This window comes from Flavobacterium reichenbachii, from assembly GCF_002217435.1.
In the GTDB taxonomy this organism is placed as follows: domain Bacteria; phylum Bacteroidota; class Bacteroidia; order Flavobacteriales; family Flavobacteriaceae; genus Flavobacterium; species Flavobacterium reichenbachii.
The window spans coordinates 1-115,343 of the sequence record NZ_MUHF01000005.1; the positions used below are offsets into that span (position 1 = coordinate 1).

Annotated in this window: 96 protein-coding genes (1 of these 96 running past the window's edge); 38 read left to right on the forward strand and 58 right to left on the reverse strand. The window is 35.3% G+C overall.

Annotation, left to right across the window (positions count from 1 at the left end):
- Positions 1-6,241: BspA family leucine-rich repeat surface protein (locus B0A68_RS05335; protein WP_123947480.1), on the reverse strand; the 6,241-nt coding region annotated here is incomplete at its 3' end.
- 206 nt (positions 6,242-6,447) lie between these two features.
- Positions 6,448-7,080 carry a Crp/Fnr family transcriptional regulator gene (locus B0A68_RS05340; protein ID WP_051892895.1) on the reverse strand — a complete coding sequence of 211 codons (633 nt, stop codon included), beginning with the start codon at positions 7,078-7,080 and terminating at the stop codon, positions 6,448-6,450.
- 1,261 nt (positions 7,081-8,341) lie between these two features.
- Here B0A68_RS05340 and B0A68_RS05345 point away from each other — a divergent pair.
- Complete coding sequence (locus B0A68_RS05345; protein ID WP_084679198.1) at positions 8,342-9,499, forward strand: IS3 family transposase; 1,158 nt, start codon at positions 8,342-8,344, stop codon at positions 9,497-9,499.
- Positions 9,500-9,525: 26 nt separating this feature from the next.
- Positions 9,526-10,131 (forward strand): transposase, encoded by a 606-nt coding sequence (locus tag B0A68_RS05350; protein WP_051892899.1) that lies wholly within the window; start codon positions 9,526-9,528, stop codon positions 10,129-10,131.
- Positions 10,132-10,546: 415 nt separating this feature from the next.
- On the opposite strand, the gene imm9 is transcribed toward B0A68_RS05350, so the two are convergent.
- The 3 genes from imm9 to B0A68_RS05365 form a co-directional block, all read right to left on the reverse strand.
- On the reverse strand, positions 10,547-10,999 hold the full coding sequence (imm9, locus tag B0A68_RS05355; protein ID WP_051892902.1) for an Imm9 family immunity protein: 453 nt from the start codon (positions 10,997-10,999) through the stop codon (positions 10,547-10,549).
- 6 nt (positions 11,000-11,005) lie between these two features.
- The gene (locus B0A68_RS05360) at positions 11,006-11,287 is read right to left on the reverse strand and encodes a hypothetical protein (RefSeq protein ID WP_035689542.1); all 282 of its coding nucleotides are present in this window, start codon (positions 11,285-11,287) and stop codon (positions 11,006-11,008) included.
- 787 nt (positions 11,288-12,074) lie between these two features.
- A complete protein-coding gene (locus B0A68_RS05365; protein WP_035689544.1) occupies positions 12,075-12,740 on the reverse strand; it encodes an IS6 family transposase in 666 nt (221 codons plus the stop codon).
- Positions 12,741-12,885: 145 nt separating this feature from the next.
- Between B0A68_RS05365 and B0A68_RS05370 the strand changes: the two genes are divergently transcribed.
- The gene (locus tag B0A68_RS05370; RefSeq protein WP_123947481.1) at positions 12,886-13,152 is read left to right on the forward strand and encodes a hypothetical protein; all 267 of its coding nucleotides are present in this window, start codon (positions 12,886-12,888) and stop codon (positions 13,150-13,152) included.
- 361 nt (positions 13,153-13,513) lie between these two features.
- On the opposite strand, the gene B0A68_RS05375 is transcribed toward B0A68_RS05370, so the two are convergent.
- From B0A68_RS05375 to B0A68_RS05395, 5 genes are all read right to left on the reverse strand, one after another.
- Positions 13,514-15,679 (reverse strand): xanthine dehydrogenase family protein molybdopterin-binding subunit, encoded by a 2,166-nt coding sequence (locus B0A68_RS05375; RefSeq protein WP_035689546.1) that lies wholly within the window; start codon positions 15,677-15,679, stop codon positions 13,514-13,516.
- Between the two features lie 26 nt (positions 15,680-15,705).
- Positions 15,706-16,320 (reverse strand): hypothetical protein, encoded by a 615-nt coding sequence (locus B0A68_RS05380; RefSeq protein ID WP_035689824.1) that lies wholly within the window; start codon positions 16,318-16,320, stop codon positions 15,706-15,708.
- 23 nt (positions 16,321-16,343) lie between these two features.
- The gene (locus B0A68_RS05385) at positions 16,344-16,811 is read right to left on the reverse strand and encodes a (2Fe-2S)-binding protein (RefSeq protein ID WP_035689548.1); all 468 of its coding nucleotides are present in this window, start codon (positions 16,809-16,811) and stop codon (positions 16,344-16,346) included.
- An 86-nt stretch (positions 16,812-16,897) separates the two neighbouring features.
- Positions 16,898-17,611, reverse strand: coding sequence for a carboxymuconolactone decarboxylase family protein (locus tag B0A68_RS05390; protein ID WP_035689549.1), 714 nt, complete (start codon positions 17,609-17,611; stop codon positions 16,898-16,900).
- A gap of 13 nt (positions 17,612-17,624) precedes the next feature.
- Complete coding sequence (locus B0A68_RS05395) at positions 17,625-18,254, reverse strand: flavodoxin family protein (protein WP_035689551.1); 630 nt, start codon at positions 18,252-18,254, stop codon at positions 17,625-17,627.
- Positions 18,255-18,694: 440 nt separating this feature from the next.
- On the opposite strand from B0A68_RS05395, the gene B0A68_RS05405 reads away from it, so the two are divergent.
- The 6 genes from B0A68_RS05405 to B0A68_RS05430 all read left to right on the forward strand — a co-directional run bounded on the left by B0A68_RS05405 (position 18,695) and on the right by B0A68_RS05430 (position 23,607).
- On the forward strand, positions 18,695-19,591 hold the full coding sequence (locus tag B0A68_RS05405; protein WP_035689826.1) for a helix-turn-helix domain-containing protein: 897 nt from the start codon (positions 18,695-18,697) through the stop codon (positions 19,589-19,591).
- A 433-nt stretch (positions 19,592-20,024) separates the two neighbouring features.
- Positions 20,025-20,417: a hypothetical protein gene (locus B0A68_RS05410; protein WP_035689552.1), complete on the forward strand. Its 393-nt coding sequence runs from the start codon at positions 20,025-20,027 to the stop codon at positions 20,415-20,417.
- 209 nt (positions 20,418-20,626) lie between these two features.
- The gene (locus tag B0A68_RS05415) at positions 20,627-20,851 is read left to right on the forward strand and encodes a hypothetical protein (RefSeq protein ID WP_035689554.1); all 225 of its coding nucleotides are present in this window, start codon (positions 20,627-20,629) and stop codon (positions 20,849-20,851) included.
- A 413-nt stretch (positions 20,852-21,264) separates the two neighbouring features.
- Positions 21,265-21,699 carry a MarR family winged helix-turn-helix transcriptional regulator gene (locus tag B0A68_RS05420; protein WP_035689556.1) on the forward strand — a complete coding sequence of 145 codons (435 nt, stop codon included), beginning with the start codon at positions 21,265-21,267 and terminating at the stop codon, positions 21,697-21,699.
- Positions 21,700-23,028, forward strand: coding sequence for a serine hydrolase domain-containing protein (locus B0A68_RS05425; RefSeq protein ID WP_035689558.1), 1,329 nt, complete (start codon positions 21,700-21,702; stop codon positions 23,026-23,028). It begins immediately after the preceding gene.
- Positions 23,029-23,304: 276 nt separating this feature from the next.
- Positions 23,305-23,607: a hypothetical protein gene (locus B0A68_RS05430; protein WP_035689561.1), complete on the forward strand. Its 303-nt coding sequence runs from the start codon at positions 23,305-23,307 to the stop codon at positions 23,605-23,607.
- Positions 23,608-23,771: 164 nt separating this feature from the next.
- Here the strand turns inward: B0A68_RS05430 and B0A68_RS05435 are convergent, their stop codons facing one another.
- Positions 23,772-26,045 (reverse strand): ATP-binding protein, encoded by a 2,274-nt coding sequence (locus B0A68_RS05435; protein WP_035689562.1) that lies wholly within the window; start codon positions 26,043-26,045, stop codon positions 23,772-23,774.
- A gap of 126 nt (positions 26,046-26,171) precedes the next feature.
- Positions 26,172-26,627 (reverse strand): response regulator, encoded by a 456-nt coding sequence (locus B0A68_RS05440; RefSeq protein WP_035689564.1) that lies wholly within the window; start codon positions 26,625-26,627, stop codon positions 26,172-26,174.
- A 466-nt stretch (positions 26,628-27,093) separates the two neighbouring features.
- Between B0A68_RS05440 and B0A68_RS05445 the strand changes: the two genes are divergently transcribed.
- Both B0A68_RS05445 and B0A68_RS05450 read left to right on the forward strand, forming a co-directional pair.
- On the forward strand, positions 27,094-27,498 hold the full coding sequence (locus B0A68_RS05445) for a helix-turn-helix domain-containing protein (protein WP_035689566.1): 405 nt from the start codon (positions 27,094-27,096) through the stop codon (positions 27,496-27,498).
- 100 nt (positions 27,499-27,598) lie between these two features.
- Positions 27,599-28,525: a hypothetical protein gene (locus B0A68_RS05450; protein WP_035689567.1), complete on the forward strand. Its 927-nt coding sequence runs from the start codon at positions 27,599-27,601 to the stop codon at positions 28,523-28,525.
- Positions 28,526-28,669: 144 nt separating this feature from the next.
- On the opposite strand, the gene B0A68_RS05455 is transcribed toward B0A68_RS05450, so the two are convergent.
- The 6 genes from B0A68_RS05455 to B0A68_RS05480 form a co-directional block, all read right to left on the reverse strand.
- Positions 28,670-29,245, reverse strand: a complete 576-nt coding sequence (locus tag B0A68_RS05455; protein WP_035689569.1) for a DUF4833 domain-containing protein — start codon at positions 29,243-29,245, stop codon at positions 28,670-28,672.
- A 200-nt stretch (positions 29,246-29,445) separates the two neighbouring features.
- Entirely contained in the window at positions 29,446-29,877 is a 432-nt protein-coding gene (locus B0A68_RS05460) for a GtrA family protein (protein WP_035689571.1), read from the reverse strand.
- 1 nt (position 29,878) lies between these two features.
- Complete coding sequence (locus B0A68_RS05465; RefSeq protein WP_051892909.1) at positions 29,879-30,565, reverse strand: CDP-alcohol phosphatidyltransferase family protein; 687 nt, start codon at positions 30,563-30,565, stop codon at positions 29,879-29,881.
- A 148-nt stretch (positions 30,566-30,713) separates the two neighbouring features.
- Positions 30,714-31,520 carry a phytanoyl-CoA dioxygenase family protein gene (locus B0A68_RS05470; protein ID WP_035689574.1) on the reverse strand — a complete coding sequence of 269 codons (807 nt, stop codon included), beginning with the start codon at positions 31,518-31,520 and terminating at the stop codon, positions 30,714-30,716.
- 228 nt (positions 31,521-31,748) lie between these two features.
- Entirely contained in the window at positions 31,749-32,537 is a 789-nt protein-coding gene (locus B0A68_RS05475) for an SDR family NAD(P)-dependent oxidoreductase (protein ID WP_035689829.1), read from the reverse strand.
- Positions 32,538-32,841: 304 nt separating this feature from the next.
- Positions 32,842-33,375 carry a GNAT family N-acetyltransferase gene (locus B0A68_RS05480; RefSeq protein WP_035689831.1) on the reverse strand — a complete coding sequence of 178 codons (534 nt, stop codon included), beginning with the start codon at positions 33,373-33,375 and terminating at the stop codon, positions 32,842-32,844.
- An 851-nt stretch (positions 33,376-34,226) separates the two neighbouring features.
- Here B0A68_RS05480 and B0A68_RS05485 point away from each other — a divergent pair.
- Positions 34,227-35,294, forward strand: a complete 1,068-nt coding sequence (locus tag B0A68_RS05485; RefSeq protein ID WP_035689576.1) for a DUF4291 family protein — start codon at positions 34,227-34,229, stop codon at positions 35,292-35,294.
- Between the two features lie 77 nt (positions 35,295-35,371).
- Here the strand turns inward: B0A68_RS05485 and B0A68_RS05490 are convergent, their stop codons facing one another.
- Positions 35,372-36,574 (reverse strand): tetratricopeptide repeat protein, encoded by a 1,203-nt coding sequence (locus B0A68_RS05490; RefSeq protein ID WP_084679200.1) that lies wholly within the window; start codon positions 36,572-36,574, stop codon positions 35,372-35,374.
- 234 nt (positions 36,575-36,808) lie between these two features.
- Here B0A68_RS05490 and B0A68_RS05495 point away from each other — a divergent pair, with 234 nt between their 5' ends.
- The 3 genes from B0A68_RS05495 (at position 36,809) to B0A68_RS05505 (ending at position 39,183) form a co-directional block, all read left to right on the forward strand.
- A complete protein-coding gene (locus tag B0A68_RS05495; RefSeq protein ID WP_051892911.1) occupies positions 36,809-37,669 on the forward strand; it encodes a helix-turn-helix domain-containing protein in 861 nt (286 codons plus the stop codon).
- A 79-nt stretch (positions 37,670-37,748) separates the two neighbouring features.
- A complete protein-coding gene (locus B0A68_RS05500; RefSeq protein ID WP_051892912.1) occupies positions 37,749-38,555 on the forward strand; it encodes an inositol monophosphatase family protein in 807 nt (268 codons plus the stop codon).
- A 1-nt stretch (position 38,556) separates the two neighbouring features.
- On the forward strand, positions 38,557-39,183 hold the full coding sequence (locus tag B0A68_RS05505) for an NAD(P)-dependent oxidoreductase (protein WP_035689581.1): 627 nt from the start codon (positions 38,557-38,559) through the stop codon (positions 39,181-39,183).
- 104 nt (positions 39,184-39,287) lie between these two features.
- On the opposite strand, the gene B0A68_RS05510 is transcribed toward B0A68_RS05505, so the two are convergent.
- The gene (locus tag B0A68_RS05510) at positions 39,288-39,881 is read right to left on the reverse strand and encodes a leucine-rich repeat domain-containing protein (protein ID WP_035689584.1); all 594 of its coding nucleotides are present in this window, start codon (positions 39,879-39,881) and stop codon (positions 39,288-39,290) included.
- A gap of 61 nt (positions 39,882-39,942) precedes the next feature.
- Positions 39,943-40,800, reverse strand: coding sequence for a LysR family transcriptional regulator (locus B0A68_RS05515; protein WP_035689586.1), 858 nt, complete (start codon positions 40,798-40,800; stop codon positions 39,943-39,945).
- A gap of 89 nt (positions 40,801-40,889) precedes the next feature.
- Here B0A68_RS05515 and B0A68_RS05520 point away from each other — a divergent pair, with 89 nt between their 5' ends.
- The 4 genes from B0A68_RS05520 to B0A68_RS05535 all read left to right on the forward strand — a co-directional run bounded on the left by B0A68_RS05520 (position 40,890) and on the right by B0A68_RS05535 (position 44,262).
- Complete coding sequence (locus tag B0A68_RS05520) at positions 40,890-41,864, forward strand: alpha/beta fold hydrolase (RefSeq protein WP_084679202.1); 975 nt, start codon at positions 40,890-40,892, stop codon at positions 41,862-41,864.
- 273 nt (positions 41,865-42,137) lie between these two features.
- On the forward strand, positions 42,138-42,584 hold the full coding sequence (locus B0A68_RS05525) for a hypothetical protein (RefSeq protein WP_035689589.1): 447 nt from the start codon (positions 42,138-42,140) through the stop codon (positions 42,582-42,584).
- A gap of 294 nt (positions 42,585-42,878) precedes the next feature.
- Complete coding sequence (locus tag B0A68_RS05530; RefSeq protein WP_035689591.1) at positions 42,879-43,661, forward strand: bestrophin-like domain; 783 nt, start codon at positions 42,879-42,881, stop codon at positions 43,659-43,661.
- A 31-nt stretch (positions 43,662-43,692) separates the two neighbouring features.
- Positions 43,693-44,262 (forward strand): hypothetical protein, encoded by a 570-nt coding sequence (locus B0A68_RS05535; protein WP_035689593.1) that lies wholly within the window; start codon positions 43,693-43,695, stop codon positions 44,260-44,262.
- 11 nt (positions 44,263-44,273) lie between these two features.
- Here B0A68_RS05535 and B0A68_RS05540 read toward each other — a convergent pair whose 3' ends face one another.
- Genes B0A68_RS05540 through B0A68_RS05550 form a run of 3 tightly spaced genes read right to left on the reverse strand, consistent with a single transcriptional unit; the run spans position 44,274 to position 60,892 of the window.
- On the reverse strand, positions 44,274-46,196 hold the full coding sequence (locus tag B0A68_RS05540; protein ID WP_035689594.1) for an OmpA family protein: 1,923 nt from the start codon (positions 46,194-46,196) through the stop codon (positions 44,274-44,276).
- Between the two features lie 10 nt (positions 46,197-46,206).
- Positions 46,207-47,124, reverse strand: coding sequence for a PorP/SprF family type IX secretion system membrane protein (locus B0A68_RS05545; protein ID WP_035689596.1), 918 nt, complete (start codon positions 47,122-47,124; stop codon positions 46,207-46,209).
- Positions 47,125-47,158: 34 nt separating this feature from the next.
- Positions 47,159-60,892 carry a gliding motility-associated C-terminal domain-containing protein gene (locus B0A68_RS05550; protein ID WP_035689598.1) on the reverse strand — a complete coding sequence of 4,578 codons (13,734 nt, stop codon included), beginning with the start codon at positions 60,890-60,892 and terminating at the stop codon, positions 47,159-47,161.
- A gap of 559 nt (positions 60,893-61,451) precedes the next feature.
- Between B0A68_RS05550 and B0A68_RS05555 the strand changes: the two genes are divergently transcribed.
- The 3 genes from B0A68_RS05555 (at position 61,452) to B0A68_RS05565 (ending at position 65,158) form a co-directional block, all read left to right on the forward strand.
- Positions 61,452-63,836 carry an arylsulfatase gene (locus tag B0A68_RS05555; protein WP_035689601.1) on the forward strand — a complete coding sequence of 795 codons (2,385 nt, stop codon included), beginning with the start codon at positions 61,452-61,454 and terminating at the stop codon, positions 63,834-63,836.
- Between the two features lie 257 nt (positions 63,837-64,093).
- Entirely contained in the window at positions 64,094-64,513 is a 420-nt protein-coding gene (locus B0A68_RS05560; RefSeq protein WP_084679204.1) for a lipocalin-like domain-containing protein, read from the forward strand.
- Positions 64,514-64,606: 93 nt separating this feature from the next.
- Entirely contained in the window at positions 64,607-65,158 is a 552-nt protein-coding gene (locus tag B0A68_RS05565) for a hypothetical protein (RefSeq protein WP_035689605.1), read from the forward strand.
- Between the two features lie 81 nt (positions 65,159-65,239).
- On the opposite strand, the gene B0A68_RS05570 is transcribed toward B0A68_RS05565, so the two are convergent.
- The 4 genes from B0A68_RS05570 to B0A68_RS05585 form a co-directional block, all read right to left on the reverse strand.
- On the reverse strand, positions 65,240-65,818 hold the full coding sequence (locus B0A68_RS05570) for a hypothetical protein (protein WP_035689606.1): 579 nt from the start codon (positions 65,816-65,818) through the stop codon (positions 65,240-65,242).
- 146 nt (positions 65,819-65,964) lie between these two features.
- Positions 65,965-67,977 carry a M13 family metallopeptidase gene (locus B0A68_RS05575; protein ID WP_035689607.1) on the reverse strand — a complete coding sequence of 671 codons (2,013 nt, stop codon included), beginning with the start codon at positions 67,975-67,977 and terminating at the stop codon, positions 65,965-65,967.
- A gap of 245 nt (positions 67,978-68,222) precedes the next feature.
- The gene (locus tag B0A68_RS05580) at positions 68,223-68,783 is read right to left on the reverse strand and encodes a hypothetical protein (RefSeq protein ID WP_035689608.1); all 561 of its coding nucleotides are present in this window, start codon (positions 68,781-68,783) and stop codon (positions 68,223-68,225) included.
- An 11-nt stretch (positions 68,784-68,794) separates the two neighbouring features.
- A complete protein-coding gene (locus B0A68_RS05585; RefSeq protein ID WP_035689609.1) occupies positions 68,795-69,034 on the reverse strand; it encodes a hypothetical protein in 240 nt (79 codons plus the stop codon).
- Between the two features lie 490 nt (positions 69,035-69,524).
- Here B0A68_RS05585 and B0A68_RS05590 point away from each other — a divergent pair, with 490 nt between their 5' ends.
- On the forward strand, positions 69,525-69,812 hold the full coding sequence (locus B0A68_RS05590; RefSeq protein ID WP_035689610.1) for a hypothetical protein: 288 nt from the start codon (positions 69,525-69,527) through the stop codon (positions 69,810-69,812).
- A 16-nt stretch (positions 69,813-69,828) separates the two neighbouring features.
- On the opposite strand, the gene B0A68_RS05595 is transcribed toward B0A68_RS05590, so the two are convergent.
- The 4 genes from B0A68_RS05595 to B0A68_RS24420 all read right to left on the reverse strand — a co-directional run bounded on the left by B0A68_RS05595 (position 69,829) and on the right by B0A68_RS24420 (position 72,239).
- The gene (locus B0A68_RS05595) at positions 69,829-70,527 is read right to left on the reverse strand and encodes a DUF1826 domain-containing protein (protein WP_035689611.1); all 699 of its coding nucleotides are present in this window, start codon (positions 70,525-70,527) and stop codon (positions 69,829-69,831) included.
- 79 nt (positions 70,528-70,606) lie between these two features.
- Positions 70,607-71,092, reverse strand: a complete 486-nt coding sequence (locus tag B0A68_RS05600; protein ID WP_035689612.1) for a hypothetical protein — start codon at positions 71,090-71,092, stop codon at positions 70,607-70,609.
- Between the two features lie 282 nt (positions 71,093-71,374).
- Complete coding sequence (locus B0A68_RS05605) at positions 71,375-71,887, reverse strand: PRC-barrel domain-containing protein (RefSeq protein WP_035689613.1); 513 nt, start codon at positions 71,885-71,887, stop codon at positions 71,375-71,377.
- 184 nt (positions 71,888-72,071) lie between these two features.
- Complete coding sequence (locus tag B0A68_RS24420) at positions 72,072-72,239, reverse strand: hypothetical protein (protein WP_165571365.1); 168 nt, start codon at positions 72,237-72,239, stop codon at positions 72,072-72,074.
- A 213-nt stretch (positions 72,240-72,452) separates the two neighbouring features.
- Between B0A68_RS24420 and B0A68_RS24425 the strand changes: the two genes are divergently transcribed.
- A complete protein-coding gene (locus tag B0A68_RS24425; protein ID WP_165571366.1) occupies positions 72,453-72,620 on the forward strand; it encodes a hypothetical protein in 168 nt (55 codons plus the stop codon).
- A 47-nt stretch (positions 72,621-72,667) separates the two neighbouring features.
- Here B0A68_RS24425 and B0A68_RS05610 read toward each other — a convergent pair whose 3' ends face one another.
- From B0A68_RS05610 to B0A68_RS05625, 4 genes are read right to left on the reverse strand one after another with little or no spacing between them, the layout of a single operon-like run.
- A complete protein-coding gene (locus B0A68_RS05610) occupies positions 72,668-73,192 on the reverse strand; it encodes a PPC domain-containing DNA-binding protein (RefSeq protein WP_035689614.1) in 525 nt (174 codons plus the stop codon).
- A gap of 45 nt (positions 73,193-73,237) precedes the next feature.
- Positions 73,238-75,475 carry a xanthine dehydrogenase family protein molybdopterin-binding subunit gene (locus tag B0A68_RS05615; RefSeq protein WP_035689615.1) on the reverse strand — a complete coding sequence of 746 codons (2,238 nt, stop codon included), beginning with the start codon at positions 75,473-75,475 and terminating at the stop codon, positions 73,238-73,240.
- Between the two features lie 26 nt (positions 75,476-75,501).
- The gene (locus tag B0A68_RS05620; RefSeq protein WP_035689616.1) at positions 75,502-76,521 is read right to left on the reverse strand and encodes an FAD binding domain-containing protein; all 1,020 of its coding nucleotides are present in this window, start codon (positions 76,519-76,521) and stop codon (positions 75,502-75,504) included.
- On the reverse strand, positions 76,514-76,996 hold the full coding sequence (locus B0A68_RS05625) for a (2Fe-2S)-binding protein (protein ID WP_035689617.1): 483 nt from the start codon (positions 76,994-76,996) through the stop codon (positions 76,514-76,516). Before B0A68_RS05625 ends, B0A68_RS05620 begins: the two co-directional genes overlap by 8 nt.
- 533 nt (positions 76,997-77,529) lie before the next feature.
- Between B0A68_RS05625 and B0A68_RS05635 the strand changes: the two genes are divergently transcribed.
- Together B0A68_RS05635 and B0A68_RS05640 are read left to right on the forward strand one after the other, a co-directional pair.
- On the forward strand, positions 77,530-78,909 hold the full coding sequence (locus B0A68_RS05635) for a DUF2252 domain-containing protein (RefSeq protein ID WP_035689619.1): 1,380 nt from the start codon (positions 77,530-77,532) through the stop codon (positions 78,907-78,909).
- Positions 78,910-79,117: 208 nt separating this feature from the next.
- On the forward strand, positions 79,118-79,399 hold the full coding sequence (locus B0A68_RS05640) for a hypothetical protein (protein WP_035689620.1): 282 nt from the start codon (positions 79,118-79,120) through the stop codon (positions 79,397-79,399).
- Between the two features lie 154 nt (positions 79,400-79,553).
- Here the strand turns inward: B0A68_RS05640 and B0A68_RS05645 are convergent, their stop codons facing one another.
- The 9 genes from B0A68_RS05645 to B0A68_RS05685 all read right to left on the reverse strand — a co-directional run bounded on the left by B0A68_RS05645 (position 79,554) and on the right by B0A68_RS05685 (position 87,744).
- The gene (locus B0A68_RS05645; protein WP_316931015.1) at positions 79,554-80,585 is read right to left on the reverse strand and encodes an LLM class flavin-dependent oxidoreductase; all 1,032 of its coding nucleotides are present in this window, start codon (positions 80,583-80,585) and stop codon (positions 79,554-79,556) included.
- A 77-nt stretch (positions 80,586-80,662) separates the two neighbouring features.
- Positions 80,663-81,691, reverse strand: a complete 1,029-nt coding sequence (locus B0A68_RS05650) for a rod shape-determining protein (RefSeq protein ID WP_035689623.1) — start codon at positions 81,689-81,691, stop codon at positions 80,663-80,665.
- 151 nt (positions 81,692-81,842) lie between these two features.
- Complete coding sequence (locus B0A68_RS05655) at positions 81,843-82,409, reverse strand: cysteine hydrolase family protein (protein ID WP_035689625.1); 567 nt, start codon at positions 82,407-82,409, stop codon at positions 81,843-81,845.
- Positions 82,410-82,484: 75 nt separating this feature from the next.
- A complete protein-coding gene (locus B0A68_RS05660) occupies positions 82,485-83,528 on the reverse strand; it encodes a GlxA family transcriptional regulator (RefSeq protein ID WP_051892914.1) in 1,044 nt (347 codons plus the stop codon).
- A gap of 78 nt (positions 83,529-83,606) precedes the next feature.
- Positions 83,607-85,001 (reverse strand): aldehyde dehydrogenase family protein, encoded by a 1,395-nt coding sequence (locus tag B0A68_RS05665; RefSeq protein WP_035689626.1) that lies wholly within the window; start codon positions 84,999-85,001, stop codon positions 83,607-83,609.
- Between the two features lie 128 nt (positions 85,002-85,129).
- A complete protein-coding gene (locus B0A68_RS05670; RefSeq protein WP_035689628.1) occupies positions 85,130-85,435 on the reverse strand; it encodes a putative quinol monooxygenase in 306 nt (101 codons plus the stop codon).
- 342 nt (positions 85,436-85,777) lie between these two features.
- Complete coding sequence (locus B0A68_RS05675) at positions 85,778-86,572, reverse strand: type 1 glutamine amidotransferase domain-containing protein (RefSeq protein WP_205623801.1); 795 nt, start codon at positions 86,570-86,572, stop codon at positions 85,778-85,780.
- A gap of 130 nt (positions 86,573-86,702) precedes the next feature.
- On the reverse strand, positions 86,703-87,272 hold the full coding sequence (locus B0A68_RS05680; protein ID WP_035689630.1) for a Crp/Fnr family transcriptional regulator: 570 nt from the start codon (positions 87,270-87,272) through the stop codon (positions 86,703-86,705).
- Positions 87,273-87,390: 118 nt separating this feature from the next.
- Positions 87,391-87,744 carry a winged helix-turn-helix transcriptional regulator gene (locus B0A68_RS05685; protein WP_035689631.1) on the reverse strand — a complete coding sequence of 118 codons (354 nt, stop codon included), beginning with the start codon at positions 87,742-87,744 and terminating at the stop codon, positions 87,391-87,393.
- A gap of 109 nt (positions 87,745-87,853) precedes the next feature.
- Between B0A68_RS05685 and B0A68_RS05690 the strand changes: the two genes are divergently transcribed.
- The 4 genes from B0A68_RS05690 to B0A68_RS05705 all read left to right on the forward strand — a co-directional run bounded on the left by B0A68_RS05690 (position 87,854) and on the right by B0A68_RS05705 (position 91,546).
- On the forward strand, positions 87,854-88,609 hold the full coding sequence (locus B0A68_RS05690; RefSeq protein ID WP_035689634.1) for an SDR family NAD(P)-dependent oxidoreductase: 756 nt from the start codon (positions 87,854-87,856) through the stop codon (positions 88,607-88,609).
- 31 nt (positions 88,610-88,640) lie between these two features.
- Complete coding sequence (locus B0A68_RS05695) at positions 88,641-89,411, forward strand: SDR family oxidoreductase (protein ID WP_035689635.1); 771 nt, start codon at positions 88,641-88,643, stop codon at positions 89,409-89,411.
- 139 nt (positions 89,412-89,550) lie between these two features.
- Positions 89,551-90,132: a TetR/AcrR family transcriptional regulator gene (locus B0A68_RS05700; protein WP_035689841.1), complete on the forward strand. Its 582-nt coding sequence runs from the start codon at positions 89,551-89,553 to the stop codon at positions 90,130-90,132.
- Positions 90,133-90,490: 358 nt separating this feature from the next.
- Entirely contained in the window at positions 90,491-91,546 is a 1,056-nt protein-coding gene (locus B0A68_RS05705; RefSeq protein WP_035689637.1) for a proline iminopeptidase-family hydrolase, read from the forward strand.
- Between the two features lie 69 nt (positions 91,547-91,615).
- On the opposite strand, the gene B0A68_RS05710 is transcribed toward B0A68_RS05705, so the two are convergent.
- The 6 genes from B0A68_RS05710 to B0A68_RS05735 form a co-directional block, all read right to left on the reverse strand.
- Entirely contained in the window at positions 91,616-91,867 is a 252-nt protein-coding gene (locus B0A68_RS05710) for a hypothetical protein (RefSeq protein WP_316931016.1), read from the reverse strand.
- 273 nt (positions 91,868-92,140) lie between these two features.
- Positions 92,141-92,827 (reverse strand): alpha/beta hydrolase, encoded by a 687-nt coding sequence (locus B0A68_RS05715; protein ID WP_051892917.1) that lies wholly within the window; start codon positions 92,825-92,827, stop codon positions 92,141-92,143.
- A 37-nt stretch (positions 92,828-92,864) separates the two neighbouring features.
- On the reverse strand, positions 92,865-93,626 hold the full coding sequence (locus B0A68_RS05720) for a sulfite exporter TauE/SafE family protein (RefSeq protein WP_035689638.1): 762 nt from the start codon (positions 93,624-93,626) through the stop codon (positions 92,865-92,867).
- Entirely contained in the window at positions 93,627-94,520 is an 894-nt protein-coding gene (locus tag B0A68_RS05725) for an alpha/beta fold hydrolase (RefSeq protein WP_051892920.1), read from the reverse strand.
- Between the two features lie 70 nt (positions 94,521-94,590).
- The gene (locus tag B0A68_RS05730; RefSeq protein ID WP_035689640.1) at positions 94,591-95,457 is read right to left on the reverse strand and encodes an alpha/beta fold hydrolase; all 867 of its coding nucleotides are present in this window, start codon (positions 95,455-95,457) and stop codon (positions 94,591-94,593) included.
- Positions 95,458-95,523: 66 nt separating this feature from the next.
- Positions 95,524-95,937 (reverse strand): nuclear transport factor 2 family protein, encoded by a 414-nt coding sequence (locus B0A68_RS05735; protein WP_035689641.1) that lies wholly within the window; start codon positions 95,935-95,937, stop codon positions 95,524-95,526.
- A gap of 358 nt (positions 95,938-96,295) precedes the next feature.
- Here B0A68_RS05735 and B0A68_RS05740 point away from each other — a divergent pair, with 358 nt between their 5' ends.
- From B0A68_RS05740 to B0A68_RS05755, 4 genes are all read left to right on the forward strand, one after another.
- Positions 96,296-98,545 carry a histidine kinase dimerization/phosphoacceptor domain -containing protein gene (locus tag B0A68_RS05740; RefSeq protein WP_051892922.1) on the forward strand — a complete coding sequence of 750 codons (2,250 nt, stop codon included), beginning with the start codon at positions 96,296-96,298 and terminating at the stop codon, positions 98,543-98,545.
- A gap of 270 nt (positions 98,546-98,815) precedes the next feature.
- Positions 98,816-99,781: an AraC family transcriptional regulator gene (locus B0A68_RS05745; RefSeq protein ID WP_035689643.1), complete on the forward strand. Its 966-nt coding sequence runs from the start codon at positions 98,816-98,818 to the stop codon at positions 99,779-99,781.
- Between the two features lie 305 nt (positions 99,782-100,086).
- Positions 100,087-101,457 (forward strand): sigma-54-dependent transcriptional regulator, encoded by a 1,371-nt coding sequence (locus B0A68_RS05750; RefSeq protein ID WP_240475332.1) that lies wholly within the window; start codon positions 100,087-100,089, stop codon positions 101,455-101,457.
- A 39-nt stretch (positions 101,458-101,496) separates the two neighbouring features.
- Positions 101,497-103,065 (forward strand): sigma-54 interaction domain-containing protein, encoded by a 1,569-nt coding sequence (locus B0A68_RS05755; protein WP_051892925.1) that lies wholly within the window; start codon positions 101,497-101,499, stop codon positions 103,063-103,065.
- Between the two features lie 29 nt (positions 103,066-103,094).
- Here B0A68_RS05755 and B0A68_RS05760 read toward each other — a convergent pair whose 3' ends face one another.
- The 7 genes from B0A68_RS05760 to B0A68_RS05790 form a co-directional block, all read right to left on the reverse strand.
- Complete coding sequence (locus B0A68_RS05760) at positions 103,095-104,729, reverse strand: NADP-dependent glyceraldehyde-3-phosphate dehydrogenase (protein WP_035689644.1); 1,635 nt, start codon at positions 104,727-104,729, stop codon at positions 103,095-103,097.
- A gap of 20 nt (positions 104,730-104,749) precedes the next feature.
- Positions 104,750-105,364: a pyridoxamine 5'-phosphate oxidase family protein gene (locus B0A68_RS05765; protein WP_035689646.1), complete on the reverse strand. Its 615-nt coding sequence runs from the start codon at positions 105,362-105,364 to the stop codon at positions 104,750-104,752.
- A 291-nt stretch (positions 105,365-105,655) separates the two neighbouring features.
- Positions 105,656-106,594, reverse strand: coding sequence for a ring-cleaving dioxygenase (locus B0A68_RS05770; RefSeq protein WP_035689647.1), 939 nt, complete (start codon positions 106,592-106,594; stop codon positions 105,656-105,658).
- 83 nt (positions 106,595-106,677) lie between these two features.
- On the reverse strand, positions 106,678-107,115 hold the full coding sequence (locus B0A68_RS05775; protein ID WP_035689648.1) for a DoxX family protein: 438 nt from the start codon (positions 107,113-107,115) through the stop codon (positions 106,678-106,680).
- 96 nt (positions 107,116-107,211) lie between these two features.
- Entirely contained in the window at positions 107,212-107,898 is a 687-nt protein-coding gene (locus B0A68_RS05780; RefSeq protein WP_035689649.1) for a hydrolase, read from the reverse strand.
- 85 nt (positions 107,899-107,983) lie between these two features.
- Complete coding sequence (locus tag B0A68_RS05785; protein WP_084679215.1) at positions 107,984-108,964, reverse strand: alpha/beta fold hydrolase; 981 nt, start codon at positions 108,962-108,964, stop codon at positions 107,984-107,986.
- Between the two features lie 46 nt (positions 108,965-109,010).
- A complete protein-coding gene (locus B0A68_RS05790) occupies positions 109,011-110,810 on the reverse strand; it encodes an amidohydrolase (RefSeq protein WP_035689651.1) in 1,800 nt (599 codons plus the stop codon).
- 257 nt (positions 110,811-111,067) lie between these two features.
- Here B0A68_RS05790 and B0A68_RS05795 point away from each other — a divergent pair, with 257 nt between their 5' ends.
- The 4 genes from B0A68_RS05795 to acnA form a co-directional block, all read left to right on the forward strand.
- Positions 111,068-111,988, forward strand: coding sequence for an AraC family transcriptional regulator (locus tag B0A68_RS05795; RefSeq protein ID WP_035689653.1), 921 nt, complete (start codon positions 111,068-111,070; stop codon positions 111,986-111,988).
- Between the two features lie 129 nt (positions 111,989-112,117).
- On the forward strand, positions 112,118-113,065 hold the full coding sequence (locus tag B0A68_RS05800) for a helix-turn-helix domain-containing protein (protein ID WP_084679206.1): 948 nt from the start codon (positions 112,118-112,120) through the stop codon (positions 113,063-113,065).
- A 78-nt stretch (positions 113,066-113,143) separates the two neighbouring features.
- On the forward strand, positions 113,144-114,079 hold the full coding sequence (locus B0A68_RS05805; protein ID WP_035689656.1) for a helix-turn-helix domain-containing protein: 936 nt from the start codon (positions 113,144-113,146) through the stop codon (positions 114,077-114,079).
- 314 nt (positions 114,080-114,393) lie between these two features.
- Positions 114,394-115,343, forward strand: partial view of an aconitate hydratase AcnA gene (acnA, locus tag B0A68_RS05810; protein WP_035689658.1) — the beginning only. It continues 1,825 nt past the right edge of the window; the window shows 950 of its 2,775 coding nt (coding positions 1-950); the start codon lies at positions 114,394-114,396; its stop codon lies off the right edge, out of view.

The window sequence follows — 115,343 nt, forward strand, 5'->3', positions numbered from 1 at the left end:
CTGGCAGTGAAGCTAAGTTTGCAACTGGAGCAATAGTATCAGCAATTGTTACGGTTTGATTTTGGATGGATGTGTTTATGCCGTCACTATACGTCCAAACCACTGTTGTCGATGCTGTAATAGGGAAAGTTGTGGTTGTAGTTCCCGTTACAGTTCCCAAACAATTATCCATCGCCGTTGGTGCTGTGATACTCGCTAAGCTGCATTGTGCCGTAACAGCTAGCAGTGAAGCTGAGTTTGCAACTGGTGCCGTTGTATCAGCTATTGTTACAGTTTGATTTTGGGTGGATGTATTTGCACCGTCACTATACGTCCAAACCACCGTTGTCGATGCTGTAATGGGGAAAGTTGTCGTTGTGGTTCCCGTTACAGTTCCCAAACAATTATCCGTCGCCTCTGGTGCTGTGATATTCGCTGCACTGCATTGTGCCGTAACAGCTGGCAGTGAAGCTAAGTTTGCAACTGGTGCCATAGTATCAGCAATTGTTACGGTTTGATTTTGGGTGGATGTGTTTATGCCGTCACTATACGTCCAAACCACTGTTGTCGATGCTGTAATGGGGAAAGTTGTGGTTGTAGTTCCTGTTACAGTTCCCAAACAATTATCCGTTGCCGCTGGTGCTGTGATATTCGCTGCACTGCATTGTGCCGTAACAGCTGGCAGTGAAGCTAAGTTTGCAACTGGTGCCATAGTATCAGCAATTGTTACGGTTTGATTTTGAGTGGATGTGTTTATGCCGTCACTATACGTCCAAACCACTGTTGTCGATGCTGTAATGGGGAAAGTTGTGGTTGTAGTTCCTGTTACAGTTCCCAAACAATTATCCGTTGCCGCTGGTGCTGTGATACTCGCTACGCTGCATTGTGCCGTAACGGCCGGCAGTGAAGCTAAGTTTGCAACTGGAGCCGTGGTATCGGAAACTATAAATGTTGTAGATGTAGAATTTTCACTCGCTGAAATACCATTTTTTATCTCAGCTCTAAATTGAGTCGTTTTGGTTAGTACGCCGGATGTGTAAGTATCCGTTGTATTGTTAATATCTATCCAGCTCGTAAAAGGACTTTCTGCTGATTGCCATTTTATAATTGAACCCGTATATCCTGATAATGTTAATAATCCACTTGTACTTCCTGAACAAATCGTTGCTCCTCCCGATATCGTACCTCCTACACTTGGTGGGTTTATTGTTATTGTTGCTGGTATTGAGTACTCTTCTGGACAAGTTCCTAATTGTATCACGGCTCTAAATTGAGTTGTTTGGGTTAGAGCTCCAGAAGTATACCTGTCTGTTGTGTTGTTAAGATCAGTCCAAATGGTAAATGGACTTTCTGCTGACTGCCATTTTGTAACACTTCCTGTGTGTCCTGAAACCATCAATACTCCACTTGTACTTCCTGAAGCAATTGTTGAGCTGCCTGTAACCGTTCCGCCAATAGTGGTGGGGTCTGTCAAAACTTTTGAAGTTGTAACAGCGCCAATACAGCCTTCATTGGCAACAGAAAAATTCTCATAAGTTCCTGCTGACAATCCGTTTAAAGAAAAAGCATTTGCTAAAACTGTTATAGTTTTTGGACTACTCGTTGTACCTATTCCTGTAGGTGTAAAACTCAAACTGTATGTTCCATTTGGTAAATTGGCTGACGTAAAAGCAATACTTCCATCTGCAGCACTACAAGTAGAAGGATTTGTGACTGAACCTGCACTAATACTAATATCGCATCCTGTTCCTTGTATAGCAAACGTATAAGGGTTTTCGTCTGGATCATTATTGGCGATACTGATAGTAGCTTTACGCATCCCATCAGCTGATGGATCAAATGTGATTTGAAAAGTAGTATTAGCCGAACCAGCAACTGTTGATGCCGGTAAAGTTGTTATGGTAAAATCAGCAGCGTTTGTGCCGCTTATGGTTACCAACGGTGTTCCTGTTAAGTTTAAAACTGACCTACCTGTATTTTCGATAGTGAATGTTCTGGTTACCGAACCTGATGTTACATTTATATCTCCAAAATCGGTATGATCGGTACTAGTTGGTGTCGTGTCATTATTGGCAATGCTTTGCCCATTTCCTTTGATGTCCATTTCCGGATGACAACTAGCACTAAGCGCATCTCCAGAAATTGACCAGCCTTTTCCGCCACTAGCTATTGGTTTCATCAAATTATCCCTGTCAATTACCGAGGCACAATATTTAAGTCCCGGTGAATAGAACTGCATTCCTGTTAAAGTTCCTGAATTGAAACCGGTAAGTGTAGCATCATAATTAGCTACATCAATACCAGTATTACCCAGCATATCAATAAGATTAGCGTTTTGATTGATTGTTCTAATCAAAGGTCCCATATTTTGATTGAAGGAGGCTGCATTAGAAAGCAGCGAAAACATATTAACCACTTTACTCACATCCCAATTACTAATGTCCTGATTAAAGGAAGTTGCATTTTGAAACATAAAGGCCATAACTTCAACATTACTCACATTCCAGTTACCAATGTTTTGATTGAAGGAGGCCGCATTTTGAAACATCGATCTCATGTCAGTAACATTTTTTACGTTCCAATTGCTAATATTTTGATTGAAGGTTCCATAACTAAACATGAAACTCATATCTATAACATTACTCACATTCCAATTACCGATGTTTTGATTGAAGGAGTTTGCAAAAGTGAACATGGAACTCATATTTGCAACATTACTCACATCCCAATTGCCAATGTTTTGATTGAAAGAGGTTGCATGAGAAAACATGTAACCCATATTTGTAACACTACTCACATCCCAATTACCAATGTTTTGATTGAAAGATGTTGCAGAAGAAAACATCAAAGTCATATCACTAACTGATGTTAAGTTAGGGACATCGGCAGCCATTCCGTTCAAATTAGAACATCCATAAAAAGCATTAGCCATACTTTGCCAATGGATACTGCCCCATTGGTCAATACTCAAAATTTTATCTCTGTCACCTCCATAACTAAAATAAATTCTTGGAAAAGCTCCTCTAATAGCTACCTGATACGTTCCTGCTGCACCATAATTATGAGTCACAGATCCGGTAACACCAAATTGGTCATAAATGCCGTCATTGTTCCAGTCTACATCGTAATTATAACCTGTACCTGTTGTCGGAATGGTTATCGAAGTACTATTGGACGAACCTGTATTGTTGGTTTTCCAAGTGGTAATAAAAGGTGTTCCTCCATATCCTTGAATCGCAAACGTATAAGGGTTTTCATCTGTATCATCATTTGCAATACTAATAACAGCCGCTCGTAATCCCGCTGCAGATGGATCTAATGTGATTTGAAAAGTAGTAGTCCCTGCAGCTGCCACTGACGATGCCGGTAAAGTTTTTACGGTAAAATCAGCAGCGTTTGTGCCGCTTATGGTTACCAATGGTGTTCCGGTTAAATTCAAAACTTCCTGACCTTTATTCTCTATAGTAAATGTTCTTGTTACTGAACCTGATGCTACATTTATATCTCCAAAATTGGTATGATCGGTACTAATTGGCGTTGTGTCATTATTGGCAATGCTTTGCCCATTTCCTTTTATATTAATTTCAGGAACACAAGTAGCACTAAGTACATCATTATTAACTTTCCAGCCTTTTCCGCCACTGGCAATTGGCTTAACCAAGTTAGCCCTATCGGCTGCAGCGGCACAATATTTAAGTCCTCCTGCGCCCAATTCCCTGCCTGTCACAGTACCTGCATTGAAACCGATAAGTGTCCCATCATATTGAGCTACATCCATACCACAGTTATACAGCATGCCGATTAAGGTAACATTTGCATTGAATTTTGTTCCCCAGACACCAATACTTTGATTGAAAGCTCTTGCTTCAAAAAACATACCAGTCATATCAGTAACCTTCTCTACATTCCATGTACTTATGTTTTGATTAAAGGACGTTGCTCCACGAAACATGGAATTCATATCAGTAACATTACTAACATTCCAATTGCCAATATTTTGATTGAAAGACGTTGCTCCACGAAAAATGCCATTCATATTAGTAACATTACTAACATTCCAAGTGCCAATATTTTGATTGAAAGACGTTGCATTGTAAAAGATATTATACATATCAGTGACTTTACTAACATCCCAATTACCAATATTTTGATTGAAAGATGTTGCTTGATAAAACATAGCAGTCATATTAGTAATATTACTAACATTCCAAGTGCCAATGTTTTGATTGAAAGAGGTTGCATAAGAAAACATGTACCCCATATTTGTAACACTACTCACATCCCAATTGCCAATGTTTTGATTGAAAGAGGTTGCCTCACGAAACATCCATGACATATCAGTAACTCCTGTTAAGTTAGGGATGTCCGATGCTGTTCCGTTCAAATTAGAACATCCATAAAAAGCATTACTCATATTTCCCCAAGTCATACTGCCCCATTGGTCAATACTTAATATTTTAAGTTTGTCAAATCCATTATTAAAATAAATCCTCGGAAAATTGCCTCTTACAGCTATCTTATAAATTCCTACTGTACCATAATCATGAGTCACATTCCCTGTAAGTGCAAATTGGTCATAAATCCCATCATTATTCCAGTCTACATCATAATTATAACCCGTGCCTGTAGTTGGAATTGTTATCGAAGTACTGTTCGATGAGCCCAAACTAACATTATCGGTTTTCCATGTGGTAATAAAAGGCGTTCCTCCATATCCCTGTATCGCAAATGTATAGGGGTTTTCGTCTGTATCGTTATTGGGAATACTAATAACGGCTGATCTCATTCCATTTGCCGATGGATCGAATGCTATTTGAAAAGTGGTTTTTCCAGTTGTTGCAACAACTGGCGATAAAGGTAAATTTGTTACTACAAAATCAGCTGCATTTGCTCCGCTTATGGTTACCAATGGTATTCCAGTTAAATTCAAAACTTCACCACCTGTATTTTCTATAGTAAATGTTCTGGTTACTGAACCTGATGTTGTATTTACATCTCCAAAATCAGTATGATTTACAGAACTTGGTATAGTATTTACATTTGTTATACTGATTCCATTTCCTGTAATATTAATTTCTGAAGGACAGCTCAGCACATCCTGTGTAATTGTCCAGCCTTTTCCTCCACTGGCTGTTGGCAAAACTAAATTATCTCTCTCTGCTTTCGATATGCAATATTTTAGTCTCATCGCCCCTAATAATCTTCCTGTCACCGTTCCTGAATTGAAACCAATAATTGTGGCATCATAATTTTCTACACTCAAGCCAGAAATAGATAACATATTGTCAAGCGAAACGTTTGCTTTAAATTTGGTTCCCCAAGCTCCTAAACTTTGATTAAAAGATGTCGCACCAAGAAACATCTGGGACATATCTGCAACATTCGATATGCTCCAAGAACTAAGATCCTGATTGAATGAAGCTGCTTGTCCAAACATACCGTACATTGCGGTTACTTTACTGACATTCCACGAACCGATATCCTGATTAAAAGAAGCTGCTCTGTTAAACATCCCTCCCATACCTGTAACATTCGAAACATCCCACATACTTATATCCTGATTGAAAGAAGCAGCACTCATAAACATAAAAACCATGTACTCCACTTTTCTTACATCCCAACTACCTATATTTTGATTAAATGAAGTGGCTCCATTAAACATATCAGTCATAACGGTCACCTTACTAACATTCCAATTACCAATGTTTTGATTAAAAGAACTCGCTCCATTAAAAAGCCTCATCATATTAGTCACATTAGATACATTCCAAGAACCAATGTTTTGATTAAAAGAACTTGCTCCATTAAACATAGAGAACATATTGGTTACAGCTGTTAAATTGGGTACATCAACAGCGCTGCCATTCAAATTGGTACATCCATAAAATGCACCTTCCATACTTTGCCAGTTAATACTCCCCCATTGATCAATAGTCAAAATTTTAAGCCTGTCTCCTCCATTATTAAAATAAATTCTCGGAAAAGCGCCCCTAATCGCTGCCTGATACGTTCCTGCTGTACTATAATCGTGGGTTACACTTCCTGTAACTCCAAACTGGTCATAGACCCCGTCATTGTTCCAGTCTACATCATAATTATAACCTGTACCTGTTGTCGGAATGGTTATTGAAGTACTGTTGGATGTACCGGCATTATTGGTTTTCCAAGTGGTAATAAATGCATTTGGATCTGCTGCCAAAATACTGGCATTAATCTGAAAAGTGAAAAACAAAAAAAGTAGTGAAGTGTAAATTTTTCTCATAGAAACTACGTTTTGAAGCACGGGAATTGAATTTTGTGCGACAAAAGTATAGTTAAAACTTTAACACTTTGGCAGTAGAAATACGGACTGAGAGAAGAAGTAAAATTAAAATGTTAAAATAAATTTTATAAAAATCTTGTTTTCAGTCACTTAAGAAAACAACGGAATAAATATTAAAAAGCAAAAATGCCATTATTTGACATTTGTCAAACTTTATTTTCAGATGTATTACGAATTTGGCTACGAACACGGCTTAAAGTTTCAAGATTAATACCCAAAAAGGAAGCAATATATTTTAACGGAATTCGAGTAGAAAGGTGTTTATAGGTTTTTAGAAAATATTCGTACTTGATTTCGGCTTTACTTAGTCGTCCCATTAAAGCCCTCACTTCGGCATCAGAATAGTATTTTTCGTAAAAACGACGTGCCGTTATATTAAATTCGGGCTCAATTTCATATAGATATTGCAGATCTGAATGTTTCATCCCCAAAAGATCCGAATCTTCAATAGCTTCCATATTTTCGTAACTTGGAATTTGTAATATAAAACTATGAATTGAAGCTACCAATTCATTTTCAACCGTAATCCAAGTGGTAATTTCTCTGTTAGAATCTTTCACATAACCTCGAATTGCTCCTTTGTTTACAAAATAAATCATATCGCAAATCTCTCCTGATTTGTGCAATTTTTTTCCTTTTCTTACCTTTAATGGGTAGGTATTTTCGATAAGAAATTTTTGAGACCCCACACTGATCGGGTAAACACTATTGAAAACGTATAAAAGTGTAGCAGCTTCCTCTGGAGTGCTATGGCGTAATTGAATATTCAATTCATTCATAATTTGTCTTAAAAAACACTTTCGATTATTCTTGGTATTTCTTGTCTAACAAATGTATAATTCTGATTAAGAAAAGCAACACTTATATCGTAAAATTTACAATTTTCATATGTACTAATAATTTAAGCCAAAAAAAAATTAAATGTCAAAAATAATTTTAGTAACGAATGCTTCACTCGACATTGCCAATCTATGGATTTCTGCTTCTTTTAAAATTAAAGTGTAATATTACATGATCAAATTAAAATATTCGGACGAATACTGATGAGACTATCTCTAATTTTAAATCATAAAAATTATTTTACTAATTTGAAAGTCATGGTATTAATAATCAAAAATGAAAGAGTATAACGGCTTAGCCAGTATTTAGTAGAACTTGCATTCCTTAAATCGGAAAAATACTTTATTTACCAGAAGAATTAAAAGCAAATTTTTTCGATGCAGCCTCATTTCTTTAACGGATGCCCTAATATTCAGCATTAATATGCGGTAAATTAATATGTAGAAAAAAATTAATCGAATAAAATATAAATTTCTGTAATTTTTAATTCGATCCATTTTTGATCTGTATGTTCTAGTTTTTAAAAAAGGTAAACTATTGAACCAAAATTTAAATTCTTTCCCTGAAATTAAGTTTGTACTATTAAGTAATATTTATGTTTTTAAAGTACATTTAAGATACAAATTTATAGATCATTTCTAAGGATAAAAAGAATACTTTGAATTTTGTGGCAGAATCGTGGCACACTCTATTTTTAAAAACTATCAGTTCAGTAAAATCAAGTGTTGACGAGTTTAGGTTCGAAACTTTTAAAGAAACCTCCGCCAGTAGAAGTTTCACAAGAAACTTTAAAAGTCAAAAGCCTTTAAAAACTAGTGTTTAAAAGCTTTTTAGTTTTTGCATACTTTTCAAAAATACATGTTTTATAAAATATTTGTCCCTCTAAGGTACAAAAGATAGAAATCATCTTTTGTACTTTTTTTTTATCTTTCAATTCATTGTTGATCAAACAGATAAACGCCACTATCTTTTTTACTCTAGCGTTTTGTACTTTATTTTCACAACAGCAAATAAAGAGTTAAAATGCGCCGCTGTAAAGAACAGATTTTGTTGTTCCTGACTGTACCTCAATGCTGAATAAGCAGTATATGATGTTAAACTCAACGACAAATAAAGCATTGAATTCCAACCAATACAGTAACTTATGCCGTTATTTTAATGTTTCAGCTTATAAACCTAATCCATAATAACAGCAATAAGATGCCAGCCACTCAAAGACGTTATACAATTGAATTTAAAAAGAATGCAGTTCTGCTGAGTTATGAACGAAAAAGTGTTCTTAACACAGCCGTAAAACTTGACATAACACCTAAACTCCTTTCTAAATGGAGGACAATTTATCGGGAATATAAGGAGGGCAGTTTTCCTGGAAGAGGCAAAAAAAGATTTTTTTATGAGGACTCCACAATTTTTGATTTAGAAAAGAAACTTGCGGCATCGCAGTTAAGATTAACCATACTGAAGGAAGGTGTAAAATTAAAACCTCAGGGCAAACAGGCACTGTACAATTTTATATACCAAAATAAAGAAAAATACCCCATTGGTATAATGTGCGACGTTTTAGGGGTTTCTGCTTCAATGTATAATTTAAGGATGCAGCAACCTCTCTCAAAGAGAGAAATACAGGTCAGCCTTTTCAAAAATGCAGTAACTTCTGTATTTTATGAATTTAAACAGCACTGCGGCTGTGTCCTGATTGCCAGAGAGCTTTGCAAAAGAGGGGTCCAAATATCGGAAGACCAGGTAACATTTTTCATGAAACAGATGGGTCTTAAACGGAAAGTCAAAAAAAAATACAAGGTAACCACAGATTCCAGGCACACGCTGTACATTTCGCCAAATATACTCGACAGACATTTTACAACAGACAAACCTTCAAAGGTTTGGGTTTCCGACATTACCTATCTTCAGATCGAAAGGCGTTTTTTATACCTTACCGTTATAATAGATTTATATGACCGGAAAATAGTGGGGTGGAATCTTAGTTCCGAACTTTCAACCGGCACCACTATCCTGCCTGCTTGGAATATGGCAGTTAGTAACCGCAAACTAGAAGATAACTTAGTATTTCATTCCGATCGCGGCACGCAGTATGCGAACAAACTCTTCACTAATATATTGAAAAAATATAACTGTGTGCAGAGCATGAGCCGAAAGGGAAACAGCATCGATAATGCTGTTTCAGAAAGCTTTTTTAATTCATTAAAAAGAGAATTAGTATACACTCAGAAAAAATTATTATCTCCAAAGGAAATGAGAGCGGAGATTTTTAACTATATCGAAAACTGGTACAACACAGAAAGAAGACATTCGGCACTTAACTATAAAAATATTAAGGAGTTTAATGCAGAAAATTAATTTTACCAAATAATCTTCCCACTTTTATGAAAGAAAATAAAAAAAGCTATCAGGCGGATTTCAAAAGAAATGCTGTAATGCTGAGTTTCGAAAAAGAAACTGTTGATAACGTAGCTGAAAAGCTGAACATCTCAAATAGAACACTTTTACACTGGCGCAAAAGCTACATCATATTTGGGGAAGCTTTCACCCGTTTGGGTAAATTAAAACTAACCCCGGAACAAGAGAAGATCTATGAGCTTGAAATGCAAATCAAAAAATTAAATACAGAATTTGAAATTATTAAAGGAGCATCTCATTACCTTCAAAAAGAACCGTTTTTTGTATTTCAATACATCGCTGAGAATGAACCAAATTATTCAAGTTATCTGATGTGTAATATTCTTGGTGTAAATTTAGGAAGCTATAATAAATGGAAAAATAAATATGCTTCTGAAAGACAAAAATGGAAAACAATGGTTAAAAAAGAAATTGCATCAATATTTCAATCATCGCAAAAGCGCTATGGGTCCAAGCGCATTGCAGCCGAACTTCAAAAATCCGGATATCAAATATCTTCCAGTACAGTGCTTATATATATGCGCGAATTAAAGCTGTATGTTTCAGTAAAAAAACATAAATCCAAGACTTAAAAATGCTAAATATGCCTTATTCTTTCAATCATTTACCAGTATTATTCCATTACCGACAGAAATTAACTTTCCTTATTTAAAATGCTTAGCGCTGTCGAGGTACAAATATTACAAATAAAACTTAAAAAGATCGTTTGTAATGTATCCTGTAATGCAGATTTTTTATTTAAAATTGAACATGAAAATAAAATTTTATTCCCGATTATTGACCCTTCATAATCCTGTATAAAGTCGTCAACAATGTTTTTACATTTTACTAATTCATTAAAGTCACCCGTTTGATTTTATCATAAAATCCAATTTACAGCAGTAACTTTCTTAAAAAGCAGAAAGCAACTCTTAAAAGAACTGCTTTTTTTACTAATTTTTTATGCCCTTCTATTAGAGGCTGTATTTCTTACTCCGGTATGTAAAATTACTGACTTATATTCTTAATTGCTAAAACTATACTGTCAGCAAAATAATCATATATATTAATATAATTTTCATACTTAGGATGATTTAATATTTCAAAGTCATCCAAAACAATTTTATTCATTACATTATTAGATATAAAATTTTCTTTTTCAACACCCCAAACTACATCGATGTTTTTCGGAACTGGAATATGAATGGTATATGATACATAATTCTCTTTTTTCACAACCTTCTTTTTCTTGTAAACTAAAATTTTATCTACATTATTATAAATTAAATTAAATTCCAAATCCCAAGCGCTATCACCGTACTCAATTTTGAAGATATCTCTAATTTTTTTAGGGTGATAGTATTTATCTAATTTATCAATTATCAGATTTTCTATCGAATCATAATCGAAATTTTCATCGATATTCATTACATAAAAATTATGATTAAATCTTATTTCCATATTTTATTAATTTACTTTATAAGCTTTACTAGGCTCCCTACTTAATGGCAATTTTTTACCTCCTTGCCTATATTTTACAACTCTTGACGCCTCTTTTTGTTTTGCTATTTGTTTAGTAGTCTCTCCTAAATCTTCTACAACTCTAAAAGTTGCATTTACGTATCCTCCCTTCCTAGCTATTCTTGCACTAGTGTGAGCTCTTCTAATAGTTCCATCTGCCATTACATCATTCGCATTTGCAACACCCACCTTAAGAAATCTCTTTTGTTTTTTTATCAAAAACTTCATGGAGTGGATACCTTTTTTGCGACTAAAAGCTATGGCGTTAATTTATTAAAATTTTCATTAAAAAGGATTGAAATATTTTTATAAACATTGGAGTTACCTCCAATTTTGTTACAAAATGCTAAGACGGCTATGTTCATAAGGATGACGACTTGTTCTTTTTGACACTATATGGAGTTGCCTTCAATTTTGCACATAAGCTTAAGGCAATTTTTTTTTAGATATTTTCTCCGGTCTAAGTTTTGTGGCAGAATCGTGGCACAATTATCTTCCAGTACAGTACTTATATACATGCGAGAGTTAGATCTGCATGTCTCAGTAAAAAGGTATAAATCCAAAAATTGATATGATAGTAACGGGTTTATCTTTTAAATATTTACTAGGAATTATTCAATTACCGAAAGAAATGTCGACTTACAAAAGAAGATATAAATGTTACAAAATAAAATCTAATAAAGGTATCGCTGATACTGTGCCATAATATCTGGCTAAAAAATCAGGTTTACAAGAAGACATTTAATCGGGGTAGTTGTAATAAAATAATGCGGCACTCTAGTTTTTCTTTTTTCAATAGTACAATTTAATATTTAAGAAAATTAATATTAATAACAAACTACGAATGAAAATTTCTTTTTACATATCATAGATTACCAGGAAATTAAACTTTTCTTACATATTTAATTTTTTTCCTCATATATTTGAAGAATAGAAAATTTAAACTTATGCACAATAAAAGAGGTTCTGTCGCATCTGCCATGTAAAAATCCGCAAGAAATTAGAAACCCGAAAATTATGCAGCCAATTTACAAAATGATTTGAACATAGTTGTTCCTGGGTTAAGCATCTGATTTTTTCTTAACATGTGCACAACTTCAATTCCTGCCAAGGTTCTTCTGGCAGACGCAAAACTTTTAAAACCCAAACCGTTTTCTATACGCCACTTTATGAAACGATGGTCCTGTTCCACAATATTGTTAAGATATTTACATTGCCTAATCTTTATATTTGAAAATGACCGTTTATTATAAACCCTTATTGCGCTGGTGTTAGAGCCGCTTTTGTCTATATTTACTACTGTTGGCCGGTAATTATTCTTTATCGCTTTTATCAGGAATGACTGTGCACTCATCCTCTGTCTACTTCTGGTCAAAAGAAAATCCACCGTATTACCACATTTATCAACAGCCCGATACAAATAACACCAAATACCTTTTACTTTTATATAAGTTTCATCCATTCGCCAGCTCGTCCCTACTCTGATCTTTCTTTTTTTCATCTGAGATTCAACCATTGGAGTAAATTTAAATACCCAACGTTGAATCGTCGCATGATCAACTGCTATTCCACGCATTTTCATTATTTCCTCAATATCCCTGTAACTCAATGTAAATCTCAATTTGAAATAAACAGCCTGCAAAATAATGGCTTTGGGATAACAATGACCTTTTGTATTCATAAAATATATTTTGAACGTCTAAAGATAATAGTTATTAAACAGATGCGACAGAACCAATCCGTTTGGGTTTATTAAAATCTATAACCCGGATAATTTTACATATTTGGATTCAGGAACTGTCAAGAGACGCAACTCTGTACAGGAAATGTCTGAATTTTTCGAAAAGATAAAAGGAAAAATCATTGCAGAAAAAGAATATATCTTTAAAGATGTAGCGATCCAGTTTACAAAAGATGCGGCTGTGATCTCTTTCCAGATGTTTGTAAGAGCTTTAGATTTTGACTTTGAATGGAATGTTCCAGAGATTTTTCAAAAAACTGAAAGCGCAGATTGGCTTGTAATCCATTCTCACTATTCATTTGTAAGACCGATGGATATAGGATTTAAACCCGGTCAATTTCCTGTTATTTAACTTAGAAAAGGGCTTTGTGTTTTTGCAAGCCCTTTCTATTTTAATATTTTACATTTTTTATTCAGCTTCAGCTTCAAAAAAATGGTATGAATATTTTGGTTCGAATGTGAAGCTGTATTAGGCATTCAAAATTATACACAATTCTTTCATCAAACCCCAACAGGACATCCAAACCAAATTGTTGAAACCATTCAAAGACAGGTCCTACCAGTAGTAAGCCAATCTCTTCAAATCTTCCATAAAATTTATAGAAATTTGTCCCGTAGAGGTCACAAAATTAAAAGCTCATTTCATTAGAAATGGGCTTTTTTTATGTTTATCACCTTTATGATCAGTATGTAGTGTAAGCAAAATTTTCTATCTAATAGGCGTCAGAAAGTTTAAACGGCAAAGTTCTGATTCGCTTTCCAGTCAAATCAAAAATAGCATTAGTTAAAGCCGGAGCAAAAGGCGGAAGTCCTGGCTCTCCTACTCCGCCGGCATCTTCCTCGTTATCTATTATGTATACTTCTATAGGCGGGATTTCATTAATTCTGGGCAATGGATAATCATAAAAATTGTGCTGTTCTACCACATTATCTTTAAATGTAATCTGATGTGTCGTTGCTGCTCCCAATCCCATCACAATGGAACCTTCTACCTGCGCATGGATAATATCTGGATTTACATACCACCCGCAGTCCATAACAGCCCAGACTTTATCAATTTTTATACCTCCCTGAGGATTTTTTGAAACTTTTACTATATGTCCTACCGTCGAATTAAAGCATTCGGTAATGGCTACACCGTATCCTTCATTTTTCGCGCGTTTTTTCCAGTCAGAAACTTCTTCCATTTTATCGATTAACTTTTGACAGCGGTCTTCCTGCAAATGCTCACGGCGGAAATCCAAAGGATCTTTTTCTGCTTCGTGTGCCATCTCATCAATAAAACTTTCATAGGCAAATCCGTTTGTAGAAGCATATACGGATCGCCAAAAACTCGTCGGAATCGTAGTTTCAAAAAGTACATCAGCAATACTGAGGTTTTTAATGCTTTCATAATAAGGTTTTAAAAACCCTTCACTTGTACTTCGGTTCGGCTTATCTTTTGCACCGCCACGCCAGTGATCATTGTTCTGTCCGGCCATTCTGAATTTCAAGGCTTCAATTTTTCCATTGGCAATCATTCCTTCACATCGGTAGGATATTCCCGGGCGAAACGGTCCTAATGCAGCATCATCCTCACGAGTCCAGACTACCTGAACGGGACCGCCTATTATTTTTGAAACACCAACAGCTTCACTTGGATAATCGATCATGGCTTTTCTCCCAAAACCTCCTCCAAGAAAAGTCATATTCACAATTACTTTCTCTTTGTCAATTTTAAATTGTTTACTTATATCATCCTGAATCCATCCTGGCGCTTGTATAGGTCCCCAAATTTCAATCGACTCCCCTTTATGATGGGCAATACAATTAATAGGCTCCATCGCAACATGAGATTGATAGGGAGTCTGATAAACCACATCTAGTTTTTTAGTCGATTGAGCCAATATTTCAGTAGGATTACCTAGTGTTTTAAGCATCATACCTTCCTGATTGTGCAGTAAGTTATTCTGGGTTTTATAGATTTCCGGAGTACTCCAGTGTTTAAAACCACTGCTGTCCCATTGTACTTTTAATACTTTTCTTCCCTCAAGAGCTGCCCAGGTCGAATCTGCCACTACAGCAACACCTTCTCGCTTATATTCGTAATACGACATTTCAACTTTAAAAACTTTCCTAACACCCGGAACTTTTAAGGCTTGTGTCGCATCAAAACTTTTTACTTTTCCAAAATAGCGGGGATCCCGTTCTACTGAAGCAAACAACATTCCGGGAATTCTTTTGTCTAGTCCAAAAATTAATGATCCATTAGTTTTAAGCGGCGTATCAATTCTTTTTAGTGGTTTTCTAATTAGTTTATATTCTGATATTTTTTTTAGTTTCGGTTCTTTCGGAACTGGCAGTTTTGAGGCTGCTAAGGCAAGTTCTCCATAATGTGCTTTTTTTCCGGACGGTTTGTGAATTACAAGGCCAGATGCTGCATAACAATCTGTAATTGAAACATTCCATTTTGCGGCGGCAGCAACGATTAACATTTCGCGTGAAGCAGCACTTAATTTTAGAAGATTTTTATACGAGGAGCGAATTGTAGAACTTCCTCCTGTAACCTGTCCTCCATATTTTTTTTCATTTCCAATAGCAAAAATTACATTAATATCATTCATATCAACTTCCAATTCTTCAGCTACAATCTGAGGTACCGAATGATATGAACCCTGCCCCATTTCTGCCCTGTGATTCACAATCGTTACTTTTCCTGAAGGGTTAATGATAATCCAGGGGCATAACTCAATTTCTGCATCAGTTAACTCGGCAGGCGTAACAAGTGTTGGAACTCCATCTGCGGGGAAATAAAAGCCAAGACAAAGTGCCGCGCCTCCCAAACCGGTTAGCTTAAGAAAATTTCGTCTGGTTGTATCTACGTTATTATTTTTAGTCATCGGGTCGTCATTAAAATTAAAACAATTTATTTAGCAGGAGCATAAGCGCCGGTTTGAAGCCAGGTAATCCAGGCTTTTTTAAATTGTGCATGCGTTAAAGGCGGAACTGTTCTTCCTTTGCCAGGATTCCAGCCGGCTTTTACCAAACCGTCGTCAGCATGAGCAATAAGCTTTTGCAAATCCTTATGACCATTTAGTTCCGGGTTAACCAATTGTTTCGCTAATTCATGAGCAGTTTTACCTTCAAATACCATTTTCATATCAGCTGGTGGTAAATGCCATTCCGGATTTCCCGGAGGTGTATGCAGTCCGGGACTGTTTTCGGCTTGATGACAATTGGAGCACTTCATTGCGTATAATCCTTTTCCATCTTTTCCTCTTTTGGGCTGCATGCTGTGAACAACGCTATTATCTCCCTGAAGCGGAATATCGCCTTTTGGATGACAGTTCAGACAACGTGGACTCATTAGTACCTTGTAAACTTGTTTGAAAGCGGCAACAGATGCTGCACTGTCTTTTTTTACTGGTGTAATGACTATATATTCCTTTTCTATTGATTTTCTTAACGAAACAGTAAATGCCAGTCCAATTGTAGAAATTAGAATTACAGCTATTAATATAAATTTAGTTTTTGTTGACATGAGATTTGTTTTCTGTTTATAAATCATGTTCTGCTTTTTCCCTGCATTTCTGAAGCAAGATGTATCGCTTTGCGAATTCGGGGATACGTACCGCATCTACAAATATTCCCAGCCATTGCATCGTCTATATCCTGATCGCTTGGATTTGGATTTTCCCGAAGCAAGACAGCAGCCGACATGATTTGTCCGGAATGACAATAACCACATTGCGGAACGTCAATCTCCTGCCATGCTTTTTGCGCGGGATGATCATTATTTTCAGATAATCCTTCAATGGTCACTACATTTTTACCTTCGGCACGGCTCATCTTTGTAACACAGGAGCGAACAGCTTCACCATCAAGATGTACAACACAGGCTCCGCATTGCGCTACTCCACAGCCAAATTTGGTTCCGGTAAGCCCAAGTGTATCTCTAATTGCCCAAAGCAAAGGCATTTCGGGGCTTACATCAAGTTTTTCAGTTTTGCCATTTACGGTTAATTGTATCATAATTCGTGTTTTAATATTGACAACTATCTGGTTTTATGTGTTTTATTCTAATTTCTAATTTACAAAAAAAATACAAGAAATTGATTTTACTTTTTAGCTTTTAGTACATCGTTCAAAACTTTTTGTGCGGCTTTGGCTTCCTTCTCTCCAATTGCTGTCTTAATTACACTCAAAAATTCCTGTAATTGGCGTGAACTTAAACCAACATTCAGGCAGATGTTTAAATGAGATTGCAACATCGGTTCCGCATCTCCAATTGAGGCAATTACTGATACTGTCACCAATTCTCTTTGCGCAAAAGTCAAAACATCTCGTTCAAAAATGTCTGCAAAAAGATGCTCTTTAAGGAATACATCCATTTCAGGAGCAAATGCTGAGTAGCCTGTTTTTGGTCCGTCTTGTGTTACGCCTGTAAGTTCTCCCAAAACTGCTTTACCACGATCATATTTATTTCCTTCCTGTTTTATAGATGATCCTTCAGGACCAACGGTATCGGTAATTCCTTTTGATTTACGCTCTTCCAAAACAGCCATAAAAGTCTGCAGTCCCCGAATGCTTCTGGGAAACCCGCAATACGCATAAAGGTGAACCAAAACTTCCTTAATTTGATTGATGGTTAAACCAGAATCAAGACCCGAATTTAATTCTGTCTTCAACTTTACTAAATCACCTTGCGCGGTAACAGCTCCAATCTTAATAATTGCTATTTGTTCTTTGCTTAATTTTTTACTTTGATCCGTTTGCGCATAAGCTGTTCCGGAAACAAATACCATCATTATAAGTATGGAGAGCGTTTTCATTTTCTTTTATTTATCAATTAATAAAACCTATTTTCTTTAACCAATTTTGAACTTCAAGCTCTACCTGTTTTTCTTTTTCTCCCTTCATCACAAATAAAATACCATCTCTTTCCATTCCGCCTTTGGTAGAAAAACCTTCCAATATTTTACTTGTAGGACATAATTCTTTAACCGTTTGAAAGGTGCTGCCAATTCCATAACCCGCATTCGTGTTGAATGGAACAATTGTTTTTCTTTCTAAGTTGTTTTTCTTCAAAAAGCTTTTCATTGGTGGAGGCAGCTGCATTCCCCAAGTTGGAAACCCCACAAAAATGACATCATACTTTTCCATATCGTTAATTTTTGTTTTAAGTGGAGGTAAAAAACCTGTCTCATTTTCGTTGGCGACCTGGCTCACTATCATTTTGTAGTCTTCAGGATAAGGGTTCTGCAATTCAAGTTCAACTAATAAACCACCCACATTTTTATGAATGATCTCCGCAACGGCTTTGGTGTTTTTAGTTCTTGATAAATACACGATCAATATATTTTTATCCACTACAGCTTCTTTTTTATCCTGAGGTTTTTCCTGCGCTTTACTACAGCCAGAAAACATACAAATTACTGCAGTTAGTAGAAACAATAACGATGCTGGCTTTTTCATTTTATTTTATCTTATTTTATTTAGCATTGGAATTTTTGCTGTGAAAGTTGAATTACTTCCTTTTCAGCAATAGTATTTTGTGCGAAAGACTTGTTTGCAATTAGAATAATGACCAGTAATCAAAAAGTGTTTTTTTTATAATGCTGTTTATATTAATTGTTTATATTTTTCCTATTTATGAATTGATGGATTTTGAAATTCTGCCATGTCCTGCATTTGAAATACTCCAAACCCTAAAAATGGCATTTTGACACCATTGTTTAATTTTATATTATGCATTGTAATATGATTTATAATTTTATTATTACAAATTTCCGAACTTAAACCCACGGCATTGGTATACGGATTACGGAATCTCCTACCAAGATTACTGATTGACAGCAAACTACTCTTTAATCTATACTTTAATAATTAAATTTGTGTAATAAATAATGAAAGACATGGGACAAGTATTTAACTTCGAAACAATTAGTGAATACAATGATTTTAATAATCACGAGACTCTACATCCATTAGTTAGTATAATTGATTTTAATAAAGCAAAACCAAGGACCGGTTCTAAAATGAACTTTGAACTTTACTGTATATTCTTAAAACAGGTAAAGTGCGGAGACTTGAAATACGGTCGCAATTACTATGATTATCAAGAAGGAACATTAGTTTTTATAAAGCCGGGACAAACTATTGATGTAGAAAATAAAGTAGATTATTACCAGCCCGCAGGACACGGACTAGTTTTTCACCCTGATTTAATCCGTGGTACATCACTTGCTAAAAGTATTACTGAATATAGTTTTTTTGGTTATGATACCAGTGAAGCCCTGCATTTATCAGAGAAAGAAAAACAGCTTGTCTTTGACTGCTTTGCTAAAATTGAAGTGGAATTAAAACAATCTATTGATAAACACAGCAAGAAGCTGATTGCATCAAATATTGAGTTGTTTTTGAATTATTGTGAAAGATTTTACGACAGGCAGTTTATTACCAGAGATACTACTAATAAAGGAATTGTCGAAAAATTTGAAGAGCTCTTAAACAGTTATTTTTCTTCCGACAAACCTAATATTATAGGATTGCCTTCTGTGGCCTATTATGCCGGAGAATTAAATTTATCTCCTAATTACTTTGGAGACCTTATTAAAAAAGAAACCGGAAAATCTGCTCAGGAATACATTAAAAATAAAATTATTGATGTAGCCAAAAACAAAATATTCGATTCTACAAAGACGATTAATGAGGTGGCTTATGAATTAGGTTTTAAATATCCACAGCATTTCACTCGTTTTTTTAAACAGCATGTTGGAAGTACTCCTAATGAATACAGGATAATGAATTAGGAAAACAAAAAAATGCTTTCATTACATATTAACCTGAAAATATGCTAATTTCTTTAAATCCTGCATAAAATGGTTTGTAAATTGTTCAGTAAGGAACACTCTTAAAGAAAACGTTAAAACATTAGGTTTAACGTTTCTTTTATGTCTTTACCGTTGCAATTAACTCATATTTACTTATAAATAGGATTTGTAAATCCAGCAGGGTTAACATAACAGTACTTATAACTCTTTACAATATTGGCACCTACCTGCATACTTGTCTGATAGCTATTTTATAAATGGAAATCATTATTCTGTAAAAAAAGTGTACCTATACTTTTTAAATTTGACAACATAGAAATATAAAGTCAGTCAACGACGGCAATACCGGCGAAATTGCTACTGGACACTCCTTTAAAAATGATAGTGAAATTTAATTTAAAAAAATAAAAAGATGAATTCAGATACAACGCAAAATTACAGTCAGGATGACAAGAATTTTCAAAACGCAGGCACAAAAAACAGCGATGAAAACAGCAATCCTTATGATTCAGAGAATCTTGACAATGAATCGAACAGTGAATCTAAAGATATAACTGAGAAGGACATTGAAAAGGATCTTATAGATAACGATCCCTCTGAAGGTTTTGAAACTGACATTGATGCTCCGGGGAGCGATGAAGCTGAAAGCGACACCTTTGAAACCATTGAACCAGATCAGGATAATCCAGTCCACAAAGAATTCGAAATTGGAAAGCTTGGCAATGAGGAGCTTAAAGAAGATGAAATCAGCAGGGATGAAACAGGTCCTATTGCATTCCATAAGCCTTCTCAGCGAAAATTTTAATGTATTGAAATTCAAGATCGCTTCCGCGGTATTACACGCAGATAATCGATGACAGCAAAAAACCTTAACCATCTGAAAATAATATAATTAAACAGCAACAGGCTGTAATTTAATCCATTGCTTATTTTCTAGCTTTACAACTCTTTCAATCCGTAAGAGATTGATGGACCGCTGTCAGCAGCAATTATTAACTATTTAATTACAACATTATGATACCACAAGAAAACTACGATACATACCGTCAGGACGGCAGCATGTATCACATGGGGGAAGAATCCATCCAGTCCGAAACGATGGAGCACACCGATCCGGGGATCAGCCAGCATTATAACGATGAAAGGTCTTCCGACCATCAGCCTACCGAACTGGATCATGACGATGCAGACAGAAGGACTTTAGACGAGTCTGAGGCGGATGAGGATGACGAAGATTAAGACGCACCTTACCCGCAGATAAGCAAAATAGAAAAGCCTTCGAGATGTAAACATTTTGAAGGCTTTTTTGGATATAAAAAAATCAAGTTTTTATTAATATAGAAATGTGCACAGAAAGAATTTCTGCGTGATCATTGCAACTATCCGCGTAATCTGAAATCATGGACACATAAAGCATTATCTGCAATTTAAAACTAAATCAGAAGGATTTTTTATTTCCTCCAGACACTCAAGGCCTGATTTGCAGAATTAATATTAAGAAAATAAAGTCCGGTAATTCTGTCTCGCAAAGAGCCAGAAAATCATCCATTTAATACATCCCGATAGCTAATAAACCGACTATTCAAAATAAAAAAAATAAAAAATGCAGTATTAGTTGATATGTTAACTATATTTGTATCAAACAAAATTATATGAATAATAATAACCCAACCGGAACAGTACTTTATTCAATTGAACAGGCAATCAAAGAATATCGAAAATTATCCCAAAAAAATCTTTTAAAAGTTGTCAATGACATTACAGTAGATCAATGTTTAATTTTAATAATACTTAACAAGGATGCTGCTATTTATCAAAATGAACTAGCAAATCTTATTTTTAAAGATAAAGCCTCAATCACAAGAATGATCGAATTGATGGTAAAGAATGGATATCTGATAAGAGCAATTGATAATGAAGACAGAAGAAAATTCAATCTTGAAGTAACCGACAAAGGAAGGAAAACTCTTGATTTAATAGACCCAGTAATCAAACAAAACAGAAAAACAGCTCTAAATGGCTTGTCGTTAGAAGAAGTAGCTTTATTAGATAAAATACTCAATAAAATAATAAATAACTGCAAATAAATGAATACCAAATACTACCTGCCAAAAACTGCACAAATTCTAATATTCATACTTTTCCCAACCTTAATTTTTGGGCAAAAGAATATATCAGCTAATCTTACAAAATACATGCAAGCGCAAGTTGAAGTAAATAATTTTAGTGGAGCTGTCCTTGTTACTAAAAACGGTTCAGTTTTATTAAAAAAAGCATATGGACTAGCCGATTATGAGTGGAATATTAAAAATACTGTAGATACTAAATTTCAACTTGCTTCGGTAACAAAACAATTTACCGCTGCAGCCATTCTTCTGTTAGTAGAAAAAGGAAAATTGTCCCTTACTGATCATCTCAGTATTTTTTTTCCGGATTACCCAAAAGCAGATAGTGTTACTATTCATATGCTTTTATCTCATTCTTCGGGACTTGCTATGGGTTTCAAAGAAGTAGCATTGAGCAGCATCAGCGCTGATTCTGCCTATGCTGAAATAAAAAAAATGCCCTATGAATTTACTCCTGGAACTCAAACAGCATACAGCAATATAGGTTACTATTTACTAGCTAAGATTATAGAAAAGGTTTCTGGTGAGAAATACGCACTTTTTTTAAGAAAAAATATATTCGAAAAAGCAGGAATGAAAAATACGGGTATTAGTAATAATGATTCGATAATCTCAAAAAAAGCGAAAATTTATTATAGAACAGAAAAAGGATATATTCACAATCCATATATCAATTGGGATGTCAATATTGGTCATGATGGTGTATATTCAACGGTAGAAGATTTGGCTTTATGGGACAACGCGCTATATGGAACAACTATCTTATCTGAAAAAACGAAAAAACTCATGTTTACTTCTTACAGCTCTGAAAATTGGGGATATGGTTTTATAATTAATCCATTTTATAATCATGGGCATCAGCTTATTGCTCATGACGGAGGTTTTTTTGGGACAATGACTTCCTTTAACCGATTTACAGATGACAAAATTTTTGTAACTGTACTTTCTAATAACGAATCATTTTCGCATATTATTGGTTATGGCCTTTCAGCGATTGCCTTGCAAAAAGAAGTAGAACTTCCATACAAACATATTCAAACTAAAATTGACACAACATTATACGATAAATATGCAGGCAAATATGGTAAAGTTGAAATATTAAAAATTGCCGATAAACTTTATTATAATAGTAAAGAAATGGAACTAGTACCGGAGTCGAAAACAAAATTTTTTAGAGTAGACAATAACGACAGGACAATTGAATTTATTCAGGATCAATCAGGCATTTTCAATTCTATAATTATGACAAAAGGAGGAGTCAAAGAAGTTGTAAAAAGAAATAATTTATAGTTTTAACTCATTTAAAATCATTAATAAAAAAAGCTTCTTGAATTATTACAAGAAGCTTTTTTTTATTAAAATTAAATACATGGAATTCGAAAATTTAAAAAATTAGATTCAAACAGAACAATCAATTTATCTCAACCGAAATATTAAAAAAAAAGAAACAAGCACAAAACACCACTTTTAAATTATATAAATTCAACGCAAAATTCTATAATTAAGAAGGCAGCTGGCTCCTGTAATTTTGAATAGAAATAAAATCTATATATTCTATAATAAATTATGAATTCACAGACTACTACCAGCTACGTAATTAACTCAGTTGAACGATTTAATACTCCGTCAGATACCAATTTTAAAAATGCAGAAACGTATTCTGAAAAACATCAAACGACTATAGCCGACTTATATTACAAATATGAAGACGAACCGGATTTTGACTGTGAGTTTCTAATTAACAGTGAGGAATTTGCTGAACAGGAAAATATAGATGAATTAGAATCTGAGGATTACATCGATAATTATGGCGATGATAAATGGGATGCAGATATCTATGACCCTTATCTGGAGTCCACTTACTTTTAAGCATTTTCTTTAATTAGAAATAATGAATCCGTTTGACAATCTTAATAAGTGAAATTGGTATTTGCTAAATAAGTGTCAAAACTGGACAAAAAAAATTTGTCAATACATTCCTCTTTATTGCTGAATATCTTGACAAATTTAATAGTTATGTTTAAAACCGAATTTTAAATAAGGGTATCTTCTTCATTACAAGGAAAATAAATAGTAATAGAAGTCCCGTGTCCTAATTTTCCTTCGGCCGTAATTGTTCCGCCTAGTGTCTGCATAATTTTTTTACACAATGCCAGCCCGATTCCGGATCCACTGTATTCCTGCTGTGTATGAAGTCGTGTAAAAACCTTAAAGATAGAATCTGCGTACTTTTGATCAAAACCAATTCCATTATCCGAAAACTTAACCCAGTTGCATGATATATTAATATTAACGGGATTATTTATAATTACCGGCTTCTTTGACGCTGTGATTTTTATGACAGGTGACCGTTCCGTCGAAGCATATTTTAAGGAGTTTTGAATAATATTTAAGAATAATTGTTTCATTAAAAATCCAATTGCTTTAACTTCCGGCAGTCTCTCACACTCAATAACCGCATTGTTTTCTAAAATCAGCTCACTTATTTCATCAGTTGCTGCTTCAAAAATCAGATTGAGATCTATTTTTTCAGCAGTTTCGTTCATGTTTTTAATCCGCGTATATTTCAAAATATCCTGCAGAAGTTCACGCATTCTTGCAGCAGATTTTGAGACCCGTTCCAGAGAATCAAAATCAGAGTCTTCAGGGTTACCGCTTTTTTCCGAAAGCAGCTTAGAGGTAATCATCTGTATTTTTCTAAGAGGCTCCTGAAGATCATGCGTACTGATCCAGTTTATATTTTCCAATTCAGAATTGGTCTCCCTTAAAATTTCACTTTGAAGCCTGTATTTTTCTTCTTCCTCACTCAGCAGAATCATCATTAAATTATTATGAAGCGAATGTGCATATTTTGCAGCGGCGTTGATTTCGTACTGCTTCCAAATACTGCTTTGCCCTTTGACAATCTGTTTCCAGATATTAAATGAGTTTCTCGGATGCAGACCTTTTTTATCTTTAATAATGCTTTTTTCCGGATCGCCTGCCCAGTTAATTTCTGAGACAGTTTCCGGTCTGTACCATATTATATGGTTTGAATTGCCCAGAGAATGATAGACTACTCCGGCAAAATTGGAACATCTTTCTAATTTAGGAAAATCGTCACTTATTTTTCTGGTCGTATAAAACGCTGTAGATTTTTTATTCTCTACTTGTTCAACAAAAGCTTTGATCTGATCATCTTCCGGAGTTAAACCATTTTTATAAATTTTATTTCGAAACAATATCGATACTCCGCCAGAATTACATAGTGTCAATAATTCGGGCATTTTGATAATAGTGTTCAATGAATCTTCGGCCAGCGGAAGATCAAGAGCGGTTAAATGTTCTAATGCTTCAATTGACTTCTTTGCATTGATATTTTCGTCATTTGATTCGCGAATATCGATCTGCGAGGTGATAAACTGCCCCTGAAGTTTTGCAGCAAGCCTTACTTCGGGTGAAATATTCTTTTCAGAATAATGATGACAGGCAATAAGACCCCACAAACGGTCATGATGAATAAGCGAAATGGTCAGCGTTGCTCCAACACCCATATTTTTGAGATATTGCACATGAATAGGAGATGTACTTCTTAAAATTGAAAGACTTAAATCAAGGTTTTTATCCTCACTATTATCAATAGTAAAAATAGGAACGGGTTCATAATTAATATCTGCAATTAACCTAAGCTGGTTCCTGATGTACAATTCCCTTGCCTGCACCGGAATATCCGTATGCGGGTAATGCAGTCCTAAAAATGGCTCCAGATCTTTCCTGCAGCTTTCTGCATAAACTTCACCATTATACTGCTCATCAAAGCGATAAATCATTACACGGTCATATCCTGTAATTTCCCTTGTACCCTCTGCTACAAGCGCGCACAGATCTTTTAGTGATTTTGTATTATTCATCTGTGTTACAAACTGAATAGTCTGCGTATAAATGTCTGCCAAAATCTGTTTGTCAAACTGAGCTTCAGCCTCTAAAACATAAATATCATTGCTTTTGTGAATATTGACCTGAAACTTTTTTTGCAGCAGTTCTATCTCCAGTGGAAACACATCCTGAACTGTATCTGAATTTATATAATTAAAAATCTGTTCTTGTGCTTTGCTGCCAAAAACATTTTCAAATTTATTTCCGAGTGCCTGTGTATAACTTAAATCAATGAAAGACGAAATATTACTGGTACAGTAATCGATTATCCAATCATTAGTAAGTCCCATTAAAAAACCATGCGGCTGAATCATTCCAGGAATATGAATGGGTTCTTGGTCGCAATTGGTTAATGTAACCAGATCACGGTTAACTATATCTTTAATCTTCATTAAGTAACTAAATTTAGAGAGTGCACTGCACTATGTATGCTTTTAAAGCATTAAATCTGATTTATAGTTCCAGTAGAATAATCACAATATTATCATTTTCTGTATATTAAAAATGATGTTCTGTATCTAACTAAAGGTATAAATGTTCTCGGGCAAATTTGAATGCATACTTTCTAGTGTATTTTTTAAATTGGACTGAACTCCAATGCAAAGCTGCTGCATTATCAATTTTAATGCATTAAAGTCAGAAGGCTTAACAATGTATGCTTCTGCACCCAAAGAATGAGCTTCACCGATACCTTTCGAACCGTTGGAAGTTGCCATCATAATGACCGGTACATTTCCAAACTTCAAATCCTGCTTAATGAGTCTTAATAATTCCCAGCCATCCATTTTTGGCATTCCGGCATCTAACAATATCAAATCAGGCAATGATTCCAATTCAGAAAGTAAATTTAGTGCTGCATCACCGCTGTCAACAAATTCAACTGCAAAAGTCTCTTCTGTTCCTTTCATTGCCCACTTAAAAAATTCCGCATCGTCACAATCATCATCAACCAGTAAAATTATTTTTTTATTCATTTATCTTAATATAGTATTACAGCAATATCCGTTAAGCTGCAATGATGTAAGTAAAATTAGCTATACATTCTGTGGAAAGCAAGTAAAACAGAAGTTTATTGCTAAAGTCGATGCAATCAGAAGAATTAATTTTCTTTTTATATTGTGCGGACTTATACTTTGCAGCAATCCTAACCAAATACAACGAAATCGTTTTTTTGTTTTTGTATTATAACCAATAACTTAAAGAAAATAGATGATAAAGTTTTAGCTATATCTTATTTTAAGCGATATTTTATTCATTTTCATACTAATATCATTTAAATTCATAATCTAAATCACATTGTTTCAAAACGACAATCTATTCTAAAAGCGGATATAATCTGACAAAATAGATGTTTTGTGGGATATTTTTTTATCTTTGAAATTCAGGATTTTTAATCTAAATGGCTTTATCTTTGAGCCTTTAGAAAAATTGATATTCGTTATGGAACAGAAAATACATCAGGGAAGAAACGTAAAACGTTTTAGAGAAATGCTTAACATAAAGCAGGAAGCATTAGCTTATGATCTGGGTGAAGACTGGAACCAAAAGAAAATTTCGATGCTGGAGCAGAAAGATGTAATTGAAGAAAGCCTGCTGAAACAAATTTCGGCTGTATTAAAAATTCCAGTTGAAGCTTTTCAGAATTTTGATGAAGAGCAAGCGATCAATATTATTTCTAATAAATTTGACAACGGTTCAGTTGGTTATCAAAAGAATGATACTTGTACATTTAATCCTATTGATAAAATTGTACAATTATATGATGAAAAAATTGCATTGTACGAGCGTATGTTGAAAGAGAAAGATGAAATGATGCTGAGGCTTGAAAAATTGATTAATAAATAATTATTTATAGAAGATATATAATTCACAAAGAGACTTTTGAAGTCTCTTTTTTGTTGAGAGTTTTTCTATATTATCTTAGCTGTAAAATAAAATTAATCAGATGCGCCAAACTTATCTTATTTCTTTCCTATTCTTTTTAATTGTAAACACTTTTTATTCACAAAGTAATGATTTATCCGTTTCAGACTTCAAAGGAAAGGTAAAAACCGTAATCACTTACTTAAATAATGAAAGAGAAAAAAGCATTTCTTATAATGAAGATGGAAATATAATAGATTATGTTGGGTATGATCCGAAAACACAGTATTTCAATAAAAAATATGATTCTAAAGGAAGAATGATTTATTATAAAGATGAAAATTTCATCACAATAAAAAATTACAACGATTCTGAAAATTCATCTTTTGAATATACAATTCTTGCATTAAGAAAAGATACAACGAATTCCTATTATAATCAATTTGATAAAACCCAGAACTTACTGATTAACAAACACACAGAATATAGTAATAATAAAAGGTGGATTGAACGAAGCACAGAATATAAATATGATACACTTAATAGACTTATTAAAGAAGTTTTTACGCAACAAAATGCTGACAATACAATTGGAAAAGCTTTAATAACGTATATAGAGTATTTTTATAATAACGGTATTATTAAAAAAATAGCTTCAGATGGTAAAGGTCAAGAATTTATTACCGAAAACTTTAAATTCCCTTCAAAAATACCACTCTACAAAAGTATTTACGACTACTACAAGTTCAACAATGATGATTTTATTTATGATGAGAAAACAAAATTAACAAAAGTGATTAAATACCAGAATAAAGATAATTCATTAAAAAAAGTTTTGACCTTTTCTGGAAAAGAATTGTTATTGATTGAAGAAGATTATACAAAAGAGATCTTAATTCTAAAAACTGAAAATAAGTACGACGATACAAATAATATTATTGAAAAGATTACCAAGGATTATAGAAATGGTAAAACTCGAAAAAATAAATATATAATTACATACTATTAATCCGATCGCGCGGATTTATAGTATGTCTCCGCAAATATATCTTAACAGCTTTAAAAACAGAAAATCTAGTTTTTATTAATATAGGACTAGCACGGAAAGAATTTCCTAGCTAGCGTTGGTGCATCCAAGTATATAGCTATCTCATTATAACAACATCCTTTCCGTAATTATTTTATTTGATGAAGTTTCAATTCCGGTAACTTCGGCATACTTTACATTGGGTAACCAAAAAGAACCTCCTTCAATGCGCACAAATATTTTTTCTACTTGTATTTTTTTTTGATTTAGATTTACAAAAACATGATATTTTTGATCTGAATCTAACTTTTTCAAAGTAAAAGGTAACTTTTTATAGGATACAAATTGAAGCTCAAATTCCTCATTATCCAGGGTTTTACTTTCTATTCCGTATGCAAATTTGCGTTGGATATAACTAAAATCTTTTTTTTCTCCTTTCTCAGCATATCGCATCCAATAGGCTTTTATGGGATTGCTTTTGTCTATTTTTCCATTTTCCTGATAGTTTATGGCATAAATAGCAGTGTTTATATTGGGGTCGCGTTGAATATAGAATAACATATTGTCTATATTTTTAGGCGTTGGAAAATGTAATGGCGAGGGATTTTTGGATTGCGCCAATAGATCTGCAGAAATTATATTTACTAAGATCGTGATTACGATTAGTGATTTTTTAAAATGTTTAAATGATAATTTATTCATAAACGAAATTTAGATAAACCGTTGGGTGGAATTATTTTAACACATAGAAACATAGATTTGGGACGCTTAAAAAAGGCGTTTCACTTGTATTAACAAACATAGCTATGTGTTAGAAACTAGTTTCTTTTTGTATATTCTTTTTACGAAACAAAAACCTATGTTTCTATGCGTTGAATGAGTTTTTTTTTGAACTACACGAATTAATTTGATTCGATTACATTCTGCTTTTCGTTTACCTTAAAAACCCAATATTTAATCAGTGGAAAGTTAAATCCATACGAAACAAATAAGTCCGTGATTAATCTTCCGATTCTGTAATCGATTTGAAATACTTTTTGCAAAATAAGCGTACCAGATGATTTTAAGGTAATGCTTCCCAACATCACCAAAGCAAATTTAAAAAGCTGACTGTTGATGGGACTGCTATAACCGGATTGATTTTTAAATACCCAAAATCTATTGATGCTGAAATTAATAATGGCACCAACGGTTCCGGAGATTAGGATAGAAAAAGTAAAATGCAGTTTAAATACTTCGGTTAATAAAATCATTAAACCGTAATCGGTAATACCGCCTAAAAATGCCGCAACTTGTGCTTGTAGAAAAGTGAAAACGGCTTTTTTCCTGAACATATTAAATTTGGTTTTTATCCTTTAAATCGCCCAACTTTAAAAGCATTAAGCTATCTATAACATTGATTATCAATAAAACAATAGTTATTAAGCCAGCTAAATAGGTAATGGATCCCTGAAACAAAACTTCTGCAATTAAAATGAAAGCAATAATAAGCCGAAGTTCCGTAGGGCCGACAAAGCCAGAATCTATACTATATTCATTTGTAATCATGTACCGTAACTGGCTGATGATAATAGACCAGCCATACAATGCGACAAAAGCAAAGGCTACTATTTGTGTACCGTTTTCAGCATAAATGTAGTAGCCAAAGCCTATAACTACAATACCAATCCAATCGGCAATAATATCGAGTGCAAAACCATACCAACGACGCGGCATATTTCTATAATATGCCAATCTTCCGTCTAAAGAATCGCCTAACCAGTTTATAACCAAACCGATAATACCCAAAAGCAAATACCAATTTGTTACATAAGCACCTAAAACAAAAGCTAAAAAAACGAATCCCGAACCCAATGTACCAATTAAAGTGAGTACGTTTGGCGAAATGAATTTAGGTACTTTCGGAAGCAAAAAAACAATCGTTAGCTGTTCTGTTCTTTTTAAAATATTAGTTCGCTTACGGTCTGAAAAAGTTCTTTGTGTAATTGTACTATAATCTTCAACCTGTATTTCTTTTTCCATTAGTAAACTAATATTAATAAGCCTAATATAGAGCCAATCCTAGATAATTTTTAATTTTATCTTTCTTTGCGTATTTTTTAAAAAATCGGTGGTACTTTTTAGCTTACCTGATCTAACCAGATAACTAAATGCGAGGATAAACAGCATACTATTTAACAATTCCCGCAAAACGTTGATAGAAAACTGTTGGACTGTTCTCGTTTTTAGGAGCGTATTTTCCTGCTATAATCGGAATATAAATAACCCTTCTTCTACTCTCTTCGCCACGGATTGATGATTCTGCCACTCTGTGCCACAAACGGCCATCGTGAATGGTTAAATCTCCGGCTTCTGGATTGATGGAAACTTCCTCTGAATCTGCTTTATTATCTAAAAAGTATTTTTTGCGAAAAAGCATTTGATAAATACTTTGCTTGTGCGTACCAGGAATAATTTTAAGACCGCCGTTTTCAGGCTTTAAAGTGCTTAAGTGAATACCCACATTGAGCATCGGGTTTAATTTGCCACCATAAAAAATGTCTCTCAAACCATCTGTATGCCAGCCCATTTTAGTAAACTTACTTTCGGGTCCGTTGATATAATGATTGAAAACCATTCCGTCTTTTTCTTCAGTACCTAATCTTGAACCATCGCCTGCCAATGGTAATAAACTATTGAATCTTGGATCAAGCAAAAGACCGCTTAAGGTTTGATGATGCTGATTGATAAAAGCAAAACGCTGTACAATTGGAGAGCCATCTAAATCTTTTCCGTATTTTATTGGAACACCGTTTACTTTTTGAAGGTCATTATCAATCCATTTTTGCTCCACTTGTTTGGAGGCATCGATGATGGATGAAACCGTTTCCGGATTTATAAATTTTTTGAAATGGATGAAGCCATGTTCGTTAAAAAAGTCAATTTGCTCAGCAGTTAATTGCCCAGTAAGGGTAAATGTTTTATAAGAAGATACCATAATAAATATATTTAATAAATGAAATAATAGTGTTTGTAATTTGATCCAAAAGATTAGCAACAGCAACAACAGCAACAACACATTCGCATGTTGACCTGCATTCGATCTTTAGAAAAATTAAACTTATTATTCATATTAGATATACTCTATAGAATTAGTAGACATTTATACAAATGTAATATAATTTCTCATTTGCAAAGAATATTTTTTATTTTTTTTTTGAAAAATTTAAATTTTATAAATCCCGGCTGCAGTTTTTTCGATAAAAGCCTTTGGCAGTATACGGTTGGCATAAACCGAGATGATATTGGTAAAGCCAGGAATTACTTCTGATTTTTTGTTCAACATGGCTTTTACAGCCATTTTTGCCACTTCATCTGGCTGCATATTAAACTTTTCAGCCATTTTATTTAAGGCGTTTAAACCAGCTCTTGCAGCAAAACCAGTATCAACCGGACCCGGACTAAAACAGGTTACTGAAATGGAAGTTTTGGCAAGTTCGAACCGTAAAGCACGGGTAAAAGATAAAACAAAAGCCTTTGTAGCCGAATAAACAGCCAGCGTAGGTACAGCTTGATAGGCAGCAGTACTCGATATATTTAAAATATAAGCTTGTTTTTCTTGTGAAAGTATAGGTACTAATAAATGCGAAAGTTCTACCATTACATTCATGTTGAGCTGCATCATGCCCAGCTGATCGGTTAGTGAAGATTTACTAAAATCGCCCCACACACCATAACCTGCATTGTTAACTAAAATGCCAACGGTATAGTTATTCATTTTTATCCAATCGGTTACTTTAAGCGATGCACCATTTATCGAAAGATCAATTGATAAAATAGAAACATTTATGCTGTATTTAACTTGAAGATCATCAGAAAGTGTTTTTAATTCGGCTTCACTTCTTGCAGCCAGCAATAGCGGATAACCCTTTTTAGCCAATTCATAAGCAATAGATTTACCAATGCCTTTGCTGGCTCCAGTTATTAAGGCATACGGTTTCGTTTTTTCGCTCATTTTATTCATTTAATCATCAAATATAAAAATTAATTATAAACCATTGGGTCTGCAACGTGCATAATGGTTACTCTGTACTTCCCTACCCTCAGTTTGTCCCGTCGAGATCACAAGTAAAAAAGCTCCAAATTGATGATTTGGAGCTTTTTTATACTTATACTTCACTTAAGCAGCATATAAAATTGGTTTTAATGTCTCATAAGGGTTCCTTTTATTAATACCATTCTAAAGACACATAATTTATTAATTACTGAATATAATAAGGCATAAAACATTCTTGCACAGCTTAAAACCTTTTATCTTTTTAAACAGCTTTCTTTAGTTTTGGATCGTAAAGCATTGCTGTACATAAACAGTTTTTTCTTTCCTTACTCATTAATATCGGACAGTTTACACATGATTTACAGCTTTCCCAAAACATTTCATCTGAGGTTAGCTCTGAAAAAGTAACCGGTTCAAAACCGAGTTCGTGGTTCATTTTCATCACGGCACGTCCTGAAGTTAAACTGAAAATACGGGCATCAGGATACAATTTTCTGCTCAGTTCAAAAATTTTCGTTTTAATTTTTTTGGCCAGTCCGGTATGTCTAAACTCTGGCGCTACAATAAGTCCTGAATTAGAAACATAGCTTCCATTTTCCCATACAGAAATAAAGGCAAAACCTGCCCATCTCCCATCCGATGCAAAAGCTATAACTGCTTCTCCTTTATTCATTTTTTTTTCTAACAGCTCTGGGGAACGCCCAGAAATACCCGTTCCGCGGGCTATTGCAGAGGATAAGGTCTCTTCGCAAATCTGTTTGATCCAAAAAGTATGAACTGACCTGGCTTTTTCAATAGTAAATTCTACTGGTTCTTCCGTTTCTTCAACACAGGAAAATACTGCGTTTTTACGAAATGCGTTTCTATAGAAAAAACCTTTATCAGCAAGATTTATATTAGCGTCTATTATCGGGTCTATAATTTTCATAATTGTTTAGGTATGTTTAATATTTTAATGATCCTTTATCTGAATGAAGTAATAATTCCAAATTATATACCAGCATCTGATTATAATTAGCTCAATCTTGCTAAAAAGCAGTATATCTGATATGATCAATCAAAACAATATTACTTACTTCATAAAAATGTTTATCAAAATGATATTATTTTATCATTTTGATATCCTAAAGGATTTGAGAGATTAGTAGAACAGTAATAAAGAAAACTATAGTAAAAACTATTAAATTGATGGTCCTGTCTTTGCTTTGCATAGATTTATTTGATAAGTATAGTTTAGTAAGTTCCTTGCTTCTCGTTTTATTTGTTTTCATAGTTCTTTTAGATTGATAATGTTTAGGATATTGGTGAAATTTGTACAGTTGTCACAACAACTTAAGTAGTTTTCAAAATCAATTTTGTTATTTTAACTACTTATAAGTAACTGCTTTAATTCATATAAAAACAAACGATATGCCAAAACACTTTAAAAAACACAAACCATTAATTAACAGATAATTAATAATTAAAAAAAATAATAACATTTAGAGATTACTATCAAAATGATATGGTGAACTTTTCAAAATGAAAGGCTCGAATAAAATTAATCTTCTTTGTTAATTCATTTAAAAGCCTAAATTATTTATATTCGCTCAAAGGATCTACTAATAGTTATTGCCTATCACTCAAATCCAAATCTTTAATAAACTAATGAACAAAAGAGAAACTGATTTAATTAAACTAAAAAAAATTATAGCAGAGAAAGACAAAGATGAAGCGTATAAAAATGCTTTTTCTTTTATTCATACCTATGAAGAAGACGAAGAAATTCTTTTACTCCTTTGTCAGCTCTTCGAATCAGAATGGCATACGGCTCATGAAGATATGGCAAGCGCTTTTCAGGATATTTCAAATCCTATTACGGCAGAAACATTATTTAAAGTCGCATTTTCTGATTTTGAATATATTAGATGGAATGAATATTTTACTTTGCAGAGAAAATGCACCTGGGCACTGGCAGATATTGGTACTAATGAAGCTAAAAATTATTTAGTACAAATAGAACAACAAGCCAATGAAACAATAGCTAAATACGCCATTAAAAGACTGATCTTGTGGGATTTTGAGTTCAGAAGAAAAGTTCCCGTATTAGGAAAAAACCACTATAAAAGTTTTGCGATAGCACTCGAAAGTTATTCAGACAGACTAAATAAGTTACCCGAAAATGGACAAGATATAATAGGTTATGTAATGAAAAACCTTGATACTATTGATACTCCACCATATAATTATATATCAAAGGAATATATTGTATTATATCTTGTTAATGAGAAAAGTACAGCTGCCTCTATTATAGAAAGCCAGGACCTTGAGAAGCCTGACTATAGTAGTTTGAAAGCAAATTCAATACAACTAAGTTTTCTATCAATAATGCATCATTACAGTTTGAGAGAAAAAGAAAATGAAGAAAGCGTATTGGCTGTTTGGCTAAAAAAAGAAGATTTGGAAGAAATTTTACAAAAAGTAAAACCTAAATGGAATCCAGATTATGATTATTTTGGAAGAGAAATCGAAAGACAAACCATACATTTGGATTTGACTGAAGAAGATTTTGAGAAATTAGTAAAAGAGAAAATTGAATTTGTATTAGATACTTCTGATTTTATCAAAGAGCAAAAACAATATATCGACCAAAATCAGATGGAAAGATTAATGATTCCTAAAGAAAGGATCGTTGATTTTGAAAAACCCGCACTTATTGATGAGAAATGGATGTAAATAACTTTAATCTCAGAAAGATAATTTCTTTAAATCATTCATAAAATGGTTTGTAAATCATTAAATAAAAAGAATAATCATTTTTTTTGCTCTTTCATTTTTTCTGCCTCCAGAATTAATTCTTCAATATTAGCGGTTTCAAAATCTAATTCTTTTGCTTTTAAAAAAAACTGTAATGCCTTATCTGCTTCTCCTTGGTCAAGATAATAAATTCCGAGGGTTTTGATATTATAGGCGCTGTCGGGTTCCTGTTTCAAAGCTTCCTGAATATCCAGATAACCTTCATCTGCCTTTCCAGTCTTTATCTTAGCCAGCGCTCTGTGCGTATAAAAAAAAGAAATTGATTGATCTATTTCTATAGCTTTGTCAAATACTGAGACTGCCTCTTCATAACGATGATAAAAATTTAAGTAATATCCTTTATTATTTAATGCGTTTATATTATTTGGATCCAATTCGATTGCTTTATCGAAGTATTCGAATGCTTTATCTATAGAGCCAATTTTTTCGTAGATTAAACCTCTGTTATTATAATCACCAGAATTAAATTGGAATTGGGGATTAAATTGAAATTCTTCTGTAAAAATATCATCTAATCTTTTGGCTTTTTCATAATCTTCAACCAGCATATTAACCCTAATACTTAAACGGTAAACCGATATACGTAATTCTTTTTTTTCTAATAATTCATCCAGTAAAATTATTGCATCGGCATACTCATTATTTTTGTAAAGATTCATTGCATGAGTATATTTCGAAATAACATCATTATATTTCAAAAGTCTGCGAATGTTCTCACCGTCATTGTATACTTTTTGTCCGTTATCTAACTCTATTGGCTCCGATTTTGGAATAAGATTAAAAACTAAACCTAATAAGGCGACGAACATAAAAATAAGAGCACAAGTTGAATAGAGCTCCAGACCTGTTTCGGATTCAAATCGAGGCGGAAAACAATATAACAGCAACGAAATCAAAAATGGAAAAACCGGCCCGCCTGCCGTATAAATTAATTGCTGATTTAAGGGTAAAGTTTTAGTGGCAGCGATACATAAACCTTTTCTCATCCACAGATTTTTATAATTTAATGATACTTCGAGAAGACCAATCCTAAAATCGATATTTTTTTCAGGATCTCCATATGATCCAATATATAGGGTAACTTTTTCTTTAGTAAACAACATTCCGGGTATTGCGTGGCCTAATTCGTGAAGTGTTACCAGAAGTGCTCTGGCTATAAATGGAAAAAACAACATTGGCAGCAGGTACGGGATATTCATTACTTTAAATAATTTATGATTTGGCAATACAATAATAATTCATTTTTTAATATTTTAGGATAAAACATTATTGCACAGCTTAAAATCTTTTATTTTTTTTAAACAGCTTTCTTTAGATTTGGATCATAAAGCATGGCTGTACATAAACAGTTTTTTATTTTGTTTAAGAATGAAATTTGAAACATTTGATATTTTAATCTCTATTTTTGCAAGTATAATGATGCTATTGTAATCTTGAAAAACCAAAACCAAACTATTACACAATTTGAACTTTCGCCTCTTGCTAAGGCTGGGATCATCATTGTTAATATGGAAGATCGAGATGTTGAAGAACACGATATTTCGAAACCACATCGGGATAATCATTGTCAATTGATGTTCGCTTTAAACGGGACATTCAAATTAAATATTGATTTTGAAAATGTCGAATTTACTGCTCCGGCCTTACTTTGTGTATTTCCTGAACAAGTACATCATATTATAAATGTAAAAGATCCAAAAGGATGGATGATTAGTTTTGATCCGTCGCTGGTTAGTAAAGAAATAGTACAGGTTTTAGAAAGCAAAATCGACAATCCATTTTTGCTTCAACAAGAATCTAATTTTTGCCAGCACCTTTCTGTTTTAATGAATTTAATAGAGAAAGTGCAGTTAGAAAATACAAATAATTACACTCAAAAAAGTATTCATTCCTTATTGAATGGTCTTTTGAGCCTGATTGCCGGAGAACTGGTTCCTAATTTATCTGTTGATAAAGAGAAAGAAAACCGAAGTATTATAATTAAGGAAACTTTCATAAAACTAACAAAAGAGCATTTTAAAACCTGGAAACAACCTGCTCAATACGCTTCGGCACTTTCTATTTCGGCGGCGCATTTAAATGATACCGTAAAATCATTAACCGGAAGCCCTGTATCTATTCATATTCAGGAAGCATCGATTATGGAAGCCAAAAGACTGCTTTATTTTACAGATAAAAACGTCAGGGAAATAGCTTATGAAGTTGGTTATGAGGAACCGGTTTATTTTGGAAAACTTTTTAAAAAAGTAACAAACCTCACTCCTCTTGAGTTTCGGAAAAAATTCCGTGATTAGGACTATCATTCCCTTTATTGAAACTACATTAAAAACCATACTACGACTAGCTTTGCATTGTAATTAATACTATAATAATATGCAAAACGAAATCAATATTCCCATCATACTCGATGCAGTAAAAAAGGTAGGGAATGTCTTTTTAAAAGGCTATAAGCAAAATGAAATTCCGCAAAGTATGAACGAGCTTCTAAAACAATTAGAAGATATCGATAACTTGTGTCTGGGTTCATTAAAAGAAGATTTATCTCCAGAATTCCCAAATACTCCCTGGCATATTGGCGACGAGTTTGATACCAATTCACAAAAAAATCCAGCTGAACAGCAAGAATACTGGCTTTGTGATGCCATGGATGGCGCAATTCAATACCTGCAGCATATTGCAGGATGGACCATAAATCTCGCGCTTATTCGTGATGGAAAGCCTTTCTTTTCTGTAATTTACGATCCTTTAGCCTCCGAAATTTTTTGGGCAAAAGACGGCGAAGGTGCTTATATGAATGGAAAGTTACTGCAAATAAGCCGTAAAACAGATTTGGCCATTATGCTCGCCGTTTTTGAGTATGGGCATCAAGATAAATCAAATAATAATCTAAATGAAGAAATTGGCTCTACGGTAACGAAACTACTTCAGAATTTTGGAATCGTTAGAAATTACGGTCCACACGGCTTACAATTGGCTTATGTAGGTGCAGGAAGAATCGACTTGTTTGTTCAGGAAGATCTCGATACTTATAACTGGATTGCCGGATTACTTATTGCCAAAGAAGCAGGAGCCGAAATCCTGACCACAAAAGGAACTTCATGGAAATGGGGCAGCGAAAGTTTACTGGCTGGACCAAAAAGTATTACAGAAAAATATCTGCAAATTAAATCAACAAACTAACATGAATATAGCAATTATAGGAGCCGGAGCAGGAATTGGATTAGAATCTGTAAAACAGGCACTCAAAAAAGGACATATTGTAACGGCATTATCAACAAATACAGATCAGATTCCAAATCATCCGAACCTCATCAAAATAAATGGCAGCGCAATATCGCCAATAGATTTAAAAAATGCCATTAAGGGATCTGATGCCGTACTTATAACCGTCGGAACAAAAAATAAAAAAGCAACGACCTTATTTTCTGATATTGCCAATACACTAACAAAGGCGGTTGATGAGCTGGATTTCTCTTCACCGGTTTTGGTTATTACAGGTTTTGGTGCAGGTGAAAGTAAAAATTATTTAAACTTTTTTATGCGAACGGTTATTTCTTTATTCCTTAAAGACCAGTACATCAATAAAACCTTAATGGAGGAAATAATCACTAAAAGCAGTATAAAATGGGAAATTATAAGACCAGGAATGCTTACAGACGCAGATGCAGGCTCCAATTATAAAATAATATCCGAACTTAAAAAAGGAATGAAAGTTGGAAAGATTTCAAGAGCCGATGCTGCCAATTACTTAATTACAGAAGCAGAAAACCCGGTGAGATTATATCAATACGTAACGTTGACAAATTAATAGAGAAAAAATTGAGTTTCCTTCTAATTTACCACAAAAACTAAAGTAATTTTGTAAAACTTAGTTCTTTTAATATTTCCAGCGGGCTGAAGTGACACGTAATTTTATGGATATATTATAGTGTTTACCATTTTCGTTTTTAAATATTCTAAATCTTCCTTTTGATATTTTCCTGAACCGGAAAAATTAATTTCTTTCAAATTACACGGAAATAAATTCCAACTTAAGTCTGTAATTTTTGTGTCTGAAAATCCCAAAATCTGCAAACTTTTCATCTGATTTAATGTATTTGGAATTTTGTTTAAAGGACAGTTTTCAATTCGAAGTGTTTTCAATTTTTCTAATCTAGATATTGAATCCGGAATTGTTTCGATATCATTTCCTCTAATTGTTAGGTATTCCAACGATTCTAAGTCAAAAATCCATTCTGGAATAATCTTCAGAGGAAAGTTTAGAAATGAAATTTTCTTAATTTTTTTTAGCCGGCCTATTTCAGCAGGAAACTCAAAATCATCTAAATAATAAATCGATGGATCAGCTTGCATCTCTAAAACTTCTAGATTTATAAATTTTGAAAAAATTTCACCTTGATCTTTTAAATTCTGATCGTAAAATGTTAGTATTAGTTTCCTGCAATTTTTGGGACTTTTAGAAGCTTCAGTCAAAGATGAAAATTCAGTTTTTCGAAATAGGTTCATTGTCTAGTTTATATTGGTGATACAACTATGAGTTTGTTTTCAAGATAGCGGGATAAAGGTATCAGCGATATTGATTTAAAAATACATTTAAAGCCTTAGAAGGTATCTCATTATTCCTATAGATCAGTAGTGTGGTCATAGCAGCGAGCTCTTTACTAATAGGAAAAGTTTTTATATTCCTTTTACTATAATACTGATTCACCACTTCTGCTGGCAGTAAACTTATGCCGATACCTGCCTCAACAAAATTGATAACGCCTTCTATCGAATTGAGTACCGTACTTTTATAGCGAAGTATTCCTTTTGAACCGAGCCATGTTTCTAGTCTCGCCCTGAAAAAACAACCTTGGCCAAAAACTACTATTTTTAAAGGTTCCTGTTTTAATAGGACTGAAAGCTTTTCGACATCGCCGCCTGCAATTATTACAAGTTCTTCATCACGAACAACAAGCTGCTGTAAATCCGGAATATTTACAGGTGCTGCAACAAATGCAGCATCAAGTTTATAACTGATTACATCTTGTATCAAAGCGGGTAACATTGAAGAATAAAATTCAAGCTCTACATTTGGATAAAGTTCTGCAAAACCTTTAATGATTTCGGGTACTTTAAGAGCCATAGTGGTTTCAATACATCCTATGCGTACTGTCCCTCCTATTTTGTCTGCACTCTGTATATCACTTTTTGCATCATCTAACAAACGTCCTATTTTTTTAGCATATTGCAAGAGTGTCTCTCCTGCCTCAGTTAAAACTACTTTTCTGGATACTCTCCTAAACAGTTCAGCTCCAAATTCATCTTCGAGATTTTTTATGCGTGCCGTTACATTAGACTGTACTGTAAAGGTTGCTTCTGCCGCTTTTGTAAAACTGCCGAGTGTCGCTGCGGCCTCAAATATTTTCAGGTCATTACTATTCATAGTATCACTTTTAGTGATTAATTACATCGTTATAAATCGTTTTCAGGTATCAAATATAGAATGTATTTTTGTTTTAAACAATTGATAATATGAAAAATATAATTAAATCGGCAGCTGCAATACTAACTATAGTATCATTGCCGGAAACAGCTGTAAATGCACAAGTAAAAAATTCTTTGACTACAAAAGAAAATACTGAAATCCAAGCCGCTCATTACAGTACTGTAGAAGTTAACGGATTAAAAATATTCTATCGCGAAGCGGGATCTAAAGATGCTCCTACTGTATTATTACTGCATGGTTACCCAACATCATCTCACATGTTTAGAAATCTTATTCCTATGCTGAGTAAAAAGTATCATGTGATAGCTCCTGACCTGCCAGGTTTTGGTTTTTCTGATGCGCCGGATCATCTTAGTTTTCAATATACTTTTGACAATCTGGCTAACACTATGCAGGGATTTATCGATAAGCTTGGTTTAAAACGTTTTGCGATTTACGTATTCGATTACGGCGCACCAACCGGATACAGATTAGCGCTTGCTAATCCGGAAAAAATAACCGGCATCATATCACAAAATGGTAATGCCTACGAAGAAGGATTAAGCACGGGCTGGAATCCTATTCAAAAATACTGGAAAGATCCTTCGCAGGCTAACAGAGATTCTCTTAAGGATTTTGTTTCTAAAGAATCTACTTGGTTTCAATATCACGAAGGTGCTTCAGATCCTGCTCTTATCGCACCTGAAACTTATATATTAGATCAATATTTTTTGGATCGCCCGGGAAACATAGAAATACAACTTGATCTTTTAAAAGATTATAGAACTAATGTAGCGCTTTATCCTAAATTTCAAGATTATTTTAGAGATAAAAAACCGATGATGTTAGCGGTCTGGGGCAATCAGGATCCTTATTTTCTACCTGCGGGAGCAGAAGCTTACAAAAGAGATAATCCAAATGCAACAGTAAAATTTTACAAAACGGGTCATTTTGCCCTTGAAACACATTGTAAAGAAATTGGTGCTGATATCTTATTGTTTCTTGCCAAACTTCCTAAATAATCAGGATATATTATTTTTAAAACAGCGGTTATAAAAGACCGCTGTTTTTTTTAGATAAAGTAAATAAATTTGTTCGTTTTAATACTGTGGACGAATCGTGTCACGTGCAGTATCGTGATGATCGCACCAAAATTTATTTTCATTTAATTACGATCATAAAGAACAGAAGATGATAAGTCGAAAATAACTTTAATATTTTCTTTACAAAGAGCTTCATAAGATAATCTTCTTATATTTGACACGTATAAATTTTATGCATACCCATTCTTATTTATGGCACTTTATCTGCTCTTTCAAATTATCGTTTCCTGGTCTATTGCTTTCTGCATTCTGCAGCTGTTCTACAAAATAGTATCGGCAACAAATAACGAAATATATCGTGAACCAACATTCCTAACATGGCTTCTTACTTTCTTTGATATCGATTTTTCCTTAAAAGCGAAATTTATTGCCAGCACTGTAATTAACCATTTTATGGGACTCTGTTTTACCGCAGTTTACTACTTAATATGGTACTGCGAATTCACAGAAATCTCATGGACCACAACTCTCGCTGTAGGATTGGTAACTGCCTTATTAAGAATTATAAGCTGGATCTTCCTGCTGATAATTATTCCATCAGCCAAAGTCAGCAATTTTAAGGGATATTATCTTCAGCTTGTATTCCTGCACAATATTTTCACGATAATCGTCTTAACATTATACAGACTGGTTTGGTAAAATTTATCACTTTAAAAAATTAAAATAGATTTATTAAAAGTTGGATATTACATACATTTCTACCGAAAGATTTACGTTTAGAAATAACTCAATAAAATTGGTTTCATTTTATAATTTGCAACACAATTCTGGATCGAGCAAATAAAAGCTGATGATAAAATATCAGTACTTTGTGTATCCTAATTTTTTATGCTTGAATAAATTAACCTAGCTGAATGAAATAAACACATTATCCATTTCCTATTTATTTCCCAAATTCTTTAGCTTGGTTTACAATCAATTTAAACGGTTTATATGGGCAGTGTAAGTTTTATCCAAATTACAGGAATGTTTCTAATTCCTTTTCTCATTATCCTGCTTCCGATTATAGCAGGTCAGTATTATGGGCTTAAATTAAAACAAAAGAATGGCAAAATAAATGACTCTCCAGTAGGTTCAGTTGTAGGTGCTGCCCTTGGACTACTCGCGTTTATGCTTGCTTTTACCTTTCAAATTGTCGACAATCGCTATAATAACAGAAAGGAACTTCTGCTGGAGGAAGTAACAATTATACGGACAGCTTATCTGCAGTCAGGATTAATTCCTGAACCTTACCGCTCTGATTCAAGAAAATCTCTCATTAAATATACAGATCTTCGTATCACCTTTGCAAAAGAAGGTACAATGAGTCAGCTGCAAAACTTAAAACAGCAGTCACAGTCTATACTGAATACTCTTTGGAAATATTCAGAAACATTAGCCCAGCAGGATCGCAGCTCAGAAGCCTATTCTTTATACACAACATCTGTAAATAATCTTGTTGAAAACTATAATAAACGAATCACATTTACTTTTGAATACCGAATTCCTTTAGCAATACTCTGGGTGTTATTCATTATAACGCTCTTTTCAATGTCCCTTCTGGGTTATCAGTTTGGAATTTCGGGCAGGAAAAACAACGTACTTGCTGTTTTTATTTCCATCATTTTTTCATCTGTAATGTTTTTAATATTAGCCTTAGATCGACCAGAAACAGGAATTATGACATTGAATCAAGCGCCAATAATTACGCTTCATAAGCAATTACATGGTCTGTAAAATTTTGAAAAATAAATTACAATTAACTAAAATGCAGATAATTCCATTCAAAATAAAATCTATATTGTTCTGTACAACATTGTTGATGGCAAAATTATGCAATGCACAGGAAAGTGAAGAATCATTTTCTCCGCATCATCAGCTTGGAATTGTTATCAGCCATGCACATGTATTTGAAGGCAGAAACGAAGAAGGGAACAGAGAGGTGCTTTCATTACCCGCCTGGGGAATTGACTATACGTATCACTTAAGTTCTCACTGGGCTGTAGGGCTTCATACAGATATAATAATCGAAAAATTTAAAGTTGAAAAAAATCTTGAAAGCAGAGAAGAAAAGGAAACAGTTGAAAGAAGCTATCCAATTGCTCCTGCTCTAATGGGAATATACAAACTCGATGATCACTGGAGTTTTTTACTGGGAATGGGAGGTGAATTTGCCAAAGAAGAGAACTTTTTTTTAACCCGCGCCGGCATCGAATACGGTTATGAACTTCCTAAAGGATGGGAAGTTTTAGGAAATCTTGGATATGACTTTAAATGGAATGCCTATGATACCTGGACCATCGGAATAGGTATTGCGAAAAGTTTTGGCAGAAAATAGCTTTTATCACGCTATATATGAGTGATAATAAACTCGCTTCGTCTGTTTTCCTGATGCTCCTCATCGGAACATTTCATTCCATCAGAACATGCATTTATAAGCTTACTTTCTCCATAACCCTTCGCAGTTAGTCTATCGGGGTCAATTCCTTTACTGACCAGCCATTGCATGGTAGATTTAGCTCTTCGATCCGACAGCGTTTCATTGTATTTATAAGATCCTCGGCTGTCAGTATGCGATCGGATATCAAGTTTCATTGTAGGATTCTCGTTTAAAGCCACCAGTATTTTTTCCAATTCTGATGCCGCCTGACTAACAATATCTGATTTGTTTAAATCAAAATAAATCACTTTAATTCCAAAGCATTTGGCCAAATCGGTGCCCACAATTAATTGACAGGCAGATTTATTCAAAGCAATCGAAACATTAGTTTTTCCATTAAGCGCCGCTATAGTTACACTTATTTCTTTCTTGTCATAATTTCTCCTTTCAGTACGTATCGTATACGTTTTACTGCATGCTGCGGGTAAACTATAAAAGCCCTCTGGATCAGAAACTGCAGTAAATTTGATCTGTTCTTTCTCATAAAGAATCACTTTTGTATCTGGCAGAATAGTACCGCTTTCAGCATCGGTTATTATTCCTTCCAAATTTTGAATACATTTTAATTTTCTGGTTTCTGTAAACTTATAGATATCATCTGATCCATGCCCTCCGTCTTTATTGGAGCTGAAATATCCTTTTCGGGTAACAGGATCGATGATATAAGCGAAATCATCTTTTGGTGAATTGATATCAGAACCCAGATTCTGAATATTACTGATGATACCGTTGTCTTCAATTTTCCCCACAAATACATCCAATCCTCCAAGGCCAGGATACCCGTCAGAGGCAAAATAAATTTCATTTTCACTGGTAACGTAAGGAAAGGTTTCTTTTCCTTCTGTATTGATATTTTTTCCTAGGTTTTGTGGATTTCCATATCCTCCACTACCATTTATGCTGACTTTATAAATATCCGACTGGCCAAAGCTCCCGGGCATATTAGAAGAAAAATATAAAGTTTTCTCATCAGCACTGAGAGCCGGATGTCCTGTGCTATAATTATCACTGTTAAAAGGGACACTTACTATATTGGTCCATTTGTTATTTTCAAAACTGGCTTTGTAAATTTTCACTAAAGTCACTTTATTTTCGTCTCTTCCCCTTTTCCCATTTACATAATTATTTCTTGTAAAATAAACTGTGCGGCCATCTTTGGTAAAAACAGGAGAGGATTCATGAAATTTTGAATTTACGACCGATTTAATTTTTTTGACCTTTGATGAATCCAGATCAGCTTCGTATAAATTGGTGAAATATTCATTATTCCATTTGTGTTTTCGTTTTGAAAAATTACCCGTATCTCTGGCAGAAGCGAAATAGATTTTATTATTATGCACTATGGCGCTATAGTCTGAATATTTTGAATTAATACCTGCATCTTCGATCGTATAACGTCCTGAATTGGCTTTAACCTGATCGAGGTAATTTATATTTTCTTTATAAAGTTTTCCTCTGGAATCTTTTTTATACATAGTATTAAACTCATCCATAATTTTATCTGCCTTATCCCACTGGCCGATTGATTTTAAACACTGGGCATATCGATAATAATACTCAGACCCTGCTGCACTATCCATTGCAAAGAGTTCTCCATACCATCTTGCAGCAGCTTCATAATCTGAATTAAAATAATACGAGTTGCCCAGTTTTTTAAACATTTCTTCAGACTTATAGCCTTTTTCTGCAGCCCTTTCATAAGATTTAACCGCATCCTTATAAGCAAGGCTGTTGTAATCCTTATTCGCAGCGTTAATTTTTGACTCCTGCGTATAACTTTTAAATGCAGATAAGCAGGCAATAGTTATAAATAGAATTGAATACTTTTTCATATTATTCGTTTTAAAAGAAACGCGGTGTTGTCATTTTGTTTTTACTGCTAATGAATTCATAACGCAGAAATATCTCATGCGAACCCGAATTGTAATTATTTAATTTTGTCGTTTCGCGATCATAACCATAGCCAATATAAAGTCCATCGGTTATCTGAAACCCTGCCATAGCACTCACCGAAGCGCTCCATCGGTAAGCAGCTCCAATGACAAAGCGGTCGATAAACATAAAATTGGCTGAAATATCAACCTGCAATGGCGCTCCTTCTACCATCTTGGCCAAAACTGCCGGTTTGAATTTATAATACTCATATTGATCCAGATTAAATACATAACCTCCCATTAAATAATAATTGATTTTATCCTTGTAAATAGCAATATCATTATCATCATAACGATTCGTTTCAATAAAATTAGGAACCGATAAACCTATGTAAGCTTTATCAGAATGCCAGTAAACTCCGGCGCCTACATTGGGAGAAAATTTATTATCCAGATCCTGAAACTGCGGATCTCCCTGATCTTCCGGATTCAGTTTATTGATATCCAGATTGAATAGGTTTGCTGTTCCTTTAATTCCAAAAGAAAGTTTAAAATCTGCAGAAGTCTGAACGGTATAAGATAGATCTACCGACAAACTATTTTCATTAGTCGGGCCTATTTTATCATTAATTAATGAAGCTCCGATTCCTAAACGACTATTGTTTAATGGGGTATTTATGGAGAAAGTACTCGTTTCGGGAGCGCCGTCCAAACCTACCCACTGCGTTCTGTACAAACCAAAAATACTCAAAGCTCCGCGAGACCCAGCGTACGCAGGATTAATTGTAATGGTGTTATACATATACTGTGTAAACTGTGCATCCTGCTGTGCATAACTCCCAAGTGTTACAAGCATAATGGTCAAGGCAAATAATTTAGTTCTCATAGCAGATAGTTTATTTAATCAATAATCTTAAAAATTAATTTCCCGATAAATACAGATAACCTGTTTTACTTACTGGTTCATTTAAGTACGTTGTATAGGTAATCACATAAAAATAGGTTCCATCCGGCAGTCGTTTTTGTTTATTAACCGTTGCCCTTCCTTCAGAAATTCCCCTAAACGCTACCGATTCATTATCGTAGTTATAGGCATCATAAACCAGAACGCCCCAGCGGTCATAAATTTGTACGTAAGAGTCCCCATAACATTTAATATTATCAATTTTGAAAATCTCATTTCGACCGTCTCCATTTGGTGAAACTGCATTATAAATAGCGATTTTACATGCATTTAAAGAAAGAATTGTCGGATCATCTTCTGTTGCTGAATTATCATCAGATGTATCGGTTACGGTTGCTTGTTTTGGATCAACTGCCTGCACTGTGGCTTGATTTTCTACACTTCCCACATCAATATCCTCGAAGGTTAAAACATAAGTCCCAACAAAATTATCTGTATTGGTTACTCCTTTTGTTAAAATAATAGGATCGCCTGTAATTACTAATCCCGGTTTTGGGTCTTTGACTATAATGTTTACTAAAGGCACATTTCCGGTATTGGTAATCGCAAAATGGTAGGTTATTGTTTCTCCTATTTCAGCAAAACCGTTTTTATTTTCATCGTTAAATATTCCCGTTTTAACAATTGCTATAGAAGGCTGCAGGGTTAAATCTATAACTGTAGGATCGTCATCGCCCTGTAACGTAGGATCATCACTGTCTGAAACATCAAAAACCAGTTTTCCGTCTGGCGTCTCACCCGCTGCAATTGCGGTATTTACCACTTCATTTTGAGCAACATCACCAATTGTTACCGAATAAGTTGCGGCGGCTGTGCCTACTGCATTTGGAATTAATACATTTGGAGTTACCGTGATTTTGGCCGAACCAATTAAAGGATCTGCTATTTCAAGATTAGTAAGTATTACATTTCCTGTATTTTTAACCGTAAAACTGTAATTGATAACAGAACCTACACCACCGCTGCCAGTAAGTCTTCCGCTTTTAATCAAGGTCAACTCTGCAAATTGAGTAACCGGCGTAACCGTAGGATTGTCATTACCAATAAGTGTAGGATCATCGCTGTCTGACAAATCCTGAATTGAAGTTCCAACGGAAGGCTGCGCCGTAACCAAAGCCTGATTGGTAACTGTTCCTAAATTAATATCGGCCTGAGTTAAAACATAAGTTCCTGTATAATTTGTTACATTCAGCTGACCAACAGGCAAACTGGCGATCGGACTTCCTGAAATTGTGGCTTTAGGATCAGTAACCGTAACATTATTTAAATCCATACTTCCGGTATTGCTTACCAAGAATGTATAACGAATTAATTCTCCCGGCTGTGCATAGCCATCGCCGTTTGTATCTGAGAATACGCCTCGTTTTACTAATGCAACAGATGGCTGTACTACTGTTATTTTAATCACCGCCTGATCACAATTTGCTGGATTTAGGTTTTCGCATATTTCATAAACAATGGTGTAAGTTCCTGACGAAGTACCTGCAGGAACACTAACCATTCCTGTTGCAGTATTTAAAACAGGTACTGCAGCTGAAGAAATAACATCTGCAGGCGTCAGCACGTTTATTTTTACCTGAGTTAATGTTGGTGATCCGTTATCTAACAAGTCATTCGCCAGCACATTCAATACATTATTAGCTCCATCAAGGCCATTAATTCCTCCAACGGCATCATCATTTGCAACTATAGGTCCTGAAATTACAGTCACTATAATATCGGCCGGACTGCAATTTGCTGGATTTAAGTTCTCACAAATTTGATATCGAATGGTATAACTTCCGCTTGGCGTGCCTGCCGGAACATTCACATTTCCGTCAATGACATCTAAAGCCGGAACCGGACCTCCATTGATCGAAGCTGCAGGTGTTACAACTCCAATTGTTATTTCAGCCAGTTGTGCTGCCACTCCATTCAAATTATCATTGGTGATTGCATTTAAAACATTGGCTTGCCCTTTAAAACCATTAATATTTAAAACAGTATCATTATTGGCTTCTATAAATGCTGCCGTTACGGTAATAAACACGGCTGCATCATCAAAATTGGCAGGATTTAAATTCTCTGAAATTCGATATTCTATTCGATACAATCCTGCCGGAGTTTGAGACGGAACGCTGATAATTCCGGTTGCCGGATCCAGAGATGGCACATTTGGATTTCCGTTGATAGGATCTGCCGGATCTAGAACTGTAATGGTGATCTGGCTGATATTAATCACTTTTATTTTGGCATTTTTAGCTTCTATTGATGAGTCATTAAAACTATCATTGTCTAAGACATTCAATGCATTTGCCGAACCTGTATAACCGTTTATATTTAAGTCAACATCATTATTTGCAATAATCGTGGCAACTGTAACCTCAACTGTAATATCGGCTTCACTGCAGTTTACAGGGTGCTGTTTTTCACAGATTCCATAATGAATAATATAATTTCCTGCTGAAGTTCCCGCCGGAACATCTACATTTCCTGTAGTAATGTTTAAAATTGGAACTGGATTTCCTGCAGTGTAATCTGCAGGAGTTGCTGTATTAATCGATGTTATATTGATTTGAGATAATTGAACAGCAGTTCCGTTTAGTAAGTCATTAGATATCACATTTACAACGTTTACAGCTCCAACATACCCATTAATAGTACCTGAAGCATCATTAACTGCCAATATTGGCGCTTGTATCTGTATTGCAATTACTGCTGTATCTGTATTACCTAAATTCAGCTTTTCGCTTAGGCGATATTCAATAGTGTAAGTTCCTGTAGTGGTTCCCGCCGGAATATTGACAATTCCTGTTGATGGATTCAAAATTGGAACTAAACCTCCATTAATAGAACTTGCAGGCACTAAAACATCAATTTGAACTTCTGACGGAATTACTACTACGCCATTTAAGGTATCATTATCTAATACATTTACTGCATTGGCTGTATTGACAGAACCATCAAATATAGCAGCAGGAGAATCGTCAACAGCATCAATTGGATTTGCAATAACCGTGATGGTTATAATGGCGTCATCACAATTTGATGGATTTAATCTATCACAGATTTTATAGACTATTTTGTATTCTCCTTCATGAGTTCCTGCCGGAACATCTACATTTCCGGTTAGTAAATTCAATACCGGAATCGGAGCTCCGTTAATTGAGCTTGCCGGACTAACTAATGTTTTATTAATATCTGCCAATACAACCTGCGCTCCATTCAGCGTATCGTTTGTGTATGCATTTATTACATTATTTGCGCCGCTGTATCCGATAATATTTCCGACCGCATCATCATTAGCAGCAATGATTGGAGCTATAACAACAATATTTATAACGGCTTCATCACAATTTGATGGATTTAGTTTATCACAAATTCTATATCTAATTTGATAAGCTCCTGCTGATGTTCCTGCCGGAATGCTCACAAAACCAGTGGAGAGATCTAATGTTGGAACTAAACCTCCGTTTATAGGAGTTGCCGGAGTTATAATAGTTGGGTTTATCAAACTGGTATCTGTTAAAAGAACTCCATTATACGTATCATTATTTGTGAATGCATTTAGAACATTGCCTGCTCCCGCGAATCCGTTTATGTTTGTAATTGAATCGTCTTCGGCCGAAATTGTAGGCTGATTTACAACAATTATAATCGTTGCGGAACTGCAGTTTGCAGGGTTTATTTTTTGACAGATTTCATACTGAATCGTGTAAGTTCCCGCCGAAGTTCCCACAGGAACATCTACAAAGCCTGTCAGCAGATTTAATATCGGAACAATTCCGTTTGTTGAAGATGCCGGAGGCGTTGTATTTAGCGAATGAATATCGATTTGAAGTATTGGAACAGGCGCGCCGTTTAGTTCGTCATTTGCCAAGGCATTAACCACATTGTCAGCACCAGCATATCCGTTAATATTATTGGCAAAATCATTATCAGCATCAATAATTGGTGTTGTAATATTGATTGTAACATCGGCTTCACTGCAATTTAACGGATTTAGTTTTTCACAGATTCTATAATGAATTACATAAATTCCCGCCGAAGTTCCCGCCGGAACATCTACATTTCCTGTCAAAGTATTCAATACCGGAATTGGATTTCCTGAAATATAACCAGCAGGAGTGGATGTTGAAATCGATGTAATATTAATTTTGATTAACTGAATATCCAATCCGTTTAATCTGTCGTTTGTAATGGCGTTTATAATATTATTGGCGCCAGTAAATCCGTTGATATTATTTGCAGAATCATTATTTGCGATAATTGTTGGAGCACTAACATTGATCGTTATAGTTGCTGTATCAAAATTATTGAGATTCAAATTTTCACTTAAACGATATTGAATAGTATAACTTCCTGCTGAAGTTCCTGACGGCACATTTACACTTCCGCCTGACGGATCTAAAACAGGAACTGCCCCTCCATTTATTGATGCTGCCGGAACAATATTACTAATGGTAACTTGTGAAGGAATTACCGCAACGCCATTTAGCGTATCGTTTGTCAAAGCATTTACAACATTGTTTGCTCCGGCAAATCCGTTTATACCGCTGGCAATATCATCTGCAGCTATAATTGGCGCTCCAATTACATTAATAAATACGCTCGCATCATTACAGTTTGTAGTGTTTATTTTTTCGCAGATTGTATATTTAATTTCATAATCTCCCCCAGGAGTTCCTGCCGGAATACTCACATTTCCACTTAACGGTTCTAATACAGGAATTGGTCCGCTATTTATTGGCACAGCCGGAGCATCAACAGTTATATTTATATTTGAAAGGATTACAGCTGATCCGTTAAGCGTATCATTAGACAAAACATTGACAGCATTTGTTGTGGCAGCATATCCGTTTATATTGGCAATTGTATCATCATTTGCCTCAATAACCGGAGCTGTAACTTCTATCGAAATAAGGGCAATGTCAGTATTGGTAAGATTTAGCTTTTCGCTTAGACGATAGGTTATATTATAATTTCCTGCTGCAGTTCCTGCTGGTACATTTACATTTCCTGTTAATGGATTTAATATCGGAACTAAACTTCCGTTGACAGAACCTGCCGGAATTAAAACATCGATTTGAACTTCTGACGGAATTACCAAAATGCCATTTAAAGTGTCATTATCCAGAGCATTTATAGCATTTGGATTTCCCACAAATCCATTGATGGAAGCAAACGGAATATCATTTACAGCATCAATTTGAGCTGGAATAACAGTAATCGTAATGGTGGCTTGATCGCAATTTCCTGTATTGAGGTTTTCGCAGATTTCATAAACAAATTTATACTCGCCAGCCGGAGTTCCTGCCGGAACACTGACAAAACCCGTTGTAATATCAAAAGTTGGAACTGATCCTCCATTTATTGCGCTTGGATTTGAAATAATGTTTGCTGTAATAATAGTAAGATCAATCGCTCCGCCATTTAGTAAATCATTATCAAAGGCATTTATAACATCAGTTCCGCCAGAATAACTATTGATATTGCTGACAGTATCATCATTGGCAAGAATTGGCGGTGCTGTTACATTAATTATGATAACGGCATCATCACAATTTCCTGTTCGTAAATCTCCTGCAATTGGCGGAACTGCAGGCGTATTGAGATTTTCGCAGATTTGATATTTAATTTGATATTGCCCTTCTGGTGTTCCGGGCGGAATATTAACTCTTCCTGAGGCTGCAACCAATTCCGGAACTGGTGCTCCGGGAGTTTTTGGAGTCGCAGGAATCAAAATTGAAGGAGTAAGGAGTCCGGCTAAATTAATATTTAAGGCCGCGCCGTTAAAAGTATCATTGCTGGTGTAAGCATTAATTATGTTCACCGCTCCTTCATATCCGTTTACATTTGGAACAAGGTTGTCATTTACGATAAGCGGCGCCGGATCAACAACAATCGCAATACTTGCATCTGAACAATTTGAAGGATTCAATTTCTCACAAATATGATACTTAATATAATAGGTATCGGCAGGCGTTCCTTCCGGCACAGTTACCCAGCCTGTCGTTGTACTAAATATTGGCACATTCGCTCCCGGATAAACTGCACTTGCTCCAGTTTCCTGTGTTACTGTTATTTCATCAAAATTTGCAGTTGTAATTGGAACTCCGTTCAAACTATCGTTAGTTAAGGCATTAATCACGTTTATTTGTCCGGTATAACCATTAATATTTTGAGCTGCATCATCATCCGCATCAATTATTGTAGTTTGAACCTGCACTAAAATACTTGCCGTATCACAATTTGAAGGATTTCCAATTTCACAAATGCGGTATTTTATTTCGTAAATTCCTTTTACTGTTCCTGCCGGCACATTTACATTTCCTGTAGAAATATCTAAAACAGGTACGTTCAAAACAGCAGGATCGATTGGTGAAGCCGGGCTTGTTACTGAAAGTGTTACATTAGAAAGCGTGGCCTGAGCGCTTGCTAATCTGTCATTTGTTAAGGCATTAATAACATTATTCGCGCCTGTATATCCATTAACAGCAGGAACCACAACATCAATTCTGGCGTCAATTCCTGCGGTTGTTACTTCTATAGTTTCAGTTGTAGTGGAGCAATTGCTTAAATTTCCAACTTCACAAATTGTGTAGGTTAAAGTATAATCGTCTGCCGGAGTTCCAGAGGCTACAGAAATCGTATTGGTTAAGGAATTAAAAGTTAAATAACTTGAAATAGAATTTATGGTTACCTGAACGTTTGATGCTGTTACTGGAATTCCATTCAATTTATCACTGTTTAGAATAGTCTGAGTTCCCGTATTTCCTCCAACATCACCAGATATAGAAGCAAAACTTTCAGGAACTGCACATATTCTATTAAAAATTGTAAAGTTTGCAGCCGAAGAAATACAAGTATTCAAACCAATTCTACGTACATAAATTGGAACATTTCCAGATGCTAAACCAGTAAAAATATTACTCGCCTGAAACGTTATTCCATCTTTACTGTATTCATAACCAGTTCCTAAATCCGGATTGGTGATGGCAATTGTACCTGTTGCATTTGTACAAGAAGGCTGCTGCGTTACCAAACCAATCGGCGCGGCCGGAACATCAAAAACATTTAACGTAACCTGATTTGAAGTAGTCTGGCACCCTGCCTGTGATTGGGAAATTAAAACTCTAAAATATCTATTACCCGCAGCCGCATATGCTGGTGTAGTGTAAGAAGCAGTTGTTCCGCCTGTCCCATCTGTAACATTCGTATAAGGTCCGGTCAAAGCCGATGCTGTCTGCCATTGGTACAATAAAGTTCCGGACGGAATATTTCCCGTGGCCGTAACGGTAAAAACATGGGTCTGATTAATACAAACTTCTCCATTTACAGGCTGTACATTTATAATAGGAGATTCAAAAACATCAACTTTTGCCACATTAGAACTGACTACTCCACAGCCAATTCCCGAATCTGTTACCTGCAATCTATAGAAAGTATCTGCGTTTAAAACTCCGGTTGTGTAAGACGTTGTATTTGCTCCAGTTCCATCAGTTACGTTTGCCCATCCTGTTGCTCCATCTAAAGATTTCTGCCATTGATACGCATAAGTTCCTGAACCATTTGCTGCGTTTGCTGTTAATGTAAAAGTACCGCCTTCGCAAATATTGCCGCCAACTGGCTGTAATGCTATTGTTGGATCTGGGATTACTGCAGCCGTTACAACATTCGTAATAAGTGTGCAGGCCGGAGTGCTTGAAGATATTACAGAACGGTAATAAGTTGTGGCTGTTAAAGGTCCGGAAGTATAATTTGCAGTTGAACCGCCTGTTCCTCCAGAAACATTTGCCCATCCCGTTGTTCCGTCTGCTGAACTTTGCCATTGATACGTAAAGTTGGCAGAACCTCCGTTTGCAGAAGCCTGGGCAGAAACTGAAATAGTACCTCCCACGCAAACTGTTGGCGGTGTACTTGGCTGTGTTGTAATACTCGGAATAATAACAGCTGCAATAGATGATATAACAGGATCACAACCTTGGGTTCCATCTGAAATGGCAACCTGATAATATGTATTTTGTGTTAAAACCGGAGTGGTATAACTTGCAGAAACTGCTCCCGGAATATCATTATAAGGTCCTGCCAGAACAATAGCATTTTTCCATTGATAGGTATAGTTTCCTGAACCGCCGCTTGCCGTTACGCTTAAAACTGCTGTCGATCCGCTGCAAATATTTGTTTTTTGAACGGGCTGCGTCGTAATCGACACATCTGATAAAACAGTTACCGCTGCAACATTTGATGTAATGGTGGTACAGCCATTTCCGGTGGCAGTGACATCAACTCTATAATAAGTTGTCTGCGTTAAAACGGGTGTTACATAAGTTGCAGCCGTTGCGCCTGCTATAGTGGTAAATGTGATATTATTTAAACTGCTGAACCATTGGTATGTTAAACTTGGTGTTCCATTTGTCGCTGAAACTGATAACGTATGATTTCCGCCCGAACAAATTGTAGTTCCTGTTGGCTGAACTGTTATTGCCGGATCAGGAACAACGGTTGCAGTAACTGTATTTGAAGTTAAAACGCAATTTATTGCTGATGAAGTAATTACAACTCTAAATTGCGTAGTTAGATTTAATACATCAGAAATAAAATTAGGTGTTACTGCCGTTGGATTTGTTTCATTCACAAAACCAGAACCAGAATTACTCTGCCACTGATAGCTTAATGTTCCTGATCCCCCGTTTACAGAAGCTGTCACACTGATATTTACTGTACCTCCAATACAAATTGCTGCTGGAGTTGTGGGCTGCGCCGTAATGTTTGTAACATTGATAAGTGCTGGATCTGAAAAAGCTTCGCAGCCATTTCCTGACTGGGTAATTAACACTCTGAAATACAAATTTGAATTTAATGCTGCAGTTGTATAAGTATCTGTATTCATACCCGTGCCTCCCAAAACACTTGTCCATCCTGAAGCTCCGTCAGCAGAACTCTGCCATTGGTATGCTATTGTTCCCGCAGCAGGATTTGTTGTAGTGGCTGCAACAGTCATTGTATGTGTAGTGCCAGAACAAATTGTATTTCCAATAGGCTGTGTTGTAACAACAGGATCCTGAATAATAGTAAGTTTGGCTGTGTTACTTATCACCTGAGCGCAGGTACTGGAGACATTTACTCTATAATAATATTCGCCCGCGGTTAAAGAACCGGCTGATGTAAAGGATGAATTGGTCTGTCCCGAAATATCTGCCCAGCCAGTAGCTCCATCAGCTGATGACTGCCATTGATAGGTATATGGAGCAATACTGCCTGATGGAGTTGTATTTAAAGTTATTGTTCCTCCTTCACAGATTGTGCTGCCGCTTGTTAGTACAGAAGTTGTCAAATCTGCTGGTCGGACAATATTTGCTTCATCTGAATATGCTGTACAAGAACCATTGCTAATCGTCCATTTTAATCTTGTCGTTCCAATAGAAATATTCGTTACGGTTGTATTGAAAGCATTTGGATTTGTAATTATTGCCGAATTTCCAGCATTTGAAACAAACGTCCATGTTCCCGTTCCAGTTGAAGGATTATTTCCGTTTAACCCTGCTGTTGATGCATTACAAATTGTCTGATCTATTCCTGCATCTGCAAGTTGCGGTAAAGGATTTATAGTAATAGAAACTGTACTCGAACTTGCAGGACAGGATCCGCTTGAAATTGTCCATTGGAATTCATAAACTCCAGCCTGAGTTCCAAAAACAGCAGTTGCTGCAGATGTTGGCGTTTCGAAAACTACGGTTGTAGGTCCTGAAATTTGTGTCCAAAGTCCTGTTCCAATTGTTGGTGTATTTGCATTCAAATTTAAGGCTTGAAATTCGCATATCGAAAATGGCGTTCCTGCAGCCGAAGTTGCAGGGAGAGGATCAACGGTAATTGTAACATCATCAGAAAAAACGCAGGAAAGATTTGTTGCAGTCCATCTTAAAACATACGATCCTGCTCCGTTTGGAGTAAACGTCGAAGCTGGACTTGCCGTATTAGAAAAAGATCCGTTTGCAGGTCCGCTAAATTGCGACCATTGTCCAGTTCCAACTGTAATTGTATTAGCTGCTAAAGCTGCTGTCGAAGATTGACAAATTGTTTGGTCTGGTCCAGCTTGAGGTACCGTTAAATCTGCTGTAACTGTAATTTGAACATTAGTAGTTGTGGGCGTACATACTGTTCCGTTTGTAACGGTCCAGCTAAAAATGTAAACACCACCTGTTTGAGTCAAATTTGAAACTGTTGTTATGGGTAAAATTTCAGAACTAAAAACAGCTGTGGTAGGTCCGGAAACCTGAGCCCATTTTCCTGTTCCTACCGTTGGCGGTGTTGCAGTAAGTTCTGTCATCGAGCCACAAACAGCATTATCTCCTTCTGCAATTGTGGCTGAAGGTGCAGCGGCATATTCAACTCTGACTTGATCCGAATTACTGCAGCTTCCAGAAGTTACTGTCCAGTTAAAAACATAAATTCCAAATCCTGGATTTATATATTTTGCATTTGGAAGTGATGCGTCATCAAAAGTTCCTCCTGAAGGCCCTGCAAGCACAGTCCATAAACCTGTTCCCTGAATTGGATTTGTGGCTGCGAGCTGAATTTCCTGAGCCGGCAGATTAGCGCTGCACAAAACCTGATCTGGTCCCGCGCTCGCTGTAGAAGCCTGGCCATTAACCGTAACCTGAATATCATCTGAAGATTCAGGACAGGAACCCTGTGCGGCAATTGTATACCTAAAAACATATACACCCGGAAATAAACCTGTTACAGCAGCACTATTGTTTCCTGTTGAAGTAATAGTGGGAGTACCTATTCCACCCGAAACATAAGCCCACGTTCCTGTACTAGTTGGATTTCCCGTCAAATAAAGAGGTCCCGCTAAACAAGTAGAAAAATCTGAACCCGCGGCCGCTGCTTCAGTTACTTTTATACTTACCTGGTCTTTACTGGCAGGACAATTTATTCCTGTATAAGTTGTCCATTCTAAAATATATTCACCAGTTACAAGTCCAGATAGAGTTGAATTTGCAATTGCAACATTAGAAAAAACAGGTGAATTTGGTCCGCTTATTAATGACCATAAACCATTTGTGCCTGCATCAGGTGCTGCTGCTCCAAGTGTAACACTGGTCTGATTACAAACTGTTTGATCTGAACCTGCAATTGCTATTGATGGCGGCTGGCTAACATTCAACTGAACAGCATCTGAAGAAACAGCGCAGGCTCCTCTGGAAATTGTCCATTGATAAACCCAGGAAGCTGAAGATAAACCTGTTATTGTTGTATTAGGATTGGTGGGATCTGTAATTAAAGGACCATCTCCTCCACTCACAAATTCCCACAAACCTGTTTCTCCGGCTGCAGGAGTATTTCCTGAAAGCGTTGCAACCGGACCGCATATATTTTGATCATTTCCTGCCTGCGCTATTGTTATGGCTGGCGCTATTGTTATGGCTACAGTATCTTGTGCATCTGTACAGCCAATATTGCTTACTGTCCATTGAAATTCGTAATTTCCATCACTTAATCCCGTTACGGTTGTATTAAATTGAGTTGGATTTGTAATTGTTGCTGCTGTTCCTCCCGTCTGTATCCATAAACCTGTTCCCGGCGAAGGATTATTTCCAGCTAAAGTTACTGTTGTGGTTCCTGTTACCAGACATTGATCTGTTCCTGCAGCTGCGGTCGCCCCTTGCGTTGCATTTGTAGATACATCAACTGTATCTACAGAACTTCCGCACCCATTTACAATGGTCCATGTAAATGTATAAGTTGTATTTTGTGCCAGTCCGGAAGCAATTGCACTTGGGTCGTTTGCATCATTAAAAGTTACTCCTGCACTTGGAGAAACTGTCCATGTCCCTGTCTCACTGGCAATAGTTGCATTTCCTTGTAATTGAATGGGTGAACCAAAACAAATTGACTGGTTGTTACCTGCCTGAGCCTGCGTTGGCGTCGCACTCGACACAATAACTTCGGCTATACTTTGCGTAACCTCACACGCAGATCCACCAGAAATTGTCCACCTAAACCTGTATTTTCCATTTATTAAACCCGACACTGTTGTCTCCGGATTTTTAACATCCGAAAATACTGCTGTAGAAGGCCCGGAAACCTGCGTCCATGTTCCTCTTCCTCTGGTTGGTGTATTTCCCGCTAATTGGGCTGTTGTTAAATTACAAGCTAAATTCTGAAGTGTTCCTCCGCTTGACGCTGATGGCGGTGCTGATATCAAGATCGAAACATCATCATAAACTGTTTCACACTGGCTTCCCGGATTTGGCGCTTTTATTAATCTAATCACATACCTGCCTGAAATTCTAAGGCTGTCGATTGTAACGGAGTTTCCGGAAAAATTTACCAAAGGTGTTGGAAATGAAGGATAAGTAGTTGTGAAAGGTGTTGGACCACTTACAATCTGCCAGCTCATTTGTCCATTTCCAGTTGAATTAACCGGAATAACAGCGGAAAATTCACTGCATGCTAATGTTTGATCAGGACCTGCCGATATTGCAATTACTTCTTCTAGAGTAACATTGTAAGTTCCTGTAGAAGTACATCCGGTTGTACTATTGTTTAATGTGTATAAAAAATTATAGGTTCCAAGCACAGTCATACCTGTAACAAGTGTTGAAGATGAGGCTGGGTTTTGGATAGAAGCTGTAACAGGTCCCCCAGTTTGAGTCCATTGAACTGTTTCATTCACATATAAAGGAACCGTGCCTTGTAAAACGGTTGAAGTTCTTCCGTCACAATAAATTAAACTGGCATCTCCAACATTGGTAACATCTGCTGTCGGAGCTGGAACAGTTATAGCAACTTCATCAGTTCCATTGGCACAGTTTCCCGCAACGGTCCATCGTAAAACATAAGTTCCTTCTATTAAACCATTAACATTGGTATTATTATCATTGGCATTTGAAAAATTTGGGATGTTTGGGCCTGAAACCACGGTCCATGTTCCTTGCTGCTGCCCGGGAGTACTGCCTCCAAAGCTCCCATTAAGATTTACATTTTGTGTAGAAGAATAGCACTTTGAAAGTGTAATATCACCGCCTGCCGTTACAGGTTGAATTCCGCCTAAAGTGTTAATCACAACTTCATTTACACTTTGGCAGTTTGATGCGCTGTTTACTATTGTCCATCTTAAAGTAGTACTTCCTGATGACGCACCAGAGACTGTAATTGAGGCATTTGGCGAATTTGGATTACTGATACTAATACCAGCATTATTATTTCCTTCAATTGACCAGGTTCCTGTTTCAGAAGCGCCAACGGCATTTCCATTCAAAACATACGTTCCGTGGCAATATGTTTGGTCTGTTCCTGCATTAGCTAATGTAATGGGCTTAATCGTAATAAGAAAATCATCTGAAACAGTTGATCCGTCCTGACATTGAGCGGTAAGTCTAAAACCATACGAATTTCCCGGACTAGCACCTCTAACTAAACTTTGCAGATTTGCAGGAACATCAATAATAACTGCCGGGCCTGATATCTGGATCCAGCTGGGATTTTGCAAATACCCTAATCCTGCATCGGTGTTTGCAGTTCCTAACAATAAAAACTGGTCAACAGGCAGCCCGCCTTCTCCGCCGGGGCAGATAATCCTGTCTACATTTGCATTTACAGTACAGTTCTGAGAAAAAGATAATACAGGTAAAAGAAATATAATGGACAACAAAAATCTTTGTACTGCTTTAAAATCCAAAAGTGAGTAATTTAATTTCATAAATCTTTTTTTAAAATTTAAAAAACAAATCTTGTGCTATTGGGTATTGTAAATGCTATTAAATTAATCAGTCGATAAAAGTTTATTCGTAAAAAAGTAATCGTAATTATTTCTTACTAATCATATTCTTCAGAGTAAAGAAAATTACAGGTAGTAAAACGCTAATAATTGTTAATAGGGTGCCGAAAGAGAATTTTAAAAGTATTTTTTGAAAGCAAATATTCTTTTTAATAATGAGACTGTAATGAAAAAAGTAAAATTATATCGGATTTAAATCGGGCAATACTACAAAAACATAAGTATTGGTAAAATTATGAAAATAGTAAGAAAAGATATTACAAAAAGATGTTGCAAGTTATAACTTGCAACCAAATTATTCCTACATTTTTAACACTCAGCTTAATAATTTTTTAATTTTAAATTACTTAACTATTTGATGAATTTTTCAATACTAAGGATTCTCTTTACAAATTATTTTTTTAAGTTTTTTCAATTATTTATACCCTATTATACAAACCTATTATTCCGTTCTTTTTCCAAACTAATAAAAAATATTATTATGAAAAGTAAATTTTTAATCACAGGAATAGTATCCTTGATTTTTAGTAGTTTAATGCAAGCTCAGGAAAAATCTTCAAATCAAAATTGGCCCGACAGAACTGTTTTACCTATTGAGGCGTATCAAAAAACAGGTAAAATAGAACCTAACATCAAGGACTCTGACCCTATCGAGTGGCCTAAAGAAATTAGTGCTCCCGAAGGCGCTCCAAACGTATTGTTAATTCTCATTGATGATGTTGGTTTTGGTGCTACTTCCACATTTGGAGGTCCCGTTCCTACACCTAATTTTGATGCATTAGCTAAAAACGGACTGCAGTACAACCGCTTTCATACCACCGCTGTGTGTTCGCCTTCAAGAGCTTCTCTTATCACAGGCAGAAATCATCATACTGCAGCCACAGGAATTATTATGGAATTCTCTACCCCTTATCCCGGTTATAATAGTTTAGTTCCAAAAAGCGTTGCTACAATTGGTAAAATACTAACTGATAATGGTTACGGTACTTCTTGGTTTGGTAAAAATCATAACGTGCCTGACTGGCAGTCCACACCTGCCGGCCCATTTTATTTATGGCCAACTGGTCTGGGTTTTGAATATTTTTATGGTTTTTTAGGTGCCGATGCGCATCAGTTCAGACCATCTTTAATTGAAGGCACTAAACCAATTGATCCATATTTAGTTGATGGAAAGGTAGATCCGGATTATGTATTAGACAAAGATTTAGCAAACCATGCCATCAAGTGGATCCAGACACAAAAAGCAGTGTCACCCAATAAGCCATTTTTTGCTTATTACACTCCTGGAACTGCACATGCTCCACATCAGGCTCCAAAGGATTGGATTGCAAAATTCAAAGGAAAGTTTGACTACGGTTTTGATAAACAGCGCCAGATGACTTTTGAAAAACAAAAGGCGATGGGAGTTATTCCAAAAGATGCAAAACTGGCACCTACACCAGATGATTATCAAAAATGGGATGCTCTGAGTCCAAATATGAAAAAAGTTGTGGCTAGGGAAATGGAAGTATATGCTGCTCAGCTTGCCTATTGTGATGATCAGATTGGACGCATTATTAAGTCAATTAAAGATTTGGGAGAACTTGACAATACACTTATTATTTATATAATGGGAGATAATGGAGCCAGCGCTGAAGATCCAACCGGACAGGGACTTACCAGTGAAATTGGAATTATGGTAAATGGAGAAAAAGATACAGAAGAATTTATGCTGAAAAATCTGGATGAGTTTGGAGGCCCTTGGTTTCAGGAACATTACTCTCAGAGCTGGGCGCACGCCATGAACACACCTTACCAGTGGGATAAAAAAATAGCGTCCCATTTAGGGGGCACAAGAACTGGAATGATTATTTCGTGGCCGAAAAGAATTAAACAGACTGGGCAGATTCGCAGCCAATATGCACACATCACAGATATAGTGCCTACTATCCTTGAAGCTGCTAATATTCCTTCTCCCAACTCAGTAGATGGTTTTAAACAAACTCCTATGGCTGGTAAAAGTCTTGTTTACAGCTTTGATAATGCCACGGCTCCTGAAACACATAACACGCAGTATTATGAAATAATAGCGAACAGAGGTATCTATAAAGATGGATGGCTGGCGAATACTACTCCTCGTAACTTACCTTGGCAGGGACATCCAATTCCGTCAGAAGATCCTATGAAGGACTATAAATGGGAATTATATGATCTTAAAAAAGATTTCAGCCAAGTGGATAATGTTGCCGCAAAAAATCCGGAAAAACTAAAAGAGCTGCAAAAAGCATTTTTAGATGAAGGAAGGAAATATAATGTGTTCCCACTTGATGATCGTTATATAGACAGGGTGAATCCTGAAAATCGTCCTAACTTAAACAAAGGCAGAACCAGCTATGTTTATCATGAAGGAAATTCTCGTATTACAGAGGGAATGGCTCCAAATATGAAAAACACTTCTTTTAGTATCACGGCTGATATAGTGGTAAAAGCGGGCGATGAGGGAATGATTATCACACAGGGAGGTTATTTTGCCGGTTTAGCATTAATGCTTCAGAAAGGGAAACCAACTTTTGCTTATGCCTTTTCACATTATCCTCAATCAAAATGGTCAATTCAATCACCAACTGCATTAACTGCAGGTAAACACAACATCACAGTAAATTTTGACTATGCAGGAGGCGGCGCTGGTAAAGCTGCAAAAGTTACCTTGCTTGTAGATGGAAAAGAAGCTGCAAAAGGTGATATCCTAAAAACAGTTCCAAGCCGATTCTCTGCCGATGAAACACTGGATGTAGGTGAAGATTTTGGAACGCCTGTAAACAGAAGTTACGAAGTTCCTTTTACGTTTAAAGGTGAAATTGAAAAAGTTACTGTTAATTTGAAATAATACAGTCCTAGCCAGCGATACCTATCTAAACATGTTTTCTTGTTAAGATGTTCGCTGGTTTTTCTTTTAATATTTTTGAAAAAAAAACCAAATGACCTAAAAAAGCTTCTTAATATTTAAAAAATAAATTCTCCTAATAATCACCGGACCTTAGATACTCAACAAAATACAATTATATCTAAAATACGTTGAATGGATTATTGTAATATTATATTTCCAGGATTTATCTTATATTTGATTTGAAAAAATTAAAGTCCATGAAAAAGATTCTACTGATGACAATGCTGTTTACCTGCTTTTGGTCATGCTCAAATGACAGCGAAATAATCCCCGATGACACCTCTGGCGATATCCAGGGAGCATGGATTTTAAAGGCAGAATATACGGGTGGTATAAGACAGCCGCTAAGTGAATGCCGTCTTTATGAAACTATTTCCTTTTCAGGTACTGAAATACTACTGGTAAGGACTGATGAATCGGAAACCAAAACCTGCAGTCTCACCACATATGAAGGAATTTTTGCCAGAACAGGCACCAGCTTGTCGGTGACATTGCCCAGCGAGAATTTCAAAGTTAAAATCAAGGAGTTAACAGCAGTAAAACTAGTTTTAATTGCTGAAAATTCAGGTAAAATGACTGAATATGAAAGAGCAAAGCCGTATTCCTTACTGCATTAAATAAATCTTTAAAATAAAAAACATTACAAACCTCATTTCATGGCAGATATAACGAACTGCCTTTAAGTTTGAAGGAGTAAAAAAACAGAAATTATGAAAAAAATAGTTATTGCGGCATTTTGTTTTATCATTTTACTTTCCTCCTGTAACGACGAAGAAAGCGATGCCAAAATCACTATTCCAGTAGGTTCTATAACAGCGAAAATAGACGGTGTTGAAACTTCATTCAATACAGAAGCTTATGCCACATTAGATACAATTCCGTGGTCTTTTGGAACAGATGCTGTTAAATTATCTATTAGAGGAAAAAAAACGTCCGCAGATAATTCAGAAAATATATTAATCTGGTTTTTTGTTACTCCGGTAAGAAAGATAGATGCTGGAACATATCCTGATTTAAACAAGCAGATCTATCATTATATCGAGTTCAATAATTTATGGAATGGAAATTTATACAATTACGGCTCCAATAGATATGGGGATGAATTTTATACTTCAAAATCAACAATTTTAAGAATTGATTCCTTAGTTCAAGGTGTTTTCAGCGGGAATATTGGTATTGGCGCAGGAGCTTCAGGAGTTGAACAGCCTCCGTTATACCATAAAATTACTGATGGACAATTTAATGTAAAGATTATGAATTAAAAAGAAAAATGGCGTTTACAGCGGGTTTAGAACTAAATAAGCCTAATGCCCAATCCGTTACTTTAACTTTAACTTTAGTTTTTATTTCCACAACTGGATATAATCTTGATAAGTTCTTAATTTGTAATCTGTTTTGATTTGAGCCAATTTCCAATCTTTTTCTGCTTTTAAAAAATCACCAAGTTTATAACTTATAGCTCCCCGGTTGTAGATAGCTTCTTTTAAGAAATCAGCTTTTTGTGTTTGAGCAAGATTTATACACTTTTCATAATCTAAAAATGCAGATTTAAACTTTTTTTGTTCTTTTTTGCAATTTGCTCTAAAAAAATAAAATTCGGCATCATTTGGATAATTTATAATTGCTTTATCGTAAATTCTCTCCGCATTATAATGATCTCCATTTAATAGAGAATAACTCGACCCTAGTTTATCAAACAGTTCACGCTCCTTGTTTCCTTTTTTAATTGCCATTTCAAAATTTAAAATTGCATCTTCCAGTTTTTTATGGTCAAAACTATCATCTTCGACTGCTGTAAGAAAACTATTTTTTCCTCTTTCAAAATAGGTTTGTCCACTTATAAATAAATCTGTTTTATAAATAATAAACAACAGGATTAAAATCGTTAACAGTCCGAATATTTTAAATAAATTTTTCTTCATTTCGTAAAATTATAACTTTCTTGAATTTAATCTGGTTTTTTGTTTTTACTAACAGTATAATAGCAATTTCTAACCAAAAAAATTGCGCAAAGTTCACAGGAACATTTGCGCATTTTTTCATGGGAATACTTTAGAGAGCGAGCGTCTTACCAAATTGTTATTCTGTCTTTCTTAGGCAGAAACATTTTATTTTCGGGTTTTACATTAAATGCTTCGTAAAAAGGTGTCGTATTCATCAGAGGACCATTAACACGCCAGTTTGGCGGAGAATGCGGATTATTGTTAATCCATAAACGCAGGAACTCATCTTTCATTTTTACTCTCCATATTTTAGCTATAGAAATAAAAAAGCGCTGGTCTGGAGTAAAACCATCAATTTTTTCATTCCCTTTTCCTTGCTCAGTCATCTTAAAAGCATCATAGGCAACCGCTATTCCGGCAATATCCGCCGTATTTTCGCCAACTGTCATTGCGCCATTAATGTGCAGGTCGCCTAAAACGGTATAAGTACTGTACAAATTGATTACCTGTTGTATTCTTGACTTAAACTGTGCATAATCCTCTTTTGTCCACCAGTCTTTTAAGTTTCCGTCTTTGTCATATTGCGCACCCTGATCATCAAAAGTATGCGTTATTTCATGACCTATAACCATTCCGATACCTCCATAGTTGAGCGCATCATCTGCATTATTATCAAAATATGGGGGTTGCAAAATACCTGCAGGAAAAACAATTTCATTTGCAGTAGGGTTATTATAAGCCGTAACTGTCGGAACTGTAGTAAACCATTCTGATTTATCGACTGGTTTTCCCAATTTTGCCAATTGAAATTGATAAGCGGCTGCAGAAGCCGAAACCATATTCTCAAAATAAGTATTTCTGGCTATATGTACATTGCTATAGTCTTTCCATTTATCAGGATAGCCTATTTTCTTGGTCATGGCAGCCAATTTTTCTTTCGCTTTTTGTTTTGTACTTTGACTCATCCATTCCAAATTATCAATTCTTTTGGCATAAGCTTTTTGCAGATTATTCACCAGAACTAACATACGTTTTTTAGCATCTTCAGAAAAATATTTCTTTACATACAATTGACCCAATGCTTCGCCTAAGAACGTGTCAAGGACATTAGCCATTTTTTCGCCGCGGGATTTTTGAACCGCCTGACCAGAAAGCACTTTAATATACTCAAATGAAGCATCTACAAAAGGTTTGCTTAAATCATCTGCATATCTTTCCATAGAATTGGCTTTCAGGTAAATTTTCCAATTAGCAATCGGAATGGTTTTTAAAAGCTTATTAAGCGCATCATAATAGGCAGGCTGACCAATATTAACAGAATCGGTCTTAGCGCCTAAAGTGTTTAAAAAAGTATTCCAGTCAATGTTAGGCTGCCTTTTTGCAAGTGCTGTCACAGCCATTTTATTATAATTGGCCTGTACATCACGAAGTTGCACTTTTGTTTTATGCGAAACAGCGAGTTGTTTGTCTATATCGTAAACCAAACCAGCATTCTTTTCAGCCTCCTGGGCATTGCTGCCTGTTTGCTGAAATAGTGCCGCAAGGTATTTTTTGTATGATTTCTGAATACCAAGAGTTGATGAATCTGATTTGAAATAATAATCCCTGTCTGGCAGACCTATACCCGTTTGATAGAGTTGAGCAATGTTCATACTGCTGTTTTTTTCATCGGGTGACACTCCAAAAGCTATAATAGAAGAATTACCTGCTTTTACTTCCTCGACTACAAACTTCATTAACGACGGTAAATCGCTAATGGCGTCAATTCTGGCAAGCAGCGGTTTTATTGGAGTGTAACCGCGTTTGTCAATGGTTACAGTATCCATGCCAGATGCATAAAAGTCTCCTACCTTTTGTGCTGTACTTCCTGCCGCATTCGTGGTTTTCGAAATACTGTCTAATATGCCCTGCAGGCGCATTCGCTGCGGGTAATTCATAAACATATACGCGCCAACTCCGGCTTGCGATGCAGGTATTGCTACAGAATCGTACCATTTGCCATTTACATATTTAAAAAAATCATCGCCGGGCCGTAATGTAGAATCTATTCCGGTAATGGCAATATTTTTTTTTCCTTCATGTTTTGAGCATGCTGTAAAAGCTAAAAAGGAAAGGAATAACATTAATGAATTTTTCATAATCTGAAAGTTTGCTGTTAAAATGAACTAAAAACTGTTGAAAGCAGTTCTTTAAAATCGATATTGCTGATGTTGTAAATTTGGGCAGAACAATATACGAATTAGGTTTTTAATTCTAAAGTTTTTGTAAAGATTACTAGCTTCTAAAAGCCAGCAAACAAAAGCAGTATTTTCAGCTTTATTTTGACCGCCCGTAAACGATTGGGGTTAGTTTTATTGAAAATTGTGATTTAGATTGGGATATTTTATTCTGTTACAGAAACAATCTGATGCTTTTTCTTGATTTTCTCTACTCCCCTTTCTCTAATTAATTCTATTGCATCGAGCATTTTGATTAAATGAATATAAGGCGTCGTCAAGTCTGCGTTAGGATTTTCGGCATTGGGAGACAACGAAAGTTCCAGGATTAGAGATAGAAAAAATTCGAATTGCTGCGGCGTTTTTTCATTAAATGCTTTTTGAAATACAATAAAAGGATTTTCATATTCTTCTTTCGTTAGAGAAGAAAGATGAAATGCTGTTTGAGAGTGCAAAGAAGCTGTAACTTTCCATTTTTTGCTTTTCTGTTGGAGACCATAACAGATTTTGACAAAAGAGCTAAAAGCAGTATAAAACACAAAAGCATCGCTGGGATTGTCTTGTTGATAAACCTCTGTTTTACAGCTGTAAAGCGCCACTTCTGTTAAGTTTTGTTTATAATAATCAAGAGCTGCAAAGTCAAAAAAGGCATCGAGTGCTTTAAACGGATTTCCCACTGCAAAGTCTGCCCAAAATCTAGTTTCTAAGGCTGTTTTATTCTTTTTCATAGTAACGAGATTTAAAAATTAAATGCATTACTTATCACAAATCTTCCAGCTTTTCTAATATCTTGATTCCAATATCGCAAAAAATATTCAAACTTTTCAGATGTATTAAAATCATTAACCGATAATTCTTCTATTCGTTCAACCAATTTAAAATATTGCTCTCGATTTATTTCTTTATTTCTATTATACTGTTCCATCGATTCAGCTCCAAATTGTTGGATATCATTTATTAAAATATTTATCTTTTCCATTTTTATAATTTAAAAATCAAAATTATAACTTAAATCTATCGCTTTATTTTTTTTAATAGATGAATTATTAACAAATTATAAATTCCCTCGATTGTTTCATACTTATAACTATTGAGGTGACTTTGAGAGATAAGTGGCTTTTTTTTAACCTATTTTTATTTTATTTTAATAACTTACTCAAGATAAATAAAATTACTTACTTTCAATCAATTCAATTTTCAAAGATTTTAAAAAAGAAAATCCGGTTTAATATAGAAACAGGCACGGAACGCTATGGTTGCGCATATGAGAGCGATTGAGGTATGAAAGCGGTTGCGAATCAGAAGACATTCAGAGCTTTCTAAAAAGAATTCTTCAGTGAGTGAGAGATCAATTAGAAATATTAAAAAAATCCAAATTATTAAAATCCAAACACTTACAATAATTTAAATCTTCCAAAAAAAAAACTATTTCGATTCTGTTTCCGTATATATAAGCAAAAGCTATTCTCATGGAAACATTACCAATCTTTCTTATAAAAATTCTGCAGATGCTTGCAGACAGATACGGCATGAGTTGTACGCTAGAAGAACTGACAAGTCTGTTAACTATTGTTTTTAATGCTTACACACCAATAGAAGACAGTTTATCTCATGAAAAGAAAAAACAAGCTAAAGTATTAGAAGCTTTAATAATGTTGGATAACGAGGGATATATCTTTTTAAATTCCGATTCTGATGAAAGTATCATAAGTATAAAAGGTTTAATTTTAGTAGATAATAAAGTTATTTACAATTAAGTTAACTTCGTTATCCTCAACAAATCAACAACAACCTGTATTCGCCTTCATTTTCTACTGGTGCTCTATGAATACAAGGCAGCACTTCTTGTTTTGGATGGTCTACCGCCAATCGCCAAAGATGTCCTACTCCTAAATTAATAGGTTTTGCATTTGCATTTACCTGATAATGCAGATCAAAATAATTTTCCTTTAAAAAGTCTTCGAATTCTTCTGCTGGTCCATCATGCAGCTCTTTTAGCTTGGCGCGGATTTCTGGAATCAGGATTTTTTGCTCTGCCTGTGAATTCGAAATAATATCACTTGCCGCTCCGTGATAGGTACATAAAAATGTATCGGTTGCAATGGGCGAACGATCAACATGAAACGAATACACATCTGTCGAGATGAAATCAAACTCATCATCACGTTCATAACACTTCAATAAATTAAGCGATGGTGAAGCGCCAAAATCTGTCAATAATTGTAAATCGTTTAAGATTATATCTCTTGCTATATTCCCCTTTTCCGAGAGTTGGAGCGCGATTAGATCTTCGGGATAAACCTCGGTTATATTTTCTTGTAAAGATAACTTAGCTACAATCTCGTTAAAATCGCCGTCTAAATTTCTATGCCAGCACAGCGCATTCATTTCTCCCTTGAAATTGGTCTGCACCAGATCAGAAAAAGTAGCTGCTATTCCGATTTGGGTGCTGTCAGAAAATATATTGTTCATAATATTGTTTGTGGGAACGGTTTGCAAGACTGCATTTATCCGTGAAGTTTATATACGCGAGCCACATCGGGCTCTGCTTTTACTGCTTTTTATAAATTAGAATTTCATTTACTTTAATCAATTTATCTTTTGCATCCCTGCTAAATTGATTTGATTTTTGAATGATCAGACTACTATCATTAATTTCAATAACATCTAAATTTTCGCATTCCTGAAAAATAGTATCATTCTCAGTAATTATTTTATCAGGTATAAATGATAAAGTCACTCCTACTCTATTTTCATTTTTATTAAGATAGAACTTCCCGCTTGATGGTACTTTAAGATCATCACTACTATATTCTTTACTGTAATTTCCATCCTTCAAAGTAATTTTTGCAGTGTAATTATGATCTTTTAAAATCCAATTTCCTTCGTATTTATTTTCTGTGATTTGATTACAGCTAAAAACAAAAAATAAGAGCGAAAACAATGATAGAATAACTAAAATATTTAAATTAATTGCATGTCTTTTCTTTATCATATCAACTCGGGTTGTATTGCTTTTTGAATTTGTAATATTCATATAATTTTAACCTGCCGCATTAAGCTCTTTTATAAACTTTTCTAATAATTTTCAGTTTTTTTAAAGCCTTTCAGTTTCATTTTTCCTTTATAAAAATAATAAAATATTTGGTTTATCAATAACAGCAAATTGATCTTTTACTTAAATTTTACGCGATCTAATTAATTGATAAATAAAAACAAGTACGTACATAACAAAAAAAAGATCAAACATTTATTGCTTGATCTTTTTATTCCTTTTAGGATGATTCTTATCTATATAAGGGTATTCTATTGATAAAATCTAGTGGTTGTCAAATTCTTTGCGATTGTAAAAAGTATCGTCTTCACTATCATATCCAACATTAGAATTATTTTCAGGGTAATATCCATTCATTACTCTTCTTTCATAATTTCTGTCAAAATTGTGCTGACGGCTGTATCGGCTGGTGTTTCTAAAGGTATCATAACCAATATTGTTGGCCATTACAATTTTGGTGTCTTTATTAATGGACACAGAGCCAATCGGAATAATAATATGACTGTCTCCATCTTTGTACATAAACTCTTTTCCGTTATCGTTTGCCAGAGCGTCGTGCACTTCATTATGACTGTCATCTATTAATGCTTTGTCTACATTTACATCAAGGTAAACCACACGCTGCATGTCTTTATTAACCCAAAGATTGTCTACTTTACCTATTGTACGGTTGTCAGAGTCTACTATTTTCCATCCTCTTACATCAGAATAATTTGAAGCGATCTTATAATCAGAAAGTTCGTCCAGTCTGTATAAATTTCTATCTTTATTTTCCATAATTTTTTTTATTAGTATAAATTCATTTTTCAGCAAAGCTTAAATATAGCTTAGCTGTTACTTTGCTCTCCTTTTATTGTGAAATCTAAATATCTCCAATTATGTGTCGAGCATTGTAGGTACTTATTATTTATAAATTTCTATAATTTAGAAAGAGGCATTTTTATTACTGCCTGCTTTTTAATTAAGGTGCTATAGTATCTGTACTTGCAGCGTTTTCGGTTTCTATAACGCTGTTTGTTGTAACGTCATTATTTCTAAAAAATACGAAGTACACAAGAGCTGCTATTAGTAGTACTGCTACAATCCATGGCCATATTGGCTTCTTTTTTTCAATTTTGATCTCTGCCATAACTATTTTTTTAATTACAAATTAGTTTAATTAAATACTAAGGTACAATCGATTAAGACCAAAAAAAGTATTTAATTTCATCAAGAAGTTATACAATTCCCAGTATGCTTAAAATGAAAATTCGACAATATCTGCGAAAAATTATGTAAGACAACCCGTAAGAAATATCATAGTTTTAATCAAGTTAAATGAACAATCTTTAAATTAATTATTATGACATTTCAAAACTATTTTTATCAGCCGGAACACTCTACAGAAAATACAATTTCTTACGAAGAACAATTACTTTTACATCACGATGACTATCTCGAAGATGGTTTTGCAAACAAATTAGAGCCTCATCCGCTTTATACTATTGAGCTTGGAGATTTAGGATTTTAAAAGCACGAGAAAAGCAAGTTTGCTCGATAGAGTCATCAAAACTTCACTTAATTAGCACAAGGAAGCTGCAAGACATTTGCATTTAGAGGCTGCTCTATTTTTCTTTCTAATTTATTCTGATTGAGTGTAATATAAATTTCCATAGAACCAGTCCCCACTTTTAGTGCGAGGATATGTCCGCCGTAAGCATCAAACTTATCATCTGTTGCAATACCATGAATATGCAGTGACGGCTTACCTTCGCTCCAGGCGATAGAACCTGTCAGACTGCCCATTTCTACTTTATTGAAGGTCTTTGGATTAAAGCTCTTTTGATTAAAATCATAAAAGCCAAAAGTTACTTCTTGTGCGAAACCTATTCCGGTAAAATTTGCAGAAGGAATCTGCTGTTCTTTTACCAGATTTTCGATTAAAGCCAAAACATTATCGCCTTCCCGCAGTACCATTAAATAACCACTAGTAGTTTTGGTGTAACGGCATTTCTCGCTGTTGTCTTTTTGCTGTGCTTTTACTGCAGTTACTGCCAGAAAAAGCATTCCTGCTGCTATTATTTTTTTTGATGCTAAAAACATATAATTGAGTTTTAATTATTTTTAATTTCTTATAAAATTTCAAGATTATAAAAGCTGATCAAAATGAATTGGCAAATTATGTATACGTTTTCCTGTGGCGTGAAAAATTGCGTTTGCAATTGCCGGAGGCATTCCTACAATCCCGATTTCGCCTACTCCTTTTACACCCAGATCATTGACAAAATCGTCATTTTCTTCTACAAAAATCACATCTAATTCGTGAATATCAGCGTGAACCGGAATATGATATTCGGCTAGATTAGCATTCATGTATTTGCCGAATTGATCATCAAGAATTGTCTCTTCGTGCAGCGTTTTGCTGATTCCCCAAATCATTCCTCCCAGAATCTGGCTTTCGGCAGTTTTCGGATTAATAATTTTTCCTGCTGCAACGGCTGTTACGGCTCTTTTTACCTCAATAATTCCCAATTCTTCGTCTACTTCAACTTCAACAAAAACAGCACTATGCACTGCTCTGGCTTTTTTTCCATATACAAGAGGATTCGGCATGGCTGCATTTGTGGTTTTTATTTCTTTTCCTTCATTAAAAGTAAAAATCTCATCAATGCTAATTTTAACTTCAGCATTCTCTTTTAAAAATATAAAGCCTTCGCTAAAAACTACATCTTCAAATTTCGCATCACTTAAAACCGAACTTCTTAAGTTTTTGGCTTTCCTGAATAATTTTTCCTTTAATGCTTTGCACGAAGCTTTAACTGCAGGCCCAACAGTTGCGGTAGTAAAAGAACCGCCTTGTATAGGTGCAAACGGCATTGCACTATCTGCATATGAAAATGTAATATCTTCTAATGGGATTCCTAATTCATCTGATGCAATCTGCGTCATGATGGTTAAAGTTCCCGTTCCGATATCGGTTACGGCACTTTTAAGTTCCACTTTTCCATCGCTTGTCATAATAGCCTGAACTCGTGCCAAAAGTCGGTTGGCATCCCAAATTCCAGTTGCCATTCCGTAGCCAATCAGTTTATTACCGCGTTTCATATTTCGGGGTTCTGGATTTCTGTTTTTCCATCCAAATTTTTCAGCACCCTGCAGGTAACAATTTCTAAGTTCCTTGCTGGAATATTCTTTATCTGAACTTTTATCTTTTTCTGAATAATTGATCAAGCGCAATTCAAGCGGATCAATATTTAATTGGTACGCAAGATCGTCCATTGTGATTTCAATGGCATGAATACCTGTGCTTCCGCCAGGTGCGCGCATGTCCAGCGGAGAATAAACATCTAACGGAACAAGTTTGTGTTCCAGCAAAGTATTTTCTGCAGGATACAGCATATTGGACCAGTTTACTACATTTTCGACATAGTCTTCAAATTGCGAAGTTTCTGCAATTGCTTCATGATAAATGGCATTTACTTTTCCGTTTTCATCAGCACCAAATTTGGTAAATTGTAACGTTGGCGGTCTATGTCCAAAAGTAAACATTTGCGATCGGTCTAAGGTAACGCGTACATTTCGTTTTAGCTTGAACGATGCCATAACAGCCATAAAAAGCTGGTATTGCGGCCGAAGTCCTGAACCAAAAGCACCGCCAACATAAGGCGCAATTACCTGAACATTTTTCATTTTTAAACCAAAAACATTGGCAACATACATTTGAGAATTAATGGTTCCTTGTGTTTTATCGTAAATTTTTAATTTGTTTTTACCTTCATAAACAACCGTCGTAGCAAACATTTCCATCGGATTATGATGTTCTGTTCCGTGTTTAAATTCGCCGGAACTTTGAACAAAAGAATTCCTATAAGCTTCTTCAAAATTCCCAGTTGGTTTTGCCGGAGGCGGTTTAAGCATAGACGCAAGCCCTTTTTTAGGTTCTCTGGCTTTCTCTAGATTAGATTCCAGATCTGTTTCAAATTCTTTTTCTGCGTAAGCTGTTTTAATTAAGGTTGCTGCATATCTCGCCATTTCAAAAGTTGTGGCAACAACAAGTGCAATGGGCTGACCGTTGTATTTAATTTCATTATCTTTTAATGGTTTAAAAACAGTTCCAGGCGGTGCATCCATATCTGCATATTGAAAATCAAACCACGCTGTTGAAGGTCTGTTTTCGTGCGTAAAAACTTCAATCACGCCTTCTAAAGCTTTGGCGCCTGCGGTGTCAATTATTTTAATTCTACCTTTAGTAATCGTACTGTTTACCACATAACCGTATAATAAGTCGGGTACGTCATATTCACCAGCGTATTTGGCACTTCCGGTTACTTTAAAATGTCCTTCCAGACGGCTTATTGGTTTTCCTATAGAGGGTAGTTTTGTCATTTCTTCTTAATTTAATTGAATTGTATTTATAATGACGGTTTTGCACCAGGACGCTGTGATTCAGGATTTAATGCCATAAGACAATTTCGAACAATCGCTCTTTTTGCAAGTTCAATTTTAAACGAATTATGTTCGTAACCTTTAGCATCTTTTAAAATTATCGCTGCCGCTTCAGAAAAATTTATTCGGGTTGGTTCCTTGGCTTTTAGAAAATCTTCGGCTTCTGTACTTCTCCAGGGCTTGTGAGCAACTCCGCCCAATGCAATTCGGGCTTCTTTGATAATTCCGTTTTCAATATCTAATCCAGTGGCAACAGAAACGAGTGCAAACGAATAAGAACTTCTGTCTCTGAGTTTTAAATACGAATAGTTTTTTTCAAATCCTTTTGCAGGAAGATCAATGCTGGTAATTATTTCACCGTGTTTGAGATTATTATCAATGTGTGGAGTATCTCCTGAAAGTCTGTGAAATTCGGCGAAAGCCAAAACTCTTTCTCCCTCTGGCCCTTTAATATTTACTGCTGCATTTAAAGCGGCCAATGCCACACACATATCCGACGGGAAAACCGCAATACAGTTTTCACTTTGTCCTAAAATCGCATGAATTCGGTTGTAACCCGTAATTGCAGCACATCCAGAACCGGGATCGCGCTTATTACAAGGCGTCGTAATATCATAAAAATAATAACATCTGGTACGCTGCATTAAGTTACCGCCATTGGTCGCCATGTTTCTTATTTGAGCAGAAGCACCAGCCAAAATTGCTTTAGACAATAATGGATAACGCTCTTCTATAATAGGATCATAAGCCATATCGGCATTGGTATGAAGTGCGCCAATTCTAACGCCTCCAGTTTCAAGCCGAATGATGGAATTATTTTCCGCAATCGGATTTATATCTACGAGTTTATCAGCTTTGGTTATAAAATATTTTAGAAGATCATTTAGGTTAGTGCCTCCTGCTACTATTTTATTTCGGATATCACCATCAATTTGCGAAATTGCCTGATCTGTAGTTGAAACTTTAGTGTAAGAGAAATTATTCATGATAATCTCCTTTCACTTCCATTATGGCGTTTATAATACCTTTACTGGCACCGCATCTGCATAGATTACCGCTCATTAATTCCTGAACATCTTCTCTGGTTTTTGCTTTTGCTTCGTTTAACATTCCAATCGCACTGCAAATTTGTCCCGGAGTACAATAACCGCACTGAAAAGCATCGTGCTCTATAAAAGCCTGCTGAAGCGGATGTAGTTTTTCGCCATTTGCAATTCCTTCGATCGTAGTGATCTCAGAGCCGTTTTTCATAACTCCGAGTGTTAGGCAGCTTAATATTCTTTTACCATCGACAATAATAGTACAAGCGCCGCATTGCCCATGATCACAACCTTTCTTGGTTCCTGTGAGTTTAATTTCATCCCTTAGCACATCTAATAATGAAACCCAGGGCAAAAGTTCTAAATTGTATGCTGCTTCATTTACGATGAGAGATGTTGAGTGCGTTGCTTCTGTTTTCATATCAGATGATTTTTAAAGTATAAGGAAATTAATTTAACACGAACCAAAAGTTGCTTACTCAGACGTTGGCAACCTCATGAATAAACAACTCTAAATTAGTTACTGGCAGTAAATAATACTTACATCATTAGTAAACGTATGTTATAGAATTAAACGGAGAGAATGACTTTACATGTGCGAATATTCTAATCCTAAAAATGTATGAAAGAGATTGGTATTGATTTTATGCAGATGTATTGTGCTGCCAACAAAAGATAAATCTTCAATGCTGATAATTATATAAGGCGGGTTTCCAATTCTGTAAGTCAAAGTGCTGTTTTACCTGTAATTTTAAAATTCAAAAAGACACCGCTTCAGGTAAGCGGAGGCTCGAAAACACCTATGAAAAGACCGGGACAACCAGTAGAACTTGCAGCTAATGATGCCAGCTGCGCCACAAGACAAATCTATGGAGCCAGCGTCGGCGAAGGGAATCCATAAACAGAAATGACCCAATATTTAAGTAAATCGTATAATATATTAAAAGTAAATAAATGAGTTCTGAAAATCCTGAAATCCTTAATTTAAAACAGCTCAAACAAACCAGAAAAGATCAATATGCTTTTGGTCGTTCACTCAGAAAAAATTGCTCCAGGGCATCACATGGAAAATTTCAGGTTACGGAACGAAACGTTGCAGAACTGCACATAGAACGAACGAGAGGGCGTATTGAAGAGTTATTGCCGATAAGATATCAACGTATTTTAGAATCGCCATTTACACACTATCGCGGTGCCGCTGGAATTATGGCTGCTGATCTCGGTGTGCAGAAATCTACTGCACTTCAAATACAGATATGCGGGGATTGTCATTTGATGAATTTCGGCGGATTTGCTACGCCGGAACGAAACATTATTTTTGATATAAACGATTTTGATGAAACAGCCGTTGCTCCTTGGGAATGGGATCTAAAACGTCTGGCAGCTAGTTTTACAATTGCCGCCAGACATAAGGGTTTTTCTAAAGCGAAATCTAAAAAAATAGCTGAAATAGTTGTTTCCAGCTATGCTAAAAATATGAGAAAGTATGCAGAAATGTCTGCCCTTCAGGTTTGGTATGAAGACATTCGTTTTGAGGATATGATTAAATCCGGCAACGACACACTCTCTAAAAAACTAGACCAAAAACGGCTTGAAAAAGCTTCTGAGCGAACTCCGCATGAAAAAGAGTTTGAAAAAATGACTGAGATAAAAGACGGCAAAGTAATTATTCTAGACCATCCTCCGCTTATTTATCATTTGGAAGACAGCAAACAAGAAGCGTTTTTAAATCGTGCTGAAAATGCATTTCTTCGATACAAAGAAACCCTTCCCGACGACCGTAAGGTATTATTGGAAAATTATAAAATTCAAGACGTTGCTGTAAAAGTTGTCGGAGTAGGAAGTGTCGGTACATGGTGTGGAGTCATTTTGTTATTATCGGATTCAGGAGATCCGCTGTTCTTGCAGTTTAAGGAAGCTTATGAAAGTGTACTTACACCATTTACAGGCAAAAGTGAATACGAGCACCACGGTCAGCGAGTAGTGAACGGTCAGCGCCTAATGCAGTCTGCTTCTGATATTTTCTTAGGCTGGACATCTGATAATAGCGGCAGAAACTATTATGTAAGACAAATGCGGGATGCAAAAATAAAACCTGTAATAGAAACTATGAACTTCAAAAATCTTGTACACTATGCCAGTTCCTGCGGATGGGCACTTGCGCAAGCTCATGCCAGAACAGGTAAAGCAGCGGCAATAGCGGGTTATATTGGTAAAAGTGACAAATTTAAAAAAGCAATCAGCCGTTTTTCTGTTGCTTACACCAAGCAAAACAAGAAGGATTATTATGCATTGCTAACTGCAGTCGAAAAAGGAATTATAAAATTGGAGTAATAAGTTGAAGATACCTTCAACTAAAGATCCTCATCTATTTGTAATTTAAAGGTTGACATCATCTTATTATTTCTGATTTTTTGCAGAATGTAAATTTAACAATTCCTCTCCAAAATTGTATAAAATCTCCTGTAACAGAAACTGTACTTTTAATTAAGCTTAATTGAAAAATTAAAAACTAACAAGCTATTAATTAGAAACTGATTATATGAATTACGAAAACTACATTTATACGTCTGAGCAATCTTCAGGCGATATGACATACTATGAAGAAGAGCTCTTATTAAATTACGATGATTATCTGGACAGCGATCTAGAAGATGAATTGACAGCAAGCAATCATTATAACTTAGAACTTGGAGAACTGGAAGAAGATCTTGAGGATGATTTCGATTCGGAATACGACGAAAATGACTGGGAAGAATTAGAATCTGAGCCCGAAAGTGATAAAAATGAAGGAGAATCCGGAACTTTTATAATGAGGAGCTAATACTGCATTAACAAATATTAAAGCAGATGAAATAAACATGTGCACACTACTAAATAAGTATTATAAAAAAAAACGTCCAATTCTGAGAATTGGACGTTTTTTTTACAGCTCAGATCTGTTCGTCTAGCTTTTTACTGCATTTATTTCCAATAAATTAACGCCAGCCAAGCTCTGGAGCAATATGTTCTAGTATAGCCGAGAGTATATGTACGTTATAGTCAACGCCCAATGTATTGGGTATCGTGAGCAATACTGTATCTGCTTCCTGAATAGCTTCATCCTGAGCTAACTCTGCGATAAGTTTATCCGGTTCGGCTGCATAGCTTTTTCCAAAGATAGCACGTTTATCACTTTCTATATTACCAAAGCTATCGGACCCTTTACCTTGATCTCCAAAGTAGTATCTGTCCTGATCATTAACTAATGCAAAAATCGAACGGCTTACTGAAACTCTTGGCTCGTGCTTATGCCCTGCTTTTTTCCAGGCTTCTTTATACAACCTGATCTGTTCTGCCTGCTGGATGTGAAAAGGTTTACCGTTTTCATCGTATTTCAAAGTAGAACTCTGCAGATGCATCCCGTTTTCGGCTGCCCAGACAGCAGTAGCATTAGATGCTGCTCCCCACCAGATTCGTTCTCTTAATCCTTCAGAATGTGGTTCCAGGCGCAATAAGCCCGGCGGATTAGGAAACATAGGAAACGGATTTGGCTCTGCAAATCCCACACCATTTAGTTTATCCAAAAATTCCAAAGCTTTTTTACGTCCCATATCAGCATCAGTTTCACCGGCTACAGGTTCATAACCAAAAGAGCGCCAGCCTTCAATGACTTGTTCCGGCGATCCTCTGCTGATTCCTAACTGTAAACGTCCACCCGAAATTAAGTCTGCAGCACTGGCATCTTCTACCATATACAGCGGGTTTTCATACCGCATATCGATTACTCCCGTGCCAATCTCAATTTTGCTCGTTTTAGTACCAATAGCCGAAAGTAACGGAAAAGGTGATGCCAGTTGTCGTGCAAAATGATGTACTCGGAAGTAAGCGCCGTCCAGACCAATCTCTTCTGCAGCAACGGCCAAATCAATGGACTGAAGCAGTGTATCGCTGGCTGTACGAGCTTTATAGGAAGGATGATCGGCCCAGTGCCCAAACGATAAAAATCCTATTTTTTTCATTGTTCGCATGATTATTATTTAACAATTCCAAATATACGCAGGATTATCGATTGACCCTATAACCTTTTTATAGATTTTGTCTGAATCTATTTTAAGAGTACACTTTTATATTTAGCTATATTTTTTAAAACTATTCCCGTTCCTCTAACCACTGCTCGTAAAGGATCTTCTGCAATATAGACCGGCAGATCTGTCTTCTGAGAAATTCTTTTATCAAGACCACGAAGCATTGCACCTCCTCCGGCGAGATATAATCCTGTATTATAAATATCTGCAGCCAATTCTGGCGGTGTGAGCGAAAGCGTTACCATAATAGCATCTTCAATTCTTAGTACAGATTTGTCAATAGCCCTTGCAATTTCTCTGGATGTAACTCGTACTTCTTTGGGTTTTCCTGTAAGCAGATCCCTCCCGCGCACCATCATATCCTCCGGAGCATCTTCAAGTACTTCCATTGCAGCGCCTACTTCTATTTTTATCTGCTCGGCGGTAGCCTCTCCAATATACAAGTTATGATGTGTTCTCATGTAATAAAGTATATCTCCAGTAAATACATCTCCTGCAATTTTTATGGATCTATCACAAATGATTCCACCCAATGCAATCACAGCAATTTCTGTCGTACCGCCGCCAATATCAACAACAATGTTTCCTTTGGGCTGCATAACATCTAAGCCCATTCCAATAGCAGCTGCCATTGGTTCATGTATCAGGAAAACTTCTTTTCCGTTTACCCTTTCGCAGGATTCCCTTACGGCTCTCATTTCAACTTCGGTAATACCGCTTGGAATACAAACTACCATTCGCAGTGACGGAGTAAAAAGGTTTTTCTTTATTTCGGGAATATTTTTTATGAACCAGCTGATCATTTTCTCCGAAGCATCAAAATCTGCAATTACTCCATCTTTAAGCGGGCGTATTGTTTTAATATTCTCGTGTGTCTTGCCCTGCATTAAACTCGCTTCTTTACCTACAGCGATAATTTTTCCGTTTCTAATATCTCGTGCTACAATTGAGGGACTGTCTACCACAATCTTCCCATCATAAATAATCAAAGTGTTAGCTGTTCCTAAATCCATAGCGATTTCTACTATCATAAAATCCAATAAACCCATAATATCGTTTTGTTTAAAAAACGGTATTGTTGACGTTTTATTCTCTCTAGGATGCCAAAATCGTTTTAAAAGAGTAAAAAATATTTTAAATGAAGTTAAATCAGAGCAATAATTCTAAAATATTAATATGTCTTAAGTATTAAATCCTCACTCAAACTAAATCAAATAATTTTTCGGTATTCACTATTTGCGCAAATTCATTATTCAAACTTGCTAAAGATATCTGATGAATTAATTCCGAATCAAAGTTTTCTCCGTTTATTCCAATTCTGTCAAACGTAGCGGTAGCATCTGAGATTACCAAATTGTCAAACCCTAAATTTGCCGCCATTCTTGCTGTAGTCGAAACGCAATGATTTGATGTTAATCCCACGAAAACAAGCTTATTGATTTTCTGATTATCAAGTCTTTCTTTTAAATCTGTTCCTATAAAAGCACTGTTTACATTTTTTACAATTACAGTTTCGCCTTCCATTGGTTTTACTTCATCCTTAATTTCAAATCCGGGATTAGATTCGTGCAATTTTGAATTCAGATGTATGGAGCTGTGAACGATATGAAATATGGGAAGTTTAAGAAATCTCCATTTTTCGAGAATCTCGGCTATTTTCAATTCGGCATCTTTGTTGTTTCTATTACCGCCCCAATAATTTTCATCATTAAAACCTTTTTGCATGTCTATAATTATCAAAGCTGCATTTTGTTCTCTAAGTCTCATGTTTCTAGTTATTTGATTAATAGATACAAATGTATCTGCTAATTGAGTACAGAAAAAGGACAAAAAATAGTCGTTTTAAGACAACTTGTTTTTAATTTCGGCAGGCAGTTCATGAGTATATTTTTCAAGAATAATTCTCAATTGCTTCGAAGTTTTATATCCGCATAAATTTGCAATATGTTCTACTTTATAATCAGAATTCAGTAAAAGACTTTTTGCCTTTTCGATCCGCAGTTTTGTTCGGTATTCGGCAATTGTAACTCCGGTTTTTTTCTTAAAAATTCTGGTCAAATTTCTTTCACCCATATGCACTAAATCTGCTAAAAAATCAATAGTAGAAGTTTTCTCTAAATTGTAAATAATCCAATCCTGAATACTATGAATTTTTTCATCGAGATGATTTCTATTTTGCAAATAAACACTTTCCTGTTCATCACTTCCCTGTCTCCTCTTGTATACCACTAATTCTTTTGCAATTGTCACAGCAGTATCTTTACCATGTCGTTCTTCTATGATAAACAAAGCCAGATCGATACCCGTTACAATACCGGCACTTGTATATAAGTTATCGGCTTTTGTAAATAGTGTATTGCTTTGTACTTTTAAGAGCGGAAAATCTTTTTTCAATTTTTCAATAAGTTTCCAATGTGTCGTACATTCCTTGTAATCCAGCATTCCGGATTTGGCAAGAATAAATGCTCCGTTACAAACACTGGCTATTGTTGTTTGATGGGAATCTGCCTTTTTAAGCCATTCGAAAAATAAAATATCTTCTGAAGTTTTATCTATTTGATCTGTACTAAATCCCGATATAAAAATGATATCGTTTTCTTGTGGATTTGTTTTTGAAAAGTGTACAACCGATAAAAGTTCCAATCCAGATGAAGAAGTAATAATCTCAGTATTACTAATGAATTTTAGCTGGTAATCAAACCCTAAAGATTTAGCTTCCTGAAAAACTTCTAAAACACCAGCTAAATCCAGTAATGTAACTTGCTGCGGAATATAAAAATAAATCGTGGATGCTGTCATTTCTTGAAGTGTCTCTTTATAATAATTTGAATACCGTTCAGGTTTTATTCCTTTCAAATTTAGAATAAAATTTAAGTATAAATTCATTTAAACATTGTAGAACTGCCAAAAAAAAATAGTAACAGCATTGCGCTGTTACTATTTTTTATATAAAATTAATAATGTTTAAAGAGATTTACTTTTAAAAACAAAAAGCTTTTCTCTTGTCATATCATTTATAGTATATGAGATTCCTCCCATTCCCAATCCAGAAGCATCTCTGCCTCCAAACGGCATCCAATCTACTCTAAAAGCGGTATTGTCATTAACCATAACGGCAGTTGCGTTTAGTTTTTTTGTCGTGTCTAATGCGATATCTATATTTTTTGTAAAGACAGCAGCCTGAAAATGAACCTCTAGAGCGTTTGCTTTTTTAATAGCTTCCTCTCTATTTGCAAAAGGATATATACAAACCACAGGTCCGAAAATCTCATTGGTTGAAACTTTAGAATCTTCTGACGGATTAAACAAAACTGTGGGCTGAAAGGTGGTATCAGAAATACGTTTTCCTCCTGTAATTAATTTAGCGCCTTCTTCAATAGCTTCGTTAACCCATTCCTCAACGCGATTGACTTCTTTTGGTGTAATAAGCGAACCTACATCGGTCTTTTCATCAAACGGATTTCCGACAATTAATTTATTTACTGCTTCAGAAAACTGCTCAACAAAACGGTCACAAATTTCCTCATTTACATACACTTTCTGAACCGATACACAAACCTGACCTGCGTGATAAAAACCTCCTTTTACCAAATCCGGAATCATCTCGCTAAAATCGGCATCACTTTCTACAATTACAGGTGCTGCGCCTCCATGTTCTAAAGCAGATCGCGTTCCCGGAGCTAATTTACTTTTTAAAGACCAGCCTACTTTTGCCGAACCAATAAAAGAGAAAAAATGAATTCTCGAATCTGTCACTAACAATTCTGCGGTTTCATTATCACACAACACTACTTGCAGCCAGCCTTCTGGTAAACCCGCTTCTTTTAAAATTTCTGCCAATGCAAGACCTGAAAGTGGTGTATTACTTGATGGCTTGAATATAACGGGACAACCTGCGGCAACGGCAGTTGCAATTTGATGCACTGCCAAATTTAACGGATGATTAAACGCGCTCACCGCTGCAACAACTCCAATTGGCTCTTTTGACGTAAAAGCAATCCTGTTTACAGAAGCTTCGGTAAGTCCCATCGGGATTTGCTCGCCTTTTAGCTGCGATATATGTTCGGCTGCTAATTTTACTCCTTTTATGGCTCTCAGTATTTCTGCTTTTGAATCTTTATAAGGTTTTCCGCCTTCGCTGATAGCGATATGTATCAGTTCCTCGCTCCTGTCATTCATTATCGAAGCTGCTTTTTCTAATATTTCAATTCTTTTAAAAGCGGGAATCCAATTAGATTGATCGTTGAATAAGTTCTGAGCAGTAATTAATATGTTTTCAATATCATTTTTATTGATCAACGGTAATTCCTTTACCAGGCTTTGATCGTATGGGAATATTATTTTTGTGGTATTTTCCATAATGTTTTTTTAATATGTAATTCTAAAAAACCATGACATCACTATTTAAGGTCAATTTCTCATGATTTGTTCTTTAAATTTAGTCAAATTATCAATGATGACAATACCTTGATCCACAATATTGAAAATTAATATTCTAAAGGTGTCGCTAAAACAATCTCTCTATTATCCAATAAAGGAACAATTTGACCCAAAACTAAATCTTGAAAATAGGATGCATTTCGATGTGCTGCAACAGCCGTTTCATTAGTATATCCTTCAAATAATAGTATCGTATTTACATCTGAATTACTTTGATGAATTTTATAAAAAAGATTTCCTTCTTCCCTGATACTTTCGTCATGCACGGTTTTTAGCAAATTTAGAACATTTTCAACCTGACCTTCTTTAACTTTCCATGTTGCAAAAACATGAACTGGATTTTGATTTTCCATTTTATTTTTTTTTTAATTAATTAACCACTTAACACAATCTTGTCATTTCGATTTCTATGATAAAACCATTTTTTTTCAGAAGCTAATCCCGCTATCCGTTCCAATCTTTTATGGCGAACCCCGCCACAAAAGGATATCCACTACTATCGGGGCTAGGATAATGATTTTCATAACAATATTTTCGTGTAGTTTGTCATTTCGAGGAACGAGACCCGAGCGATAGCGAACTGACGAAATAAATCACACCAGAAATTCCGTTCAGGATATTGCCAAACTTTGCAGTGTTTCTCACAAAGATCCCTCGTTCCCCAGGATGACAAAAATGCGCAAACGAGATTATGATTACTTTTTAGGAGATTCTAAAATTACAATCATCTTTTCTGCTACGCCTTTTGCAGAAGCCGGATTTTGTCCTGTAACCAGATTCCCATCGGCAATACTATGAGCCGACCATACTGCAGCAGCGTGAAATTTAGCGCCTTGTTTAGTTAGTGCACTTTCTAATAAAAAAGGTACATCTGCAATAGCGTAACCATTTTCTTCTTCGTCTGTAAAAGAGGTAATATTTTTACCATTTACCAGATAAGTTCCGTTGCTTAATTTTACATTTAATAAAGATACCGGACCGTGACAGACAGCTCCAACCACTGCATTTCGTTCGTAAGTTTCTTTTATTACTTTTTTCAGCAATTCATTTTCCGGCATATCCACCATTGATGCTAATCCGCCTGGTACAAAAACGGCATCGTATTTACTAACATCAACAGTGGACAGTTTTACGGCTTTCTGCATCTTTTCCCATCCTTTTCCTGTTAGAAAAGCCAGGTTATCAGGGTCATTTGCCAGATTAAGCGCGTCCAAATAGGGCGTATCTCCTGTTAAACTTGCAAAATCTATTTGGTAATTTGCTTTGTCAAATTCGGCATAAGGATGCGCTACTTCAGGAAGAAAAGTTCCTGTTCTTCTGTTATTTGGTCCAATTGCATTAGCATTCGATACGATAATTAAAATTTTCTTGTTCATTTTTGTTTCGTTTTTAAGAGTTGTTTTTTGTTGTGTTGTTGTGTTTTCTTTTTTGTTTTGTGCATTCGAAGAAAAAAAGGCAAGTGCCAATGTGAGAATCATAAGTCTTTTCATTTCTATAAATTTTTTAGTTGTTAATGAATTATTTATAGGGCAAATTTATGCCGGCTCTACTCCTCAATACGAGGAGTAAAGTCACAAAAAAAGTGTGACGAGAATCACACTTTGAGAATTAATTAGAAGCTTATTTGTTATTAGAGTACAGCCTGCTTAGGGTTTCACGGCTTACACCGAGATATTCTGCAATGTACTTCTTGGGAATTTTTTGCATTAGATTTGGATAAAGAGCTGCAAATTCTTTATAACGCTGCTGCGGATTATTAGAAAGCAGCGAAATTACCCTTTGCTGCAAAGCGATATAACCTTTGGTGAGTTTTACTCTAAAAAAATGTTCCATTTTATGAAGCGTAACAGAGAGCTGTTCTCTGCCTTCAAGCGTCAGGCATAAAACTTCTCCAGGCTCCATACAAACCACATACATGTTTGCAGGCTTCTGGTTAAAGTATGAAATGTAATCAGACATCCACCAGTTTTCTGTAGCAAACTGCACGATGTGTTCCTTTCCTTCTTCATTAAGATAAAAAACTCTAAAAATACCGCTCATAATGATGTATTCATATTTTGCATCATCTCCTTGCTGAATAAGATATTGATTTTTTAATACCCTTCTTATCGTAAAGAAGGGTTTGATCGATTCAAACTCTTCATCGGTTATCGGAATAATTTCTTCAATATGTTTTCGCAGTTTTTCCATAGGTTATTTTTACCTTTTCAAAGGTATAAGATTACTTCCTGATTTTAAATTTCTAATTTAAAATCACCAGTATTTACGATCAGATTTAGTACTTGAAATAGGTTTAATAAATCAAAAATTATTCTTCAATAATTTTTTTTCGGTGTTCTATTCCCCAATCTGTGAGATTATTAATAATAGTCTGAAGTGTTTTTCCGTGGTCCGTAAGCGTGTATTTAACCGTTACAGGCTGGGTGTCCAGAACAGATCTTTTTATGAGTTTGTTTATCTCCAGTTCCTTCAATTCCTTGCTTAGCATTTTGTTTGAAATGCCTGTCACATCATTCAAAATATCAGAAAATCTTCTTTTGTTGTAATAACAGATCGAAGAAATAATTGCAATTTTCCACTTTCCGCTCAGCACGTCCATTGAGTCCTGGACCGCCATCATCTCCTTTTTATGCTGTTCTTTTTCAGGTTCTTTACATTCCATAAGGTTACTTTGTTACTTCAAGGTTACTGTTACTTTTAGTTACAAAGTTACTAAAATAAATTAATCCGTTCTAAATTTGCATCTTCAAAATATTTAAAAAAATATAAAAATGAGCAAATTAAAAAATAAAGTGGCAATAGTTACAGGAGCTTCAAAAGGAATCGGTGCTTCTATTGCTAAATATTTTGCAGCAGAAGGTGCAAAAGTTGTAGTCAATTATGCATCAAGCAAAGAAGGTGCAGACAGCGTTGTAAAAGCAATAACCGATAATGGTGGCACTGCAATCGCAGTACAAGGCGATGTTTCTAAACAATCAGATGTTACAAGACTTTTTCAGGAAACAAAAAATGCCTTCGGAACATTAGATATTTTGGTAAACAATGCAGGAATTTATCAATACGCACCCATTGAAGAATTTTCAGAAGAATTCTTTCATTCACAGTTTAATATCAATGTTTTGGGATCACTGTTTTCTATTCAGGAGGCTTTGAAATCATTTGGCGAAAAAGGCGGTAATATTATCAACATCAGTTCGGGAGCAAGTAACACACCTTTGCCTACAGGATCTGTATATTCTGCAACAAAAGCAGCTTTGGATGCCATTACGATTTCTCTATCAAAAGAATTCAGCGGGAGAAATATCCGAATCAATTCTATTTTACCAGGTGTTGTAGAAACAGAAGGTTCACGCAGTGGAGGCTTTATTGGCAGTGATTTCGAAACCAAATTAGTTGCCACTACGCCTCTTGGCCGTACCGGACAGCCAGAAGATATTGCCAAAGCGGCTGTATTTCTTGCTTCTGATGATGCTGCATGGATAACGGGAGAGAAAATTTCTGTGTCAGGCGGTATTTACGGTATATAATTTTTTTATACAATAACATAAGATCAAAAAAATGAGCAAATTAAAAAACAAAATAGCAGTAATTACGGGCGGTAACAGCGGTATCGGTTTTGGTATCGCGGCCGCATTCAAAAATGAAGGCGCTTCTGGAACTATTACCGGAAGAAATGAAGCAACACTAAATACTGCTGTAACAGCTTTAGGGGCTCATTTTATAGCCGTTGCAGGCGATGTAACCAAGAGCAGTGATTTAGAAAATATATTCAAAAAAACGGCTGATAAATTTGGTAATATTGATGTACTGGTTGTAAATGCTGGTGGTGTTGTCGATGGAGTTCCCTTAGGAGATATCACCAATGTAACTGAAGAAGGTTATGATAGATATATGGATTTGAATTTAAAAAGTGCCTATTTTACTGTAAAGAAAGCACTTCCTTACTTAAATGACGGAGCTTCTATCATTCTGATCGGATCGAGTGCCGCACATCGCGCTGCACCTGGAATGGCTATTTATGCTGCGGCTAAAGCGGCTATTATATCATTGGCCAAAGGGTTATCGTTAGATTTACTTTCGAGAAAAATACGGGTCAATGCACTTTCTCCCGGTTCTATTGATACACCTGTTTTTGGAAAACTAGTGCCAGAGGAACATGTGGAGCAAGTAAAACAAAGCTGGATCGATATTACACCTGTGGGCAGACAAGGACTTCCTTCTGATATTGGAAATGCTGCTGTATTTTTAGCATCAGACGATTCGACTTTTATAGTTGGAACCGAAATCTTATCGGATGGCGGTCTTACCAATATCAGCTTGATGAACTAATCTGTATTAAAAAATCAATACTTTTAGTAAGAACTTCCAAAGTCATTTTTTTGATTTTGGAAGTTTTTTTATTAGCTTTTAATTGTCTTTCAATACAGAAAAGTTTATTTTTGTAGTGATTTATACAAAATTAAAACTAATGCGCGGAAGACCAACAATCTTTAATGAAGAGCAGCTGATAGAAAAAGCACAAAAGGTCTTTTGGGAAAAAGGTTTTAATGCCACTTCCCTAGAAGATCTGCTTCAGGCGATGCAGATTGGGAGCGGCAGTTTCTACAATACTTTTAAGGGAGGAAAAAAAGAGGTTTTTTCTAAAGCTGTTCAGCTTCGAAGAAGAGGGCTGAGTGATTTTAAAAAAGAACTTATGCAAAGCGAATCTCCTATCGATTTAATCAAGGATTTTTTTCGTTCTCTAGCACAAACAGATCGCTATACGCATTTGTTAGGGTGCCTTATTGTAAATACTATTATTGAAATGACCTTTGTAGACGATACTTTTGAGGATGAAGCCGTATCGGTATTAAAAGAAATGGAACAACTCTATATCTGGGCAATTGCTAAAGCACAGCAAGAAGGAAAGATGAAAAACCAGACAAGTCCTGAAATTTTGGGGCGCTATCTTGTTACATTCTGGAGCGGCTTTAATGTAATCAGACGTATGTATCCGGATAATGAAGTATTGAAAACACAAATAGAAATGCAACTCAGTATTCTCAACTAGCTTTTTTTTAATCAATTTTGTAGTATTCAATACAAAATAAAAAAACAGATTTGAAATTATTAAATATCAATTATAAAAACCTATTAATCTTAATTTTTGTAGTGATCAATACAATAAAAAAATAATACTTAAACTATAGCAATGAAACGAAGAGGTAAAAAACTCAAGAATCCCGCCAGAGGAGATATTTACATTATAATAGATAATTATGCTATTTCTGCAGGATCATATATTTGGCCTGAAGCATAAAATATAATCCAAAGCCCTTGATGCCCCAACATCAAATCGTGCGTATATTAAAAACAAAACTAATGGCATTATTCAATGCGATATAAGAATTAATACTATAAACACTATTATGATTACTTACAAAAAAATATTTTTACTGTCTTTTACAGTTCTTTCCTTTATGTCTTGTAATAAAGAAAATCATTCGGAAAAACAAAATACAGATACTGCAGCCTATTTAAAAGACACCAGTCCAGGCATAAAAACAGGTGGTGTAAAGATGATTGAAATCACTACTCCAAAAGGCAAATTTAAGGTATGGACGAAACGTATCGGAAATAATCCAAAAATCAAACTGCTCCTGCTCAATGGAGGTCCGGGTGCAACACATGAATATTTTGAATGCATGGAAAGTTTTTTACCGGCAGAAGGTATCGAATTCATTTATTACGATCAGCTTGGAACTGGCAATTCAGATAATCCTAATGATCCTGCATTTTGGGATCTGCCACGATTTGTAGACGAAGTTGAACAGGTACGCAAGGCTTTAGACCTTAATAAAGATAATTTTTATGTGCTGGGCCATTCCTGGGGCGGAATTTTAGCGGCAGAATATGCCCTTAAATATCAGCAGAATTTAAAAGGTTTGATTATTTCAAACATGATGATGAGCGCTGTCGATTACAGCACATATTCTAAAGAGGTGCTTGCAAAGCAAATGGATCCGAAGGTGTTAGCGCGAATAAGAGAAATTGAAAAAAACAAAGATTTTGAAAATCCGGAATATATGCAGTTATTGGTTCCTAATTTCTATTCTAAGCACATTTTGCGTATGGATGCAAACTTATGGCCCGAACCACTTAACCGTGCGCTGGGAAAAATTAACCAATCACTTTATGTGACCATGCAGGGACCAAGTGAATTTGGACTTTCTGGAAAACTGGAAAACTGGGATATTAAAAAGCAGCTTTCAAAAATTACCGTGCCGACCTTATCTATAGGAGCAAAATATGATACTATGGATCCAAAACATATGGAGTGGATTTCTACTCAGGTTAAAAATGGAACTTACCTGTATTGTGAAAAAGGAAGTCATATGAGTATGTACGACGATCAGCAGACTTATATGAAAGGTTTAATTAAATTCTTGAAAGATACTGACAGCAAAGCTGATAAAGATTTGTAAAAGCTTATCTAAATTACTCCGTTTCTAATAGCATCAAATTAAGTAAGAGCTGTCGCAGGACAGCTCTTTTTATTTAAAGATAGTGACGGTATGAATTAATTCTGCTTTACTTATAAACGCTTTTATAAAATTTTGAACTTCACTTCTGTTTCCGTTTGTTACTTCAAAAGAATTTATATGAAACTCCTGATCCTGATCATCAATATGTATAATTTCTGTGTATCCTCTGGAGATCAAACTTCCTTTTAATTTTATTATATCGATTTGCTGCTGACTGCTTAACTCTTTGCGCACCCGAATTCTGATCGCTTTTTCCATCATAAATATTTTGTATTAAACCTGTTGGATGAAATTAAAAAAATAGATTTTAATACCGATAAACTATGAGTATTTAGATTAATGAAACGCCTTTTTTTAATCTTCAAAGCACTATGTTTCTGCGTTTAAAATAATTGAACTTAATCGATAACCTTAACTATACTAAATCAAAAAAATTAAGGGGCTGGTTATGAAATTTTCATAATATCCAAGCCCCTTAATCAGTTTCCAAAATCAATTCTAATTATCACCTTTTATTTAACACCTGCTTTTCAGTTAAGCAGGATTCGAAGCCAGAATAATTACATCAGCCACAGCTTCGGGCTGTGATACATAAACAACATGACTTCCTCTAACCTCTGTAACTACCGTATTAGAGCGTTTATACATTTTTTGCTGTATTTCAGGCACGATACTTTTATCTTCTGTTGCTATCACACCGTAGGACTGTTTTACTTTCCAGGCAGCATTTGTAATTGGTGTTACAAAACCTTTAGCATAAAAAGCACCTTGCGAAGCGTACATAAATGCAGCATCTTCTTTGCTTAAGTCTGCACATAAACCTGCATGAAATTTATCTTTGTCATAGTATACAATTCCTTTGTCATCTGGAGCCAGTACGCCGCTCTCTGGTGCAGGAGGTGCTGTTTGAGCCCAATCCAGCGCAGATTCACCATTGTCCGGCTGAAAAGCTGCCACATAAACCAGAGCCTCAACGTTAGAATGATTACCAGCCTCTGTTATTAACACTCCACCATACGAATGTCCTACGAGAACTGTTGGACCATCCTGCTTGTCCAATGCAGCTTTAACGGCTTCTACTCCATCTTCAAGAGAAGTAAGCGGATTATGTACAATGGTTACATCATACCCTTTTTTATTTAATATTTCATAAACGCCTCTCCAGCCAGAACCATCTGCAAATGCACCATGCACCAGCACAATATTTTTAAATTTTTTCATTTTTAAATCTTTAAGTTGTTAATAATTTAATGTGCGGCTACGACATCATAAAAAAATAAACTGCCATAAGCCCTCCAATCACTATAATTGCCTTTCTGACAATTTCCTGATTGATTTTTCTAGAATACACTGCCCCGTAATACCCGCCAAGTACCGCCCCAAAAATTAATATAAGGCTCAATTTCCAATCAATAAGGCCGGAAAAGACAAAACATATAGCCGCTATTCCGTTGTTTACCGAAACCATTAGAACTTTTAGACCGTTCATTTCATTTAGGTTTTTCATTCCGTATAAAGTGAAAAGCGTCAGAATCATAATTCCTATTCCGGCATTAAAATAACCTCCATAAACATTCAGAAGAAACAATGGGAGGAATTTTCTATGCGAATACTCGAAATGCTGCTCTGCCTGAAAATTCTTTTGAAAATAATTCAATATTGATTTACTAAAAGTAAACGTACCCCAAGCCACCAAATGAAAATAAGGAACAAGCGCCTTAAAAACTTCCTGATTGGTCATGATCATTAAAACTGCCCCGCATAAGCCTCCGGCACTACTTATAACCAATAAGAAAATCAGATCCTTACGTTTGATTCGAATATCATTTTGGAATGCCTTTGCGCTCACTACATTTCCAGGCCAGAGTGAAACGCAGGTCATAGCATTAGATTTTAAGCTCGATACTCCGTTGAGAACCAGACTGGGAAATACGATGAAACCGCCTCCGCCAGCAAAGGCATTTAACGCCCCGCCTACAATGGCAGACGCAAACAACAGAAAATATTGGTAGTTTTCCATTTACTTTTTAAAAATTGATTGATAAAAACAGACTATCTCTTCTGCGATTTCTGTCCCAAATTCTTCCAGAACAAAATGACCGCTGGGATAAAAAATCAGTTTTGAATTTTTAATGTCGTCATGTAGAGCCAATGCTCCTTGCTTAGTAAATACCTCATCATGCTCTCCCCATACAATCAAGGCAGGCGGCTGCAATTGCATAAGAACTTCCTGCCATTTCTCGTACAGTAAAAAATTAGCGGCGTAATTTTCTTTTATTTCCAGATGAATTTCCTTTAACTCTTTTCGATCCATAAGCAGCTGATCGATTGTATACGATTCGGGAGCTATTCTAGACAAATCTCTAACTCCATTTAGATATTCCCATTGTATATACTCAGGCTCTACCAGTTTTGCCAGCTTTTCTAAATTTTCAGTGGTTTTATTCTTAAATAGTGCTGCTGCATTTTTCAACCCGATGCCAAGTCCTTCAAAATGAATGGTTCCGTTCTGAAAAATAAGCATATCAACGCAAGAAGGATTAGCAGTAATCAAGCGCATAAGGATTGGCACTCCATAATCAAAAAGATAAAAACTCATTTTATCAATATTCAATTCTGAAAGAAAACCTGCTATAATTCTGGAGAAATTTTCAAAAGTATATTCAAAATTATCTCTCGAAGGAACATCGCTAAATCCGAAGCCCGGTAAATCTGGAGCTATAACATGAAACTGTTCCGACAGTCTCGGGATTACATTTCTAAACATGTGTGAAGATGCCGGATAACCATGAAGCAGCAGCAGTTTTGGTTTGCTGCTGTCCCCTGCTTCTCGGTAAAAAATTTTTGTTCCAATTACCTTTATACTTTTGTACTTTATGGAAAAACCTTCTTCTTCCTGTTTTCGAATTTTCATGAGCTGCTCGTTTTAAAAATCATAATCGCATCTGTATATCAATAGATTAAATAAGAATCAGAGTATTTAATTATTTGCCTGTTTTTCTCAAAAGAAAATCTTTTATCAGTGCGATAATTTCATCACCAAAGCTTTCAAGAGCAAAATGTCCTGTGTTAAACAAATGATATTCAAGATTTTTTAAGTCTTTTTTGAAAGCTTCTGCGCCTGAACCCGGAAAAATATAATCGTCTTTACCGTACACAATAATGGTTTCCGGCTGATACTTTCTGAAGTATTCCTGCCACTCCGGATATAGTACCAAATTGGTTTGATAATCATAAAATAAAGACAGTTGGATGTCGCCGTTTTCAGGTCTCTCAAGGTGTCTCAAATCAAGTTCCCAATTGTCTGGCGAAATCACACTTGGATCTGGTACAGCGTGCGTATACTGCCATTTTAATCCATTAGGATCATGAAATCCACGGATGGTATTTTCTGCCGCTTTGTTATTTCTGTCTTTCCAGTATTCCTTAATTGGATCCCAGAAAGTCTCAAGCCCTTCATCGTAAGCACAGCCATTTTGTATAATCAGCGTCTCGATTTGATCCGGATTTCTGCTTGCAATTCTAAATCCAATAGGCGCTCCGTAATCCATTAGGTAAATGCTGAACTTTGCAATTCCTAATTCGTCCAATAACTTTTTTACGATGTTTGAATAATTTTCAAAACTGTATTCAAAGGAAGCAATTGGAGGCTGTTCACTTCTTCCGAAACCAGGATAATCCGGTGCAATAAGATGAAAATCATCTGCCAGTTCGTTTATTAAATTTCTAAACATATGAGAAGATGTAGGATAGCCGTGAAGCAGTAAAACCGTCGGCTTGTTTTTATAGCCGCCTTCTCTGTAGAAAATTTCAACTCCATTGATTTTTCTTGAATGATAACTTGTTTTCATAATAGTAACTTTTAAATTAATTCTTGATTATTGATTAAACACTTTTTTGGAGGTATTTTTAAAAACTTAAATAAATTTTCTTTCGTTTTCTTTAATTGGCAGATCGTTAATACAGGCATATCTTCTCTGCATTAATCCATCCTCATCAAATTCCCAATTTTCGTTTCCATAGGCTCTAAACCATTCTCCCTGTACATTTTGATATTCATATTCAAATCGCACTGCTATTCGATTATCTATATGAGCCCAATATTCTTTTTTGAGTTTGTAATGAAGCTCAGATTCCCATTTTGCAGTAAGGAATTCTATAATTTCTTCTGTACCGTTTATAAAGAGATGGCGATTTCTCCATTCACTGTCAGCAGTATACGCCTGTGCCACACGATAAGGGTCTTGGCTGTTCCAGCCGTCTTCGGCCAGCTGTATTTTTTCTTTTGCTGATTCAATTGTAAAAGGCGGGACAGGATATCTCTTTGACATAACTTTTATTTAATTAATGATTTCTACATCACAAACTTAGAGATAGACCGGCTCCCCATTTCTGCTATATTCTCACCAATAATTATAAAAAACAAAGATTTTGTAAGCATTTATCACTATACAAAACAAGAATACCAGATAAAATTGATTTTAAGCACACAATAACCAATAGTAGATAAAGCCTTAAAATACAGTATATACGACGTTATTTAACACTCCGTACAGCAAGGAATAAGGGTCTTTTTTGAAAAAAAAGGTCAAAATGGCGGTAGATACGTCGGATTTTGTTTCTAAAATATATTCTTAATTTTAGATGCATTTTCAACTTAGATTTTCCCAAAACTTATAATGAAGTAACATGAAAAAAAATTTCATCATTGCTGTGCTATTGCTTTTTACGATAAATGCTTTTACGCAAAAATTGACTATAAAAGAATTTGAGCAGGCAAAAAAAACCCTTTCGTTTGAAAAGGATGAGGCAAAAAAAGCCAGGCTTCTAAATCGTTTAGCGGTGTATTATATTATGAGATTTGACTCGCCAGAGGATATTGACAGTTGTGCAGTACTGAACCAACAGTCATTAAATTTAGGATTAAAACTAAAATCAAAAAAAATAATCGCGGCAAGTATGCTGGTTGACGGCCAGATTGCCAACAGAAGAAAAGATAAAGTCCTGGCGGCTAAACTAAAAAATAAGGCATTAGATTATGCGCATAAAAATGGACTCAAAAATCAGGAAGCAGAGGCTTATCTTGACATGTCCTGCGATTTTGATAATTACACAGATGCACTGCCGTATGTTCAAAAAGCAAGTCAATTATTTAAAGCATCGCACGACCCTTACGGTGAGGCAGAGACTTATTATAATATTGCCTTCATTTATGAGGAGAAGCAGAATGCCGACAGCTCTTTTAAATATTTACAGAAATCTGTTAAAATCAAGAAAACAATCCATAATTATGAGCTTTATAAGGATTACAGCAATCTTACTCGATTTTACTGGAAGCGGGGAAATATTAAAGAAGCATTGGATCATGGCCTCCAAGCTGACCTTCTTGCCGAAAATGCAGATGCCGGTCCGAAATGGCGAACGCTTATATACAATCTTTTAGCCATAATAAATAATGCCCTCAATCATCAGGAAAAATCATTAGAGTTTTATAAAAAGTCTATTGAAATGGCCAGAAAAACCAAAAGTGCTGTTTATCTGGAGACAATCCAGGTGAATACTGCAAAAAGTCTATACGATAACGGAAGATTTAAAGAGGCACTTGAGATATTAAAAACTGTTAAAGGTGACCCGACAGCAGACTGCAAAGTGCGCAACCTTTCTATGTACATGGTACTCTATTCCTCAATAAAACAATATGAAAACGCCAGAAGCTATTATGAAAAAGTTCTGAAATGTGAGATGAATGAAAAGGAGAAACAATATGTATATCCGATCATGATAAAATATCTAATTCAGACAGGGCAAGCTTCTAAAGCATACTTCTATATCAATGCACTGAAGAAAGTAGAAGGCAGTAATTTGAAAACTCTTTCAATCATCGAAAAAACCTTCTCTGCTATAGATTCTGCTACTGGTAATTATCATGGTGCATTTGAACATTTTAAAAATTACAAATCTCTAAACGATTCTATTTTTAATACAAAAAGTTCACAGCAGTACAATGACTTACAACTTAAATATGATACTGAGAAAAAAGATAAAAGTATAATCCTGCTTACACAGCATGGAAAACTTCAAGAAGAAATAATACGCAATGCTTCTATCTTGAGATATGTCTTTATTGGCAGTATTTGTACTCTGCTCCTATTTGTTTTATTGTTATACAACCGTTCAAGATTAAAACAGCGCGCACATAAAAACTTAGAGTATAAGCAGCAGCAGATTAACGAGCAAAACGAAGCGCTAAAAAAATTGCTTTCGGAAAAAGAATGGCTGTTGAAAGAAATTCACCACAGGGTAAAAAACAATCTACAAATCGTAATCAGTCTGCTGGGTACACAATCGATGTATCTTGATAATGAAGACGCATTAACAGCCATACAAAACAGTCAGCATCGTATGTATGCTATGTCTCTGATTCATCAAAAATTATATCAGTCAGATGCGATAGCTTATATTGATATGTCATGGTATATTCAGGAATTGGTACGTTATCTTAAAGAATCTTTTGCCGTAGATCAAAATATTGATTTTAAACTTGATATGGAATGTGTAGAACTTGATGTGGTACAGGCTGTACCTTTAGGCCTCATACTCAATGAAGCGATAAGCAATTCAATAAAATATGCCTTTGCGGGTAAAGAAAAAGGACTGATCACGATCAAGTTAAAAAATATTGAATCTAATATCTATCAGCTTCTGATAGCCGATGATGGTGTCGGTCTTCCTGAAGGGTTTGAATCGCAGGAAAGAGAATCGCTGGGCATGAATCTTATGATAGGACTTACAGATCAGTTAAATGGAAGCCTTGAGTTTAAAAGTAATAATGGCCTCGCTATTGTAATAACATTTACAAAAAAAGGGGATTTATTAAATGTAAATGAAAACGATGTAAATGCTGCGGATTTAAAAAATGGAGTACTTATGGAATCATAGCACTAAAAACCCAAATAATGATATTTACAAATTACGAAATAACGTAAAAAAAGACCTTTATAAAAAGTAAAATATACTGATTTTCAGATATTTAAAAATATGGATTTTAATTTGAAATACTGTTTATAATTTTTAATCATTAAAATTTATGAACACTTTTCAAAACTTACATTTTCCATGTATTATTTATTCGGAAAATAATCTGGAAAATTACGGCAAGTCAAAAGCAATTTATAATAAGGAGATCCTTCCTTTTAAAAATTCTTTATTATGAAGCCGCAATTGACCACTGTCAGAAAATTTACTGATAGTCTTGCATTTATGAATCTTCCGGTTTTTGATTACATCGAACGGGATGATTTTGCGATCGTACGCATGGAAGAATTGGGAATGAAACTGCCTTATCAGACTGCTGTTTTCAGACCCGATTATTTCAGCTTAATTGTAGTTCTGGAGGGAACTGCAACCTATCTGGTAGGTGATAAAACTTTTGAACTTGGCAAAAACCATGTCCTTTTTACCCAGCCGCATACTTTTTTTTCCAGCAAATGGAAAACTTTAGGCACGGCTTACAACATTAGTTTTAGCAAACAATTTTTAATGCAGTTCTGGCCAGACGGAATTGATGAGATTCAGAAGTTTGATCATGAGAAAGGCTACGTGGTTAATCTTGCAGATGATATTATGAAATACTTTGAATCTATTTGTCTGGATATTTACAACGAAGCCGTTTCATGTGCGCCTTACAAGTATGAAATTATAACAAATCTTGTCTATAATCTCCTGCTGTTAATCCGTCAAGAGCAGTATGTATGTCATACAGAAAATCCTAACCAAAGATATAATCCGTACGTAACTGCCTTTATGCGTGATTTGGAGGATAATTTTACAAGTATTGCGTCTGGCGAAACCGATACGCTTCTGAACATAAGTGATTATGCAAGCAGGCAGAATTTAAACGAAAGTTATTTGTCTAAAACGGTAAGTACTACTACAGGCAAATCTGTGAATCAGTGGATTGATGAGAATCGTATTATTGAGATTAAATACCAGCTGAAATATACCGATAAACCTATGAGAGATATTGCCACATTGTATGGTTTTGATGATGTGAATTACTTTTACAATTATTTTAAAAGACACACACAAAATGCTCCCGGCGCTTTTAGGAAGGATTTTAATGCTTCGAGAATTCTGGCAGCATCGCCGTTTCATGCCAAAACAAGCAACAGCTAATAAAGTTGTATATCTTGAAAGTGAATGTTGATGGTTTTAGCCTTTTCAAATTTAATGCATAATGAAAAGTTTAAATTTAACTGCTAATATTTGATTTTTATAATTTAAAGCTGGTTTTGTCTATATTTTGGATTCTTTGAAGTTATTATCTTCGCTTTTCCTATAGAGCTTATAGAAATATAATTTGTATTTTTATCAGAGAATCTATAATCTATAGCCCTGCAGCGATTGTCTTTTACTAATTCTATCTGTATACATCGAAAGTAAAACACCGCAATATGACTTGTAAATTATGCTAAAGTATAATGGAAATTAAAGAAAAAATATTAATTGTCGAAGATGAATTCATTGTAGCCAATCATCTTAAAATGATATTGCAACGAGATGGTTACAGCATAGCCGGAATAGCGTCGTCTGCTGCTCAGGCAAGAACTATGCTGGCTCAGGAAAAGCCACAGTGGGTTCTTTTGGATATTATTCTACAAGGTGATGGAACGGGTATAGATCTCGCATTGGAACTCATAGATTGCAAAATTCCGTTTCTTTTTATTTCAGCCAACACCAATCAATCTACGCTTGAAGCTGTTAGAAAAACACAACCGTATGGCTTTTTGGTAAAGCCTTTCAGACCTAAAGATCTTTTGGTAATGCTTGATATTGCACGATATCGATATGCCATGGAAAACCAAACGAAAACCGCTGCATCTAAAACTGAAAAACAGCCGCAAGGATTTTCTGGAATTATTGGAAAAAGCCCTTTATTAAGTGAAATACTTTCAAAAATAAGTATTGTTGCACCTACTGAAACCTCTATTTTGATTACTGGTGAAAGCGGAACGGGAAAGGAAAGAATTGCACATGCAATTCATGAGAATTCATCACGTAAAAATAAACCTATGGTCGTGGTAAACTGTGCTGCGCTCCCATTATCATTACTTGAATCTGAACTTTTTGGTTATGAAAAAGGGGCATTTACAGGAGCTAACTCGAGGAAAATTGGAAAATTTGAACAAGCCGACGGAGGTACTATTTTTCTGGATGAGATTGGTGAACTGCCTCTTGATGCACAGGTAAAACTGCTGCGGGTACTTCAGGAAAAAGAAATAGAGCGCATCAGCGGTTCGCAAACGATCAAAGTAGATGTTCGCATTATTGCAGCAACCAATCGTACACTTGAAATTGAAGTTGCCAATGGTAATTTTAGACTGGATTTATATTACAGGCTGAATGTATTTCCTATAGAAATGCCTCCACTGCGCGAAAGAAAAGAAGATATAGAGGAACTTACAAAGCATTTTCTTAAAAAATTCAGCACTGCTGCGAACAAAAAAATCAAAGTTTTTTCGCCAAAAGTACTCGAACAGCTGCTGTCTTATCATTGGCCCGGTAATATTAGAGAACTGGAACATCTTATTGAACGTACTGTACTTTTAAATTTAGATGATCAAATTACAGAAATAAAACTCCCCTCTACTACTGCTCTTCATCCTGTTACAACACAACAAGGTGATCTGCAATCACTGCAGGGTATGGAAAAAAATCATATCCTGCAGGTATTAAATACTTGTGGAGGCAGGATATACGGACCTGATGGTGCAGCAGATATACTGCAAATTTCTACTACAACGCTCTACGCCAAAATAAAAAAACTGGGTATTAGAATGGAACATTATTGAATCTTAATCTTAAATAAAGACGAAGTTAAAACTGGAAATATGACTTATGGCTTAGACAATGACGAGATTAATTTACGTTTACGGCAGAGAGAACTTCAACAATCTCAATTATTTAGCATTTGTGAAATTCTCGCGTCTCTTACTACAAGGGAAGAACTTAATGATGCTGTAAATAGTATTCTTAAAAATACAATTGGGTTCCATCAAATGATGGTATTTATTGAAGACAAAACCCAAAAAGGCTATTCGCTTTATTATCATAACGATCCTTTAAATTATATTAAATATAAAAATGATTGTTACAGCAATACTTCAGGAATTTTTACAACAGCCTTTAATGCTCCGGAACCTGTTATTTTTTCCAAAAATGAATGGAGAAAATCATTTAAAATTCCGTTATGCATTATAGAATCTTTTCAAAGTACTATAATCAATGCGGTATCCTGTGCCATTCCTTCAAAATATTATAATGGTGTGGTGCTTTTTGGTTTTGGAAAAGAAACTGTACCCAAAAGAAGTGATCTGTATGCCATTAAAATAGTATCACGGCAATTGGGTATTACGCTGACAAATATTTTATCTTTTGAAAAAACAATTCAAATTTCTGCTGATAATACTGCTTATGGAGCGCTCCCAGTTAGTGAAACTGAAGATAAGATGGGAATTATTGGAAAAAGTTCTTCTATCGCAAAAGTACGCAGTCTTATTAAACTTGTAAGTACTGCCTGCAGCAGTGTTCTTATACAAGGCGAAAGCGGTACTGGAAAGGAACTGATTGCTCGGGCAGTTCATAATAATTCTGAAAGAAGTAAAAAAGCTTTTATAAAGGTAAACTGTGCTGCAATTCCTGAAAATCTTACTGAAAGTGAACTTTTTGGACACGAAAAAGGAAGCTTTACTGGTGCTATTGCACAAAAAACAGGGAAATTTGAACAGGCTCATCTTGGAACATTATTTTTGGATGATGTCAGTGAAATGCCTCTTGAACTGCAGGTTAAATTATTAAGAGCACTGCAGGAAAAAGAAATTCAGCGTATTGGAAGCAGCCGTAATACAATTGTTGATATTCGAATAATTGCTGCTACAAATAAGGATTTACAGGAAGAGGTGCAAAAAGGAAACTTTCGCAGCGATCTTTTTTACAGGCTTAATGTATTTCCTATCGATGTCCCTCCATTAAGGGAAAGAACGGACGATATTCCTGATTTGGTAGAGTTCTTTTTACAACATTACGCCGCAAAAAACAAAAAACCTATTAAAACAGTAACAGCAAAAGTTCTTAATATACTAAAAATATATGACTGGCCGGGAAATGTACGGGAGTTGGAAAATATTATCGAAAGAGCAATGCTTTTATCGTCGGAAAAAGTCATAAAAGAAATAAAAATCAGCTCTTTTAAGGAAAATAGTATTCTGAAAGGGATGAATTCTATAAAACCCTGGAAAGAGTTCGAAAAAGAATACATTCTGAGCGTACTTAAATTCTGTAAAGGAAAAGTCTCAGGACCCAGCGGTGCTGCCTGTCTTTTAGAAATACCTTCTACAACCCTAAATTCTAAAATAGAAAAACTGGGAATAAAAAAAAGACATTATCTTTCTGACAAATAAACGCTTGGTCTTGAGACTTTTTAGAGTTTCTAAAATATATAATCGGTACTTAAAAAATTAGAATCATGATCTCTTACAATCGAATTGAATAATTTTTTATTTGCATCGGTCGATTTAGTTGCTACCAGAGAACGAATTGAAAAAGAGCGCAGTGCATCTGATATTGATAAAGTTCCTTCGGCGCTGTCTTTTCTTCCGGTAAACGGAAATACATCTGGTCCGCGCTGCGACAGACAATTAATATTTACACGGCTGACCAAATTTACAAACGGATCTATCAGACTCGCCACTTCTTTAGGATCTTCGCTAAAAATACTTACCTGCATTCCGTGCGAGGCATTAATCTGATATTCTATAGGTTCATCAATAGTATCAAAAGGCACAACGGGAATTATTGGTCCAAACTGTTCTTCGTGATACAGTTTCATTTTGTCGTTTACAGGATAAACCACTGCCGGAAAAACAAATGAATTGTTGCTGTAACCGCCATTTTCATTTATAATTTGTGCTCCGTGAGCCAAAGCATCATCCAGACAGTTTTTTAAATAATTAGGTTTATCAAACTCAGGAAGCGGTGTAATTTTAACATCTTTATCCCATGGAAGCCCTGGTTTAAGTGCTGCAACAGCCTCACTAAGTTTTTCCACAAACGCAGCTGCGATTTCTTTCTGTACAAATATTAATTTTAATGCCGTACAGCGCTGTCCGTTAAAAGATAATGCTCCAAGGAGACACTCACTAACTGCCACATCCAGATCGGCATGTTTTGTTACAATAGCAGCATTTTTGGCGTCAAGACTTAATATTGATCGCAGTCTGTTTGCTTTTGGATGTAATTTTTTTAAACTGTTTGCAACTTTACTAGATCCAATAAAAGCCAGTACATTTACTTTACCGCTTTCCATCAAGGGAGAAATAATCTCTGCTCCTCTTCCGTAAAGGGTATTTACTGTTCCGGGAGGAAAAGCTTCTTTAAAGGCATTTAGCAATGGATAATGTGCTAAAACTCCATGTTTAGGAAGTTTAAATAAAATAGTATTCCCCATTATAAGTGCCGGAATCAAGGTTGTGAAAATTTCATTAAGAGGATAATTAAAAGGTCCCATGCTTAAAACAACTCCCAGCGAAGAGCGTCTGATCTGAGCCAAAACTCCTTCTGCTTCTTCAAATCGTGAAGATTCTCTGTCCAGATCCTTCAAAGCATCTATTGTCGCATTTATATATTCAACTGTGCGGTCAAACTCTTTGGTTGAATCAGGCAGGCTTTTTCCGATTTCCCACATCAGCAATTTGATCACCAGCTGGCGCTGCTGAATCATGAGATACACAAATTTCTGCATGCATTTAATGCGGTTTTCCACACTCATTGTAGGCCATTCTCCCTGCCCATTGTCGTAAGCTGCAACAGCTGCTTCCAAAGACTCCAGAGCTTCCTTTGCAGAAGTATGCGGTATAGTTCCCAGCAATTTTCGTTTAAGTCCCTCTGAACTCTGAATAAATACCGGAGAAAAAACTTCCGTTACCTCACCATTCCAAGGAATCAGCTTACCATTCAACAAGTATTCACGCTGATTTATTTCTGAGATCTTGTACTCTTCAGCGATAAGACTTTCGTCTGTAAAAAGATTGTCAATCGCCGTCAAAGAAGCTTTTATATTTTCCATATAGTATTATTTTAGTATTTTTATTTATCTGACAATTTCGATTCCAGTTCTTTTATTTTATTTTCCAGACTGATAATATATTCTTTCTGAGGCTGCAGCGCCTCTTCTATCTGCTCTGCTGTGTAGCGCGGCGTAATATGCTGCGGACAATTCCAATCGTATGCCTGTATCTCAAAAACGATCATTCTTTCGGGTCTGAATTTATATTCTTCGGGTTTCAAAAAATTGTATAATTCTTCATTATCTTTCAAATCAACAATTTTTGCGTGGGCATAAAGCTTTAATCTGGCTCTCTGCGGATAGGAAATTAGTATGAGAGCTACTTTTTCATTTTTAGAAATATTGCCTGTAGAAATATACTGTCTGTTACCGGCAAAGTCAACAATTCCAATTTTCTTATGATCAATAACCTTAATAAATCCTGCGGGACCGCCTCTATGCTGAATGTATGGATATGAATTTTCTCCAAAACTGGCCATATAAAAGCTGTCCATGTCACTGATAAAATTAATTTCGTTATCGGTCAGTCCATCAACAACCGAAGTTTTTTCCATACGCTCGTAAGCATTTCTGCTCCCAACTTCTTCCTGAATTTTTTTTATGGTTTCTGTAAATGCTAATTGTGCGTAATTCATAATTGAAAAATTTAATTAAAGATAAGAAAATGCCACGGATAAAATAATACCATTATAGCAGGATTCTTGCCTAAAAGCTGTATAAATATTTAAAATATATTCTAATTGGGTGTAATTATTTTTCAACAGATAGTCCTGATCCCGAAACTTCGGGACGGGATCGGGACTATGTGTGAAAATCAAGATTTTTTAAAATTAACTTTTCTAAATATTTTAAATCCTATGTTTCTATGTGTTAAAACAACTGTTTTAGAAAACCACAAATAACCAACATTCAATATTTTACAATAACTAATTTATAGGAACAAGTGTCTGTTCTATTTTTTCTCTCAACGGTTCCTGCTGCAAGGGAAGTTTTAATTCTTTGCCCAAATCCTCAAGAGATTCATCTATCAAAAAACCAGGATCGTCTGTTGCAATTTCAAATAAAACTCCTCCCGGCTCTCTAAAGTAAAGCGAACGAAAATACTGTCTGTCAATCTGCGGAGTAATCGTAAGTCCGTAATCCGTAATTTTATTTCGGAAATAGAGAAGTTCTTCATCATTTTTTACCCTAAAGGCAACATGATGGACAATGCCTCCGGCAATATGTCCGCGTTTTTCCTCTTCCAGTTCTACCAAATCGATAATTGCGGCATTTGCTGCAGCATCTGTGGCGTAACGGTATCTTTCTGCTTCTTGATGGATCAGTTTGTAACCAAATATTTCTGTTAAGATTGCTGCAGTTGCTTCTATACTGCTTACAGTCAAGGTAACATTGTGAAATCCTTTTATTGCAGTATCCGTTTTTATTTCGTCTGTTTTCCAAGCTTTTCTGCTGTCTTGTGTTTTAGATTCTATTAGTTCTAACTTTAGACCATCAGGATCCAGGAAAGTAATATAGTTTTCTCCAAATTTCCTGGCTGGCCTTTTGTAAATTATATTATAGTTTTCGAATCTTTTCTGCCAAAAAGGCAAACTTCCCTCGGGTACAGAATATCCTATTTCGGTAGCCATACCAGAGCCTTTTCTGCCTCTTTCTATATTTTCGCCCCAAGGAAAAAAGGTCATAATTGTTCCGGCACTTCCTGTCTCGTTGCCAAAGTAAAAATGATACGTTTTCGGATCGTCAAAGTTTACTGTTTTCTTTATAAATCTTAAACCTAAAATTTTTGAATAAAAATCAAAATTCTTCTTGGCATCACCTGCAATTGCTGTAATATGGTGAATACCCAATATCTTATTTTCCATAAAATGATTTTCTTTTAATGTTATTTAGAATTTACCAGTTATTGTATTTCACTATATTTAAGCTAATTACAAGAAATACTTATTTAATATTCTTCCCTGCGTCGGGTTATGTAATGGTCTATTGAATATTTTCCTGCCCCAAAAAAGAAGATGAGCAAAAAGCAAAGACTGTATATAAACGGTACATCTTTTACTAAAAGCGGATCGTTAAAATGCAATATAAAGTATCCTGTAAGCGTAACGGCCAATATGGGCAAAGCGGCTATACGGGTCATCAAACCCAATATGACAAAAAGCGGCATAACCAAATTGGCACTTATCGCAAAAGCCTGATTGAAAAAATCAGGTAGTCCTAATGGATTAGGCACAACCTCAGCAAAAGTTGTCCCTACTCCTATCTTCTTTAATCCGTGGGCAACAATAAGCTCTACCGAAACAGCAACCCGAAAAAAAAGAAGTATACTATTATTTAAGTCACTTCCTGCGTTAGTCCGCAAGAGAGAAAAAAAGAGATTTTTCATTTTGTTAATGTATTTATTAATGTCATACTCAAAAAATTATGATTTCATCTATCAATAAAAACCCGGGATTTAATTCCCAGGTTTTTTTTATTTTATTTAGTGTTTGATAACAGCACGGCCATATTGTATTCCAAGTCCGTAAGCACCGCCATATTTCTGAACAAGACTTGTTACAGCATCATAAGTTTCTGATCTTGCCCAATCGCGCTGCAGTTCCAGAAGATATTGCATTGATGTAATTGGTTTTGCTCCTAACTGCACCATTCTTGTTACAGCCTGATCATGTGCTTCTTTCGTTACATCACCGCTTGCATCTGTGATAACGTACACGGTGTAACCATCATTTATAGCAGATAACGCTGGACCGACAATACAAACTGAAGTCCATAAACCTGCCATTACCAAAGTTTTATTTCCTTTGCCGGTTACAGCTTTGTAAGCATTGACATCTTCCCAGAAATTCATAGTAGTTCTGTCATAATACTTATTAGCTGTTTTAGGATAAAACTCTTCCACTTCAGGAAAAACAGGTCCGCTGAAAGATTCTGACACTGTAGTTACAACAGTAGGAACTTTAAAAATTTTTGAGGCTCCAGATACTATCGCAGTGTTGGTTCTAAGCTGGTCTATCGGAATATTTCCTACTGCAAATGCCATTTGGCTCTCATGATCTACCAAAATCAACGTATGATTTTTTGGAGTTAATAATTCCGGACCCGGCTTCTGAGCATATCCAGTTAAAGAAATCAATACAACAAGAGTTGATAAAAATAATTTTTTCATAATGGTTTTGTTTTAATTTTATAAAATGTTTGTGTGAATAAATATTTGAGACCTTCAATAATTTAAAATCAATTGCATTTGATGATCAGTGCAATTTTTTACTGATGAATTTTTTTATTATTTTAGAAACTTCCAAATGGTGTTCTTCAAGTAGAAAATGCCCTCCGTTTAGCAGATGAATTTCTGCCGTAGGATTATTTTTTTTGTATGCCAAAGCTCCTGCAGAAACAAAAAACTCGTCATTTTTTCCCCACACAACCAACATTGGCGGTTTAAATTTTACAAAATACTGATGCCATTTTTCATACAAAGCGATATTGGTTCCGTAATTACTAAAAAGTGCCAGCTGAATCTCATCATTTCCTTTTCTATCCAGGTAATATTGATCTACTATATAACTATCCGGCGCAATTTTAGAAGGATCTTCTGCACCAGTCAAATACTGCCATTTTGTAGCCTCTGGTGACAGGAAAAAGCGGGCAGCTTTTTCTGTTTCAGGATTTTTATTTTCTATGTAAGCCGTTAAAGGTTTGAGAAGATTTCCCAGTCCGTCAACATAGGCATTTGCATTTTGGATTATGATTGCCTGAATTAGTTCAGGTCTTCTCGTTGCAATCCTCATCCCGACAGGACCTCCATAATCCTGAAGATAAAGAGTTGTTTTTTTGATGTTGAGTTTATCGATAAAATGTTCTATCGTAGTTGAAAGATTATCAAATGTGTATTGATATTGTTTTACTGCAGGCGCACTGCTTTGTCCAAATCCCGGATAGTCCGGGGCAATTACATGGTAACTGTCTGCAAGGTCATTGATAAGATCGCGATACATATGAGACGATGACGGAAAACCGTGCAGTAATAAAATGGTTGGTTTGGATATTTCTCCGGCTTCACGATAAAAAATATTCAAACTGTCTACTGTTATTGTTTTGTACTCCACTTTCTCAAATGCTTTGTCTGAATTATTTATTTCAAACACATTTTTATCAGCGGATAAGTTTGCATAAGACCGGACATGAGCTGAACCAATAATGGTTAAGAGTACTATTATGAGTTTTGATTTCATTTTTTTAGGTTTTGGTTGTGATGGATTATTTAGAAGACTTAGTATTTTATTTTTTCTGATATCCGCCATAGAAGTTTATTGGAGACCAGTCCGGAATTGCTTTATCGATTGCAGGATTCAACTTTATAAATTCCTTATCTGCAAAAACAACAGTTCCGCCAACAACAGTTAAAACAGCAGATAGGTTTTTAATTTTACTTTCTGGCACCGTAAAATAATCCTCAGATAGTATCACAAAATCAGCATACTTTCCGTTCTCTAAAGTTCCTTTAACATTCTCTTCCTTTGATACCCAAGCACTTCCAGAAGTATATAAGTAAAGTGCTTCTTCACGTGTCAGCAGATTATCGGCTGCACTTAATTGAAGTCCGCCCACTGTTTTACCACTAATCATCCAATACAATGCAGCCCATGGATTGTAGCTCGCAACTCGTGTACCGTCTGTACCCGCACCAACAGGAATTCCCATTTGGAGCATTAATTTTACAGGCGGTGCATATTCTGCCTTAGATGCTCCATACCGTTCAACAAAATATTCTCCGGCATAAGCCATTCTAGCCTGTATGGCAATGCCTCCATGAAGTGCTTTGATCCTTTTTAATTCTTTTGCTGTAACTGTTTCTGCATGATCAAATAACCATCTCTCTTTGGCTAATTTTCCATTCGTTTCTTTATTTACTTCTTCCAGAACATCCAGAAGGTTTGCAATAGTTTCTCCGTAGGTAGCGTGTATACGAAACGGCCATCCGCTGTCTACATGCAGGCGGATCACTTTTTTAATATCTTTTCTCCACGAAGGTCTGTCTTTAAGGAAAGGCTGCGGGGCTAAAAAATTTTCAAAATCTCCTGCACTCCATGTTAAAAACTCACCGCCGCCATCTAATTCATAACCATGCTCGAGATGAATCTCACCGTTATTTCCAATTTTATTATTCGAAATCCAATGCTGAAATTCTTCAAATTCTTTTCCTTTATTCTGCGGAAATAGATAATAGGAAAGTCGTAAGGGCATTTCTCCGTTTTCTGCCAGTGACTTTGCTGCACTATAATCTTTAGAAAATACATGTCCGCCGCCGCCAGCATCTATACCGCTGGTTATTCCGTATCTGTTTAATTCTCTGTAAAATTGTTTAGTCGAATTAACCATCTGCTCTTCTGTCAGGGCAGGCAGAGCTCCTATTCCGGCATACAAAATTGTTGGGTTTGGCTCAGCAAGCAATACCCCTGTTAGTTTTCCGTCGGGACCTTTCTCATAAGAACTTCCTTCGGGAGCTTTTGTGTTTTCATCTATTTTAAGCTGTTTTAATGCGCTTTTGTTAAACCACGCACGGCTGTACAGAAACAAAACATAGGCAGGAACATCTCCGGTGGCTTCATTAATTTCGGCGGCAGTAGGAAATCTTTTTTCCTTAAATTGAAACGGACTCCAGCCTCCAACAACGCGAACCCACTGTCCGCTGGGGGTTCTGGCGGCTTGCTCTTTTAACATTTTCAAAGCTTCTTTCAAAGAGGTAACGCCGTCCCATCTCAATTCAGCATTATAGAAACGTCCTGCCCTTGTCAGATGCAGGTGCGAATCATTTAATCCGGGGATCAGTGTTCTGCCATTGGCATCAATGAGTTGTGTTTTATCTCCTTTTAGATGCAGTATTGCTTCATTCGTTCCAGTCGCTGCTACTTTTCCGTTTTTAATTGCTATCGCTTGACTGATAGTATGGTTTTTATCCATAACCGCAACTTTAGCATTGGTAACAATTAAATCAGCTGTTTCATTCTGTTGCTTTTTTTCTTTACATCCAAAAAATAGATACAGAATAGCTAGTGATAAATATTTTATTTTTCTCATAAGATTTTGATATATAGGTCGCTGTATTTTACCTCAACAAAACTACATCGTAAAAAAACCTGAGTTTCTGTAAAAAATCGACTAAAAATTATAATAAACTAAGATTTCAGCAGGTTTACGGCTTTATCACTGATAAACTCATACTTTTGTTCGCTATAAGTGAGATTATTATCGGTATTGATCTTATTTAAAATATATTTTTTGGGAATTTGGAAGAGGGTTGAATTACCATCATTTAATTTTAATAAATTACTCCTGTGGATATTAGTATACCAATATTTAATAACATTAAAGATGCGTGCGAATGGGCCGGAATACCAATATCCGAAACTTTATGTGAAGATTTTATCATACAGGAAGCCCAGCAGTGGAACCAAAATAAAGCTTTGAAAGTTCCTGAAATTTATAAAGCTAATTACTTTACCATATTTCTTGTCAGTGAAGGAAGTGCAGTACACCGATACAATAAAGAAGCGTTGATACTGGAGTCTTCAAGCATTTTTATCACTGCTCCCGGGCATTATCGCAATTATTCACTGGATAATATTTCTAAAGCTTACTTTATTTCATTTACGGAAACGTTCCTGAATAATTACTTCTTTTCAGAGATATATGCCGAATTTCCGTTTCTACTTTCAGAAGCCTTTATTTATACAAAAGTTAATCCAGAAGATTATAGGGAAATAGAGTCCATTACAACAGAAATTAAAAGAGAAATGGAATTAAATACCAAGGAAAAGGCATTAATTATAGGAAACATGCTTGAGTTTATGCTTCTCAAAATAAAAGAGGTTTTTAAACAGCAATTTAATCCTGTCAATGATGGAAGCAAGATCTCTCTTGTAGTCAATACTTTTTATAAGGATCTGGACAGTTACTTCAAACAAATACTCGAAGGTCAGCAGCCTAAACAGCTAAAAGCAAAGGATTTTTCGGATCTCCAATATTTAAATGAAAATTATTTTTCGAGACTTATTAAAATGAAAACCGGCAAAACGCCGAGTGCATGGATCAACAACAGATTACTTAATGAAGCAAAAACGCTATTATCAGAGACTTCTCTGCCAATAAGCGAAATTGCATCCCTCTTTCATTTTGCTAGCAGCCGTTATTTCAACTTTTATTTTAAAAAGCAGACTGCCATGACGCCTTCTAAGTATAGAAAAAGTATGCAGTAATGTTAAAATGTTTAAATTTTATAATTTTATATCCTGATTTGTGCTTTTATACAATGTCATTTTTATGCAACTTTGAAAAATAAAAGAGTTTATATCAATAATCATAATGTTGCATAAAAGCATAATATCATGATCCCTCAATTAACGACATTAAGTAATTTTAAAGACTGCATCGCTTATATGAATCTGCCGGTCTATAAATATCTGGATAATGATGATTTTGGGATTTTAAAAGTTCATGAAATGGGGATTTCACTGCCTTTTCAATCGCCGACATTTCGCCCGCTTTTTTATACTTTTACAATAGTCACTCGTGGAATTGGAACATACATTATCGGAAATGACACCTTTGAACTTCGTTCCAACCATGTAATCATCACCCGTCCTGATGCTTTTTTTGCAAGCAGCTGGACGCAAATGGATAAGGTATATAACATTACTTTCAACAAAAACTTCCTTACAGAATATTTACCCGAAGGCATTGATGATATTTTTGAATTGGGTGCAAAAAATGGATACAGCTGTTCTCTGCCGCAAGAAACTATGGATTATTTTGAGAAAACCTGTCTTGAAATTTATAATACCGCTGTTTCTACTTTATCTTGTAAGGATGAATTTATGGCAAATCTTATTATCAATCTTTTGTTTTTCTTACAGTTACAAAAGTATAATACTGAAAATTTGAAAAATCAGAGTGAAAAACACTCGCCTATTGTTACGGCTTTTCGACAAAACATGGAAAACAATTTTAATAAGCTGGTATCTGGTGAAAACGTTACGCTAATGCGTACCAAAGAGCATGCAAACCTATTGAATATCAACGAGAACTATCTTTCTAAAGTAGTCAGCAGCTGTACAAACAAAACGGTCAACGAGTGGATTAATGAAAAACTTATTGATGAAATTAAATACCTGCTGAAGCATTCTGACAAATCAATGAAAGAGATTGCAAAAATGTTTGGCTTTAAGAATCTGAACTATTTTTACAGCTACTTCAAAACAAAGACTCAAAATGCACCGGGTTCTATAAGAAAAGAATACAACCACTATTCTCAGGAACAATCGAGTTTTTTTTAATCTTAAATAATCACACATCAAAAAGCCCTAAATAAAATACTGATTTTAAGTGGAGCGTTCCCTTATATTATTTAGAAAATGGAAAATGATAAAAAACAAAAATTTACTGATTTTTACGAAACTGTAAAAATAATGGGAAATGAGCTGTCTGATGGACATATTGGAAATGAGGAATTTTCATTTGTCAACTCAAAAATACTCCATCGGGAACATGAACTTCCGTGGTCTACTCCCCTTTTTTACACTACCTTTTTTTCTATAGGTTTTGTCATTGATGCCTATGGTAAAATAATTGTAGACAAGCTTCCTTTTAACATTAAACCCGGGATGCTTTTTGTAAATAAACCCGGAGAACTCCAGCAATTGACTTGGGATGTAATGAATGAATCGTATGGATTATGCTTTACAGAAAACTTTATAAGTAAATATGCCGGAATTTCAATTTATAAAACATTTCCATTTTTATTATTTGAAAGGCAGATTCCTCTGCATACTACAATGGAAATGCAGGAGGAACTAAAAAAAATCCTCCTGCAGATTGTCTATGAACTTAAAAGAGATTCGCCGCTTAAAAATAAAATCTGTGCTAATCTGCTCACCCGGTTTTTGCTGAGAATAAAACAAGAATATTGGGAAGGTTACGCAATTCATTCGCCGGAAATACGAGATCCTGATATTGTAAAGAACTTTATTCAAAATATGGAATATCATTATGATCAGCTGTTAAAAGGCAAAGTCAGCCACATACTCCATATTAAAGATTATGCTAAAATGCAGCAACTTCATGAAAATTACCTTTCGAGTGTGCTGAAAGAAAAGACAGGGAAAACCGGAGGACAATTGATTGCAGAAAAAACACTCAATGCGGCAAAGTTTCTTATAGCAGATTCAAGATTTTCTATAAAGGAAATCTCCTACATGCTGGGCTTTTCTTATCTATCCTATTTCAGCATTTTTTTTAAGAAACATACAGGTCATTCTCCAGTAGATTATCGCAAAAAAAATCTGCAGTAGTTCCTGCAGATTTACTGTGCTAAAATAATTCTAAGTTCACCGATTTATGCGTTTCACATCTTCTGTCGGTATATTAATTCTAATAATTTCTAATGAAATAAATGTATTATAATGCCATATATAGACACTAATACAATAATTAACGATATATCGTAAATAAAATTCAGCCCTAACAAACATAATCTACTGAAAATGTTTAATTTAGTTAGAAGGCATATTATTTGGAAAGCATATAGGAGATAATTTACTTGAAAGTAATGAATCTGTTCTGTTTCTGAATTCTAACTAATTTAAAATTTTAATATTACTTTATTATGCAAAATGACATTTATCAAATTAAAAGATTATTACAGACCAATGATGGTGACTTTACCTATTACAGCCTTGCTGAGATGGAAAACCAGGGATTTAATATTAAAAAAATGCCATTCTCCATTCGAATTCTTCTGGAAAATGTATTGCGAAATTTTGATGATTTTGCTATTACAAAAGAAAACATTGCAACGCTGTTGAACTGGCGTCCAGAAGCTTCAGATAAAGATATTCCTTTTAAACCCGCAAGAGTTCTTATGCAGGACTTTACCGGAGTGCCGGCTGTAGTAGATATTGCCTCACTCCGCGCAGAAGTTGCGAGAAGAGGAAAAAATTTTGATGGAATTAACCCTTTGATTCCGGTAGATCTGGTAATTGACCACTCTGTACAGGTAGATTATTTTGGGACTGAATACTCTTATCAAAAAAACATTGATGAAGAATACAAGCGTAATAATGAACGATATGAGTTTTTAAAATGGGCTCAGGAATCGTTTACAAATTTTAATGTTGTGCCTCCGGGAATGGGAATATGTCATCAGGTAAATCTGGAATACCTTTCTAAAGGAGTTATAGAACGCAATGGCGAAGTTTTTCCAGACACTCTGGTTGGAACAGACAGTCATACTCCAATGGTAAATGGAATTGGTGTGATTGCGTGGGGCGTTGGCGGTATTGAAGCAGAAGCAGCAATTCTGGGACAGCCGATTTATTTTATCATGCCCGAGGTAATCGGACTTAAACTTACTGGTAAAATTCCTCTAGGTTCAACCTCTACAGATATGGTATTGACTATTGCAGAGCTCCTTAGAAAATATGGAGTTGTAGGCAAATTTGTGGAAGTTTACGGATCGGGGCTTGACAATCTAAGCGTGCCTGATCGCGCTACTATCGGAAATATGTCTCCAGAATTTGGCTGTACGGTTACTTTTTTTCCGACGGATGAAAAAAC

Coding starts and splice junctions, on each gene's coding strand:
- B0A68_RS05705 (WP_035689637.1), top strand. CDS start 90,491: ATGATTACTTACAAAAAAATATTTTTACTGTCTTTTACAGTTCTTTCC.
- B0A68_RS05455 (WP_035689569.1), bottom strand. CDS start 29,245: ATGAATAAATTATCATTTAAACATTTTAAAAAATCACTAATCGTAATC.
- B0A68_RS05340 (WP_051892895.1), bottom strand. CDS start 7,080: ATGAATGAATTGAATATTCAATTACGCCATAGCACTCCAGAGGAAGCT.
- B0A68_RS05425 (WP_035689558.1), top strand. CDS start 21,700: ATGAATACCAAATACTACCTGCCAAAAACTGCACAAATTCTAATATTC.
- B0A68_RS05625 (WP_035689617.1), bottom strand. CDS start 76,996: ATGAAAACAGAAGCAACGCACTCAACATCTCTCATCGTAAATGAAGCA.
- B0A68_RS05365 (WP_035689544.1), bottom strand. CDS start 12,740: ATGAATACAAAAGGTCATTGTTATCCCAAAGCCATTATTTTGCAGGCT.
- B0A68_RS05620 (WP_035689616.1), bottom strand. CDS start 76,521: ATGAATAATTTCTCTTACACTAAAGTTTCAACTACAGATCAGGCAATT.
- imm9 (WP_051892902.1), bottom strand. CDS start 10,999: ATGGAAATAAGATTTAATCATAATTTTTATGTAATGAATATCGATGAA.
- B0A68_RS05560 (WP_084679204.1), top strand. CDS start 64,094: ATGAAAAAGATTCTACTGATGACAATGCTGTTTACCTGCTTTTGGTCA.
- B0A68_RS05525 (WP_035689589.1), top strand. CDS start 42,138: ATGGCACTTTATCTGCTCTTTCAAATTATCGTTTCCTGGTCTATTGCT.
- B0A68_RS05615 (WP_035689615.1), bottom strand. CDS start 75,475: ATGACAAAACTACCCTCTATAGGAAAACCAATAAGCCGTCTGGAAGGA.
- B0A68_RS05650 (WP_035689623.1), bottom strand. CDS start 81,691: ATGGGTTTATTGGATTTTATGATAGTAGAAATCGCTATGGATTTAGGA.
- B0A68_RS05545 (WP_035689596.1), bottom strand. CDS start 47,124: ATGAGAACTAAATTATTTGCCTTGACCATTATGCTTGTAACACTTGGG.
- B0A68_RS05540 (WP_035689594.1), bottom strand. CDS start 46,196: ATGAAAAAGTATTCAATTCTATTTATAACTATTGCCTGCTTATCTGCA.
- B0A68_RS05490 (WP_084679200.1), bottom strand. CDS start 36,574: ATGAATATCCCGTACCTGCTGCCAATGTTGTTTTTTCCATTTATAGCC.
- B0A68_RS05690 (WP_035689634.1), top strand. CDS start 87,854: ATGAGCAAATTAAAAAATAAAGTGGCAATAGTTACAGGAGCTTCAAAA.
- B0A68_RS05760 (WP_035689644.1), bottom strand. CDS start 104,729: ATGGAAAATATAAAAGCTTCTTTGACGGCGATTGACAATCTTTTTACA.
- B0A68_RS05430 (WP_035689561.1), top strand. CDS start 23,305: ATGAATTCACAGACTACTACCAGCTACGTAATTAACTCAGTTGAACGA.
- B0A68_RS05740 (WP_051892922.1), top strand. CDS start 96,296: ATGAAAAAAAATTTCATCATTGCTGTGCTATTGCTTTTTACGATAAAT.
- B0A68_RS05635 (WP_035689619.1), top strand. CDS start 77,530: ATGAGTTCTGAAAATCCTGAAATCCTTAATTTAAAACAGCTCAAACAA.
- B0A68_RS05445 (WP_035689566.1), top strand. CDS start 27,094: ATGGAACAGAAAATACATCAGGGAAGAAACGTAAAACGTTTTAGAGAA.
- B0A68_RS05770 (WP_035689647.1), bottom strand. CDS start 106,594: ATGGAAAATAAGATATTGGGTATTCACCATATTACAGCAATTGCAGGT.
- B0A68_RS05440 (WP_035689564.1), bottom strand. CDS start 26,627: ATGAATAAAAAAATAATTTTACTGGTTGATGATGATTGTGACGATGCG.
- B0A68_RS05670 (WP_035689628.1), bottom strand. CDS start 85,435: ATGGAAAATCAAAATCCAGTTCATGTTTTTGCAACATGGAAAGTTAAA.
- B0A68_RS05470 (WP_035689574.1), bottom strand. CDS start 31,520: ATGGTATCTTCTTATAAAACATTTACCCTTACTGGGCAATTAACTGCT.
- B0A68_RS05500 (WP_051892912.1), top strand. CDS start 37,749: ATGCAAAACGAAATCAATATTCCCATCATACTCGATGCAGTAAAAAAG.
- B0A68_RS05520 (WP_084679202.1), top strand. CDS start 40,890: ATGAAAAATATAATTAAATCGGCAGCTGCAATACTAACTATAGTATCA.
- B0A68_RS05600 (WP_035689612.1), bottom strand. CDS start 71,092: ATGAATATTACAAATTCAAAAAGCAATACAACCCGAGTTGATATGATA.
- B0A68_RS05385 (WP_035689548.1), bottom strand. CDS start 16,811: ATGATACAATTAACCGTAAATGGCAAAACTGAAAAACTTGATGTAAGC.
- B0A68_RS05800 (WP_084679206.1), top strand. CDS start 112,118: ATGATCCCTCAATTAACGACATTAAGTAATTTTAAAGACTGCATCGCT.
- B0A68_RS05785 (WP_084679215.1), bottom strand. CDS start 108,964: ATGAAATCAAAACTCATAATAGTACTCTTAACCATTATTGGTTCAGCT.
- B0A68_RS24420 (WP_165571365.1), bottom strand. CDS start 72,239: ATGGCAGAGATCAAAATTGAAAAAAAGAAGCCAATATGGCCATGGATT.
- B0A68_RS05585 (WP_035689609.1), bottom strand. CDS start 69,034: ATGGAAAAGATAAATATTTTAATAAATGATATCCAACAATTTGGAGCT.
- B0A68_RS05715 (WP_051892917.1), bottom strand. CDS start 92,827: ATGAAAAAATTTAAAAATATTGTGCTGGTGCATGGTGCATTTGCAGAT.
- B0A68_RS05380 (WP_035689824.1), bottom strand. CDS start 16,320: ATGTCAACAAAAACTAAATTTATATTAATAGCTGTAATTCTAATTTCT.
- B0A68_RS05755 (WP_051892925.1), top strand. CDS start 101,497: ATGACTTATGGCTTAGACAATGACGAGATTAATTTACGTTTACGGCAG.
- B0A68_RS05410 (WP_035689552.1), top strand. CDS start 20,025: ATGAATTCAGATACAACGCAAAATTACAGTCAGGATGACAAGAATTTT.
- B0A68_RS05345 (WP_084679198.1), top strand. CDS start 8,342: ATGCCAGCCACTCAAAGACGTTATACAATTGAATTTAAAAAGAATGCA.
- B0A68_RS05665 (WP_035689626.1), bottom strand. CDS start 85,001: ATGGAAAATACCACAAAAATAATATTCCCATACGATCAAAGCCTGGTA.
- B0A68_RS05610 (WP_035689614.1), bottom strand. CDS start 73,192: ATGTTTTTAGCATCAAAAAAAATAATAGCAGCAGGAATGCTTTTTCTG.
- B0A68_RS05485 (WP_035689576.1), top strand. CDS start 34,227: ATGAACAAAAGAGAAACTGATTTAATTAAACTAAAAAAAATTATAGCA.
- B0A68_RS05655 (WP_035689625.1), bottom strand. CDS start 82,409: ATGAGACTTAGAGAACAAAATGCAGCTTTGATAATTATAGACATGCAA.
- B0A68_RS05350 (WP_051892899.1), top strand. CDS start 9,526: ATGAAAGAAAATAAAAAAAGCTATCAGGCGGATTTCAAAAGAAATGCT.
- B0A68_RS24425 (WP_165571366.1), top strand. CDS start 72,453: ATGACATTTCAAAACTATTTTTATCAGCCGGAACACTCTACAGAAAAT.
- B0A68_RS05695 (WP_035689635.1), top strand. CDS start 88,641: ATGAGCAAATTAAAAAACAAAATAGCAGTAATTACGGGCGGTAACAGC.
- B0A68_RS05595 (WP_035689611.1), bottom strand. CDS start 70,527: ATGAACAATATATTTTCTGACAGCACCCAAATCGGAATAGCAGCTACT.
- B0A68_RS05700 (WP_035689841.1), top strand. CDS start 89,551: ATGCGCGGAAGACCAACAATCTTTAATGAAGAGCAGCTGATAGAAAAA.
- B0A68_RS05680 (WP_035689630.1), bottom strand. CDS start 87,272: ATGGAAAAACTGCGAAAACATATTGAAGAAATTATTCCGATAACCGAT.
- B0A68_RS05640 (WP_035689620.1), top strand. CDS start 79,118: ATGAATTACGAAAACTACATTTATACGTCTGAGCAATCTTCAGGCGAT.
- B0A68_RS05765 (WP_035689646.1), bottom strand. CDS start 105,364: ATGAATTACGCACAATTAGCATTTACAGAAACCATAAAAAAAATTCAG.
- B0A68_RS05725 (WP_051892920.1), bottom strand. CDS start 94,520: ATGAAAATTCGAAAACAGGAAGAAGAAGGTTTTTCCATAAAGTACAAA.
- B0A68_RS05565 (WP_035689605.1), top strand. CDS start 64,607: ATGAAAAAAATAGTTATTGCGGCATTTTGTTTTATCATTTTACTTTCC.
- B0A68_RS05575 (WP_035689607.1), bottom strand. CDS start 67,977: ATGAAAAATTCATTAATGTTATTCCTTTCCTTTTTAGCTTTTACAGCA.
- B0A68_RS05435 (WP_035689562.1), bottom strand. CDS start 26,045: ATGAAGATTAAAGATATAGTTAACCGTGATCTGGTTACATTAACCAAT.
- B0A68_RS05730 (WP_035689640.1), bottom strand. CDS start 95,457: ATGAAAACAAGTTATCATTCAAGAAAAATCAATGGAGTTGAAATTTTC.
- B0A68_RS05375 (WP_035689546.1), bottom strand. CDS start 15,679: ATGACTAAAAATAATAACGTAGATACAACCAGACGAAATTTTCTTAAG.
- B0A68_RS05745 (WP_035689643.1), top strand. CDS start 98,816: ATGAAGCCGCAATTGACCACTGTCAGAAAATTTACTGATAGTCTTGCA.
- B0A68_RS05370 (WP_123947481.1), top strand. CDS start 12,886: ATGTCTGAATTTTTCGAAAAGATAAAAGGAAAAATCATTGCAGAAAAA.
- B0A68_RS05660 (WP_051892914.1), bottom strand. CDS start 83,528: ATGAATTTATACTTAAATTTTATTCTAAATTTGAAAGGAATAAAACCT.
- B0A68_RS05790 (WP_035689651.1), bottom strand. CDS start 110,810: ATGAGAAAAATAAAATATTTATCACTAGCTATTCTGTATCTATTTTTT.
- B0A68_RS05475 (WP_035689829.1), bottom strand. CDS start 32,537: ATGAGCGAAAAAACGAAACCGTATGCCTTAATAACTGGAGCCAGCAAA.
- B0A68_RS05735 (WP_035689641.1), bottom strand. CDS start 95,937: ATGTCAAAGAGATATCCTGTCCCGCCTTTTACAATTGAATCAGCAAAA.
- B0A68_RS05780 (WP_035689649.1), bottom strand. CDS start 107,898: ATGAAAAAATTATTTTTATCAACTCTTGTTGTATTGATTTCTTTAACT.
- B0A68_RS05530 (WP_035689591.1), top strand. CDS start 42,879: ATGGGCAGTGTAAGTTTTATCCAAATTACAGGAATGTTTCTAATTCCT.
- B0A68_RS05645 (WP_316931015.1), bottom strand. CDS start 80,585: ATGCGAACAATGAAAAAAATAGGATTTTTATCGTTTGGGCACTGGGCC.
- B0A68_RS05675 (WP_205623801.1), bottom strand. CDS start 86,572: ATGAAAAGACTTATGATTCTCACATTGGCACTTGCCTTTTTTTCTTCG.
- B0A68_RS05550 (WP_035689598.1), bottom strand. CDS start 60,892: ATGAAATTAAATTACTCACTTTTGGATTTTAAAGCAGTACAAAGATTT.
- B0A68_RS05465 (WP_051892909.1), bottom strand. CDS start 30,565: ATGGAAAAAGAAATACAGGTTGAAGATTATAGTACAATTACACAAAGA.
- B0A68_RS05710 (WP_316931016.1), bottom strand. CDS start 91,867: ATGATGGAAAAAGCGATCAGAATTCGGGTGCGCAAAGAGTTAAGCAGT.
- B0A68_RS05405 (WP_035689826.1), top strand. CDS start 18,695: ATGGGACAAGTATTTAACTTCGAAACAATTAGTGAATACAATGATTTT.
- B0A68_RS05460 (WP_035689571.1), bottom strand. CDS start 29,877: ATGTTCAGGAAAAAAGCCGTTTTCACTTTTCTACAAGCACAAGTTGCG.
- B0A68_RS05390 (WP_035689549.1), bottom strand. CDS start 17,611: ATGAAAACGCTCTCCATACTTATAATGATGGTATTTGTTTCCGGAACA.
- B0A68_RS05750 (WP_240475332.1), top strand. CDS start 100,087: ATGGAAATTAAAGAAAAAATATTAATTGTCGAAGATGAATTCATTGTA.
- B0A68_RS05420 (WP_035689556.1), top strand. CDS start 21,265: ATGAATAATAATAACCCAACCGGAACAGTACTTTATTCAATTGAACAG.
- B0A68_RS05570 (WP_035689606.1), bottom strand. CDS start 65,818: ATGAAGAAAAATTTATTTAAAATATTCGGACTGTTAACGATTTTAATC.
- B0A68_RS05580 (WP_035689608.1), bottom strand. CDS start 68,783: ATGAAAAAGAATAAAACAGCCTTAGAAACTAGATTTTGGGCAGACTTT.
- B0A68_RS05535 (WP_035689593.1), top strand. CDS start 43,693: ATGCAGATAATTCCATTCAAAATAAAATCTATATTGTTCTGTACAACA.
- B0A68_RS05395 (WP_035689551.1), bottom strand. CDS start 18,254: ATGAAAAAGCCAGCATCGTTATTGTTTCTACTAACTGCAGTAATTTGT.
- B0A68_RS05590 (WP_035689610.1), top strand. CDS start 69,525: ATGGAAACATTACCAATCTTTCTTATAAAAATTCTGCAGATGCTTGCA.
- B0A68_RS05515 (WP_035689586.1), bottom strand. CDS start 40,800: ATGAATAGTAATGACCTGAAAATATTTGAGGCCGCAGCGACACTCGGC.
- B0A68_RS05450 (WP_035689567.1), top strand. CDS start 27,599: ATGCGCCAAACTTATCTTATTTCTTTCCTATTCTTTTTAATTGTAAAC.
- B0A68_RS05555 (WP_035689601.1), top strand. CDS start 61,452: ATGAAAAGTAAATTTTTAATCACAGGAATAGTATCCTTGATTTTTAGT.
- B0A68_RS05360 (WP_035689542.1), bottom strand. CDS start 11,287: ATGAAGTTTTTGATAAAAAAACAAAAGAGATTTCTTAAGGTGGGTGTT.
- B0A68_RS05415 (WP_035689554.1), top strand. CDS start 20,627: ATGATACCACAAGAAAACTACGATACATACCGTCAGGACGGCAGCATG.
- B0A68_RS05605 (WP_035689613.1), bottom strand. CDS start 71,887: ATGGAAAATAAAGATAGAAATTTATACAGACTGGACGAACTTTCTGAT.
- B0A68_RS05510 (WP_035689584.1), bottom strand. CDS start 39,881: ATGAACCTATTTCGAAAAACTGAATTTTCATCTTTGACTGAAGCTTCT.
- B0A68_RS05775 (WP_035689648.1), bottom strand. CDS start 107,115: ATGAAAAATCTCTTTTTTTCTCTCTTGCGGACTAACGCAGGAAGTGAC.
- B0A68_RS05720 (WP_035689638.1), bottom strand. CDS start 93,626: ATGGAAAACTACCAATATTTTCTGTTGTTTGCGTCTGCCATTGTAGGC.
- B0A68_RS05805 (WP_035689656.1), top strand. CDS start 113,144: ATGGAAAATGATAAAAAACAAAAATTTACTGATTTTTACGAAACTGTA.
- B0A68_RS05505 (WP_035689581.1), top strand. CDS start 38,557: ATGAATATAGCAATTATAGGAGCCGGAGCAGGAATTGGATTAGAATCT.
- B0A68_RS05685 (WP_035689631.1), bottom strand. CDS start 87,744: ATGGAATGTAAAGAACCTGAAAAAGAACAGCATAAAAAGGAGATGATG.